Genomic DNA, 97,895 nt, shown 5'->3' with positions numbered 1-97,895 from the left:
TGGTGGAGTTCGCCGGCACGGGCAAGAACCCGGAGGCGTGGCAGAAGGACGACGACAAGGCCGACGTCGCCCGGATCCGGCAGTCGGGCGCGATCCCGCTGAAGCCGTCCGAGTACGCGCAGGTACAGGCGATGGCCCGGAAGCTGCGCGAGCATCCGATCGCCTCCGCGCTGCTCACCCCGGAGGGCGGCAAGCCGGAGCAGACGCTGATCTGGCAGGACCCGGAGACGGGGATCACGCTGCGGGCGCTCGTCGACTGGATGCCCAACCGGGTCGGCAACCGCCTGATCTTGGGTGATTACAAGACGGCCGTCACGGCGAACCCGGAGGACTTCCGCCGGGCCGCCTACACGTACGGCTACGCCATGCAGAACGCCTGGTACCTCGACGGCATCAAGGCGCTCGGCCTCGACGACGACCCCGACTTCGTGTTCGTCGTCCAGATGAAAACCCCGCCCTACCTCGTCTCGCTGATCCGCCTCGACGAGCAGGCCCTGCGGGTCGGCGCCGAACGCAACACCCGCGCCCGCAGGCTGTTCGCCCGCTGCCAGGAGTCCGGCTACTGGCCCGACTACACCGGCCTCGACATCACCGAGATCAGCCTCCCTGGCTACGCCGTCCACCAGCACGACAACGACTTCCACGAGGAGCCCACCGATGACTGATGTTGCTGTCCGCGACGACAACGCCCCCGCCCAGCAGCAGCCCGCCCAGCCCGTCTACCAGGCGTCGCCGCTGGTGCAGTGGGCGTACGAGGCAAAGCAGGCCCACCAAATCGCCCAGTCGCTGTCGACGACCTCATTCGTTCCGGCATCCCTGCGGGGTAAGCCGCAGGACATCACCGCGGCGATCCTCGCCGGGCAGGAACTCGGGTTGCAGCCGATGGCCACCCTGCGGTCCCTCGACGTCATCCAGGGCACCCCTGCGCTGCGGGCGCACGCCATGCGCGGTCTCGTCCAGGCGCAGGGTCACTCGATCCAGCTCGTCGACTCCACCGACAAATCGTGCACCATCCGCGGCCGGCGCAAAGGTGAGGACGAGTGGCAGGAGGTCACCTGGACGATCGAGCAGGCCCAACAACTCGGGCTGCTGTCGAAGGACCAGTGGAAAAAGCAGCCGAAGAACATGCTGATCGCCCGGTGCACGGGTGCGATCTGCCGGCTGATCGCCTCGGACGTGCTGTACGCGATGCCGTACGCGTCGGAGGAGCTGGGCGACGACGGCATGGACACGGCTCCGGTCCGGGCGATGGCCCGGGTGAACGCGTCCGAGGTGCTGGCGAATGCCGCCGCGGCGCGGGAACAGGCGAAGCCGATCAGTGGGCCGCCCGCCCAGCAGGCGCAGCAGGACGTGCCCGCCGAGCCGGAGCAGCATCCGGTAGCGGGTTGGGATGACGACAGCGCGTGGGATGACGTGGACGTCGTCCAGCCCGCTGGCGGTGCGCAGTGACGCAGCACCTGACCTGCGCTGATGGCATGACCATCACCGATACGCGCGGCAACAACCTGGTGTTCGAGCGGTGGGAGGACGGCAGGGTGTCGTCGTGGTCGTTGGACCGCCACGACCGGGAGACGTTCTCCATCTCCCTCGACGAAGACTCCCGGCGCCGGATCGCCGCGTTCCTGCTGGACGGCCTGTCGTGAGCGCCGAACCGTGGGCGGACGTCGAGTTCGAGTCGTGGACGCCGAACGATGCGGAGAAGGCGTTGCGCTGGGTGTTGCGGGCCATGCTCGCCGCCCAGCGCGGCCTCGCCGAGGCCCGGGATGCTGAGGTCGCGGCGAAGCACGTATACGAGTCGGCGAAACGGCGGGCGTTCTTCCACGACGACTGCCCGAAGCCGGCGCGTGGCGGGTTCACCGTCGCGGACCGGGATGCGTTCATCGAGCGTGAGACTGCCGAGCATCGCGAGACGTACGAGCTTGCGACCGCCGCGAAGGAGGCTGCGCAGGATCACTTGCGCACCTTGAACTCGCAGTCGGTGGTGCTCTCCGCGCTGGCAAAGAACGTGCAGCAGACGTACGCGGTGGTAGGTGCCCGATGAGCGCGAGCCCGAACGACCGCCTGTACGACGAGCTGCTGTCACCGGTCGCCGAGGACTACTTCGATGCCTGCCGGAAGCTGTCCGCCCTGCCGTCCACGGCGGACACCGCCTACCAGCGGGCGTGGCTGCGCGGCCGGCTCGTCACTCTCGCCGAGCACGGCAACCGGCTCGCCCGGGTCCTCGAAGTACCCGAGCCGTTGTGGGCCGGCATGCAGGACCTGGCCGGAATGAACCTCGACCGCTGACTCCTGTCCGGGGCGGTCACCGCGGCGGCCCGGACACCCCAGAACTGAACCCTCAACGTGAGGAGACCCCCATGACCGTCACCGTCTACCGCAAGAAGCCCGTCGAAGTCCGCACCGTCCAGTGGACCGGCGACAACGCCGACGAGCTCGTCCAGTTCACAGGCAACCGGTTCGGAGTTCTCGATCCGCAAGACCGGGCGGAATGCGCCGACCCCGAGGCGACCGCCCAGGTGCTCGACGTCCTGCACTCGACGTGGGTGCTCGTCTACATCGGCGATTCGATCGTCGAGGGCGTGCAGGGCGAGTTCTACCCGATCAGGGCGTCGGTCCTTGCCGACACGTACGAGCCGGTTCCTGCCGACGCGGCCAACGACCACTGACCTGATCCGTCCCGGGGTGCGCTCACAGAACGGCCCCGGGACACGAACCCTGCTCCCCCATTTGCCTGAGGAGGCGACATGACCGACCTGTACAGCCCCGAAGACGTTTGGCACGTCGACAGCGACGCCGCCACGATCCTCACCGAGACGCTGCTCGACGCCGACCGGCCCGCCTACGAGGGCGACGAGGACGAGCGGCGGGACGAGCAGTGACCGCCGTGTTGGAGGAAATGCGGCTGAGGTTCACCGCGCCGGCCGAGTGGCTGTCGGCGAACAAGCGGTACAAGCGACGGCCTGATGTCGCGATCCGGGCCTGGCGCCAGGCTGCGGCACTGCACGCCCGGGCCGCGCATCTACCGAGAGGCCTGAACCGGGTGTCGGTGTACGCGACCATCCACTTCACCGATGCCCGGCGGCGAGACGCCCACAACTACATGGCGGTCGTGAAGTGCTGCATCGACGGCCTGGTCGACTACGGGCTGATCCCGGATGACCGGCGTGAGCATCTGCTGTGGACGGCAATCACCGAGGGCGACAAGGTTCCGGCCGGGCCACTGAAGGTCGGCGGAGAGATCGAGCTGCGGATCGTGGTGGAACCGTGACCGCGAAGGTGATCCCGCTGTTCCGGGTGCCGCGCCCGGTGGGTGCGCAGCCGTGCGGGTCCGGCACCGTCCCCGGCGGCGTGTCAGCCCCGTGTGGGCGCCGCGACACCCGCCTGTACGCCGAGGGATGGCGCTGCCCCGGCCACGACCCGCAGACCGCCCACCTCCGCCTGCCCGCGCCAGCCCAGGGGGCGGCGTGAGCACTCACATCCTGCGCGTCGTCTGGCCCATCCACGACGACGCCATGTACGACGACGAGGCCATCGCCGACGCCTGGATCGACTGGCCCCACCACCCCGAGAAACAACAGGTCACCGTCGTCGACACACCCCGCATGCACGTGGTGCGCCTCGACCCGCGGCAGCAGGAGGCGTTCGGCGCCTCGAGGGCCGTCATGTGCGAGGCGCACGTCATCGAACGGACACCCATCCCCATCAAGAAGGAGGCCGCGTAATGGCCGGAGACACCGTCATCACCGTAGTAGGCAACCTCACCGACGATCCGACCTTGAAATTCACCGCGTCAGGTCAGGCGGTGGCGAACTTCCGGATCGCATCGACCCCGCGCACCCTCGACAAGCAGTCCGGGGAGTGGAAGGACGGCGACCCGCTGTTCCTGGCGTGCAACATCTGGCGCGACGCCGCTGAGCATGTCGCCGAGTCGCTGTCCCGCGGCTCCCGGGTGATCGTGCAGGGCCGGCTGCGTCAGCGGTCTTACGAGAAGGACGGCGAGAAGCGCACCGTTTATGAGTTGGAAGTGGACGAGATCGGCCCGTCGTTGCGGTACGCCACCGCCGCGGTGCAGAAGGCGCAGCGGTCCGGCGGCGGGGGCGGCGGTCGTCAGCAGTCGGGCGGCGGCGGTGCGGGTGGCGACTTCAACGACCCGTGGGCGTCGGGCCCGTCTGCTTCGGGCGGTGGCCGGGCCGGTGGTGGCAAGCCGTCGTTCGACGACGAACCGCCTTTCTGATCTTGATTCGGTGGCCGGGTGCTGCCGCAGCGCCGCGCCCGGCCACCTCTCCCTTCCTCTCCCCGGAGGTTCCTTTCATGTCTGCACCAAGCCTTTCCCGGCTCCCTGCCGCGCAGCAGCGTGTCCTCGACGCCATCCACGCCCACATGGCCGAGCATCGGATCCCGCCGACGGTCCGGGAGGTCGCCGCGGCGGTGGGCCGGTCCGCGTCGACCACAACCTGGAATCTGGATCAGCTCGTCGCGAAGGGGTATCTGCACCGTCAGCCCGGCGTGGCCCGCGGTCTGTTCCTCGCCGACCCGGTGGCGGCCCCGTGACCCGGCTGTCCCCGAACCAGGTGGAGGCGTGCCCGTCGGAGTCGCGGCGCCGCACGCATGCTGCGCACGGCCAGATCTGCGGGGTGTGCACGCCGGAGGAGATCCGCCGGGACCGGTGTCCGGGGTGCGGGTTCCGCGTCGAGGTGGTCGGGTTCGAAATCCAGCCGCACGGCCGCCGGAAAAACGGCTGGACGGTGCGGTGCGGCGGGTCCGGGCAGCGGCTGCGCAGGATGCCCGCGGTGGAGTTGCGGATCTGGGTTGGCCGGCGTGCGGTGGCCCGGCCGTGATCGAGGTGGAGTTCGGCTGGGCCCGGGATCATCAGGTGCAGAGGTGTGCGCGGCTGCCGGGCGCGGACCGGATGCTGTGCGGCAGGCGGGTCGGGTTTGTTCCGGCCGTGCCGATGGGCCGTCCGCCGGATGAGGTGCTGCACGGGCGGTGCCGGGAGCTGCTGGACGCGGGCACGGTCGAGTTGCCGCCGCGTCGCGGCCGGGGGTGTCCGGTGTGCGGTGAGCCGGTGCCGGTCGTGGACGGCAGGGTGAGCGCGCACGGTGGCTGTCCGGGAGTGAACATGCCGGTGGGCGGGCGGTGAGCCGCTACGCCTTGCCCGGAGTCTCGCCCAACGCTGCCTGCGCTCTCTCGAACCACTCGGGCGACACGAGTACGGCACGAGCGATGTTTCTTGATCCGTGCTTGATGACGGTGGGTTCGCCGCGCATGTAGGCGGCTTCGACCCTGTCGCTGAGCAGCTTCCTGAATTCGCCGATACCGAGCACCTTGGCCTCCATGGTCAAAGAGTACGAGGGTTGCAACTTGTACAAGTTGTAATGTACAACTTGTACAAGCGATCCGCATCTACGAAAGGACACATCCCAATGGCCGAAGCCACCATCCCGCCGTTCCCGACCTGCACGATCACCACGATTCAAGGCCCGGTCACCGTGCCCTGCGAACCGATCGGCGAGCACCTCGCCATCGCCCCCGCCTTCGGCATGACCGAAGACTTCCGCGCCTTCCTCAGCGGAAACTTCGTCATCACCCACCGGGCCACCGGCCTGCACGTCTCCGACGGTCCTGGTTGCATCGAGTGCTGCCGCTCGGCAGGTAAGGCGCTCCTCGCTACCGAGGTTGACTGGGCGTCCATCACGGCCGAGGGCTCGGCCGAGTTCTGGGGTTCCCTGACCGACGAGATTCGTCTGGCCGTCGCCGAGGCCCGCACCGTGAACTGGTCCTGCGACGCCGAGTACTGCAACCCGTGGCCGGAGGGCGTCACCGCTGAACGTGCTGAGTCCCGCTCGAACCATCTGAAGCGCCTCGTCGAGCAGAACGCGCGCATCGTGGCTGCCGAGGAGGCCGCCCGATGACTCTCGACCTCGTCGCCGTCCAAGCCCGGGCCGCTGAGGCGTACCGGTGGGCGGACTACCAGTCCCTGGCCGTCCCCGCCGCCGTCCGCGAGCACTTCAACAGCGACGCCCCCGCCCTGATCGCCGAGATCGAGCGCCTGCACGCGTGGGCCGGACGACTTGCGGACGGGCTCGCGGACCTTCAGGACGAGCGCGACCGCCTGCGCCGTGTCGAAACCGCGGTCCGGGCGATTGAGTCCGCCGACGACCCGCACGACGCCGACACCGCCCGCATCGAACTCCGCGCCGCCATGGAGGCCGCCCGATGACCCGCCTCGCCGGCCACGGCCTGCGCCACGAAGGCGCGGCCTTCTCCATGCCGAAGGTCCGGGCCCGTGACGCCGCCGGACCCGGCATGGCGCTGTGCGAGTGCGGCACCTACTCGCCGCTCATCAAAAACCGCGCCCAGCGCCAGCAGTGGCACAAGGACCACAAGGACGACATCCGCCGCGGCGGCAACGGCATCGTGTGGGAAGGCATGTGATGGCCCACCACTTCCGCACCTTGATCGCCGCCATCCGCATCGATGACGACTCCGACCTCCGCTACACCGCGCACGCGTTGACGGTTGCCCGGAAGGCGCTGACCGAGGCCGGGTTCGAGGTAGACGAGATGCGCAACGTGCACAACCAGACCGGTGAACTGCCGCCCCGCTCCGAGGAGATCCCGTGGTGACCACCAAGGACCTCGCCCCGTACCCCACCCGCGAAGAAGACGTGACCCGATGACCGCCGAGACGAACGCGGCCCTCGCCTACATCCGTGAGCGCTACAACGTGCCCGCCAGCCTCCACGGCCGCGTTCGATACACCGACCACGGGCACGCCCAGCACGGCACCATCATCGGCACCTCAAACGCCTACCTGGCAGTCCTGCCCGACAGCGCGCGGCGGGACGACTACGTCCTGATCTGGCCCACATCCGACGGACTCGAATACCTGCCCGGCAAGGCGGCGACCCGATGAGCGCCCCGATGTCGGAGTTCCCGCCCGGTCTCCTCGACTACTTCGCCGCCCGACAGCAACAACGCGACAAGCGGGCCGACACCGCGTGGCGCACCCTCACGAAGTTCGAGCGCCGGGTCACCCGCGAGGCCGCCGTCATGGGCTACGTCCTCGGCTACCGGGCCGGGCAGGCCGACGGCGTGATGGGCAAGGGCGGGCCGCTCGACAACGACGACCCGATCCCCGGCGACATCGACATCGTCCGACGGGTGATCCAGCACTGCGACTCCACCAGCGACCTCTACCCCTACCTGGGTGAGGCGTGTGAGGGCCGGCGCCGGCGCATCACTCGCAAGCGGATGTACCCCGGCGAAGCTTCCCCGACCAGCCAAGGAGGCTGACCCGTGCGTAATTCTGACCTTGCCGCCCGGCACGCCCGGCGGATCCTCAACCAGAACCCCCTCGACGTGCCCGAGTCGCAGTGCAGCCACCGGGACGACCCGGGGCACGACCACGAGCAGTGCCTGGAGACCATCGCGTCCATCCACGCGAGCGTGGCTACCCGTCCGAATTCGTCGGGCGGTGATCTGCCGTGATCGACATCCTCAACCGTGTTGCCGACATCGTCGAGCCCCACATCGGCAGCAACTTCAAACTCCGCCAGCGCGCCCTGGGCACCGCGGAGAACCTGGCGCATAGCAACCTGCTCGTCGGCCAGCAGAGCACCATCCAGCTGCCGTCGCAGGAGGCCGCCGCGAACCTGCTCCACTGCACGTTTAACTGGCCCGCGGCGGAACGCATCGCTGCGGAACTGCACGAGGCGGGCCTGCTGGCGACGGATTACGCGCCGTATTCCACGGAGGTGCCCAGTGCGTAGGCCCAACATCGCCGCGATCCGGCGCCGCCTCGAAGCGGCCACGCCGGGCACGTGGAAGACGGGCGACCGGTTCGGCAGCGGCTCGCTCGGATCGTCGATCGCGGTCATCTCCGGCAGTCTGCCGCCGCTCCAGCTCGACGAGCATCGCAACGGCCGGAACGACGCCGCGTTCATCGCACACGCCCACCAGGACGTGGCCGCGTTGCTCACCGCGCTGGACGAGGCGCACGGCCAGATCATCAGCCTGGTCGCTTGCGCCGAGCGGCTTTACCCCAGCGAGCGGCACACGGTGCTGCGGGCCGATGGGTGCGGCTGGTGCGGTGGAGACCATCTCGCTGAGCTGTCCGTGCTGGTTGCTGGTTCGAATCCGTCGGGTGGCGCCTCGTGAGTCAGCTGTGGTCGTGGGCGCTCACCGCAGTCGGCGTATTCGGCATCTGGCTCGCCGGCCGCCGCTCCCCATGGGGCTGGGCTGTTGGAATCGGCGCCCAAGCCCTGTGGCTGGCGTACGCGCTGGCCACCCGCCAGTGGGGGTTCCTGGTTTCGGTGGCCGCCTACACGTGGGTGTACACGCGCAACTTCCGGGCCTGGCGCACCCCGGCACCTGAACCCCGTCCCGCCGAATCCGCTCCCCAGGAGACTCCCGCATGACCGCACCCGCCACCGTCCCGGCCCCCACCGCGGGGGCCGGGCGCCCCGGGCACCTCACCCCACGCCAGCGGCAGATCCTCGCGTACGTCGCGTGCGGGCTCCCCGACACGCGTATCGGGGCCCGCATCGGCATCCAGGGGTCATCCGTCAAAACGTCCCTCCGGCGGGCCTACCGCACCCTCGGTGCCCGTAACCGCGCCCACGCCGTGATCATCGCCCTGCGCAGCAGGCAGATCACCCTCCACGACATCGACCAGGCGGCCCACCGGTGACCGACTTCTTCGCCCCCGGCCTACCTGCCGCTATCACTCTGTCAGACCGGCAGCAGCAGATCCTCGTGCTGATCGCGGACGGCCTGTCCAACCAGGCCATCGCCGGGCGGCTCCGCATCAGCGCCAACACCGTCGACCACCAGACGAAGCGCATCTACGACACGCTCGGCGCGTGCAACCGGGCCCACGCGGTAGCGGTCGGCATCCGCGCCGGGGTGATCCGGTGACCGGACGCTGGCCGGGTCCGGCTCGGGAGCCGCTGCCCGTTGGACTGATCACCGAGCAGGACATCGAAGACGCCCTGCGGCTCGCCGGCAGTCACATGACCGAGCCGGAGGACCCAGCGTTCAACGTGGTTGCCTTCGGTGCCCTCTGCGCGGCACGGGCTGCGCTGATCGAATGCGGCGAGGTACTCGAAAACCTACGGATCGATCGCGGCCTTCACGGACAGGATGACGACCGGCGGGAGTGGGAGCGTGTTGGCCGGGAGTACGTAGCCCAGAAGGTTGCCCGGAGGTCGATCAACGAACTGCGGAAGTGGCTGCCGTGATCGACTTCCCGTACGTGTGGACGTGGCGGTGGCGCACCTGGGAGTTCCCGGGCACGGGCGCGGTGAAGACGCCGTGGTTCGGCGACGGCATCGACCGGACGGGCCAGCGCTGCCAGGTGGTGGTGCGCGACCAGGGCGGCAAAGACCCGGACGGGAACAAGCGGATGTCCGGGTCCGCGGTGCTCGAGTTCGCCGACGGAACGCGGGTGGTGACCAGCCGGGGCGGGCTCAGGCGGGCGGATCCTGACGCGGCGGGCGCTCCGGGAGCTTCGCGCCGGGCTCGCGCAGATACCAGGCCACGAGCGCACGGATGACCTCGGAACGCCCTCGGTCGCCGACCAGACGGCCGAGGCGTTCCCAGAGCGCATCGGCGAGGGCTATCTGCCGGCGCACCGTCTTGCGGCGTTCGTTGGCGGTAGTCACTGGTCAAAGGTACGGCGTGTCCGTACACGAAAGAGATCGGCTTTCACTGGTGTGTACGTACACATCGCGATAGGCTTCACTGGTTGATGTACGTACACAGGATTGGACTTTCCGCAGTTCAGAAGGGAGCAACGCCATGCCCCACAAGACCCTCTACGTCCGCCCGAAAGACCAGACACTCTGGGAAGCCGCACAGCGTGTCTCCGACCAGACAGACATCAGCCTCAGCCGCATCGTCGGGGAAGCCCTCAGGCTCCACCTTCGCAGCGTTGCCGAGACCCTGGAACAGCAGCGACAGGAACAGGGCACCGACGAGTGGGTCACGTTCGCAGCGGATGCCGCATGAGCACTCACGCAACTCCCGATTCGCCCGCGTCCACCGGCGCGACCACCTGGGCCGAACTGTTCCCCAGCGGTCGGGACATCTTCTACGAGGGCGACCGGCCGGATGAGTTCGCCGCAGAGATCGCCGCCAAGCACGGTTTCGATCCACGGACGGACAAGCGCTGGTGGGAGGTGATCGACGGGGACGAGCCGTTCGTGACCTACCAGTTCCACTGCCCGCCGCACCTGCTGGATGCGATCTACGGCAACGACCAGTACCCGCTTGGGTCCTGACGCGCCGGCCACCACCCCTACCCCAACTGCCCGAGGAGGTTTCGTGCCCGATATCTGGACTCTTATGCGGGCGATCCGCAGGTCGGGCCTCCCCGCTCCAGAGCGGCACACCCTTCTGACCTTGGTGACGTTGGTGGAGCCGGAAACGGGACTCATTCCGGACCGTTTTCAACCCAGCCTGACCGAGCTGGCAAATTTCACGGGGCTGGGCCGTTCAACCGTTGTCCGCTCTCTCAATTCGGCCGAGAGTAATGGCTGGATAAAACGAACGGTGCCGACCAAGAAGGCGGCGCAAAAGAACAAGGAGAAGACCTGCTATCTGCTCACCATCCCCTCTTCGGTCGCCACAGAAGAGTCGCCCAGCGCCGCCGAGAACGAGCCTGAGGCTAGTGCCACAGCGGGACTAGTCCCGGAGCGGGACCAACTTGAGGACTGGTCCCAGAGCGGGACTAGTGCCACAGCGGGACTAGGGCTAGTGCCAGAGCGGGACCAGGCTAGTGCCACAGCGGGACACAAAGAACTGAACCATGTGTACCAACCTGAACCTTCTCCTCCTTCGGAGGAGAGCGCGCGCGATGGTGTCGACACCGGTGATGCGCTGTTTGTGGTACCGGAACAGCGGCAGCCTGACTCCGAAAACAAACCAGCGGGCGGAGCCACCAGGGGTCGGAAGCGCCTCAGTCGCATCATCACCAAAGAGAACCTGCCCCTCCCCGCCGGCTGGCAGGTATCCGAAGAAATGATGGCGTGGGCCAGAAAAGAAACCCCGAATGTCGGGCGCTTCGCCACGGACAAGTTCATCGAGTACTTCGCTGACGGCCAAAAAGGCAAGGAACTCAAGAAGGACTGGGACAAGGCGTGGCGCAACTGGATGCGCTCAGACCAGGAACGCTTCGAAGAGCGCACCGGGGTCCGCGGCTCCATGCCCATCAACGAGCCCGGCAACGCCCTAGCCCGAATCGACGACAACGGACGGCGCAACGAAGTCCGGTCCCCCGCTGACCAACGAGTCGCCGACAACCAATCCCTGTACGAGAAGTACCGACGCCTTGAGGAGGCACAACGTGGACAGAGCTGAGGTGGTGCTGCTGCTGACGCTGGCCGGCACCTTCGACTACCGCAAGGTCGGTGATGCCGACGTCGAGGCGTGGCATCTGGCCCTCGACGACATCCCGCTCGACGACGCGAAGGCCGCCGTGGTGCGGCACTACCGGGAATCCCGGGAACGGCTGATGCCCGCCGACGTCCGCCAGGGCGTGAAAGCGATCCGTGCCGAGCGCCGCCGTCTGGAGCCGTCGGACGCCCGGGCACTGCCGTCGAAGTTCGAGGACGACATGAACCGGCAGGTCCGCATGTCGGCCGGTGCCGCCACGGTCCGGGAGGTGCTGGCGGCGATCGGCGCGCACCTGGAATCGCAGTCCCCGCCGCCGGTGTCGGCGATGGACCAACTGCGGGCGATCACCGCAGGGCCCGACTGGGACGAGGAGGCCGGACGATGAGCGACCGGACGCCACCGCACGACATCGAGGCAGAGCAGGCCACCCTCGGCGGGATGCTCCTGTCCGCTGGGGTCATCGACGACGTGACGGAGATCGTCACCGCCGCCGACTTCTACCGGCCGGTCCACGCCACCCTGTTCGGGGCGATCGTCGCCCTGCACGGGCGCGGTGAGCCCGCAGACGCACGGACACTGGCGGGCGCCCTGTTCGATGCCGGAGAACTCGAACGGACCGGTGGGGTGCTGTACCTGAACACCCTGATCGAGCAGGTGCCCACGGCGGGAAACGCCGGCTGGTATGCGCGGATCGTGCAGCAGCGGGCCGTCTCGCGGCGCCTGGTCGAAGCCGGTGTCCGGATCGCGCAGCTCGGCTACGGGTCAGCGAACGCGGCCGGAGTCGAACTCGCCGACGTGGTGGACCTGGCGCAGCAGGCCGTCTACGACATCACCGTGGAACGCGGTGCCGGGGAGACTGTCCGGGCCGGTGAGGTGTTCACCCCCGTCATGGACGACATCGAGGCCGCGGGCTCGAAGGACAGTGCGCTGCTGGGGGTGCCGACCGGGTTCAAAGACCTGGACCGGCTCCTCAACGGGTTGCAGCCCGGGCAGCTCATCATCGTCGGCGCCCGCCCCGGGCTGGGGAAGTCGACGGCCGGCCTGGACATCGCCCGGCATGCGGCGATCCAGGCGGGGATGGCATCGGCGTTCTTCACGCTGGAGATGTCGAAGGTCGAGATGGTGACCCGGATGCTGTCGGCCGAAGCGCGGGTGCCGCTGCACGTGCTCCGGTCGGGGCAGTTGTCGGATGACGACTGGTCGCGGATGGCCCGCAGGATGGGTGAGATCTCCGAGGCACCGATCTTCGTGGACGACACCCCGAACATGGGATTGGCGCAGATCCGGTCGAAGGCCCGCAGCTTGAAGAAGAAGCACAATCTGCGGCTGCTGGTCGTCGACTACCTCCAGTTGATGTCATCGCCGAAACGCACCGAGTCCCGACAGCAGGAGGTTTCCGAGCTGTCCCGTGGCCTGAAGCTGCTGGCGAAGGAGATCGAGTGCCCGGTGATCGCGGTGAGTCAGCTGAGCCGCGGCCCTGAGCAGCGCCAGGACAAGCGCCCCCAGCTGTCGGACCTGCGTGAGTCCGGCTCGATCGAGCAGGACGCCGATGTGGTGATCCTGCTGCACCGTGACGACTACTACGACAAGGAGTCGCCGCGGGCGGGCGAGGCGGACTTCATCGTGGCCAAGCACCGGAACGGGGCGACGGACACCGTTACGGTGGCCGCGCAGTTGCACCTGTCCAGATTTGTGGACATGGCCATCTGACCTGCTCTGACGTTGGCGGGGAGCTGAACGCTGGTATCGCTCAGCTCCCCTGCCGCCCATCCTGCCCCACCCGAGACGAGGAGACCCGCATGACCTACCGGACCGGCGGCAACCAGGGCATCACGGTCGTCCGTGAGGGCGCCGGGCCCGCGGACGAGGATGGCCGGCGCCCGGATGACGAGTCTGTGGCGTTCGTCGTCAACGGCGACCGTGACCTGTTAGCCCGCCGGATCGCCGAACTCCTCACCGTCGTGGAACGGGTGTGCGACTGCGGGCATCCGGACCTGGAGTTGCGGGCGCACCTGCACCCGTGCCCGGTGGCGAGCCTGCGTGACGCCCACCGTGATCCTGCTCAGGAGCAGGGTCGTGAGCAGGACGAGGTGGTCATCGGCGGGTGGCTGCACGTCGAGAAGACCGGCCCCGCCCGGTGGACGCTGGATGTGGGCGGCGTGCGGATCTGGGTCGACGTCGACACGGAAGGGCGACCGGCCCTGGTGGATGTGCACGGGCCCGGCACCTGGGGTCCGCCGGTGGGCGGCTGCGAGTACGGGCTGGACTGGGACGAGCGGGTGTCGTCATGACCGACGCCGTGTTGGCGGGTACCGGGTCCCGCAGCTTGGTGATTGCGCCGAAGGAGACGCGGCTGCGCGTGCTGGACCTGGTCCTGGAGCGCATCGCCGCCCGGGTGCTGGAACACGGGTCCCGGCTGGTTGTCATGTCCGGCGGCGCCGAGGGGATGGACGAGTGCCTGGCCCGGGCGGCGATGCGCTTGCAGGTCCGCCTGTGGCTGGCCCTGCCGAACAAGGGCTACGCCCGGCATTACTGGGGCCGGGCGTCGCAGCTTGGCCGGGACCGGACGGCCGAGTTCGCTGTGATCGCCGACTACGCGGAGCGGACCACCTTCGTGATGGAGCAGGTCCACGGGACGTCCGCGCTCACGTTGGACGGGCTGCACGCCAACGTGTGGCGGAACCTGTTCATGGTCGACGGGTGCCGGTCGTTTCCGGGTGCGGACGACTTCGTGGTACTCGGCCCGGTCCGGCCGAAGTCCGGCACCGCCCACTGCGTGAAGGCGCTCCAGGCGGCAGGGAAGTGGCGCGACGACATGGTCCTCAACCCGGCCCCGGCGGATGCTCAACTGCCGTGGGCGGCGGCCGATCGTTGAGGCGGACGGAACCGCCGGCCGCCGGAAGCCATGGGTCCCTGATGGTCATCACCCACCCGGCGGCCGGATCCCGCTGGGTGCGGTGCGCGCGGTGTGGCAAGAAGACGCGGGCGGAACGGCTGGTGAAGGGGTTCGGCCGGGACTGTGCGACGTTCCTGGGTCTGATCGGGTCGGCGCCGGATACCGGGCAGGACGGGCCGGACCTGTTCGACGCTCTCGCGGAGCAACGCCAGGAGACCGGTTCAGCGGGCGCGTGAGGCAACGGGACTCCGCTTTGTATACCCGACTATGGGTAGCTCGTATCGATCAAGTCCTGCGCCCGCTCAGCCCTTGATTCACTCACAAGCTGCACGACCCGGCCGCAGACCGGCACGCGGTGGCAAGATTCCCGCGTGACCCGCACACCCACCTGTCGCCCCTGGCCTGGCCGAAAACGACCAGCCCCGCCACTCGACGACCCGTGGGCCGGCATCTGGAACTGAACCGCGAAACGGCGCCGGGGAGTCCAACCTCAACCCGGCGCCGCCATCACCAACCGCAGACCCCCAGCGTCCCCCGGTGGCCTCCCGGAACCGTAGCCGCTCCACGGCCAGGAGGCGATCACCCTGATGAGCGATTCGAGCCACGCCGACACCTGCACCCTCTGCCCCCTGACCCGCCCCGACCGCACCCCCCGCACACCCCACGACCCGCCCGTCTGCGACAGCGACCGGGCACTCCTCGGCCGGTGGCTCACCGAGATCGGCCACCTCTGGGCCGACCTCCTCAACGAGGAACCAGTCATCGTCGACCAGCGCACCTACCAGCGCAGCGGCGTCGAATACCTGAAGAACAACCAGCGGCGCACCGTCAGCCTCGGCACCGCATGGGCCGACCCCCTCGCCCCGCTCGGCGGCGTCGCACCCATCAACTCCCGCAGCCGCGCACCCCACGTCACCGGATCACGAGAACGACCGATCCCGATCAGCGCCGCCGCGTTCGACCTCAAACAGCCGGCACGCGTCCCCGGCCTCACCGACCAGGCCATCCCGGAAGACCAGAGCGGGCACCTGTCCGCACCCACCATCCTCGACGGCTGGGCCCGGCACATCCGCGACAACGTGTACGGCGCAGACCAGCTCCCCGCACCCACCGTCCCCGAACTCCTGACGTGGCTCCGCGCCCGCATCAACCGCATCTGCGACCACTACGAACAACTCGCCGACTTCGCCACCGCCGTCCGCAACCTCCGCGGCGCACTCCGCGCAGCCACCGGACAAACCGAACCCCGACCCGAACACTGTGCCGGCGTCGCCTGCAAACGCTGCGACCTCATCACCCTCTACCGGCAGCCCGGCGGCAACATCACCTGCGTCAACCCCGACTGCCAGGCCGTCCTCCACGACGACGAATACGGCGACTGGCTGAAAACCCTCGTCGCCGAACAGCGACACACCCGGGTTACGGACCTTGGCGAACCCGCCGCCACGCGCTAGATTGCGTACACCCCTAGGTGCATTGCATCCACACAGGGGCACACAGCTCCGACAACCCCACCAGGTTGCCGGAGCTTTTCGCATTTCCGGGGGGTGAACGTGACCCCCGACTTCGACGCCCTCATCGACCGCGACACCGCCGCCCACGCCGCACGCGTCTCCCCCAGCTCGATCACCTCCTGGGTGTCCCGCGGCTGGCGCGACCCCGACACCGGCGACCGGCACAAACTTGAACGCCGCGGCACCGACCCGTGGGGCCGGCACCTCTACAGGTACGGCGACGTCATGGCCGCCGAGCGCGCCACCCGGCGACGCGGACGAACGAGGGCCGCCGCGTGACCGACGACCCCGACGAGATCCCCTTCTCCCTCGCCTGGCTCGCCGAACACATCGGCCGCAACCCCGAGATCGCGATCTGTCCGCGAGGCCACCTCAAAGTCCGCGGCAACACCTGCTGGAAGCCCGTGAAATTCCGGGACCAAGCCCTGTACTGCCGCATCGCCGAACCACACTGACCCAGAACGGGGTGACATGCCGCCCCGCATCCCCGACGACGTACGCGCCGCGATCCTTGACGACATCCGTTCCGGGGTGCTCGGTAACCGAAAGATCGCCACGAAACACGGCGTCTCCTCCGGCACCGTCACCAACATCGCCCGCCAAGCCGGTGTGAGCGACGCATTTGAGCGGACACATACGAAAAAAGCTACTGAGGCGGCGGCGCTCGACAACAAGGCCCTGCGAGTGAAGACCGCGCGGCGGTTCCTCAATAAAGCCAACGAACTCCTCGATCAGATGGACCAACCGCACCTGGTATTCAACTTCGGCGGCAAGGACAACACCTACGAGGAACACCTTCTTCAACGCCCGCCCACTGGCGACCTGAAGAACCTACTCGTCTCCGCGGCCACCGCGATCGACAAGCACCTGGTGCTCGAGCGCCACGATGTCAGCGACCCCGCCACGGCTGGCTCTCTACTCAGCGCTCTCCTCGCCGGGCTCCAGGAGAAACACGGCACCGGTGACGCCTGAGGCCGCACTGTCGACCAAGCAAGCGATGTCGATCGCGCATGCAAACGCGCGCATCAACATCTGGACAGGTGCCGTGCGATCGGGCAAGACGATCGCATCGCTGCTGCGCTGGCTCATCTACGTGTCCAACGCGCCCCGAGGCGGACAGTTGATGGTCGGCGCCAAGACTCTCGACACTTGTGCCCGGAACGTGTTCGGCCCGCTCATGGATCCCGCCATCACCGGCGACTGGGCCAAGCGGATCCACTACACACGTGGTGCCCCCACCGCCAACATCCTCGGCCGCACCGTCGAAGTGATCACCGCGAATGACGCCCGTGCCGAAGAACGCCTCCGCGGCATGACCTGCGCCGGCGCATACATCGACGAAGCCACCCTCGTACCTGAGGCGTACTGGAACCAACTCCTTGCCCGCCTGTCGGTGCCCGGCGCGAAGCTGTTCGCCACCACCAACCCCGACAACCCCGCACACTGGCTTCGGAAGAAGTTCATGCTCCGCGTCGGGGAACTGGACCTACGCTGGTGGCAGTTCCAGCTCGAGGACAACGAATCGCTTGACCCGGCATACGTCGCGTCCTTAAAAAAGGAATACGTCGGGCTCTGGTACAAGCGGTTCATCGACGGGGCATGGGTGGTAGCCGAGGGCGCCGTCTACGACATGTGGGACCCGGAACGGCACGTCATCGACCTGATCCCGCCGATCTGGCGGTGGATCTGCACCTCGATCGACTACGGGACATCCAACCCATTTCACGGCCTACTGCTCGGCATCGACGCCTCGCAGACGGTGTACGTGGCGTCCGAGTGGCGCCACGCCGCCCGGGAGACCCGGCGGTCGATGACCGATGCCGAGTACTCCACGGCCTTACTGAACTGGCAACGCGGATACAAGCGCATCCCAGCGGATCTGCCCGGCGTAGTTCCTGAGTCGACGGTCGTAGACCCGTCAGCCGCGTCGTTCATTCAGCAGCTGTACCGCGACGGCGTCACGCCGACCCCCGCGGACAACGGTGTCGCCGACGGCATCCGGACGGTGGCCGGTCTTCTCGGCCACGACAAGCTGAAGGTGCACCGCTCCTGCAAGCACCTGATTGATGAGTTCCCCGGCTACTCGTGGGACGAGAAGAAGGCCCGGAAGGGCGAGGACGCCCCGATCAAGGTCGATGACCACGGGCTCGACGCGGTCCGCTACGGAGTGAAAACCACCGAGGGCACCTGGCGACGGCCGAACGGCATCCAGTACCCGCACCGCCCGGCCGTTGCGGGCGAGGTCGACCTGATGAGCGCAGCTATGTGACCGAGGCGGTGGCATCATGACCGCCCCCACAAAAGTGTCCGGCTATGTCGACCCGTACCGGCTCGGCAACGACACTTTCGCCGGCATCTACCTCGACGTCCTCGAACACGTGCCGGATCTGACGTTCCCCATGTCGATTCCGGTGTTCGCGAAGATGCGCCGCGACCCGAAACTCAGCTCGATCATCTCGGGTTGGGTGCTGAACCTGACCCGCGCCCAGTGGCAGCTCGACCCGGAAGGGTGCCGGCCTGCGGTCGTCAAACACGTGGCCGACGGCATGGGCCTGGCGATCAAGGGCAAGGACAAGCCTGGCGCGGCCCGGCTGCGCGGTGTGTCGTGGGGCGATCACCTACGTGCGGTGACCCGCATGGTGTCGTTCGGGTTCTCCGCGTTCGAGTTGGAAGCCGAGATCGTCGGCGGTAAGGCACGGCTGGCCGGATTGTGGGATCGCCCGCAGTGGACCATCAGCCACATCCACACCGACGGCAAGACCGGGCTACTGACCGGCGCCACCCAGGATCAGGCGTCGGACCTGAAGAATCCGCAGATGCGGGCGAAGAACCTGGTTTGGTACGCCCGCGACCGCGAAGGCTCGAACTGGGCGGGCACGTCCCTTCTGCGTCCCTCCTACGCCTCCTGGCTGATCAAGGAGGAGGTGCGGCGGGCCTACGCCGTCGCCAACGTCCGCTGGTCCGCCGGCGTACCCGTCCTCGAGCCGATCCCCGGCACGAACCCGACCCAAGCGCAGATGGCCGAAGCCGCCCAGGTGGCTCAGGCGGCCCGTGCCGGAATCTCCGCGGGTGCGGCGACCCCGCCCGGGTTCGTCATGAAGATCCTTGGGATCAGTGGCGGGCTACCGCAGTCGCAGGAGTTCCTGCGCTGGCTCGATCAGCAGTGTGCTGCGTCCGCGCTGATGAATGCGTTTGAACTCGGTGAAACCCCGAACGGGAGCCGCGCACTCGGCACCGCGTTTATGGACGCCCTGCACCTGGCCCTCGAGTCCGAGGCTGAGCTGATCGCGGACGTCGCCACTCGTCAGATTGCTGCCCGGATCGTTGACTGGAACTACGGCGAGGACGAGCCGGTCCCCCGCGTGGTCGTGTCCGGTGTCGGGTCCCGGCGTGAGGTGACCGCCGAGTCGCTGCAACTGCTCCTGTCGTCCGGCGCCATGTCCGCCGACCCCGGCCTCGAGGCGTGGGTACGCCGCGAATACCGGCTCCCCGAGCGGGAACAGCCGGCGCAGCCGGTCGTGGCCCCGGGCGTAGACCTGCCCACGCCGCAGACACCGGGCCAGACGCCGGGTGAGGTTCCGGACTTGAACGCTGTTCCGGTCCCTGCCACCGCGCCGGGCGTCCCTGATGAACCGGACGCCATCGACATCCCGCCCGACGTCGCCGCACGGCAGGCCGACCTGGACTGGGGCCTGTTCGGCGGGAAAACCGACGGCGGCCAGGAGCCCGCCGGCGAGCCCGTCACCGTCCAGGCGGCGAAGGCCGATACCGCGGCCGAGAACCTGCAACAGCAGTGGGAAGACGCCAAGGCCGGACTCCTCAAACGGTGGCCCGCCATCGCCGGGCCGATGGTCGACGAACTCACCGAACAAGCCCGTGACGCCGCCGAACACGGCGATGTGAGCCTGCTCGGCCAACTGGCCGTGTCGGCGGGGGTGATCGCCGCGCAGGCCACGGTCCTCGACACCGCGGGCAGCAAACTCGCCAGGACCGCCGCCGCCGACGTGGTCGCCGAGGCCGCCGGGCACGGCCTGAACCTGGACGGGAACGTCACCGCGGACACGGTCCGGGACACGGCAACCGCAGTCGCGCACATCATCGCCGCCGGGTATGCGTCCGGTGCCGGACGGGCCGCGCTGCAACTGGCCGGGAGCCCGCCGGGTGAGATCGCCGACGCGGTCGGTGAACACCTCAACGGGCTGTCGGCCACCGAGAAGGGCATGGTCGCCGACCATCTCGGTGCGCTGCTGTCGGCCGCCCAGCACGCCGGGCGCCTGTCAGTCCTTGAGCAGGCCCCGCAGGGCACCCGCTTCCAAGCGAACGAGATCAACGACCGCAGCAGGTGTGAGGCCTGCGCCGACGTGTCCGGCCGGGTGTACACCACCCTGCGGGCCGCGATCGGCGACTACCCGCACAACGGATTCCGGTCATGCGCTGGCCGCGGACGGTGCCGAGGGTTCATCGCCCCCATGTGGTGACAGGACGGGGTGGTGATCGTGGCCGTCAAGAAGTGGATCCCGTCGCTGCACCCGCGGGACAAGAACGGCCGGTTCACCCGGTCCCGGTCCGCGCCCGCCAGCCGGGCCGAGATCGGCCTGGCCGAACAGATCACCTCCGGGCTGCGGCCGAAGAAGGGCATCGTCGGGACCAAGGCACCCGCCTACCTCGAGCCGATCGCCCCCGCCGCCCACCGCCAGGCCGTCGCCTCGTATGTCGCGGGCGGGTACGTCGACACCCACAAGGCGCTGCGTGCGGGCAAAACCGGCGACCCGTCGGTCACGGCCATGGACGCCGCGATGGTGGATCTGCCCGACGACGTGATGCTGTCCCGGCGGGTGCCGGTCGCCGCGTTCGGTCCGGCCGGTCCGGACGGCCTGGTCGGCATGCGGGTTCGTGACGCCGCCTACGCGCCCACCTCCGTCGGTACGGTCCGCGCCACCAAAGGCGACGTGCGGATGCGTATTTCTGCCCCGGCCGGTACGCGCGCCGCGGTGAACCCGGAGACCGGCGAAGTGATCCTCGGCCGGGACTTGGACATGGTCGTCACCAAAGTCGAGGCGAACAGTGCGGGCGGCTACGACATGCACGTAGCCGTGCTGTCGAAGAAGGGCGCGGAGGCAGGCAAGGGCGACGAGAAGGCGCTGGACGGCCCGTCCGCTGACGCACCGGCCGAGCAGGCTCCGCCCACGGCGCGGCCTTCCGCGCCGGCGAAGACGGCTCCCCCGCCCGCGGAGAAGGCGCCCGCAGCGGACGACGCCAGTAGCGAGCAGCCGGAAGGCGCCGATCAGGTCCGTGCGGATCTGATGAAGAACCGGGTGCCCGAGTTGCAGGCCATGATGCGTGAGCGTGGGCTCAGGCCGGGCAGGCTGCGTAAGTCCCAGCTCGTGGATGCGCTGGTCGCCGACGAGATGGGTACCGAAGGCAACAACGACCGGGAAGCGGGCACCCCTCAGGCACCAGGCCTGGACCGCGGTGCGGATTCCCAGGGATCCGGCGCCGCCAAGGCCGACCCGGTGTCGAAGCCGTCCGGCGTCGCTGACGAGAACCGTAGGGACGTCTCTGTCCCTGGCCCGGCTGGTGGGGCCGAGCCCGCCACGCCCGCCGACCAGATCATGGACGCCATCCACGATGCCCTGACCGCCGACGGCCGCAAGCCCGGCGACCTGGTCCTGTTGGCGAAGGTCCGCGACCAGCTGCCCGGCATGTCCCGCGAAGACGCCGACGCCGAGCTGCGCCGCCTCGACCGGGCACGCCGGATCCGCCTCGAGCCGGACCCCGCCCGCGGCGAGTTGTCGCAGGCCGAACTCGACGCGGCGATCGTCATCGGCCCTGAGCCCAAGCACCTGATCTCCACCAACGAACCGGACCGGCGCGGCAACGGCGGGGACACCTCCGGTCCAGCGGCCGAACCAGCCGCTGAACCGGCCGCCGTGCAGAATAGCGAAAACCCGGAGAACCAGCTCCCCGCGGCGCCGCCCTCCTCCGCCCTCGCACCCGAGACCCCGACAACCGCAAACGTGCCCGACGCGCCGACGGCCCAGCCGGGTGGCCCGCTGCCGCGGGTCATGAGCACCCAGCCGCTGTCGGACAACAAATGGGGCGCCGACCCCGACAGCCCGGTCGCGTTCCACGCCGACGGCGAGATCGGCCAGGCCGTCGGCATGCTCGGCGCCGACCGGATGCTCGACGTCGACGGCCTCCCGCTGGCCGAACACCTTGGCCGGATGGCAACCGACACCGTCATGGGACGTCTGCCCGCCCAGGCCCAGCTCGACCAGCTCAAGATGCTCGCCGGCCGGCTGCCAGACGGGCCCGGTAAGCGGGCCGTGCAACTGGCGGTCATCGGTCTCGACGCGCCCGACGGCCCGGCACCGGAGGTCCCGGACTCGACCCCGGACGCCCTGCGCAAGCTGATGGACCAGCTGTGGGCGATCCCCCTGGTCCGCCGTGACGGCATGGAGACCGACGCCCTGTCGCAGGCTCTGGCCAAATGGGACAAGGGCGGGATGTCCGGCCGTCGTCTGGCCGATCAGGTCAGGCAGAAGGCCCACAACCGGCGGCACGAGTCCCGCGAAGGCAAACTGGAGATCGACACGGCGGTCGCCCGTGCGGTCGCGGACCTCGAGGCCCAGTACGCGGACCCGGACCGGCGCGACGACCTCAAACCGGACGTCATCCGCGACAAGCGCCAGCAGGGCCTGTCCGCCGGGGAGGGGGCCGCCCCGCAGACGGCGCCACAGACCCCGTCCGGGCCTGCGCCCAGCGAGACGACGGCGGGTACCGGTCTGCCCACCCCGGCGCAACCGGCCGTCCCGGCGCCGGCTTCCGCCGAGATCGACCGGGCCGCAGTCTCCGCAGCCATCCCGAAAGGCCCGCACCGGCCCGGCAACGATCTGACCGACACCCAGCGCGCAGGCCTCGAGGGCTACCAGGACTCCCGCAACGGCACCGACTTCAAACGGATCAACGGCGCGCTGCGGACCGGCGGCCCCGGCAACGCCCAGACCCAGAAGGCGATCGCCGGGATCGACGACGCGATGACCGGCTCGGAATTGAACGCTGACATCACCGTCCTGCGCGGGATCCGGCAGTCCCGGGCCATGTTCGGCGACCGCCTCGACGGCGACCTGACCGGCATGCGCTGGCGCGAGGACGGCTTCCTGTCGACGTCCACCGACACCGGCGCGATCGCCCCGTTCTCCCGCGGCGAAGACCCCGTCCAGATGCGGGTGGCCGTCCCTGCCGGCACCAAGGCGATCGACCTCTACGACCCACGTGATCCGTCCGAGGCCGAGATCCTCATCGACCGCGGCCACGAGATCGAGGTCGTAACCGACCGCGGTGTGGTCGACGGGATCCGCCAGATCGACGTCCGCGTGTTGCCGAAGGCCGGCGCTGGACAGCAGGCGGGCAAACAGGAAGCCGCGCCCGCCCCTGCCCGGGCTGGTGGAAACGGTACCGCGGTACCCGCCGGGCAGGAAACTCCCGCTGCCGGCCCAGCGCCGGGTGGCGTTGTGTCCGGTGGGATGACAGCCTCTGGTTGGGATGCCGCAGCGAAGAAGGCTGCACAAGGTCAGGGCGGCCTTGATTCTGTTCCCGTCAGGTTCGGGTCCGGGATCCCCATTTCTGTGCCTTCCGGCTGGTCGGAATCCCAGAGCGCTGTAATCGGGGATGCACTGGCCACATACCAGGGCGAGGCGTTCTCCGAGATCAACTCCTACCTGCGTGGTACCGCTGATGGCGGTCCTGAGATCACCGATGTGGTGAAGAAGATCGACGATGCGATGGCTGCCTCGCCGCTACCGAAAGACGTACTGGTCTACCGGACGATCAAAGACCCGGGGAAAATCTTCGGTGACGCCTGGGGGCCCGACGTCACCGGGATGGAGTGGGAGGATTCGGCTTTCGCCTCCACCACCGCCGACGTCCGAGTCGCCAGCCAGTTCGCCCAAGTCGCCCAGATGGAAGAACCCGACATGCCGCCGGTCATGATGAGGATCTTGCTGCCCAAGGGCTCTCCCGGCGTCCAGGTATCCCCGATGGGGCGTCCCGACGAGGTATGGCTTGATTTCCAGCACGAAGCCGAAATCCTGACCGCCCGCGGCCAGCGTCGTCGCGTGGTAGCCGACCGCGGAGTCGACGAAAACGGTATCCGGGTCCTAGACATCGAGGTGATCGCATGAAAGCGAAACCGGCTTCCCTTGCCCAGAGGTGGGCAACCGACGAGGTGCCGGCCACTGTCACCGCTGTTCCACCTGCCAGCTCACTCGTAGACCGGATGGACGGCGGCTACCAGCCGCCGGTCCTCGCCGAACCGGCGGCTGGCCCGGTCCCTGGCAGCACCGGCGGAGAGCAGAGATGAACCGGCAGCAGATGCTCGCCGCCGCAGCGGCCCCGGCCTCCGTGGACGATCTCCTCTCCGCCCAACTGCAAGACCTGATCGGGCAGTACCGTCCCGCATCCCCTACCCGCAAGAGCGTCACTACGGACCAGTAACACACCCGGCACCGCCGACCCCGAAAGGAGGCGGCAGTGCCCACCGGCCTTGCGCGCCGCACCGGCATCGAACTCATCCGCACCGGCACCTGGGGCGCTTCCACCGGCGCCTGGTCCCCCACCCCCGCCGACCTGGCCGCCGCCGTCGAAGCCCAACAATGCGCGGCCGTCCGCCGGCCGCGGCTCAAGCTGGGGCACACCGACGAGCGGTTCAACAACGGCGGCGACGGCGAACCCGCCCTGGGCTGGTTCGAAGACCTGCGGCTGTCCGACGACGGGCATGCCCTCATCGGCGACCAGGTGGCCCTGCCCTGGCTGTCGCAGGTGCAGGCCGCCGCCTACCCCGACCGCAGCATCGAGGGCGCCTACCGGTACCGGTGCGGGCTCGGCCACGAACACCCGTTCGCCCTGACTGCGGTCGCGTTGCTCGGTGTCACCCCGCCCGCCGTCGCCACCCTCAAATCCGTGCAGGACCTTCCCGGCCTGCTCGGTGTTGCCGCCACCGCCGGCACACCCGACTGCGGCGAGCGGGTGCACGCCGTCGTGTACGCCTCCGCGCCGACACCCTTACCGGCCGCCGAGCCGGACCCCAACACAACCCTGGAGGACAAGATGTCCCTGAGCGACGAGATGCGCTCGCGGCTCGGCCTCGACGCTGACGCCGACGAGACGGCCGCGCTCGCGGCGATCGACGCGCTGAAGGCCAAGGCCGACCAGCCTATTCCGGAACCCGCGCCGACACCGGAAATGGTCGCCGCGAGTGCCGCGGCCACCGAGAAGGCGGAGAAGGCCGAAGCGGAGAAGGACGAGCTCCGCAAGGAGGTGACCGTTCTCGCCTCTCAGGTCGAGACGATGTCCGCGCGGATCGCCGCGCAGGACGCCGACACCGCGAAGACCGTCAAAGCATCCGTTCTCGACACCGCGCAGCGTGAGGGCAAGTTCAAGCCACACGAGCGTGAGCAGTGGGAGACGGACTACGACGAGGCGCCGGGCGTCACCACCCGCACCCTCGGCCGGATCGCCGTCGGCTACGCCGTGCCGGTCATGGCGTCCGGTGTCACCGGCGCCCCCGAGCCGTCCGGCGCGGACACCGCGTTCGAAGCCGACTACGAGCGCGTGTTCGGCGCGCAGAAGGCCGGTGCCTGATGCCCGACTACGCCCCGCTGTACATGCCCGGTGACGTCATCACCGTCACCACCTCCGGCGCCGTCGTCGGCGGCAAGACGCTCATGGTGTCCGGTAACGGCACCGTCGCGACCGCCACCGCAGGGTCGAAGGTCATCGGAGTGGCGGGCTGCGACATCGCATCCGGCGCGGAAGGCCCGATGCACGGCCGCGGCCAGGTCCACATCACCACCGCCGCCGGTGCGATCACCGCCGGGGACAACGTGTACGCCGCCGCGTCCGGGAACGTCGCCTCGCTCGCTGCCGCGTCGGGTGCGACCGCCGGGGACATCAACAATGCCCGCGCGGCCCTCGGCGTCGCCCTCACCACTGCCGCGGACACGGCGCTGGTGACGTGGATGGAGTGCTGACCGCTCCAGCCCCACACAACTGAATAGCCCCTCGGACCAGACCTCACCCCGGCGCCCTGCGTGCGGGGCTTTTTCATGCCCAGACGCAGGGCGAAAGGCAGGACCCGATGCCGCTTCAGGCATATCCGCCCGCTCCGGCGAGCCTGTCCGGTGATCTCCTCACGATCAACCGGATGCTTGCCAGCCCGACGGCCATCTCGCGCCGTCTGCGGGAGCTGACCGACATCCAGTTCGTCGCGGACCAGCTACTGCTGGCCAAGTACCGGTCGAGCGGCGGCGCGGTCGCGTACGAGATCAACGACCAGCCCCTCTTCACCAACCGCAGCATCACCGCCGTCGCGCCCGGCAGTGAGTACCCGCGGGCCCTGCCGCTGTCCGGCACGGCCGCGCTGGCGCAGGTGAAGAAGTGGGGCCAGGCCACCGAACTCACCGACGAGCGCATCAAGCGGTCGGTGCCGATGGGCAGCGCGATCGACTGGGCGCTACGGATCGTCATCAACACCCTCATCCAGAAGATCGACCGGCTGACCATCGCCGCGATCGTGTCGGCGGTCAACGCCACCCCGATCACCGCGACCGCCGCCTGGTCGAACCTGGCCACCGCCACGATCCTGCGCGACATCGAGCTGACCAAGGCGGCGATCGACGGCCAGGAGATGGGCTACAAGGCCGACACGATCCTGATGACGAACACCAAGTACGCGTACATGGTGTCCGACGACAAGGTCGCCCAGCTCCGCAAGCGGGAGACGACCGACAACCCGATCTACGGCGGGACGATCGAGACGATCGCCGACCTGAAGGTCATCAAGACGCCGGTGGCGAACATGCCCGGCGGCACCGACAGTGTGTGGGTCCTCGACTCCCACGCCCTCGGCGGCCTCGCCGACGAAACGGACCTCGACCCCGGCTACGCGTCCGCGGAGAACGGCATCCAGGTCCAGACCGACCGGATCAAGAACCGGGACGCGTGGAACGTGTGGGCGCGCCGGCTCACCGTCCCGGTCGTCACCGACCCCCTCGCTGCCCGGCAGATCTCGGGCACCTGACATGACATATCAGGTGGTGGGCGAATGCGCCCACGTCGAAGTGCAGGAACTGGGCGGTACCCGGTCGATGCAGATGCTGTACAAGGGCGCGCCGGTCCCCGCGGGCGTGTCGGCGGACCGGCTGAAGCATCTGCTGGACAACGGGCTGATCGCCGAGATGGGCGCCACGCCGATCGCACCGAATGCCGCAGTACAGCAGGATCCGGCGCGAGGGCTCGACGCGGTGACCGTGGACGTGCTGCGCGGCGGCAAACCGGAGGAGCCCCGCACCGATCCGGCTCTCGGCGCCGCCGACCGCATCCGGGAGACGGTGACGGATCAGGGCGCGATCGACAAGGCCACCGAACCGTCGAAGGCCGATCAGGAACTCGCCGAGAAGCGGGCCGCGGCGCGGGCGAAGCTGCCCGACGGCGGTGCGGAGCCGGACGGGCGCGCCGGTCAGGCCGTGTGGGTGGAGTACCTGGTGGGCCGCGGCCAGGACTACGACGCGGTCAAGGACGCCGACAAGGCCGACCTGATCAAGCTGGCAAAGCAGCAGTCCTGATCTTCCTGCGGGGCCGGGCTTGGACGGGCCCGGCCCCGCAGGACCCAACTTCCACTGCGTGTTGACCGTCTGGGAGGGCGGCACCGATGGCCATCCGAATCTCCACCGCCGCCCGTAACGCCCTTGCCGGGGCGGTCCGTGACCTCGTTGACGGCGGTCCCGCCGCGGGCAGGCTGCGCATCTACACCGGTACTCAGCCTGCCGGGCCGGGAACTACCGCGTCGGGCACCCTGCTGGCCGAGATCACCCTCAACGATCCCAGCTTCGGGGCCGCCTCCGCCGGTGTGATCACCGCGGCGCAGTCACCGGCCCTGTCCGGCACCGGTGTCGCCGCGGGCACCGCCGGGTGGTGGCGGCTCGTCGACTCCACCGAAGCGGGCACGACCGGCCTGGGCATGGTCGACGGGTCGGTCACCGCCACCGGCGGCGGCGGCGATCTTCAGCTGAACACCACCACCATCTCGATCGGCCTGACCGTCGCGGTGACCTCGCTGACCCTGACGATGCCCGCAGCCTGACCGGCACGGGGTGAGGGGGTGCGCGGATGCCCGCCACCTCCACCCTCGTCGACGACTTCGACGACGGGACCCTGTCGTCGAAGTGGCCGAATTCGTACGGCGGCATCACCGAAAGCGGCGGCCGGGTCCAGATTCCGTGCGGTACCGGCTACGCCGCCCTCCAGTCCGGGTACGTCCACACCCTCGACAGCGTGTACCTCCAGGTGTGGGCGCCCGCGGCGAACGGCGCGACTGAGTGCTACGTCGATGTGCTGCTCTACTCGCCGGGTCAGCCCGGCGGCACCGACGTCAGCATCCACATCGACACGGTCACCGGCAATATCCAGGCCAAGAGCAGGTCGGGTTACTACGATCCGGCACCGTCAACGGTCGCGTACAGCGCGACCTCCCACCGGTGGGTGCGGATCCGGGTCTCCGGCGGCAACACCCTGTTCGAGACGAGCCCGGACGCGTCGGCGTGGACGACGCTGCGGACGCTCACCACCCCGGCGTGGCTGGCCGCCGCGGCAGACCTCAGTCTGAACGTCGAGGCGCACCGCGACAGCGGCACGGCGAACGTCGCCGAGGCCGACAACGTCAACACGGTGCCGAGTGCCACCGGTACCGCCGCGGTGTCACTGCCCGCCGTGACCGGTGCAGGGACCGGTTCGGCGCAGGCTTCCGGCACCGCAACCCCGGCGCTGCCCGCCCTGACCGCGGCCGGATCCGGAACGGCACGCAGCACGGGCACGGCCACCCCGGTCCTTCCCGCGGTCACCGGCGCGGCGGCCGGAACGGTGCGGAACTCCGGAACAGCCGGGCCCACCCTGCCGGCACTCACCGCGGCCGGGACCGGCACGAGCCGGGCCACGGGAACCTCGGCTGCCGCACTGCCCACACTCACCGGCACGGCCACCGGTGCCGGGCGGGCGTCAGCAACAGGCACCCCCGCCCTGCCCCCGCTGGCCGGCCAAGCAGCGGGCAACGTAACCGGAACACCAGTGGCGCCGACCGTCACCGGCACACCGCAGGCGTTCGCGTTCACGACCTCAGGCACTGTGGTCACGTACACGGGCGGCGGCACCACCGGCCCCGGCGTGCTGGATGTCCTGGCCATCAACTCCGACAACACCGTGAGCGTGCCCGGCTGGGACCTGGTCGTCTCGTCCGTCGGTTTCCAGGGCGCCTACCTGTACACCCGTGCTGGCGGCACCGGCACCGCCACCATCGACTTGGGTGGCGGGGTCGCCTCCAACACGTCCGCCTTGTGGGTGCGGGTGGCGAACACCGCAGGCCTGGACGTGAGCGTCGCCGAACAGGCCCCGTTCCTCGCCGCGAGCGCCAGCCCCGCCCCGTCCACCGGTGCGCTGGTCGACGGCAACGACCTGGTGATCGCGTTCGCCGCCGTCCACAACTTCACTACCGCCCCGGCCGCACCCGCCTGGTCGTCCGGGTACACCGGGCTGACATCCGGGTCGTCCGGCAGCGGCACGACCGGCGCGTACGGTGCCGTCGCCGCGAAAACCCCGGCCGGGCCTGCCGCTGAAACGCCGTCGGTGTCGTGGACCGGGCCCGCCTACGACCGGTATCTGCTCGCCGCTGCCTTCCGCGGCGCCGCCACCGGCGGTGGGGCATCAGGGCAGATCGGCGCGTCGCTGCCCGCCCTCACCGGGGCCGGGGCCGGATCCGCAAGCACGTCCGGCGCCGCTGCGGCACTACTCCCGGCCCTCGCCGCCTCCGGGGCGGGTTCTGCGCGGGCCGCCGGAACAGCTGCCCCGGCACTACCCGCCGTCCAAGCCGCCGCCTCAGGCACGGCCACCACCGCGGGCGTCGGCACGACCGTCCTGCCCACCGTCACAGGTTCCGCCGCCGGAACCGTCACCGTCGCCGCCATCCTGTCGGCGGGGCTACCGCAGCTCACCGCCACGATCGCCGCAGCACTCACCACACCCGGGCAGGCCGCCGCCGTCCTACCCGCGCTCGCCGGCGCCGCGACAGGATCCGCGACCGCTACCGGTGCCCTCGCCGCGAGCCTGCCCGCCCTGACCGGGTTCGGCAACGACACCCCGATCCTGCCCCGCCGCCCGGGCGCCTTCACTACCGGTGCCGTCCGGCCCACGTACACGACCGGCAGCAGCCGCGGCCTCGGAACGGGGGTGTGATGTCGGATCTTGGTGTCGGTGACGCCGACCAGCCGTGGATCGTCGTCGCCCCGGCCGCGATCGACACCGTGGTCACGCTGACCGCCGTGTTCCCCGGCGCCCCAGCCGTGCCGGTGCCGGTCGCCGCGGGCCCACTCGTGCAGGTTCCCGGCTCCAGCCCGGCCGAGTACACGCAGCGCTGGCAGGCCGTCGACCCGATCGTCTACCCGCTGCCCGGCCGGACCGTCCTGCACTGGCAGACCACCGGCACCGGTGAGGGCACCGAAGACGTCGAGGTGTGGGTCACCGCACCCCCGGCAGCGGGAGGCCCAACCTGGTCGCCAGGCCTGTCCCGGGTCGCCGCCTATGTGCCGCGGCTGACCGTCGACCAGACCACACCCGGCAGCGCGATCGAATTGGGCACGTTCGATCAACGCACCAACCCGACCGGCGACGTCGCCCAGCGCCACATCAACGATGCGGTCGCCGAAGTCCAAGCCCTCGCCGGAACGGTCCCCGACAGCCTGCACCCCCTCGCGTCGGCGATCGCCGCCCGCCGGGCCGCGGCGATGATCCTGCGCGCGTACGGCGACGACCGCACCGGTCAAGACAGCCTCGCCACCGCCGCCGCCCTCGAGGCGCGCGCGGACAAAGACCTCGACCGGCTCCAAGCCGCGATCCGTGACCTCGAGGACGGCGACGCCGACGGATCCTTCGAGGTTCTCCCGATTTATTCGTTCCCCGCCGCGGTGCCGTGGGGCGACCGCTACCTCTACTAACCCGAAGGAGAATCCGTGGCTGACTACGCCGCCGACGCCCCCAGCAGCGCGGGCGTCGCCATCGTCCAGCGCAACGGAACCGCGTCCGCCGACACGGTTCCTGCCGGATGCACCCTGCTGGTGTTCAACTCCGGCGCCGGAGTTCACAACGTGGACCTGGCGATCGGCTACCTCTTCGACGGCCTGCCGGTGGGCAGCGCGGCAACGCCAGGTAAGCGCCGCTATGCGATCGCGGCGAGCACATACCAGCTGGTGCGGGTGCCGGCTAACTACGGAGATGCCAACGGCAGGGTCGGTCTGACCATCGACGGAACCGCCACCGAGATCAAATACTGGGTGATTGGGGCCTGATCATGCGACCGAACGCCGAATACACCGCCGTCACCGCCATCCAGGGCCCGAACGGGGTCCGCGCCTACAACCCCGGCGACGACGTCACCGCCGACGCCGTGCAGAACCTCGGCCTCGTCGTAGGCCGCGAGGTCCTGCCCGCCAACGTCAACGTCATCCCCCGGCCAGCAGGTAACGCCCGCCGCCACGAGTGGGAGGCGTACTGGCTCGGTCAGGGCCTCGACCAGGCGGAGATCGACGACATGACCCGCGACCAGATGGCCGACCGCCAGCCGGTCTTCGACGTGGACCCGACCGTAGTCGAGGGTGTACAGGTCGTCGACGAGCCGCTGCCCGACGCGGTCGCCGAACAGGCAGCGGAGCAGGCCAACACGCCGGAGCCGCCGACCCAGGACGCGAAGAAGCCGGAATGGGTGAAGTACGCGATCGCCCGCGGCATGAATGAGCAGACTGCGAAGGACTCGACCGTCGCCCAGCTCCAGGACTTCGACTACGACAACCTCTGATGGCCCGCATCCGCTGGAACCGGCGCGAAGAGGACCGGCTGCTGCGGTCGGCGCGCGGCCCGGTCGGGGAGGACCTCGCGGCCCGGGCTGCCCGGGTCGAGGCCGAACAGGAACGCCTCGCACCGGTGTCGGCGGACGGCTCCCACGGCCGGGAGCCCGGGTACATGCGCGACAGCATCACCGTCCGAAACGGCCGTGACGCCGAAGGGATCTACGCCGACGTCGGGCCGACCGCGGAAACCCCCGATGGGCATCCCTACCCGGTGGACGTCGAGTTCGGTACGGCACCGCACGTCATCCGGCCGAAGGGCGACTACCCGCTGCGCGCCGCCGACGGGCGCGTCTTCGGCCGAGAAGTCCAGCACCCCGGCACCGAAGCTCAACCGTTCATCCGCCCCAGCATCGAGGCCGCCCGGGACAGGTAGGTGATCCCGTTGCCGGTGTTCGCCGACGCCGAACAAGTCGCCCGGGACTGGACGAACTCCCTCACCTCCACCCTCGTCGGGCCGGGCAACCCGCTCGCCAAAGGCGCGATTCGAGGACAGCTACGGGGCGACAACCAGCCGTGGGCGGAAATCCAGCTCGTCGGCGGCTCGGCCGCGTTGTCGGCGGAGAACCCCGACATGAGGGCACTGCTGTCGTGGCTCGTCTACGCCCGCACCCGTGAAGCCGCATCACTCGCCGCGACGGCGGTCGCCAACGAACTCGAAGCCCTCGACGGCCGGGCCGGCGCGGGGGCGGTGCTGGTGGCGGACAACGTGACGGCCCCGTTCTGGTCGCCGGACGGCCCGGTCCCCCGCTACGTGGTGTCAGCGGATCTGTTCCTGCGCGCGACCTGACCGCGCCCCTTTCTCGCACTTCTCCTCACCGCCTGGCGTGACGCCACGGCGGTCTTCGTCATGCCTCGCTTCAGGGCGCAGCGCCCCGGAAAGGATCTTCATGCCCAGTATGGTCGCGCCGAAGAACGCCCTGTCGTTCGGCGCCGGATGGCTGCTGTACGCCAACCTCGGCACCAGCCTCCCCTCGTACACGGTGGCCGGGTCGGTGTTCACCGACGCATGGCCGGTCGGCTGGAACCTCCTCGGCGTGACGAGGGAGGGCCACGACTTCTCCGTGGAACTCGACTCGGAGGAGGTGGAGGCCGCCGAATACCTGGAAGCCATCGCCAACGTCACCACCGGCCGCACGGTCGGCATGGAATTCGAGATGATGCAGATCCACGCCACGAACATGCGCAGGGTCTTCAACGGCGGCACCCTCACCACCTCCGGCTCGGGGGCGACACTGAGGACCACGTACAAACTGCCGGCACTCGGGCAGGAAATCCGCTGCATGATCGGCTGGGAGTCCAGCGACTCCACCGAGCGGATCGTCGCGCAGCAGGCCTTCCAGGTCGGTTCGATCTCCATCAGCCGCCGTAAGGGCGCCGACAATGCGGGCCTGCCCGTCAACTTCAAGTTCGAGCCGGACGCGAACGGTGACCCCTATCTGTACGACACCGCCGGGACGATCCGTGGCTGATGTCCTCGACGTCCACGAACTCCAGGCCCGCGCCGAAGGTATCGAACTCGTCGACGACCTGCGCATCGAGTTCATGGGTGAACACTTCAAACTCCGCGACAAGATCGGCAAGATGGCGTTGCTGCGGTTCGCGGCGATGGCCGACTCCGGCGAGGAAACCGGCGGCATGAAAACCCTGGCCGCCATGTACAAGCTCCTCAGGGCGTGCATCGTCGAGGAGGACTGGGAACGGTTCGGCGACCACGCCGACGAGACCGCCGCCGACGAGGACGACCTGCTGGCCGTGGTGGGGCAGGCCATCGAGTTGGTGACCGCCCGCCCTACCCGGCGGCCCGCCGTCTCCTCGGCTGGGCCGCCCGCAACATCGGCGAACTCGAAGGGGTCCTCGACCTTGCGTCTGGTGCAGGGGTACGGGGAGAGCCTGGAGACGGCGGAACAGATGCGGGCCCGCTTGACGGCCTGACACCGCGCCGGCTGTGCAACCTGGTCTACACCTACCTGAAGCGGCAGCTGCTGGACGCCCTCGTCATGGCGGACGGCAAGGACCGGGCCCGGATCATGCGGCAGTTCGACGACGACCTGTACGCGCCGTTGCACGCTGACCGGCTCGACGATGCGTTGACCCGCGAATTCTCCCGCACCCTTCCCTCCTGAGAGAGCCGTCGAGGGGGTGCCGTGGGTACCCCGCTCGCTACCGCCTTCGTGCGCATCCGGCCGGACACGTCGTCGTTCCGGCAGGACACCGAACGGGCTCTCGACGGGGACCTCGACAAGGCCGGCAAGACCGCAGGCCGGACTCTGGGCAAGTCCCTCGCCGAGTCTCTGACGAAGGTCATGGCCGCGTCCGGCGCCGACATCGGTAAGGCCGTCGCCGACGAGTTCGCGAAGGGCTTCACCGACCGGGCGCGTGAGAAGACGAAGGACGCGCCGGTCGGCCCGGACAAGACCCGCACCCGCAAGTCCGGTGAGGAGTCCGGCGGGTCGTTCGCCGACGGTTTCAAAAAGCAGCTGACGCAGGCCGCCAAGGCCCTGCCGCCGATCACCGTCGGGGTGGCGAAAGACAAGGCCGAGCAGCAGCTGCGGGACCTGTCCGCCCAGCTGGGGGCGCTCGCGTCGAAGACGATCGGCGTGGACCTGGACGCCGGGCGGGCGGTCGCCGAGGTCCGCTACCTGGAGCAGCAGTTGCAGGCTCTCGCGGCGCAGTCGCCGAGCGTGCAGGTCAAGGCCGATGTTGCCGCTGCGGTGGCGAAGCTGGCCGCCCTGACCGCTCAGGTCGACAAGCTCGACGGCAGGGACGTCGACGTCGATGTGGACGTCGACACCGGCCGGGCGCAGCAGGGCGTCACCTCCCTTGCGGGCACGGTCGCCGGGCTGCTCGGGCAGGCGTTCTCCGGCGTGTCCGGGATCGCCGGCACGTTCTTCTCGACATTGGGCCAGTCCGCGGTGCAGGCGGGCGGGCAGATCAGCACGGCGATGGTGGGGGCCGCGGCGTCGGGTGCCGCGCTGACCGCGGCGACGGGCGGCCTGAATCTGGCCATCGGCGCGGTTGTCACGGCGTTGCTGGCCGGTGCTGCGGCGACAGTCGGTTTGGGTGTGGCGTTTCTGGCGCTGGCCCCGGTGGTCGCCACGGTCGGCGGCCTGCTGGGTGCCGCGTCCGGGGCACTGTTCGGGCTGGCGGCTGGCGCGCTCACTCTCAAGCTGGGGTTGGGCGGGGTCGGCGGCGCTTTCTCGGCGATGGTCGCGGCGCAGGACGAGGCGGCGAAGTCGTCGGCGTCGTTCGCCGGCGCTCAGAACGCGGTCGCGAACGCCAGTGATCAGGTGAAGTCGGCGCTCGCGGCGCAGGCCAACACCCGCGCCACCCTGGCGGAGGCGTCCCGTCGTGCCGCGCAGCAGATCGCCGACGCCGAACGGGCGGTCGGTCAGGCCCGGCAAGAAGCTGCCCGCCAAGCCAAAGCCGCGCAGGAACAGATCGTCGCCGCCGGGCAACGGGTCCGTGACGCCCAGCTGGCGTTGACGGATGCCGAGCGGGCGGCGTTGCAGGTTCGCCGCGATCTGACCGAGGCGCAGGAGGACGCGCGACGTAACCTCGAAGACCTCGCCAGCGCGGTCAAAAACAACGGCTTGGACCAGCGGCAGGCCCAACTGGATGTGGCCGAGGCGCAGAAGGCCCTGAACAAGGTCCTCGCGGATCCGAAGGCCACCGCCGAGCAGAAGGCCCAAGCGCAACTCACCTACGAACGGCAGGTCGCCCAACTCAACGACCTCGCCGTCCGCGGCAAACGCCTCGCGGCGGAACAGCAGGACGCCGTCAAGAAGGGCGTCGAGGGGTCCGACGAGGTCACGCGGGCACGGGAACGCATCGCGCAGGCCGACAAGGGTGTGGCGGATGCCCGCCGCGGTGTGGCAGCCGCTGAGGCGGAGGTCCGTAAGGCGCAGCAGGCCGCGGAGGATGCCCGGGTCGCCGGGGCGCAGAAAGTCGAGGCGGCTGAGCGTGCGCTGGATGAGGCGCGCCGTTCGAGGCAGAACCAGCAGCGTCAGGGTGCCTACCAGCTGGCGCAGGCGTCGCAGGCGGTGACGGCGGCGCAGCGGGCACTGGGGCAGGCGTCCACTCAGGCCGGGCTCGCCGGCGGGTCCGCGCTGGAGAAACTCAACCAGCAGATGGCGGAGCTGAGCCCGAACGCCCGCGACCTGGTGAAGACTCTGTTCGGTTTGCGGGAGCCGTTCGGGGAGCTGCGCAAATTCGTGCAGGACCGGCTCCTCGATGGCGTGTCCGGGCAGGTGCAGAAGCTTGCGGACACGTGGATTCCGCACCTGAAGGAGTCGTTGGGTGGGCTCGCGGACCGGCTGAACATCATCGGCGACGGCCTATTCAAGAAGTTCGGCGAGGCCGGATTCATCAAGAACGTGAAGGGCGCAGTCGACGGGTTCGGCGAGATGATGTCCCGGATCGGTGCCGGGTTGCCGGGCCTGTTCGACGGGCTGGCCCGGCTGGGCGACAGCGCGAAGCCTGTCCTTCAGGTCATCGGCGATCTGATCGGCGGGATCTTCACCAAGTTCGGCGCGTGGATGAAGAGCGCGGACGAGTCCGGCAAGCTCGACTCGTTCATGGCCGGGGCCGCGAAGACGCTGGATCAGATCTTCCGGATCGGCGGGCTGGTCTTCCGCATCTTCGGCGAGATCATCGCGATCCTGTTCCCGCAGTCGAAGGAAGCCTCCGGGTCGTTCCTCGGCGGCGTCGAAGGCGTCCTCACCCGGGTTTTGGGTTGGCTGCGCGACCCCGAGAACCAGAACAAGATCCGCCTGTGGGTGGCGATGGCCAGCGAATTCATCGGCAAGCTGGTCAATGTGTGGCTGCCCGCCATGGGCAAACTGATCACCGACGCGGAGAAGTGGGTCACCCTCATCCAGGGCTGGATCCTCACCGCGATCAGCTGGGCGAAGAAAATCGGCGGGTTCTTCGACGCCGCGGGCAAGGCCATCACCGGCGCCTGGAACCAACTCGTCCAGCAGGTGTTCAACCCGCTGAAGACCTTCGTCACGGTAACCATCCCGAACGGCTTCCAGCAGCTCAAGGAGAAGGCGTCCGCGCGCTGGACGGAGATCCGTAACAGCCTGTCGTCGGCGTGGACGTCGATCAAAACGAATGTGTTCACGCCGATGCGCACGTTTGTGATGGAGACGATCCCAAACGCGTTCGCCACCGCGAAGACGAAGGTGACCACGGCATTCGGGGCGATCCGTACCGGCCTGGGTGACGTGTGGACGGCCATCAAGAACAACGTGTTCACCCCGATCCAGACATTCGTCACGAAGACAATCCCGAACGCTTTCACCACCGGCGTCGGGGCGATCAAAACGGCGTGGTCGAAGTTGACCGACGTGGCGAAAGAGCCAGTCCGTTTTGTGGTCAACACCGTGTTGAACGGCGGACTGATCGGCGGCTACAACAAGATCGCGAAGTTCTTCGGGGTCAAGGAAGCCGCCAAGATTTCCCTGCCAAAGGGCTTCGCGAAGGGCGGTGTTCTGCCCGGCTACACCCCGGGCCGTGACGTCCACCGGTTCTACTCGCCGACCGGCGGCACCCTCGACTTGTCCGGCGGCGAGCCGGTCATGCGGCCCGAGTTTGGGCGTGCGGTTGGCACCGACTGGGTCAACACGATGAATCAGGCCGCCCGTACTGGCGGCGTCCCTGCCGTACGCCGGGCCATGTCTGGCCAGTTCAAGTCGGGCGGCATCATCGGCAGCGGTGACGGCCTGGGGGACCTGTGGAAGAAGATCAGAGGCAAGGCATCGGACGTCCTCACGGGGGCGAAGGGTCTGCTGGCTGACCCCGCCGGCGGTATCAAAACCCTCGTCGGGAACCTCACCAACCTGGTGCCCGGCAAGGACTTGCCGTGGGGCAAACTCGTCACCGCCGTCCCGGGCAAGCTCCTGGACGCCGCGGTCGACAAGGTGACCGGATTCGTAGCCGCGCCGGGATCATCGGGCACGTCCGGCCCCGGTAACGGGTCGTCGCCGTTCGGCGGCAGCGCGGGAATGATGCGGGCCTTGCGCGCGCAGTTCCCCGGGCTGCGGCTGATCTCCGGGTTCCGGCCGGGCGCCCGCACCCTGTCCGGCAACCCGTCGTATCACGGCACAGACCGGGCCGTGGATGTGCCGCCGGACAAGAGCGTGGCGAAGTACATCTACGACCACTACCGCAACATCACCAAGGAGCTGATCACCCCGTATCAGCAGTACAACCTGCACAACGGCAGGAAGCACACCTACACCGGGGCAGTGTGGAACCAGCACAATTTTTCGGGCGGCAACGCCCACGACCACTGGGCGGCCCGCCTCGGCGCGATCCTGCCGAAATTCGGCAAGGGCCAGTCACAGTTCCCCGTCATGGACACCGGCGGCTGGCTGCAACCCGGCTGGTCCCCGCCCATCTACAACGGGACCGGCCGCAACGAAACCGTCACCCCGGCGCCGACGATGGAACAGGTCATCGACCGCCTCGAAAAGCTCATCTCCGCCATCGGAGACGTGGCGCCCGGCGTGGCGGCGGCAATGCTGTCGGGCACCCGCCGCACGGTCCAGTCGGCCCGGTCGACACCGGTGATGGCGCGGGGGTGATGCGGTGGCGTCCGTCGTGCTCAACGCTTTGTGGTTGAACCGGGTCGACACCGGAGAAGCCATCTCCGGCCCGTCGGCCCGGGACCGCACCACCGGCTACGGCATCGACGGTGAGGTCCGCACCTACGCGTCCGGGCGGCGGCGGGCCATCACCACCGTCGGCACCAAGGCGGAAGTGGCCCGCACGTTCGTCATGCTGACGGCGGCACAGGTAGACACGCTGAAATCGTGGCTCGGCGCCCACGTCCAACTCCGCGACCACCGCGGTAACAAGTGGTTTGGCGTGTTCTTCGACGTGACGGTAGGCGAGTACATGCCGGCCACCATGTACTCGGCGCAGGTCACCCTGCATGTGACGACCACCGTCGAAGGCGTCTGAACGGGGGTGATCCTGTGCAGCCGCCCACCGACGGCCCCCGCGCCGCTCTGGCCACCGCGCAGGTCAGGACGCTGCTCCAGGAGTCGGAGGCGCTCACCGTCTCCGGCGGCCTCGAAATCATCGACCTGGCCCTGAACGTGATCGAGGACATCTCCGACCACCTGGCCGGCGGCCAGGTCAGCCGCAACAGCTACGCCGACCTGCACGGCGCCGCCAGCCTGAAGGTGTCACGGGAGCTGGACTGGGGTGCCGGACTGGTCCGCCCCTACATCGTCCTAGCGGACGGGACGGTAACCGCCCGGTTCAACCTGGGCGTCTACCACACGTCGGTGCCCGCCTACTCCACGGCGGAAAGCCCACCCATGTTTGAAATCGAAGGCTACGACCTGCTGTTGCGGCTTCAACAGCCCGTCGGCGACACCTACGCGATCGCCGCAGGCGCCTCCTACCTCGAGGTCGTCGAGCAGATCCTCCTCGCGCACGGCTTAACCCAGTACATCATCGACCCGACCTCCGCCTCGACGGTCGCACCGACGTCGCGGGTGTGGGCGATGGAAGACACCGTCACCTGGCTGTCCATCGTCAACGACCTGCTCGCGTCCATCGGCTACGCCGGGATCTGGGCCGACTGGGACGGCCGGCTGCGCTGCCACCCGTATCAGCTGCCCGCCGAACGGGCCGCGGAGTGGACGTACACCGACGACCAGGCCACGACGATGCTGGGCGTGGACAGGCAGGTCGTCCACGACTACTTCGCCGCCCCCAACAAGTGGGTCGTGTACAGGTCGAACAACATCGACGCGGCGGCACCGGTCGACGGCGACGGCATGTGGACCTGGGTCAACCAGAGTGTGGGCGAAACGTCGGTGGACGCCCGCGGCGGCCTGGTCATCCCTAAGGTCGTCGGGGTCGACACCGCCGACCAAGCGTCCCTGATCGTGCAAGCCCAGCAGATCATCCAAGCGGACATGGACATCCCCACCGTCGTCACCGTCACCAGTGCCCCCAACCCGCTGCACTGGCACTACGACCGCATCTACGTGGCCACCGCCGACCTGCTCGCCGACGCGCAGGTCACTTCATGGACGTTGCCACTCCCCCCGGACGCGGGCGAGATGACGCAGGAATGGCGGGTCATCGCCCGGTAGAAGGGGGCTGCTGGTGGCGTATTCCGAAGACCTCATCACCATCGTCGATCAGCGCATCAGCCTCGCCGGCCAGACCACCCGGGCAACCGGCACCGTCGTGGACGTCGACACCAGCGGACCGGGCGCGACCGTGTTGTTCGATGGGGCCGCCACGGCAATGCCGGTGAAGATCCTCGGCAGCGTGTTCGCGCGGCAGGGCCACCGGGTCACGCTCGACAAATACGGCAAAGACTGGGTGGTCACCGGGGCGTTCGCCGGGCCCGGTTTCGGCGAGGCGTCCCGGGTTGTTGAGGGCCTCAGCGGGACGACCGCGGGCATGACGTCCGCAACGTTCGTGGATCTCACCGAGTTCGGGTCCTTCTCCTTCTCGAAAATGTACGACGGCACATATGTGCGCCTGTCGGCCACGTTCATGGCCATGAGTTCGGGCACGTTCACCCGCGCCGGGTGGGCGGTCCGGCTCACCCCGACAGCGGGCGGCGCCGGGTACACGCCGACGGACGTGCCGGTCGGGTTCATTTACTTCTCGCAGGCCAGCGTGTACGGGGCCGGTTCTGGGGCCCGACGGCTGATCAACGTCCCGGCGGGGACGTACACGGCGACACTGCGGTGGCGGCGCATCTCCGGCACCGGGTCGATCACCGCCGACCACAACGCCTGGTTCCAGGTGGAGATCGACGAGGGCGTGCGCGCCAACCAACCCGTCCTGTAGAAGGAGGCGCGCTGTGGCTGCTGTGGGCACGTCGACCGTCGCGGACTGTCTGGCCCCGCCCGGGGTGCCGACGATGACCCGCCGGTACGTCAACGCCACCACGGACCACTACTTCACGCTGGTCCGTACCGCGGCGACGGTCCTGACCGTCTACCGCAGCGTCGACAAGGGCGGCTCGTGGGCGTCGTACGCGTCGATCACGGTGACCGGGTTGCAGGAGTGGTCGTCGCCGATCTTCGAGACGGCCGGATATCTGCACCTCGCCTACCGGGTCGGCACGACCGGCGGCGGCGGGGTCGACACCCTCTGGTATCGGCGTTTGAATTTGTCCAACGCGTCCTGGTCGAGCCCGTTGCAGGTGTCCGGCAGCCCGGCGAACGGCGGCATTCCCGGCGCCCGATTCCAAGGCGTCGACCTCGCCGTCTACCGGCATCCCGACGGCGCGTACGCCATCATCGTCGGCGCCGCGTACACCGACACAACCGCGTCCACCCACGGCGTCTACCTACACGGCGTCAGCATCCGCAAGAACGCCGGGGAGATCTACCTCAACAACGGGCTGATCACCGGCACCCGCATGTGGACGTCCGCAGGCAACCCAGGCCGCAGCGGGATCTCCATCGAGGTCGAACACAACGGCGACGGCTACACCACCAGCACCCCCAACGTGTGGGTCACGTGGGGCCGCCCCGAAATCCGCATGGTCAAAGTCGCGTGGATGAGCGGCACCGCCGGCTGGCAAGGCCCGGCGAACCCGGTAGTCATCCGCTCCACCCTGCCGTCGTCGCAGGACTTCACGGCCGGGCGGTGGGACGGGCAGCAGTGGCTGATGGCGGTCCCCTCCCCCGACGACACCACTGTGGTGCGCGTGTACCAGCGCAACAAGGCCAACACGGTCACCACCACCTTCGATTCGCCGGTACATCCGACCGGCGTGATCCGTAACTGCGCGGTCACCTACGACCAGGCCACCAAAGACATCCGGATCTACGCGGTCGGCACCTCCACCGCCGTCCTCTACCAGGTCGACTACGTGCGGGCCACCGGCACGTGGGGATCCTGGTCGATCGCCGTCGCCACCGCGGTCACGTCCGCCACCGAATGGGGTGTGCGCAGAGGCGGCAATGGCGGAAACGCCCGCTTCGATCTGTTCACCGTGTCCGGCAGCTCAAGCCCGTACACGATCACCCACACGGCGCAAAGTAATGCGACCCCGCCGTCGATCGCCCAGTTCCAGACCGGCGGGCAGGCGTACACCAGCGGCGGCCCGGCCAACGTCAACGCAGCCCTGCCCCTGGTGTGGTCATTCGTTGATGCCGACCCTGGTCAGACGCAGGGCTCATACGCCCTGTCCCGGCAGATCGGCGCCGGCACCATCGCCTACTGGCGGGCCTCCGACAGCACCTGGCAGGCGTCCGAGGTGCAGAACGCGTCCGTCAACCCGAACGTCACCCTCGCCACCGCGTGGGGTTCCGGCTCGGACGCCAACCACACCTACCGGGTCAAAGTGTGGGACTCGGCGGGCACCGCGTCGGCCGGCTACTCCACCGCCCTGGTCCTCGTGCCGAGCGTGCAGGTCAACCCGACCATCACCTCCCCCGCCGCCGCGGCTGTCCTGACCGCGGACACCGTCACCGTGCAGTGGACGGTTGCCGAACAGACCGGGGTCCGGATCCGCCTGGCCACCAATCCGGGCGGCCTGGTCGTGTGGGACTCCGGGCCGATGATGGGCTTCGACGCCACCGAATACACGATCCCGTACCGGCTGGGCAACGTCACCGGCTGGACGGCCACCCTCAACACGTACAACCTGGAACAGCTGCCCAGCGCGGACACGACCAGGTCATTCACCGTCCAATACAACGCACCACCAGCGGTGATCTCCGCGTTCACACCGTCAACCGCCGCGGGCACCATCACCGTCACCTCGAGCTCGCTAGCCGCGGTGGGGGCACAAGCGGCGATCGTCACCCAGGACCTCTACCGGCGGCCGAAAACCACAGCGAATCTGCTCACCAACCCGGGCTTCGCTGGCAACGTGACCGGCTGGTTCGGCCAGGGCGGCACCTTGTCCTACTCCACCGCCCAGGCCCGTTCCGGCGCCGGATCCGCACGGCTCGTACCCACTGGCGCCGCGGCGGATTCGCAGGTCATCAACTCGGTGCAGCCGCTCATCACCGACACCATCGCCCGCGGACGCAGTATCACCGTGTCCGGGTGGATCCGCCCGGACACGTCCAACAAGGCGATCCGGGTGCAGGTCAACTGGCTCGACGCTGGCGGCACCTACCTCGCGCAGGAAGGCGCCACCGTCAGTAATGCCATCGCGGGCGCGTGGATGTACGTCGAATACACCGGCGACCCATCGTCTGTGGTCGGGGCGGCACGGGCCGCGGCGGTCATCGGCCTGACCGGCACACCCGCGGTGGGCGATGCGTTCTACGTCGACGACGTGGACCTCCGCGAAGCCAACACCGACCCGGGCGTGCGGATCCTGTCCGGCGCCCCACCCGCAGCCGTCCACGCCGACTGGGGGCCGGCGTCCGGCGTCGACTACGAGTATCGGTGGATCACCCTCGGCGGGAATGGCACCACCGGCATCGGCCCGTGGATGAGCTGAAAGGACCCCCGTCATGCCTGTGAATCTGGGCAATCCGACCTGGCTGACGATCGCCGTCGACGGAAACACCCCGTCCGGGCAGCAGCAGTACGCCGGGCGGATGATCGCCATTCCGGCTGGTACGCCGCTGCCCACGTCGATCGACTCGATCACCGTGTCGGGTGTGACCCTGTGGGGCTACGTGCGGCAGGGATCGTCCGGCCTGGAGTGGCTGGTCCAGCCGCAGGTGGATCCGAACGTTGCCGCGGTCAACGCTATCCCCGGCCCGGGCGGCTGGGTCAACCTCGACGCCCGGCAGGTGTTCTACGACCAGGGCCTGTACCTGCTGAAGCTGGGCGTGCCCGGGGCGGACCTGCGGACCGGGCTGAAGAAGTTCTACGACGCCAGCATCACCGAATACCAGGCCCGCACGCCCGGCCTGCTCGCGTTCCTCGCCAAACCGCTGTGACCCGCCTGCGCAGGTGCGCATGGTGCCCGCTCGCCATGTACGCCCGGCAGGCCCCGACGGGTTGGCTGCTGTTCTTCTGCCGGCACTGCGACCGGATCCCCGCCGGCCACCGGTGACCTGCCGGTGTCAGCGGCCCGGTCGTTTCCGGCGTTCGAAGCGCGGCCCCCACTGCTGAGGTGCCCGGCCGGGCCTGATGTCGTGTGGCCCCGGCAGGGGCCCTACCCACAGCGGCACAGTCGCGGCGGCTTTCGTGCACCAGATCGCGGAGACCGCGAACACCGCGGCCAGCACGAGGCAGGTGACCAGCAGGGCCGTCGGCATGTGCGGGTTCACGATCGGTGCGGCTACGGCCAGGACCGCGCATCCGGCAGCCGCGTATCCGAGCGTGCGGTACGCGTAGATGCGGGCGCGATGGTCGCGGCTGGACCGGATGACCGTCCGCACCGGGCCGCATTCCTGGCAGCGCAGGTCACCGGTGACCTGCTCACCGGGCTTCTGGGTGATCTTTTGCTGCGTGCGTTTGTCGGGTCCGGTGCCGGTGTGGTGGATGACGTCCACGGTGATCTGGTCGGTGTCGTCGGGCATCGCCGGTCCTCCCGGGGCGCGGGGGCACATCACCCAACGACGTTAGTCGATTCCGCAACGAGAGGAGCCGCGGTGCATCTCGACGCCGACGACCTGCTGAAGCAGATCCAGACGGACTACCCGATCGAATTTGAGATCGCGAGACTCAGGCTGCTGGTGGCCCGGCAGGAAGAAGAGATCCAGCGGCTGACCGCCCGCGCCGCACCACTCCCACAGCAGGCGCCGTACCGTGCGTTCGGGAATCCGGAGGAGACACGTGTCGACCTCTCCATCCCCTGACCGCCGCTGCGTGGGCGGCCCACTCGGCGGCGAGCTCGTGACGGTGGACCACCCGGACGGGTTCCTCGCCGTCGACAAGCTGAACGGCCTGGCCTGGCGTTATCTGCCCGGCCCCGATAGAACGTGGCTGCTCGACACGTCCCACGACAACAGCCTGATCTACCCGCACGGGCCGACCACGGGCGAACGGCGCATCGACTGGGACCGGCTGCCCCTCGACGCGGATCCGATGCCGGTCGTGTCGTTGGGCGACTCCCCTGAGGCGCATGCCGGCGACCCGTGCGACGGCTTCGAGGACGCGGAGGAGGCGCCGTGAGTCTGATTTGTATCGGGCCGATCCCGCTGCCCGCCGGAACACTGCTCTACCCGTGCATGGTGTGCGGTGTGGCGGTCCCGGAGAAAGGCCGTGTCTTCCACGACGACTGGCATCACAGTGTCGCCGAAGAGTCGATCGAGACGGCGCGGCGGGTGCGGCAGATCGAGGCGAACAGGGCTGTGGGCTGATGGCGGGCTGGGTGCTCGTGCCGTGCCTGGTGTGCCTGCGCGCTGAGATCGACCGCCTGGCGCCGGGCCGGGACAAACGGTCAGACGGGGCAATCGGCGACCTGGCACACCAGGCGGCGGGCACCTCCGATCATCTGCCGGACGAGTCGTCGCCGAAGCTGCGCGGCAAGGATGCGGACTCGGTGGACGAGGTCCATGCGATCGACGTCGACTCCAGCGGGCCGTGGCCTGCCGGCTGGTCGATGGGCCGGATCGTGCAGACCATCGCCGACCGGCATCGCGCCGGGGCCGACGACCGGTTGCAGAACATCATCTACGACCGGCGGATCGCCTCCCGGTCGTGGGGCTGGACGTGGCGCGCGTACAGCGGCGCGTCCCCGCACACCGAACACGCGCACTTCTCCGCCCGCTACACCACCGCCCAAGAAAACGACGTCAGGCCGTGGGGCCTCGCCGAGGAGGACACCATGACCAAAGCCGAATTCCTGGCGCTGCTGAAGGACCAGGATGTGCGGGCCGCCCTCGCCACCGCGGTCCTCGGCACCGACGGTGTGGTGCCCGCACCGGCCGGGTCGAAGAACGCGGACGGCACCCCCAACACGCACTGGACGGTCAACTCGTTCCTGCTGAACATCCTCAACGCGGCGGTCGCCGGCCGCGACAGCGCCGGACAGGCCAAAACCGGGGTGGCGGCACTCGCCGCGAAAGACCTGATCGACGAGACCGCACTGGCCCGGGCGCTCACTCCGCTGCTGCCCGGCATCAACGTCACCCCCGCCCAGCTTCAGGCTGCGTTCGTCGGGGCGCTGCGTGAACTTGCGGCCCCGTCCCGGTGAGCGGCCTGTCCGAACGGATCGGCCGGCGCGGCGCAGCCCTGATCTTCTTCTTCGTCCTCGACGCCGTCTACTGCTACGGGCTCCTCACCGCCACCCGGCCCATGGTCGCGTTCTACGAGTACATGGGTTCCGTCCTGCCCCTGGTGGCGTGGGCCGCCGTGTGGGGTGCGGTCGGGACGGTGTGCCTGATCTACGCGTTCCGCACCTACGACACGGTTGCGTTCATGGCCGCCGTCGCCTTGAAAGTCGCCTGGGGCCTGCTGGCCCTGTTCGGGTGGATCGCCGGGCAGGTTGACCGCGGCTACGTGTCGGCGGTGATCTGGCTGGCGTTCGCCGCGTTCGTCTACCTGGTGGCGGGAGGGATCCCACCGGCGGCCCGCCGCCCCATTCCGGGAGGATGGAAGCCGTCGTGGACCCGCTCCTGAGCCTCCTCGGCCCTGCGCTGACGCTGCTGGGTGTGGTCGCCGCCGCCTACTTCACCTATCGCGGGTCGAACCGGAAGCTGCGGTCGGACGCCGGGCAGCAGATGATCGACCAGCATCAAGAAGAGATCGCCGCCCTGCGGGGCGAGGTCGCCGACCTGCGGCGAACCCAGCGCATCCAGGGCGACTACATCGGTGCGCTGCGCCGGCACATCGCCGACGGGCAGCCACCGCCTCCCCCGGCATGGCCGGAGGGGCTGATTACCTGACGGGCGAGCTTCGCACCCGACATCGCACGGGCTTCGCAGACTGCGCACCGCCCGCCGGGAGGTAGACGGGCAGCCGAGCCGGACGCTGACCTTCCGTCGGTGCGTGGTTGAAGGTCAAAGGCGCACCGGGAGCAAGCAGTCGACGGGCCGGTCGGATCGCTCACTCCCGGTGCGGGTTTGGGTTGGATGCCTCACCTGTCCTGAGTCTGTCCGGGACTGTCCCGGACAGTTCCCCCATCGCTCCTTCGGTCGTGCGCGCCCGCGTCGAAGCGAAGCGCAGCGCGGGACACGGTTTGATGATTTGGTCTTATGAGTTGGTCTATGAGTAGGTGGTCGGCAACGGTTACCACCGGGTGCGGTAACCGTTGCCAGGGGGTCCGGTAACCGTTACCACCCTCTACCGGTAACCGTTACCACCATCCGGTAACCGTTACCGCCCTACCAGGGATCACCTTGCGCCTCCCAGAACACTGCCCACTTCCCCGAGGCGTCGGTCTGATCCCAGACCTTTTCGCCCTTCTCTCGGCGCTTCACATCCCACGCGTCAGTGCAGGCCCGGCTTCCCTTGCGGCCGGTGCTGCTCGGCCACGAGCAGAACGCCAATCGCCCAATGATCCACGCGACGCCGTCGCCCGCCTTCGCGCGCGGCCTGCCGTCCGGCTTGGCGCTGCCCTTGAGCCTGTCCGCGAGGATGCTGTGGGCGTCCGGGTTGAACAGGTTCCCGCAGCCGGGGCACGTGAACTTGCGGCGGTGAGGTCCGAGCAGGGGCAATGTTCGCCAGTTGTCGGGAATCTGCAACTGGTACTCGTCGGCATGTCCGCGATACGAGCCGCCCCGGGACACCCGGACGGCCATGCCGAGTCCCCGAAGAACGGCCCAGCCATTCCGGACAGTTCGGTCACTGAGCCCGGATTCGCGGGTCATCATCTCGATGCTGGGGAAGCACGACGCGCCGTCGTCGAAGTCGGCGAAGTCCATGGCGAGGCGGGCGACGAGCTTGACGGAAGGCTCGACCAGCAGAACCGCGGTGAGCGCGTTCCAGCGCCGAATGAACGGGATCTCTTCGTTGTCGAGGTCGAACAGCCGCTTCACGCCGCTGCCCCCGTAGGCACGCGGACAGAGTGCGGGCATGACAAAATAACCATCGGAAGCCTCCTCGTAAGGCGTCCAGCCCCGGTGCGCTTGGTGTTCCACCACCTTGCGGTTGGTTCCCTCGCGGGAACTCACCGGGGATCTCTATTTATGACCTCCTGATTCTCCCACGCCCTATGTGGATCTTTGTGGGCGCACCCCGCCGCCAACACCCGGGCTGAGCTGCGGCAATCCCCACCGAACCCGCACATGGAAACGGCCCCCAAGCGGGGGCCGCGCAATCCACGAACCGTTTACCCGTTGAACCTCAGATACGCGGAAAACGCGTTCGTCTCCGCATACCAGATGCCCTCATCGTTGACGCTCTCCGTACCGCCGAAATCGATCAGCGAATAGCCCGCCTTCTGCACCAGCTGCTCCGCCTCGTAGATCGCGCGGGTCACCGGCTCCTCACCCGTCTCCTCGTCGGGTTCGTTGCCGACGGCCACGGGCAGTTCGGTGTTCAGCACGACGTCCGCGCCGGGCTCGTACTGGATGATGTCGTTGTTGTCGTCGTCGACACCGACGACCACCGGGGTGACCGGGTGGATGGTGAGGTCGTAGCAGTTGCCGGACAGGACTTCCGGCGCGGTGCCGATGTAGACGATGTGCGTGATCATTTGAGAGCCCTTCCGGAAAGATGAGGATTGGGGCCTGCGGTCCAGGAACTCACCGGCGGCCGTCGCGGATCTGGTAGAGACGGGCTTCCCTCAGCCCGGCCGCGTTCGCGATCCTGGCGCGCGGAACGCCGGTGTCCATCAGCTGCTGGATGAGGTTGTCACGCTGGTCGGTCAATTCGGCAATCCGAAGCCGGGCCATCCGGAGTTCGGCGATCAGGTCATCTTCGCCGGCCACGTATTCGGCGTTCGGGGTGGTGTGGATGTCGGCGTCGGCTCCGTTCCAGACGCGGACGCGCCAGTTGTTGCCTTCGGCGATGTTCTGGTTGCTGGCGGTCCACTGGGCGATGTCTTCGGCGGTGGCGTCGTCTTCGACGGTTTCGCTGGGTGCGAGCGCTTGCCAGATGGTGCCGTCGTTGTTGCTGGCTTCGATCACGACGGTGTAGGTGGGCATCGTGTCCTCCGTGGTCGGCGGGAACCTGATGCACCAAATCTATAGCGAGCTAGAGATTATGTCTATAGCTGACTAGAGACACCTCCGAGAGGGTGACATGGGGCGCAGAAGCCTGGGGCTCAACGCTTCCGCCTCTCCTCCCAGTCCTCCGCGAACTGTTTCCGCAAAGACACACCCGCCCGTTTCCGGGCGCGCATCTTCGCCCGCTGCTGCGCCAGCTCGATCCCCCGGCATACGGACGCCGCGATCAGCCAGTAGAACAGCAGCGCCCCGAGGATCGTGAACACGCCGCACAGCAGCAGCCCCGCCACGCCCGGCCCTTTCGCGGCGGCTTCCGCAACCGGCAGCACCGGTCAACCCTGATGCTGAGGCAGCCACGCCTGACCGGGCGCCCCAGGTACGGTCGGAGCCGTCTTCGGCGGTACCGGGCGTCGCTGCGCCTCCCGATCCAGGACCTTCTGAGCGGTCAGAATCCCCCGGCGTACCGCTGCGGCGATGAACAGGTACTGCGCCCACAGCGCGAGAGCGCCGAGCGTCCCGTACACGAACAGGCCCGCCAGCAGTTCTTTCGGCATGACAACTCCCGCACTCGAACCGACCGGTCCTCCACCTGATCGGTGCCGGGCGGGTGCGGATTGAGTGCCGGCCGGGTGTAACCGGAACGGGAGGCGGGATGCGGCTGCGCCTGTTCCTCGCCATCGACCTGGACGAACTGTGACGGGTGCTGGCACTGTCCGGCCGCCACGATCAGTAGGGCTCACCCTCGACCGGGTCAGCACCGGCCGGTGAGAATCGGGCCGAGCCGGGCCGCCCGCGCTGCCGGGCTTCGAGGTACGCCCACGGGTCCCCGGGCCGCCGTTCGGACTCGTACGCGGCGGTCAGGATCGCCCGGACCGCGGCTTTCCGGTCCCCGCCGTGATGGGCGTCGGCTTCGGCTTTGACCCATTCCCACACCGGGTCCACGTCTTGATCTTCCGCCACATGCGGACCCTACTCGCCCTGTGCCGGACCCGCCTGCCACACAGCCACCCACACAGACCCCTTGGAGATCGCATGCGCCGTGAACCCACCCTGATCCTCGGCGTGCTCAGCGCCGCCCTCGGCCTCATCGTCACGTTTGGTTTCGATTGGCTGAGCGCCGAGCAGGCCGCGCTGATCGTCGCCGCGTTCAACGCCGGGCTCGGCGTCATCAACGCCATCCACGTCCGGCCGATCGCGCCCGCCGCATTCACGTACGCGGTCACCGCGGCGGCGGCGCTGTTCGCCGGCTACGGCCTGCACGTCTCGCAGGAAACCGTCGGCGCGGTCAACGGACTCGTGCTGGCGGTGCTGATGCTCCTCACCCGCGCCCAGGTCACCCCGGCCGGACCAACCGGCCCCACGCCGGATCCGTACGAGTAACGGCCGTCCCCCTGATCGCGCCGGGCGGGTCCGCGGTTTCTGCGAGTCACACCCCGCCCGGCACCGTGTGTCCCCGCTCGCGTCTGCGCTCCCCCGCCAGGGAGCCAGGTGCGGGCGGGGGCGTTTCGCTGTGCCACGAGGCAGGCAACGTGAGCGCCCGGACCAGCACCATGACCGCCACCGCAACCGGATACTCAAGCTCGGGCACCGCAGGCCACCAGTGGGTGTGCACGATCCACACGAGCACCACCAGGCCGACCGCTTTGAGCGCGGCCACGAACAGCATCTCGGCCACGGTTGCGGCCAGGATCTGCGCCCAGCCGATGTCGTCCGGGTGCCGGCCACGGGCGAACGCCGGGATCCGGCGAAGCACGTTCTCCTTGACGGTGGTGCGCATGCCGCCTCCCCTGATCAGGTTGATCGGCGATCATAGTTGCCCGGCTACGACTCCGGTGCCCCGTGAACAGCAGAAAGCCCCGCCCCTGCCTGAGATTCGCTCTCGGGCCGGGGCGGGGCCATCTCTGCGTCTCGGACTACCGGCCGCGGGCCTGCCGCGCCCACACGTACAGTTGATCACCGAGCGCTTCAGCCTGGTCGGGGGCGAGCCGCGCCGTCAGGCCAGTGGCCCGCTGCACGTTGACCCACACGTATCCGTCAGGCGACGACCCTCCAGTGACCGCACCGCCTCTTTCCGGGTCGCCCCAAGCGTGGCCTGCGTTCGGGCTCCTACGAGGCTGACCTGGGGCGGGACGGTGATCGTTCATCTCCTGACGATAGGCCGGGGTGCATGTGTACCCCGGCCTACGCCACGACGCCCGGACCAGCACCATCCGCACACCCGACAGGTACGGGCAAAGCGGCTACGACGGGCCCGCCGCGTGCAACAAGAAGGTCAGCCCGTCCCGCAGCACCGCCGCGTCCTCGAGGCCGAGTTCAGCGGTCGCCACGATCCGGTGCGCCACCCGCACCTCCAGCCATGTCGGGCCATGCCCCGTCGACGACAACCGGACAGACACCACACCGCGGTCAGACAACTGCGTGCGGGCACCCACCCGGACCAGACGCGACCGGTGCCGCAACATGCCCGGCCCGGACTCGCACTGCTCACACCAGCCCGGGTGGGTCACCGCCGGGCCCGCAACCGGCGCCGGATCCGCGACTTCGCCTTCCGCCGGCCCTTCCGGCTGACCGGCACGCCCGCCCACAGCCACACCGTCATTACCAGCGCCACGACCGTGACCACCCCGAACGTCTCCAGGTTGAGCAGCCCCTGCGTCGCCAGGACGATCCACGACGCGGCCGACAACACCGCCCAGCCCGCGCCGAGCCCCGTCAGGTGCTTGCGCCGCGACGACCACGGCTTGACTACCGGAGGCTGCGCCGCGCGCGGCCGGGCCGGTGCCCGGGTCGCACCACCACGGTCGTCCGGATGCACCCACCGCGGCCGGGCCTGGTCGGTGGCGTCCCGCTGCCGCCGCTGCCGGATCGCCAGCGGCGGCGGAATCCGGTACGGGTTACCCCGGTTGTGCTCAACGTTGTAGAGCGGCTGCTCCGTCTCGATCGCCACTCGCTCAGCCGCCAGCACCGCGTCCTTGCCGGCGAAGACCCGCGGGTCGACATCCCAGCCCACGATCGTGTCCGCCCACGGCTGGTCATACAGGTGCTCGATCAGCCTCGCGATGGGCATGCGCACGGTCTCGCCGATGTAGCCCAGCACGATCCGCCGCTGCCCGGCGGGCAGGCCCATGTCGTCGGGGTGGTAGACGCGGAACCGGTACAGGCGGCAGTCCCGCACATCCGCATGCGGCGGGATCGTGGCAGTCATCGGACACCCCACCCGAAGAAGGCAGCCAGTAGCGTCGATCCGTGACCGACTTTGAACCCATCACCGGCCTGCCCTGCGACCCTACCCACCCATTCCCGGCACCCACCGGCGCCGACTGGGCCGACTCCATGGAATACGGAGACGACCGGCGGCTGCCCGGTAACGGCATGTGGGACCGCGACACCACCCCGATCTGGCGCGCCGTGGCCGCGAACCTGTGGAATCAGGACTGCTACGGCCAGCACCTCGCCGAGGTCGCCGCCGATCCGATCCTCACCGCGCACACCATTGCGGTCGCCGCGGTCGCCCACAGTCCGAACAGCCGGGACGTCATCACCCAGCTGGCGTTCGCCCATTCCGGCGCCGGGACAGTGTTCGCCGCGCTGAACGACGGCGGGCAGGAACATGCCCGGCGGGTTGTGGACGGGCTGACCGAACCGGTACGGGTGGAGGCGCTCGCCGAAGTCGTGGCGCACATCAACCGCGGGTTCACGGCGCTGCGCCTCGACGTTGGGGCCCGGTTCTCCCGCTGATTCTCCGGTAGCGGCCAGATCGTCATACAGCGATCCGGCCGCTACCCTCAGCTCATGCAGGTATTCCTCATCGACAACGCCGACGGCAAACCGGTCGGTGGCAAGTACACCCTCGACACGACCTTCGGCGTGCCGGCCACCGGCGATGAGATCTTCTTGAGGTCGCACGACCATCACGACCTCAAGAAGGCCTACCTTGCGGGCACTGTCCGCAAGCGGCGCTGGGTCTACAGCGACTTCCAGCCCGAAAGCGCCTACCTCGAAATCTGGGTACAGCGCCACGGTTCCTGAAACGGTCACTGCCCCGGTCCTGTCAGCCCGGCAGCTTCCCGCACCAGTTCCTGAATCAGGGCTGCCTGTTCGGCCTCGAGCATCGCCTGCCGTTCCAGGCCTGCGATGTCCATCCCAGACGCCCGCGTCTGGGATTGGGCCTGCTTGCCGAGTACGCCGGCTGACCGCAGCAGCGTCAACGCCTGCTCCCCGCGTGCCGACCCTGCGGGCAGCAGCGACCAGCGGGCGGGGGTCCCCTCGTCGGAGCCGATCAGCGGGGATTCCAGCCCGGACAGGTTCTTGCAGGCCCGGCCGATCGTGGTGTGTGAGGGGATGCCGGCGTTCTTCGTCCACTCCCCCTCGATCTGCGCCCACCACGGCGACGCGAGCATCTGCTGCTGGGTGAGTCCGCCGCGCCCGTTGTCGTCCTCGTTCTTCAGCAGGCCCAAGACGACCTCATCGGCGCGCAGCCGCGGCTTCGGGGTGGGCTGCCCGCCGAGGATCGCCTCGAGCATGTCGGGCATGACCGTCGACTCGACCGGGTCGGCTTCGGACTGAAGCTGCTCTCGACCAGACTTGGTCTTGCCTTTCTCCCACAGGTCCATCAGTCCATGCTCCTTGAACACGGCGATGGTCTCCGGCGGCAGCTGCGGGGCGAACACGATCTGTTCGCCTTCGGGGGTGCCGTTGGGCCGCTTCAGCCGGTAGATCAGCGACTCGGGGTTACTCGGGTCGCGGGGCATGAACGCCGACCGGTAGGCGACCGGATCTCCCTTCAGTACCTGGCTGACCATCATGCCGGGCAGCGACGGCAGCGTGGACGGCATCAGCCCGCCCTGGTAGCCGGCGAGCCTCGCGGTGTGGTCGGAGACCCGCATCATCTCCAGCGAGATTTCGGTCATCTGCTCTTTCATCTGCTGGTCACCCCAGTCCGCCAGGCCCGACCCCTGGGAGGCGCCTTCGGCCATGATGGCGGTGGCCCGCTGAAGGCGGACCTGCGCACCGAGGTACTGAATGAACTTCGGGTCGGACATGTGCATGTGGAACTCCTCCCACGTGCACCGGATCGGCGGGCCGCCACGGACCGGATCCCAGGTGGGGTCGGCGGTGACTTCCATGCCACCCAGACCGACGGCGGTCTGCGTGTTGATCCACGCCTGGCGTCGTTTCATCTCGTGCCACAACGACTCCCGGATGATCTCCCGGTGTTCGATGGTGTGACCCACCGGGATGATGCCGTAGAAGTCCACGAAGTCCATGGCGTTCTTACCCGCATCGTGGATGATCGGCAGGATGCCGAGGAGCAGATCGTTGTAGGCGCCGACCTGCGTCACCACCGACTTGCCCATGCCGGTCACACCCACCCGCACACCACCACCGGCCTGCCCGGGCGTCCACCGGCTCCGGTAGACCGGGTTGCCGCGCAGGTCCCGGCCGGCGAACCCCCACCGGGCGCCCTTCGCGTCGGTGTACACGCCCGACGGGCCGGGGTGTTTGACGGCCTCACCGAGCGGGTGGGTGTCGAACAGGGTCACCAGCCCGTGGTTGATCAGCACTTCGGTGTCGGTCTTGCCGTCGTCGAGGCGCTTCGGCTGGTAGGCAAGGTCAAGCATGCCGTCGTCGAGTTCGAGCATCGACGACAGCCACGTCTTCATCTGCAAGAACGGCGACACGTTCATCCCGTTTCGCGGGGCCAGCACGCCGGGTTCGGCACGGATCAGGAACTCGTGGCCGATCACCACGGTCTCGCCGCCGACAACGGCGGTGAGCTTGCGGGTCTGCTCCGGCACCACGGCGGTGCGCCAGATCTCGAAGCCGGGGCCCATGTTGCGGGCCTTCGCGTCGGCGGCGACCTTCTCCCAGCGTTCGGCGAACTTACGGCCCGCGGTGACCGTGTCGTCGGTGACGGTCACAATCTTGCGGGCCTCCGTCTGGGCGGCTTCCTCCGCAACACGGGCGGCTTCTTCGGCGGCCATGCGGCGCCGGTCTCGTTCGGCAGCCTCGGCCGTGAGGCGTTCCTCCTCCGCCCGGGCCGCTTCCTCCGCGGCCTCCACCCGGGCACGGGCTTCGGCCTTGCGGCGTTCGACCATCGCCTGCCACGGGTTGTAGTTGACGACGCCGATCATCACGGCGGCCATCATGTTCGCCACCACACCCCACGCGTTGCCCAGGTCGGCGCCGATCGTCTCCGCGATCAGCAGCCACACCCCCGTCGACAGAACCCCCGCGGCGATCCACCGCGCCCGGGAACGCGCGCGGGACCGCACCGACGCCGGCAACTCCCGGATCGTGTAGCCCATCCGGCGGGCCCACACCAGCTCACCGACGTACACCGCCCAGTAGGCGAGCAGCGTCCCGCCGACTGCCAGGCCCGCACCGGTGGCGTAGGTGGGCAGCGCGTCGAGTTCGTACAGCAGCGCCCAGTCGGCAACCAGCGCGCCGAACGACACCGCGGCGGACGGAACGTGTTCGCGCAGGTCCCGGCGCAGCCGGTCCGCTTCGTCTCGTCCGGCCGCCCGGAGCGCGCCGATGCGCTGCTGGGCGGCGTCACGGGTGGCCTGCTTCGCGGCGGTGGCCTTCTCGGTCAGGCGCTGCTGTAGCCAGTTCCGGGCGGCCTGCTTCGGGTTGTCGTCGTCCGGTTCGGCGCGGCCCGGCATCAGTTCCGTGCCGTGTTCGGCGCAGAACTTCTTCTTCGGCCGGCCCGGCTTGTCTTCGGCGGTGCGGAACACCCACTCGCCGGTCTTGCAGGTGGCGGCGGCGGGGCACATCCACCACAGTCCGACCGGCTCGTCGGTGTCCTCGTCGACCGGCCGGTCGTGGTCGTGTTTGGTCAACGGCCCGCCGGGTGATTCCCTCCAGTAGCGGGACAGCACGATACCGGCGGGCAGGGCACCCTTCGGGGCGGGCGGTCGGGTCGGGGCTACAGGCATGGTCATGGCGGTCGTCTCCAAAGATCAGGCGGTAGGGTGTCCCGTGTAATCCGGCACCGCCCAGACCGTGAGGGTCGTGGGCGGCACCGCAGTGCGCGGGGCGGGTTTATCCGGCGCGGCGCTGCGAGTCGACGTAGCCGCCGTCCGCGCCGAGAGCGTGCAGCTGCTCCTGGACAACGAGGACCTGGAAGTTCGCGGCCAGCGCCGCCCGGACCGAGTCGTGGCCCTGCGCGACCACGTTCAGGCTGGCGTCGGCGATCTGCCCGAGCATCGTTGCGATCGTGACGATCTCCTCGAGGGAGATGCGTTCGCCGAACGAGGCGGTCAGGTAGTCGGCGGTGTCCTTGGTGGCGGCGGACTCGCGGAGCAGGTCGACGCCGACGTCCTGAAGGATCAGCAGGGCCTTGCGTGCCTGCTCGAGTAGGGCGGTCATGCGGACCATGGACATGGTGGCGGCGCCGGCTGCTCCGGTGCCGCCGGGGGCGGCCAGGGCGGTTCCGGGTCCGGCGGTGTTGGGGGTGATGCTGCCGCCAGTTGTGGGGCTGACTGCTGTGCTCATGGTGTTCTCCCGGGGGTCAGCGGATGACGGTCAGTGGCGGTGACGGGTCGGCGGGGCCAGTGGGGCGGCTGCCGTTGACCTCGGCGGCCAGGTTGTCGAGGGCCTGGTTGCGGGCGGCGTCGCCGGAATGGGCCTGCGGGTCGGTGTCGGCGCCGACTACCACCACGTCGCGGGGGCCGGGCTGTGGCACGTCGGGCACGATCTCGGCGTCGATGACGGCGCTCGGATCGGGTGCCGGTGTGGGGGTGGGCTGCGGTTCGGGGTCGTCGGGCATCGAGCCGGTGGGGTACGGGTCGTTCGGGATGCGGTGCGGGTTGAGGTTGGGTTTCCACCAGTTCGGGTCGCCGTCCGCGCGCCGCAGTTCGGCGGACTCCCGGCCGTGCGCCCAGCCCTTCCGGAACCGGTTCGCGCCGACGACCGACCGGTGCCACAGCCGGGCCATGACGTGCCCGAACGTTTCGCTGCTGGTGGGGCTGTTGCCGCGGGTTTCCGGGTCGGCGTTGAACCAGTCCCGGCGGGCCCGCCGGTAGGCGGCCTGTTCGGCGCGGTCGTTTTCCAGCCAGGCGAACGAGTCGTTGTAGCGGTCGCGGGCGTCGGCGCGGCGGCGGGAGGCGAGGTGTTCCCGGTCGGCGGGTTCGCCGCGCAGCATCCAGTCGAAGCCGAGGACGAGCCCGGCGACGAGCAGGCCTGCGCCGCCGGCGGCGAGGGTGAGGGCGCCGGTAAAGAACGCGGCGGCTTTGGTGTCGTCGGTGGTTCGCCCAGTGTTGCCGGGCGGGGTGGGGGTCATTGGTCCTCCTCGGAACGGGAAAAGCTCATGACGACCGGGCGGTCGGTGTTGCCGTGGTTGAACTGGCCGTCTCCGGTGATCGACAGCCACGAGATCATGTAGGTGTGCATCAGAACGCCGCGAAGATCGTGGTCAGGCCGGTTTCGGCGCTGGCCGTGGCCATGGCCACGGCGACACTGAGGACCGAGAAGATCGGGGTGCTGTACATGGCCGCCCACTGCGACCACTTCTCCGGGGTCCAGTCACGGAGCACGTCACCGAGGCCGACCATCGCGAACAGCACCCCGGACGCGACGACGACGATCCGCAACAGCCAGGCGACGCCTTCGGGCAGGTGCGCGCCGGCGAAGTCGTTGAGGTAGATGAGGGCGGGGATGTGGGCGAACCCGACGAACCAGCAGATGATCGTGGAGAACCACATCCACAGCTTGTAGTGGCCCTGCGCGGCGTGGGTCTTCTTCAGGATCTTGTGGGCGTAGAGGGCGGTCACCACCGATACGGCCAGCACTGCCACGCCGGTTGCGGCACCCCGCGGGTTGGTGAACAGGCCGACTAGGGCGGCCCAGCCGAGCGGGATGGTCGTCGGGACGAGGAACGCGGCTTTGAACGCTTCGTCGTCGGGGGTGCCGTCGGTCATGTCGTGGACGAGGCCGACGAGTCCGTGCAGGGAGTGCCAGCCCGCCGCGAGGGTGAGAACACCGAAGATGACGGACACCCAGGAGCCGAGCCCGCCACCCCAGGACACGACCCACTGTGCGGCCGGGTAGGCGCCGAACGCGAACAGGCAGCCCGACGCGAAGTAGAAGGCGAGGGCAACGAACTTGGTGATGCGGGTCTTGTCCCAGCGGGACTTCTTTCCGCCGCCGTCCTGGCCGTTGCGAGGGGCCCCGCCTTTGCCGGTCTTGGTGGCGTTGGCGAGGAACTGCCCTGCTCCCCAGCGGAGCAGGAACCCGACGGCAATGGCGGCGAGTTGCAGGTAGTGGGCGTTGAGCCACTCGGTCATGGGGCTCCCCTTCCTGGGGTTAGAGGTGGTCGAGCGCGGTGCAGGTGGTCAGGGACAGCAGCATCAGCAGGCCGAAGATCGCAGCCCGGGTTTTGGTGCCGAAGAAGACGTGGGCGGTGGCCCACGTCGCGGCGAGGCCGATCAGCTGGACGAGCCCGGCGGCGGCGCTGGCGAGTTGGCCGGCGATCCCGTGGCGGGTGTGGTCGCGGTCGGGCCACCAGGTGGCTGCGGCTTCGGCGATGGTGGGCGGGTGTTCGGCGGCGGCGCGGTGGGATCGGATGGACGTACGCAGCTCGGAGAAGGCCGTAGGGTCCTGATCCGTTTCCGGGGTCTCCGCGATGTGCGTGGGAGCCGGTACGACCCTCAGAGAGGGCCTGCCAGGCGCGTTTTCCCTGGTGGGACGCCCGGCAGGAGGCGTGTTGTCTTTGTGCGTGCATGCACGCACATCGGGCATGGGGTGGGGGCTGGTCATGGCCTGAGGTCCTTTCTGTGCGTGCTCGGCACGGCTTTTCGAGGGGTGGTCAGAGGTAGCCGAGGCTCGCGGCAAAACCGCCGGCGAACAGCAGGGCGAGGATCAGCAGGGCCAGGAACTTGGTCGCCTCGGCGGCGACTTTGCGGGTGGGCCGCGCCTGCCCGTCGATCACGTTCAGGCTCGTGTTTCGCCTGGTCACAACGGTTGCAGGCACCTTACGGACTACCTCACGGGACACGGTGGTCATCGCAGGTTCTCCGCGAGTTCCTGCCGGACGGCATCCGCAAGCTCGTACCGCAGCTCCTTGTACGTCCACTGGGTGGCGTCGTTGTCGACGGCTTCGAGGGCGGACCGGGCGGCGGTGGCGGGGTCTCCGTTGGTGGCGACGGTGGCGGTGAACGTCTTGGTGAGGCCGTTGACGGTGAGGGTCACCTCGGCGGTGGCGGTGGTGTCGATCGGTTCGGTCATGTCAGTTCTCCTTGGGGGTCTGGTGGTGGGTGTTGCGGTAAGCAGTCCGGCGCATCGCGCGGGCGGTAAGCCCCACGCCGACGGTCGACACCGCCCAGATCAAGACGGCGGCCGGGTGGGCGGTGAGGTCACCGGTGAACCCATCGCGCAAGACGACGAGCCCCGCACCGATAGCCCCCACCGCAAGCAACCGGTGAGCGGCCCGGAGACGGGTCACTGGTTCACCGCCACAACCCCACCGGACGGCTTACCGGAGGCGTTCTCACGGGCGGCGGTAAGCCACATCGGGATGAGCTTCTCGGCCCTACCGAACCCCACACCGAGAAGCTCCCGGACGGCGTTCTTCGACCACTCGAAACTCGGGTCGGACTGCTCGGTAAGCATCTTCTGAACAGCGTCTTCATCGGTCAGTGAGGCCCTACCGGTGGAGGCCGGCGAGGTCACCGGGGACGCCTTACCGCGACGGTCGTCGAGGCGCGGCACCCGAGCCTCGGCGCGGGCGATCGCCAGCTTCGAGGTGTACTCCGCCTGCGCCTTACGGAGAGCGTCAGCGTTCTCACCGGTAAGCCTGTCGACGGTGTCGGTAAGGGTCTTCTCCAACTCCCGGATCCGGTCGTCGCGGGCCTCAACGGTGAGGGCCATTTCGTGGCGCGCGGACTGGATGTCGGAGGTCGCCTGGGTCAACTGGTCGGTGAGGTCTTCGATGTCGGCGCGGGCCGTCTCAAGCTCACCGGTGAGGGTGTCCCGTTCCTCGGTGAGGGCGGTAACCCGGGCGGTCTGCGCGGCGGCGTTTCGTTCGGCGGCACCGACCGCGGCGCGGGTGGAGGTGAGTTCACCGGTGAGGGTTTCGGCGTGCAGGGCGATCGCCCACGACAGCTGCTTCTGCCCGGTGAGGGTTTCGGCGAGCTGCTTGACCCTGGCGGCCGGGTTGATGCGCAGCCACCAGCCGGGCTGGTCGACGTCGGCGGCCCACCGCATCCGCAGTTCGTGGTTGTAGCCGCGCCACGCCTGCCGCGGGTCGGTGATGTACCGGTCGATGGACCAGCGCCGGGCGAGGTAGGAGCGCAGCGGGAAGGAGCGAACGCGTTCGCCGGAGAACACGGCGCCGGTGGCGTCGATGACGCCTTCCTTGGCGAGTTGCAGGTTCTTGAGCCGACGGGAGTGCAGTCCCCACAGCCAGGGGCTGATCAGGGAGAGCAGGCCGAACGCGACGGATGCGGCGTTGAGGCCGAGGCGGTTACCGGTGCGGTCGGAGAAGTCGGCGAAGTGGGCGTAGTTGATGGCGGCGACGAGTCCGGCGATGCCGTAGGAGGCGCGGCGCAGGCGGGCGGCGGTGTGGCCGAGTTTGTTGATGAGCGCGTCGTGGGCGTGCCAGCCGACGTAGATCGAGATGGATTCGATGGCGAGGGCGATGACGACGGCGAGGAGGATTTTGCCGGGGACGGCCCAGGCGGTGGGGGCGACGGTCTCGTAGAAGAAGGCGACCTGTCCGTAGACGGCGGCGCCGTTGACGAGGAGCAGCGGGATGTACATGAGCTGCTTGCTGAAGTCGTTTTTGCCGGGGCGGCGGGTGAAGAAGTAGACGCCGAGTCCGGCGATGAGTGCGGAGAGCAGGGCGGCGGTGAGGGTGGTTGCGGGGCCGTCGGTGAACGCGTTCAGGGCGCGCTCGAACCAGCTGGTCTCCACGGTGGCCGGCACGGGCTGTGTGGTGGGGCCGGTGTCGGGTGCCTGGTAGGCGGTCACTGTCAGGGGCATGGGAATGAAGCTAGCACGACTCTTTGTCAATCGCTAGGCGATTGACGCCGCGTCTTATACGATCGGCCCTATGACCGACACCATCACTCCGCCCATCAGGGCGCTCACCCTCGCCGAGGAAGTCACCCTCACCCGGCTCCCCGCACCCCATATCCGCCGCGCAATCAGGGACGCCGCGAACGTCAGCCTTCGCCGCCTTGCCCGCGAGATTCGGGTCAGCCACGGATCAATCGCCTACTACGAACGTGGCGGGCAGCCCGGTACAGAGATCGCCATTCGCTACCGCGAGCAGCTCGAGCGGCTCGCTTCGGCCGTCGGGTTCAACATCCCCGTCGACACCCAGACATGACAACGGCCGAGGTGTTCGAGCACCCCGGCCGATTCGTCACGCCCACGTACGCGACTACGCAGGAGACTCCCTTGACGGTAACCGACACAGACCCACCTGGGGACACCCCCGCAGCAAAAGCTGAACGGGTTGCCGCCGCACTCCTCACCCAGGAGACCTTCAACCGCGACCAGGTCGCTTGGCTCACCCGCATCTTCATGGGCTGGGGCTACGACCTGGGCTACGAGGACGGCCAGCGTGACGAACACGCGCTGGCGAACATCGCCGCCATGTACACCTACACCGGGTCGTTCAGCGCCGAAGCAACCATGCGCGGGGTCAAAAAGCTCAACCGCCGGCAAGCCGCAGACGCCGCCTCACGCATCCCACGGATCGGCGCGTACACCGGCGGCCCGGTGCCCTGGGATGAGGATCCGCAAGATGACCTGTGGTGGGCGGCGTGATCCCGTACGGCGCCGACTACACCTGCAAACATGGTGAACCGCTCGGCGCCGAAGGTAAGGGTGCCGGCTGCGAATCGTGCACCCGCCCGGTGGAGACGTTCGGTGCGGTCAAGCTCGCCGAGTTACTGATCCCCCGCTTGCAGGGCCGTTTCCGGTGGTGCAGGGAGTTGGGATGGCTGCACCACAACGGCGCGAAGTGGGTGCCGGATGCGGAACCGGCGGTGCTGGCCGAGTTGGTGGCCACGATCAAGGACTACACGCGGGCATTGCTCGACGACAGCGCCAAGGGCCTCAGCCGTGAGCAGTGCGTCGAACTCACCGGTTTCTCCGGTGGCAGCCAACAGAACCAGGCGATGAAGATCGCCCGGGGTTCTCCGGGCGTCGCCACGCCAGTGTCTGCGTTCGACGCTCCGCCGCTCGACGGGGCGCCGTGGCTGTTGCCGACCGCCAACGGCTGGATGATCGAGCTGCATCCTGACGGTGCGACGTCGATCCGAGCCACCCGGCCAACGGACATGAACACCAAGACCGCTTGCGCGTACGACCCGGATGAGGAAGCCCCGAAGGTCGCCAAGGCGTTCAAGGACTACCAGCCGGACGAGGACGTACGCCGGTTCCAGCTTCAAATGTGGGCGCGCGGCTTGTCCGGCATGGGCATGGAGAAGTTCGTGGTGAACCGGGGCGCGGCGGGCGGGAACGGCAAGAGCACGATGGCGGGCCTGTTGACGGCGGTGGCCGGTGACTATGCGACGGAGCTGCCGGTGGAGGTGATTCTGAAGGGTACGAAGAACGCCCGGGAGGTGTACCGGTCGGAGCTGGCGGCGATGCGGGGTGCCCGGCTGGTGTTCTGTGACGAGCCGGAGGAGGGCGCGGCCTACAACCTGGGCATGCTCAAGAAGATCACCGGTGGTGGGCAGTTGCAGGGTCGGGCGATGGGCAAGGAAGCGGTGACGTTCTCCCCGAAGATCCTGTTCCAGATGGACACGAACAACCGGCCGTCATGGTCGGCGGACGGCGGTATGGAACGTCGGTATGTGGAGATCTCCTGGGATTACGAGATCGACCGTACCCAGCTGCGGGAGTCGTTCAAGGACGAGCTGAAGGCGGAGACGTCCGGGTTCCTGAACGCGATCATTCAGCACTGGACAGGCAAGGGCCCGTTGGAGGCGCCGGAGGCCATCCGGCGGCAGACGGCGGCGGGCATGTCCGAGGCATCTCCGGCGGCTCAGTTTGCTGGGGACGCGCTGGAGCGGGTCGACGGGGAGACTGTGTCGGCGGCTCTGATGTTCGAGTCGTACACGAAGTGGTGGGACGTGACCCGGCAGCGGGGTCGGCCGGTGACGCAGACGAAGTTGGGTTCTGAGCTGCAACGTCTCGGGTTTTTGAAGGAGAAGAGCGGGACGGTCCGGTACACGGATGTGTGCGTGAAGACCCGGTTCCTGCCGCTCTCGCCGTGATCTTGCCCTGGACAGTTGGACAGTTGAAAGCGTTTTTGACCCTAGCTTCTTACCTGTGCGATAGACCGACCTCCAAAACGCACTTCAACTGTCCAACTGTCCAGGGAGATCCACTGATCAAAAAATCCGCAAAGGTACCAAACGACGGCAGGAGTCCTCATGAACTACACGGTCATCTTCGATGAACTGCTCAACGATCCGCGTCTCGCCGCCTTCGCCGCCGAGGCCCGCAACGCCCTGCCGACCTGGTTCACCGACCAGCAGCAGGCCGCCGGCGACGAAATTCGCCGACTCGGCGAAGCCGCCTCAACCCTGCAAGGCGCACCGCTCACCCCACTGGCTCCCCAGGATCTCCCCGATTGGATCCGCCTCTCCCTGATCGACGCCCTGGTCTGGTGGCTCCTCGATACCGCCACCACCTGCCGCCACAGCCCCTCGCCGTACAGCCCGAAACCAGTGTTTGCGGTCGCCTGGAAACCGGGCCTGATCGTTTGCGCCGCCTGCACTGGGCTTCTGTACCCGCCGCGCAACTCCATCGCGAGCGCAACCTGCGACGGCTGCGGCCACGTCTGCGCCGGTCCGGCAACAGACGATGGGATCTACACCGCCTCGGTGATCCTCGGCCTACTGTGGTTCGACGTCGGACTCTGCACCGACTGCCGCCAGACATACCCGGGACACGGCCCCAGATGACAGCCGTCGAAGAACCCACCCTGTTCGACGTCCCCTACCCCCGGCTCGACCACCGCACCCTCAACACCCGCGGCGCCGTCACCCTGCCGCCCGGTGTGGTCGCCCTCGACATCGAGACCGCCAGCGAAGACCAGATGTGGCACCGGCAGCCCGGGTTCATCCGGCTCTGCGGCTACCAGACCGGCGACCGGATCACCATCACCGACGACCCGGCCCAACTTGCCGATGCCATCGGTCGGGCACGGCTGGTCATCGGCCACAACGTCCTCGCCTTCGACCTGGTCGCCATGGCCCTGCACCACAGCATCGACCTGCTCGGCATGGCCGCCGCAGGCCGAGTGTTCGACACCAAGTTGGCGGGGATCCTCAACGACCCGCCGGCGCCGGGCATGAAGCAGGCGCAGATCCTGCGCGAGTACAGCCTGGACAGCATGGGCGACCGCCTGCTCGGCGCCACCAAGACCGGCGACCTGAAGGCCCTCGCCCGCCAGCACGGCGGCTTCGACCGGATCCCCCTGGACGACGAACGGTACGTGCGCTACCTGGCCGGTGACGTCGACCTGACCGCACGGCTCGGACGACAACTGCGGACCGGGCCGTACCTTCGCCGGGAGCATCATGTTGCCGCGGTGGCCGCCCGGATCCGCATGAACGGGTTCCGGGTCGATGTGCCCGAACTCGAGCGGCGGGTGGCGGCGAACCGTGCCGTCCGCGCCGGGCATCTCGCGGACCTGTCCGCCCGGTACGGGCTTCCCGCAGCGCGCAAGGGCGGCGGGGTGTCGAAGTCACCGCACGCCACCGCGGAAGGCAAGGCGGCGATCGTGCGCGCCTTCGCCGATCTGGGGGTGCGGCTGCCGGTCACGGAGAACGGGCAGCCGTCGTTCGGTAAGGACGCTCTCGCCGAGGTGGCCGCCGTGTTCACGGGCCGTCCGGACGTGATGGCCCTGGTGGACCTGGTCGGGTCGCTGAACGGGGTCCGGACCGTTTACGAGACGGTGCAGCAGTATCTCGTCGGTGACCGGGTGCATCCGGAGATCGGCATGTTCCAGGCGTCGGGGCGCTGGTCGACGACGAAACCCGGGCTGACGGTGATGGGTAAACGCGGCGGGAAGTACGCCGAGCGGGAGGTGTTCCTGTCGGAGCCCGGCCATGTACTGATCTCCGCGGACCTGTCGCAGGTCGACGCCCGGGCGTTGGCGGCCCTGTCGCAGGACCCGGCGTATCTGGCGATGTTCGCGCCCGGCCTGGACCTGCACCGGGAGGTGGCCACCCGGGTCTGGGGTGACCCGGGCCGCCGTGATGAGGCGAAGGCTTTGGGGCACGGCTGGAACTACGGCATGTCGATCAACGGTTTGGTGCGTAACGCCGGGGTGTCGGAGCAGGTGGCCCGCAAGTTCGACGCGGGGATGCGTGCCCAGTTCCCCGGGCTGGTGGCGTGGCGGGACCGGGTCCGCGCGGACGGCAAGGCGGGGCGGGTGCTGGACAACGGGTTCGGCCGGCCGCTGCGGGTGGACCCGGACCGGGCGTGGACGCAGGCTCCGGCGCTGATGGGTCAGGGCTGCGCGCGGGACATCATGATGGAGGGCTTGCTGCGGCTGCCTGTTGAGGTGGTGCCGATGTTGCGGGCTGTCGTGCATGACGAGGTGATCCTGAGCGTTCCTGCTGGTATCGCGGGTGATGTGGAGCAGACCGTGTTGGCGGCGCTGAGTTTCCCGTGGGCGCCCGCAGGCGGTTCGTTGCCGGTGCAGATCGAGGCGGGCCTGGGTGAGCGGCGTGGCGTCAACTGGGGTCACGTGTATGCGAAGTGACCGGGTTTACGGCGGTTTCTCTGGTGGAGGTATTCCGACCGAGTTTGCAGAAGGAGTGATGATGGTCTTTCGTGATGCGTCCGTGATCCGACACACATTGAGTAGCGGCATCGATACGTTTCGTGACGTGGCGAGTTCAGCGGCGACCCCGGCAACGGCAACCACCCTGCCCGCCGCAGACTTACCGGGCGTGCCAGATCCATCACCGGAACCGGGTCTTCAACTGATCTCCCGGCCGTCCTACGTTGCGCCGATGACTACGAGCGTCAACTCCGTCATCACCGCCATAGAGCAACGCCGCCCCGACCAGACCGGCACCCGCCTGCGCCTGCTGCTGTTCTTCGCCCAAGGCCACTACCTGGCCGGCACCGGAAGCCCCCTGTTCGCCGAACCGATGTACGCCACCCCCGACGGCGTCCACGTCGACGACAGCCCGGACGAGACCCCCGAAGATCTCGACAACCGGCAACTCGGCTACATCGGCTACGCCCTGAGCCGTTACGCGGACCTGCGTGACGCCGACCTGCTGTCCCTCGTGCAGATCTCCACCGCCTGGCAGTTAGCCCGCAATGCCGCCGACGATTCCCGCATCGAATGGTCATGGCTCAACGACTGGTTCCGCCGGCCCGTCGAACGCCAGGCGAAACCGACCGAGGCTGAGGCGGCCGACTTCGCTGCACGGCGTAAGGCGCGCACGGGGGGCTAGCCCTATCCCCGAAGGAGCACCATGTCCGACTGGCCCGGCAAGTGGAAGCTGGAGAACTTCGAGGAGGCGCTGGGCGAATGGGCAGGCGGCCCGGTGCCTTCTCCGGAGGTTCTCGCCGAGGTCGAACAGTGGCACTACAGCCTTCAGGACAATCCCCGTGGCAGCGACTGTGAGCCGTTCGAGAACCAGGAAGGCATGTTCAGCGATCACTTCCCGATGCGGTGCAGGGTGTTCACGCTTCGACGCCACCCGCTGCTGGTCGAGGGCCGCCCGGTGGTCTGTTACTACGAGATCCAGGAGAATGAACACCGGATCGTGTTCTCGCACTTCGGCCTGCTGTGACACCCGCGGCTGATACCGCCCGCCGGGCGCTCGGGTCTACCCTCGAGCCATGGAACAGGACACCGGCACGCCGAAACTTAGCCTGGATGAGGTTCATGCCCGGATGGGGCTGATCGTCACCGAGGAAGGCAAGGCCCGTGCCCGTCAGCGCAGGCTCGCTGCCCGGGAACGTCACGATCCTGCGGCCCGGGCGGCGTTCCTCGAGCAGTTGCGGGCCCGCCCGGCGTGACCGGCGCCCGGACAGTCCAGCTGGTATTCGACTCGAGCGCGATCACGTCGTGGCTTCGCGGCTCGCTGGCGGTCGGCGAGACTCTCGCTGAGATCGACGACGAGCACGGGGCGGTCCTGATCCCGCTGTGGTGCCTGGTCGAGGCCGGGCACGCCACGGGCATGCTGGACCGGGACCGCCTGGACCTGCTGTTGGCGCACCCGGCGACCGCTTTGATCGTCGATGACGGCGGCGACTGGGATGCGCTGGTGGCGTTGCAGCAGTTGACGGGCCGCCCGGACTGCGCGTCGGCGGCGATGATGGCGATTCACATGGATGTGGACGTGATGACCTGCCACCCGGACCGGTACGCGGACGTCGACGGCGGCCGGCGCACTCTGGAAGTCATCGACGAATAGCCGATCGACGGCGCCAGTTGGACGAACGTCCCACGCCTCGATGTGTCGCTACCTGGTTGGGCCCGGTGCGGCCGGGCGTCTTGGATTTCAAGAATCACCTACTGGTGCGCAATGATGGATTCGTGCCTCAAGGACACAAAAAGCATCGCCTCTCCAATGTTGATCCAGAACTGCTTTTGGCGGATTGCGCAGAATGCGGACCTGGCACGAAGATTCGTCGACGCCCTGCATCAGATAGGGGCGGATGGCGCTGCCAGCCTGGGTCTGCTGAGCGGCGACCGCGGGTACGCAAGAGAGACAGAACTCTGGATCGGCTGAAGAAGTATGACCTTACTGTCGAACAGTTAAGAGCCCTGGTGGAGGCCCAAGGGAATCGTTGCGCAATTTGCCTACGCCCTCCCGTCGGGGAGAACCTCGATATTGATCATTGCCACAAGACCGGCAAGGTCCGCGCTTTATTGTGTCGTCACTGCAATACGGCCCTAGGATTGTTCGCAGAGAATCACGAACGACTCTTGAAGGCTGCCGAGTACCTGCGCAATCATGCCCCCTAGGAGACACTCTGCCCACTGCCGACCTTCGGATGGGTACCAGGGTGCGGGTAGCGGGCGCGGACACCGTCGGATCCTGGTCGACGAAGTAGCCACGACGCAAAAAGGCCCGCACCCCATCGCAGGGTGCGGGCCGTCTCGTGTTCAGCTGTCGAGATGTCCGCCAGCAGCCTCAGCCGCCTGCGGATCCGTTTTCACCGGTTCCCCCGACACGACAGCGTCCCGGACGGTACGGATGGCGTAGGTGACCAGTGAGGGCGCTTCCCGCTGCAATTGGTGGCCGCTGTTGTCGGCGATGATGAGCGGGCAGTTCCAGTCGCGGGCGAGCAGGCGTTGGCTGGTGAGCCACACGTCCTCGACGGCGGGGTGCGGCGGCTGGACGAGCCCGTCCCAGCGCCCGTGGGTGCGGACGACGACTGCCGCGGGCACGGTGGGGGTGGGCGCGGCGAGGATTTCGGCCTGCCCGGCGACCACATCGATCTCGGTGCCGCCGTCGATCTTCTTCTCGGCGCTGGGCATCAGGTGGAACTGCGGGATGGCCCCGTCGACGATGACCAGGCCGGCGACCCGGTCCGGCCAGGTGGCAGCGTAGGCGCGGGCGATGAGCGCGCCGAACGAATGCCCGACAAGGATCGCCGGTTCGCGGACGTCGTGCCAGCGCAGCAACCCGGCGAGCTCCCGGGCGAAGCCGCTGTGCGGGATCGGCGGGTTGGGTGCGGGCCGTGGCGGCGCACTGCCGGTGCCGGGCCGGTCGTAGGTGACCGTGCGCAAGCCGTCGAGGTGCGGGAGCAGCGGCGCCCAGATGTCGGCGCTGGAATCGAGCTGGGAGATGAGGACGATGGGCGGTCCGGATCCGTCGGTGATGTAGGCCGTCACCCGTTCGACACTAAGGTCGAGACCATGGGATCCGACAGCACCGACATCATCCAGGTCAGCACCGCCACCGGCACCGAACAGGGAGCGCTCGAGCTGGCCCGGCTGGCGGTGAAGTCACGCCTGGCTGCGGGCGCCCAGGTGGTAGGGCCGGTGAAGTCGGTGTTCTGGCATGCCGGCGAGTCCGGCGAAGGTGTGGAGTGGCAGCTAATCCTGCGGACCACCGCCGACCGGTACGACGAACTCGAGAAGCTACTGATCGAACATCACCCGTGGACCAACCCGGAGGTGCTGGGCCTGCGAGTGGCAGCCGGGTCAGGCGGCTACCTGGACTGGGTACGGCGCACAGTCCAGGACAGCGAGCATGAGGATTAGCCTCGGGCCTTCTCCAGTACCGCGGCGACCTCCGGCAGGTCCTTGTGGTCCTGCAACTTCATCAGCACGGGGGCGAGTTGCTGTCGTGGGCGCACCGACGCCACTCCTGCCGTCAGATCCAGGATCCGGTCCGCGGTTGCCGCACATTCCTCGATCTCGCCGGCGTCGAAGTATGAGGCGGCCAGCCACGTCGAGTAGAGGGCCTTGTCCCGGGCGTAGGTGTCATCGAACCCGGCGAGGACCGTTTTGAGGACTGGTACCGCGCGCAGGGGCCGTTTCAGTTCGGTCCAGCAACGCCCGGTCATGATCTGAAGTTCGGTGTCGTCGACCCACGCCGACCAGTCCGGGTTCGGCCGGTCGTTGCCCTGGGTGATGACCTCCCGCGCCCGGTCGAGGGCCGCGGCGGTCTCCTTGGCGTTCCCGGCAAGGGCGTGCGCCCACGCCCGGCGCTCGTTGAGCAGAGCCCCGGCCGACCCGACCGCAGTGTCCCCGGCCGCCTCACACGACGCGTCGGCGTTCTTCACCGCGGTCGGCAGGTCGGTGCCGAGCTGCTGGTAGGCGAGGAACGCGTATGCGTTGCCTTCGAGGAGTTTGTCACCGGCTTGGCGGGCGGCGTCCTGGCTCTCCTCATACAGCCGGCGGGCGACGTCCTGGTCCCCGGCGTCGAATGCCGCCCATCCTGCCTGCTGGGCTTGTTCGGCGAGCAGGGAGACGAGGTCGGTGCCGATGCTGTCGGTGTAGATGGCGTCGCGAATGATGCGCCGGGTTGCCTGGTATTCCCGTAGGTAGATGGGGAAGGTGTCGCCGCCGCCGAGGATGTTGTCGAGTTGCCGCAGGGTGGCGGTGCGCTGCCGAAGCAGGCCTAGCCGGGTGGTGTCGACCTTGCGGATGCTGCCGCCGAGGGGCAGGCCGATGGCCAGTCCGGCGCTGATCGCCGCCGTTTTGAAGATGTCTCGTCGCAGCATGGTTCCGTCTCCGTCCCTGGGGTTGTCCGGCGTTCCGCCTGCGGTTCTGGTTTCCCAGAGCCGCGGGGTCAGGCCCAGCATGTGCCCGGGGATGGCGAGGCCGTCAGCGATCGCGGCGATCTTCTCGTAGGAGGCGATCGTCCCGATGCCGCGGGCAAGGCTGCCGACCCGTTCGGGTTTGATCTGGCATGCGGCGGCGATCCGGGAGTAGCTGATGCCGCCCCACTGCCGGGCCAGGGCGAAGACCTGGCCGAAGTCGTGGCGGGCCAGAGCGTCACGCATGTCGCCACGTTTGAGGACGTGGCCGGGTATCGCGGCGCTGCTGTTCGTGCTGTTCACTGGCGATCCTCCGATCGCGGAGCACTCTGAAACGGTAGGACGGAAGCTGCGGCCCCTGTATCCCCACGATGGGTATAGCCATGCGCGGGAAGAACCGGTGGTGCCTGTCGGTGCATTGTGACTTCATCGGCGCAGTCTCCGCTTACCGATGCGCTGCCAACCTCACGGGAAGGTTCCACCGTGACAACTGCGGCTCTAGCGATGATGACAGATCCGGGCGCATCTGTGGCGGCACGTATTGCCCCCGGGCCAGCCTGGTGCAGCAGCCACTACGAGCCTGGCCCGGGCGAGGCTTTCCACCAGCACACCATCGGCCGTTCGTGGGGTGCCGGTGATGAGCGGCTGCGCCTGGGGCTGACCCGGTTCGATCATTCCGGGCGGCCTGGGCAGACACGCGTGGACGTGCAGATTGTTGATGCCGGTGACGACATCACTGCGGCCGTGGCGCTCGGGTCGCAGCAGGCTGAAGGTTTCGCCGGGGCGCTGGTGTACGTACTGGCCACACAGGAAAGGGCCAGCCGTAGCAGGCTGGCCCTTTTCGTGTGGTGTGCCTACGCCGCGTTCAGCGCGTTTCTGGCCGCCAGCAGGATCGTGTGGACGTCTTCGCCGCGAACCGTGTCGACGAGCAGCGAGTCCATCAGCTCGGTGTAGTGCGGCGCCATCTTCGGGGTGAGCGCGAGCTCTCCGGTGGTGGCGTCGACCATGACGGTCTCGTCGTAGACGGTGAACGCGTTCTTCGGCAGGGCGCCGAGTTTGACGCCGAAGGGCAGGACCGCGAACTCGACGCCGGGTAGGCCGACGAGTCCTTGCAGCCGGCTCAGTTGGGCCCGCATGGCGTTCGGGTCGCAGGGCAGGAACCGTAGCGCCGATTCGGCGATGACGATCTCGAAGTATTTGCCTGGCGCGCCGACGGTCAGCCCGTCGGCCTGCCGCATTTCGATGACGGCGTCGGTGTCCGGGTCGCCTGCCAGGCCCTGGCGAGCGTAGTCGGCGGTTTGCAGGAAGTACGGGAGTTCGGCGATGGCAAACGCGCGGATGCGGGTGGCTGCCCGGAACAGTCGGCTGCGGTCGGTCTGGGTGCCTTTCGGCCCGTACTGGGCGCCGGAACGGAGCCGTTTGTCTTCGGTGCGCGTGTCGGCGAGTTCCTGCAACAGCTCGTCAGTCTCGGCCTCGGTGAGGCCCGTCGCGGCGGCCCAGGCGCGGGCGTGTTCGGGTTGCATCCAGCGCTGGCCGAGTTCGTACCGGCTGGCGAGCCCGGGGTCGATGCCGGTGATTTCGGCGAGTTGTTTGGACTGGGTGATGCCGGCGGCTTCGCGGATCTGCCGGAGGTGCCGGCCGAATTGCTGTCGTGGGGTGAGGTTCATCGGCGGGTTCCTCGCGCTGCGGGGACTGCCAGGTCTCGCCACAGGCGCGGTTGAAGCACTGAGTCCTCCTTCGGGATTTCTAGGGATCGTTCGCGATGATCCCACCTTCGGACCGGTTTTGCGTAGTCACATGCCAGTGGATTGTCAACGTTGTACGCAAGGCAGCCCCGGCCGACTGATCGGTCCGGGGCTGTGGTGTGGCGAAACCTGGCACTCTTGAATCTACATTATTTGTCAATCGCTTGACGATTGACATACAGGAGTGCAGGGTGGGGGTAGGCATTCAGCCGCCGTCTCCCGGCCGGGGTCGGCGTGACAGAGACTCCCCTGCCCCGGCCGGAACGACCTCCCGGAGGTTCATCCGTGACCACCAACTGCCCGATCTTCTACTGCCGCCGCGCCCACAACGAGGCCCCCGGCGAGGCCGTCATCCACGAGTCCGAGCAGGTCGAGATCCCCCGCCTCCCCGGCGCCGCCCGGCCCACCGTCGGCGTGCAGATCAGCCAGGCCGACGACGACATGGCCCCGCGCCTGAACGTCGGTGACTACGACTTCGACACCACCAACGCGGCCCGGCTCCTGGAGGAGCTGACTGTCCTCGTCGCCCAGATGCGCGCGGCGCAGGCCGACTACGACCGCGGGCTGGTGACCGCATGACCGTCGCCCTGGCACCGGCCCCGCTCGCCGGGATCCTGTACGTGATGCGGCGTAACCACCCGCACGCCTTCTACCGCCGTCCCGGGCGCCCCGAGGTCCGCCTCTGCGCGGTGTTGTTCTTCGCGCAGGGCCACCACCTGGCCCGGTGCGGTCAGCCCCTGTTCGCCGAGGCGATCGTGCGCACGGCCGGCGGGGTGCACGTCGACCTGCCTGGTACGGACGAGTACGACACCGCCCTGCTGACGGAGGGGCACGCCGGGTCGGCTGGTGACGCCGCCGAACGGTACGGGCGGATGACCGTCACCGACCTGCGCACTGTTCTTCAGTCGTCCGCTCCGTGGCAGCGCACCGCAGTCGGTGACCCGATCGACTTGGACGTGCTGCGGGACTGGTTCCGGCGGGCGGCGGAGACCGACGACCCGGACGACGACCGGCCGAACAGTGCGGAGTGCGCTGCGGCGGACGCGCACTGGGCGGCCCGTCAGGCGGCCCGGCAGGCGCAGTCGTGACGCGCACGCTGGCCGAGCTGAACACGCTGGTCGCCGAGTACGCGGCCGTCGCCTACCCGAACTCCTCGGACATCGACCACATGTCCGAGGACGAGATCCGGCGGAACACCGCAACCATGCACGCATCAGCGACACGGATCGCCGACCTGGTCATCGAGGCCGGGGTGCACCGCGGCGTGGTGCTGCGGTGACCGCCCCCGCCCTGGCTTCGGCGGCGGTGACCGCCGACGATCGGGTCCTGCTGGCCACGTTCGGCCCGGTCTCCCCGGCGTTCCGCTGGGATGCGGTCGAGCGTGCGTTCGTGGCAGCCCGTACCGCCGCCGACGTGGACCCAGACCTGGATGCCCAGCTGCGGCGGCTGCGTGACGCCGGCCTGATCGGCGAGGTGCCGCACCCGGCTTTGACGATCTGGAAGCTGCGGATCACCGACTCCGGCTACGCCGCCCTCTGATCTTTCCTCTCCCCCGCAGGGCCGGGCGGTTCTTTGCCCCCCTTGGGCCGCCCGGCCCGCCCCCTCTCAGTTCGAGGAGAACTCTGATGTCCATCGCTGTTCTGACCCCCACCGACTCCGGCGACGACTTCGACCGCTGGGAGCACGAGCCGCCCGTTGAGCCGACACACCGCAACCGGCCGTCGCGTCGCGTCGTGAAGGACGAGGCGATCCGGCTGTCACTGGACCTGCCCCGGCACCGCACCCACGAGCGGAGGGACTGACCATGGCCGCGTTCACCTACAGCTACGAGGTGGTTTCCCGCGGGCAGGACACGGTCCGCGACACCACCTACGACGCCCCGCAGTCGACGCCGCGAGAGTTCGCGAAGGCGTACGGCGCCAGGCTCGACGTGACCCGGCCGCCGATGCCGCACCCGGTGACCGTCAGGGTGTGGGCGGGCGCGGACATCGACCGGGACCCGGATTACGTGCTCGAGCACACGCTGCGCCGGAACCGGGGCCGCGCGCTGTCGGCGGTGGCGTCGTGACGGCGACCGCAGCCCGTGAGCGTCGTGCGGCCCGCCGGCGCCGGGACCCGTTCGAGGCCGGGCGTATCGACACCGGCCGTGAGGTGTGGCAGGGCGACATCCCGGCCGGTGTGGTCGGCTACCGGCTCGGCACGCGCTGGCAGGTGCAGTGATGGACGCCGTTCCCGAGCTGACGTTCCGGTCCGGGTGGCCGGACGACGAGCATGCGTTCTGTCCGTGCGGCTCCCCCGTGCCGATGTCGTTCAACGCGGCCACCGGGCGCCTGGAATGCGACGACTGCCTGACCGCGGCCGTCGACGCTGCGGCGATCGTGGCGGAGGTGGCGTCGTGACACGGCCTAACGATCCGATGATGCGCGCCCGCTACCGGGAGATGACCGACCCGCATGACGGCAACGAGGGCTCTGGCCAGCCGTCGATCCGGGTCATCTCGTACCTGGGTGACTACGACGACTATTTCGACATCCGCCTGCTTGGTCCGTTCGAGACGGTTGTTGGCCGGGATGCGGAGATCGCCCGCCTGGCTGGTCTGTTTGGCATGCACGGGCGCCTCGAGTTCGTGGCGTGTTCCCTGTCGCTGGCCGAGGCCGGGCTGTCCCGCTATCACGCGGAGCCGTCCGACGTGGCCGGGGCTACGCATTTCGGGGAGTTCATGGCCGGGTTCGGCCATGACGACGAATGGTTGGACGACGAGGACGACGAGGATCCGCCTACCGGTGTGTCGGTGCCGTATGACGGTGGCCCGCAGGCCGAGCTGGAGGATTTCGGCGGCCTGGCGAAGCTGCTGGAGGGGCTGTCGTGACGGGCCTGGCCGAGAACGAGGCGTGCCCGTCGTGCGGCGACCGTGAGGTGACGGTCCGGGACGGCCGGATGGTGTGCCGCAGCTGCGGCTACCCGCCTCCGCCTCAGTCGTCGGTGGTGGCCCGGTGACCGCGGCCGAGCAGCTCGAGCAGCTGCGCATCGCGTACCGGACGGTCCGTGCCGCCTCCGATGGGGGGTCGCCGATCGAGGCGATGCGCCTGGACGGCCAGCGTCAGCGGATCGCCCTGGAGTTGGCGGACCTTGTCGCCGCCGACGACTTCGCCCTTTTTGAGCTTGCCAGTGTGTGACCGCCCGTTCTGGGTCTCAGCGCTACTCCCCTGCCGCTGAGGCCCGTGACGGCCGGTCAGACCGTCTGACCGCCGACGAAGGAGAATAGTGAACGTCAAGGACGATCAGCGTGTGCACCCGGTCGGCGACGGCTACCGGGTGGAACGCGACGACGACACCACCCTGATGGTGATGCCCACCGGTGACGGCTGGGCCGCCTACTTCGGGCACGCCACCATCGAGGACCCGCGGCCCGTGTCGGGCCTGGCGGGAAGCTTCTCCAGCACGCCCGAGGGTGCGCTGGAGTGGGCGCTGCGGACGGAGCACGGGTCGTGACCGACCACACGATCACGCTACCCAGGGATCACTACGAGCGGCTGCTCGCCGGCCAGCACACGTGGTGGGACGACGACACGAGCCGGGAGTGGCTGCTGCTGCCCGACGGCGCCGACCCGGGTGAGGTGTACGACGGCGCCCAGACGGTGACGCTGGCCCCGGAGCATGTCAAGGAGATCGCCGAGCCCGGCGGGATGCTGGCATTCAACTTCCCGGCGCGGGGCAACGTGCTGATCCGGTTGGAGGGCGACCGATGACGGGCACCCGCAGCTACACGGTGACCGTGTATGAGAACGGCGTGGCGCAGGGCCAGGGCGAACCGATCATCGCGGTCGATGACGTTGACGCCGAACGCCAGGCCGCGCAACTCGCCGTGTACGCCTCCCCGAGGCAGTCATTCGCCGTGCATACCGCCACCGGGACACTGCTGGGCACGTTCCGTAAGGGCCACTGGAGGGGACTGTGAGCAAGCGAACCCTGACTTTGACCGTCGAGCAGTTCCGTCAGGTCGCCGCCGACAACGCGGTCGTAGTGGCGGATTCCGACGGCCGGACAGTGGCGGTGTTCCGCATCTTCACGACCCTGCTCGTGATGCCGCAGACAGACCGCCGTCTGGCCCTGTCGGATCGGGAGATCGAGGAGATTGGCCGTGGCGAGTCGTGGATCGTCGAGGACCGCCAGGACCGCGCGTACGGCTGGACTGTGAGCGTGGCGGCGTGACGACTCTGTTCGAGTTTGCCCCGGATGACGGCCCGGTTCAGACGATCGAGACGTGGGATCCGGTTGCTGATGTGCAGGCCCGTGCCGAGCAGCGTGCCCCGGTTGATGGGGTGCTGGTGTTGATGTCCCGGGTTCATGGCAGCACGAAAACGCCCACAAACGGTGTGTTCCGTGCACGCCGAATCTCGAACGTGCGGGAGGCGTCGTGAGCGTCGACTACACGGGCGGCGTTGTGGGCCGTGATCCGGTCGCGCAGACGGTCGTGCAGGCGATGGCTGCCCGTTACCCGTCCTCGACGGACCAGGAGATCGCGGACCGGATCAACCGGCAGTACGAGGAGCCGGTCATCGACGCCGCTGAGGTGGCGCACTGGCGGCAGGAGGTGCCGGAGTGAGCGCGTACAACCGTGATCTACGGGTGGAGAAGATCAACCAGAGCTTTCTCGTCGGCCGGAAGTGGTGGGTCACCGAGACGGGCCAGCAGTGGGATGCGTGGCCGTGGCCTGCGTGTGACAACGCGTCTTTCGATGACCAGTCGTACATGGTCGAGCACCTGAGGGGTCGGGGCACGTTCACCGCCGACGAGAAGATCCGCGAGCTGATCGGAGAGCCGCAGTGAGCGCCTACGCAAACGATCCGCGGGTGGCTGTCGTCGGTGACCAGTGGGAGATCGACGGCGCCGACAGCAATAGCGGTAGCCCGGTGAGCGGGGCGGTCATCCCGTCCGGCACCGGGTTCAAGGCTTGGTTCGACGGTGCGGCCGGTTCACCGCAGATGGTGTGGCCGACCGCCGATGCTGCGATTCGGTCGATGATCGGGGACCCGCAATGATGCGGGCCGCGGACCAGTTGACCGCCGAGCAGCGGCGCGTGTACGACGAGGCGATCGCCCGGTTCGGCCGGGACGGCACGCCTGCCTCGGACACGATCCTCACGGCGGGGCTTTCGCCGGCCGGCCAGGCGGCGGTTGCGGATGCGATCACCCCCGGCATGGGGCGGGAGTATCTGCCGTGATCGTCCGGGATTTGATTGCCGAGGTGCGCCGCCATTTCGCGACGACCAGCGATGTGTGGCAGGCCGCCGAGCGGTGGGGCGAGTTGCAGGACGCCTACTACGACCTGCCGTGCCACTCCCCGGAGCGGCGCCGTGTTGGCGAGCAGATCGCCGCGTGCGTGGACGACATCGCGTACGGCATCGAATCGTCCCGGCTGGCCGCGACGGTCGGGTTCATTGGCGACCCGGCCGGGTTGCGTCGCGACTGTTCGGGCTGGCGTAACGGCGACGACATGTCCGGCGAGGAGCCGTGCGAGCACGAGGAGGCACCACTATGACGGCCGCCGGCATGGCAATGTGCGGCAACCCGGGCTGCCCGGAGGTGGCGACGGCGGACGCCGAATACCGGGTCGGGGCAGGCGGGGTCCTGTCGCGGCTGGCGTGTGATCACCGGGAGTGTGTGCGCTGGGCGATGGCCGAGCTGCGCGCTGATTTCCCGGCCAGCCGGATCACCCGCGTGGACCTGCATGAGGGCGTGGACCCGTACGCGGACAGTCCACGGAGTTACTGACAGACAAAGCCGGGCGGGCTCGTGGCCGTAGGAAGCCGAGCCCGCCCGTGTCGCAATCCGATGCTTTCCGAGAAAGGAGAACGACATGGACGAGGGTAACCACCGCGCGCTCGACCTGGGGCAGGTGCGGGACAACGCGATACGCGAATCGTGGCCGCTCGACGACCCGCGAGCCAACTATCCGCTGGCCGAGAACCGTCGGGGCGCGCAGGAGCAGGGCCGGAGGGACGCCGATGAGCGCGGGTGACCGGTACGGCCGTCAGCCGGCACAGCGCCTGGACCCGGCGGCCCGGTCGGTGTGGGCGCAGTTGCTCGCGGCGTCGCGGGTGCAGCGCGACAGGCGGTCCCGCTGATGGCTCACCTGTACGCGGATGTGCTGTTGGTGGTACACCACGACGACACGCGGACCGCGTACGAGCAGGTGTCGTACTGCCCGTGGCGCGGCGGGGTGACCGTCTACCAGGACGGTGAGGAGATCATCCACGATGATGTGCTGGACGTGCGGGTCATCAACATGGCCGCCGTCTGATGCAGACCTTCAGGGCGTCTCGCCGGTTTCCGCCGGCGGGGCGCCCTTCTTCTTGCCGCCGGTCACGCCTTTGGCGATCTGTTGGGCGCGGTTGCGGTGCTGCCCGATGGCTTGGCCGACTTCTTCCCAGCTCATGCCGTCTTCGTCGTGCATGGACTTCACGACGCCTTGGCGAAGGGTCTTTAGGTGGGCGACGAACCCGGGCATTGCGTTGAGCAGCTCGCCGAGGGCTATGGCCTGTTCGGCTTTGGTGGGTTTGGCAAGTGCTGCGTCTCGTTCGGCTGCCGGGTTGTCCACGATCTCACTGTAGTGGGCGGGGTTTCTTGCGTCGCTCGCTCGGTGTATTGAGCCTGTAGTGCCCGGCCACTACACTCAGGGCATGCCCCGAGATCTCGAACCGCTGGACGTTGTCGACGGCGACCTGATCGACGAATACGGGCCCTGCGAATCGGCCGGCTACCCCCACTGCCCGGGCGGCCCCGCACCACTGGTTCCCGACCCGTACGACGGGGACGTGAACAACACCCACCGCCTGACTTACCTGCACGACGAGTGCGCGCACGAACGCGCCATGGACATCTGAGGAGTCCTGATGACCGCCACCCTGACCGCCCGCGACATCCTGCTCGACGTCCACGACGCCGCCCTCCTCGGCAAGGCCAGCGGCCTGGCTGTCGCCTCGATCGCGGCCATGACCGGCCTCCCGGACGACGTGGTCGAGCAGGTCCTGGACGACGCCAACCGGCTCGGCATGGTCTACCTGAACCGTGCTACCGGCCGGTGGGTCGCCTACGACGTGTGCCTCACGTGCGGCGACGACCGTAACGCCCACCCGGACACCGGGCTGTGCACCGTTCCGGCCGGGGCCCGACTGCCCGGGTTCCCGCTGTGAGCCTCAGCCGCCCGGCACCGGGTGCTGAGGTTCGTCACGCGGCGGCCCGGGTGATCGCCCCGATCGTAGGCGGCCTGGCGCGCTGCACACCCGCGGAACGGGCGGCGGACATCGCCGAGTCGCTGTTCTGGTCGGGGTTCCTGCGTGGCGGCCGTGACCTGCCGGACGTCGAGCAGCGGGTCGTGGACGACCTGTCTTGCCGCATGAGCCTTACGACGGCCGAGGTGACAGCTGCCGCCCTGTCTCGCGCCGGACTGTTGACCGATTCTTCCGAGGAGAACTGACATGACTGATCTTTCCGCTGATCTGCACATCGCCCTGGCCGCCTACATGGCCCACCTGCACGCCGACGCCGACGTTGGTGAGCAGCGGGAGATGAAGCGGCTCGGCCTGACACCGGGTGAGCGTGAGCAGCAACTGTGGGTGCGGGTTGCTGAGGCCCGCAACGCCCGCCTGGAGGAGACCCGATGACCGAACACATTCACACCACGGCCCCCGCCGACAACGGCACCTACCACTACTGGGAGGTCCGCGACGAGACCGGCGGGGCGTCGGTGTCGCTGCTGCATTCCCGCAGTGAGGGGTTCTTCTCCCTCGCCGCTGACAACGGGCGCCTCGCCCAGTGGCTCAGCACGACCGAGTCCGGGCACTGGGTGTTCAACGTGGTGGGCATTCACCGCCAGGGCAGCGGCTGGGGTTGTTCGGTCCACGGTGACAGCTGCGATGAGGACGCCCTCGGTGACACGTTGGCTCTCCCGTTGTGGGCGCGGCTGCGTGAGGCGGGCGTGACCGACGCGGGTGTGTTCGCCGAGTTGGAGCAGCTGCATCAGCTGGTGTTCGGCGAGGTGGCGGCGTGACCGTGGATGCGGGCGTGTGGGCGGGTTTCGACCCGCGGCAGCATGCCTGCGACATCCTCGCCGTCCTCGACCCGCAGTGGCGGGCGTCGGCGGTGTTCGACGAGCGCGGGCTGATCGTGGTGCGGGCCCGTGTTGGCAGGGGTCGTGTCGACCTGGTGTTGCCCCGCCCTGAGGACGGCGAGCCGGGTTATGAGGTGCTGCGGGACGGCTGGTGGCTGTGTTCCTGGGAGTGCCCGGTTCCGCTGCGTGCTGCGGCGGTGGCCGCGATGTTCACCGACAAGTTGGAGGAGATCCGATGAGCAGTGTGATCAATGATGTGGCCGGGCTGATCCGTGAGGTCGACGGCGCCAACCGGATGACGGCAACTGGTCTCGGTGCGGTGCTGGCGGAGCGGCTGGTCGTGTTCTACGGCGCCGCCGAGCTGAACGTTTCGGACGTGGTCGAGTTCGTGGTGCGTACGAACCCGGACAAGCAGCTGGGTGCCGGCGTGCTGGCGGAGCTGATCGTCGCCGAGTTCGGCCTGGACGCGGAGGTCGTCCGGTGAGCGACCTCCATATCCCTGAGTACAGCCCGCACCGGTGCACGCCCACTGCCGACGCCTACGCCGCGGCAGTGCGGGCGTTGGAGAAGCACCGCAGCCGGAGCAGCCGGGCCGGTGACGTGCTCAATGCGTGGCAGACCTGGCGTGAGCAGCAGGACGACGGCGATCCCGGTGCCGCCTTCTACGACGAAATCCTGACCGCCCTGACCGAGGAGAACTGACCATGAACCTTCGTCCCCCGACCGACGGCCGCTGGGCCATGCCGCCCCGCCCCTTCTCCGTCGGTGACACCACCCCGCTCGATACCGACTCGAACCCGTGGACGGTCAAGGCGGTCACCCCGAACTTCGCCGCCCTCACCCGCCCGGTCACCGGCGCCGACCGTCAGGCCCACCTCGATGAGCAGTGGGAGGACGAGCACCCGGACGAGCTGGAAGGTGACGTCTTCTACACGGTCCTCGACTGGCGTAACGGGCTGCGCGGCCCGTGCAACCTGATCGGCTGGGGGTACGGCGACGGCACCTACTCGGAGGCCGACTGCGCATCCATGCTGGCCGACTTCGAGGCCGGGGACCTGGAGATCTCGTATCGGAACTGGCAGCGGATCCGGTTCGCCGACGAGGCGGCTACCCGATGAAGCCGTTCCGCATTTCCACCATCAGCCTCGACGACGACCACGAGGTCAGCGGTATCACCGCAGTGCTCGACGCCCCGTTCCTGCCCGCGCTGAATCGGGCCGTGGGTGTCGACGAGACCAGCCGCGTCTTGGTGGTCCGGTCGGATCGTGGCGACACCGAACTGCACGTCGGCCTGGACGTCGTCCAGCTGATGGCGCTGTTCCGTACGGCGGGCGGCTGGACGGGGCAGACCTGTGAGATTCCCGGCGCCTATGACGCCCTGGCCCTGGTCGTTTACGGCCTGATGGAGGACTGACCGATGACTGTCACCGACCTGCCCGCCACCACGGCCGGCGAGGCCACCCCGGAGTCGGAGCGTCTGGCCCGGGTCGTCGCCGACTTGGCTGCCGTGGAGGAGCGCATGGCGGACCCGCAAGGCTGGGGGCAGCTCCTTGAGGATGAGCGGTCGCGGCTGATGTCGCAGCGGGCCGAACTGCTGCGGGCAGGCGCCCGGCTCACGGCAACCGTGCTGGAGGCGTGATGGGCTACTTCTTGGTGTCGTACACAGTCATCGACAGCCGTGACGGTTCTGCTATGGGCGCCGGCGCCATTGATTGGACCATGAGCCCGCCTACCTCAATAAACGACGTTTCTCAGCTGTCGGACCAGATCACCGAATCGCAGCAGCAGCGGAACCGTCTGCCGCGGAATCAGTGGGTGTCGGTGACCGGCTGGTCGGAGATGAGGTTGTGACCGTGTCGTCTTCCCCGTGGTCCGTGTTCGTGGCGGCAGCGGTCGAGCACACGGAGCTGCTGTTGGCCGAGGCGCCGCGTGACCTCGAGGCCGAGGACCAGCTGTGGGTGGCGATGGTCTGTGCCCGCAACGACGCGCTCGCCCAGCTTGAGAAGGAGAACGCATCATGAGCGACAACCTCCGACGAGAAGAACAGCTCATCGAGCAGCTCGCGATCGCGGACATGTTCAAGCCGGTCCGTTGCACCTGCGGCGGGATTTACGACCTCGGCACGGTAGAAGTGACCGGCCGGTACACGGATTGTTCGGTGTGGCGTGCCCCGTGCTGCGGGCGGACCGCCGACGATCGTGGTGAGACGGGTTGGAAGTCGACCCAGGACTACACGGTGCTCGGCAAGGCAAATCCGGGCGGCTTCCGCACGGATGGCGAACGGTGGTGGCCGTGACCGGCCTGAATCTGTACACGGTCTGGAACGCCTCCCTGCCCGCCCCGATCGCTTTGCCGTCCCCGCAGACCCGCCTGTGGGTTGTCGCGGCGAGCAAGGGCGATGCGGGGCGGGCGATGAAGGAGCTTGGCATCTGGTTCGACCCGCGGACGTTCGGCGGCCCGGTGCCGGGCGGCCCGGTCATGGCGGAGATGCGTGTGGCCCGCATGATGGGCGCGCCGGCCGTGTACGCGTACCCGATGCCGTGGCGTGACGGGGACCGGCCGGTGCGGGTGGTGTCGTCCTCGAGGACGGTGCCGGTGGATGTGGAGATGGGTGTGCTGCTGGCCCACTACGGCGGGTCGCCGTGGTGAGGGTGTGGCGGTTGTTGGGCCGGGCTTTGGTGCCTGCGCTGACCTTGTCTGGCCTGGTTGCGGTGATGGTTGTCGTGGCCGTCGGTTTGCTCGTTGCGTGTGGGGTGGCCGAGGTCCGGGTGGGTGTGCGATGACCCGCTCGTGGCGCATGTTCGCCGGCCGCAACCGCATGGAGAGCCGCCCGTTCCACCGGTTCGGCGACGAACGCACGGTCCGGTTCTGCGGCATAGAACCGGTGGCCGTGGAGCTGGTCGAGGATGCGGACGGCGTTTACTACGGCTGGCTCCGGACGGACGGCACGGCCCCGGTGATGGTGCAGGGCACTCGGGGCATGTTCGAGATGCAGTCGCCGGACGGGTTCGCCGGTGACATCGAGGCGGGTCGTGGCGAGATCGTGCGCCTGTCGTGCCGGGCCGTCGAGGCGGAGTCATGACCGTCCCGCAGCCGTCGTTTTTCGTCGACTATCCGTGCGACCGGCATTGTCAGGTTGAGGTGGATGTGGCTGACGCCCACCTGCGGTACACGCTGGGTCAGATGCTGCGGGCCGCGGAGGTGCAGCACCGGAAGTTGCATGAGCCGTCTGCGGAGCCGACACCGGTGCATGATCGGGTGCGGGCCGAGTTCCGGGCCGGGTTCTAATGGTTCCCCACCCCGTCCATGATCGTTCCGGTAGGGTGCAGGCCGTGAACCTCACCGATGCCCTCGACCTCCTCGAACGGCTGCTCAACGCCGCCGGGCACCCCGACATCGCATCGGTGAAGCGGTACGGCCAGGGCACCGAGCAGTCCCCCGCGGGCATCGACCTGGCCGACCAGCGTGGCGCCCACATGTACCTGTTCGGTGAGCAGCGCAAAGGCGAGATCCCGATCGACGTGCCCACCGTCCTACCGACGCCGAAGTACGGGTCGCAGCGGGTCGCGGTCCTCGCCGCGCAGCTGCTGGACGCGGCACGGCCGGACGCCCTGCGAGAATGGCGGCTGGTCGCGTTCGGTGACCTCGGCCCGACCGACGCCCGCGGTGTCGCACCGGCCGGCATATCGATGCTCGCCGCGGACGGCTCCCGGATTCTGCTGCGGTCGGCGATGGGCGCGTCGAAGGACACCACCGCCCCAGACAGCGAGCCGTCGCCGGGTTGGACGCCACCGGCCGACCTCGCCTGATCTGCAGAGCCCCGCTTGCCTTCCACGGCGGGCGGGGCTTCCTGCTGTTCCGGCTCAGTCGCCTCCGCAGCCTTCTCCGTCCCCGTCGCGGTCCAGGTGACGCGCGTATCCCGGATCGCCGCGGCGGATTGGAGCGGCGCCCGCAGCCCGGACTGCGGCACAGTTCTCGTAGTAGACGCTGTCGGGTTCGTCGTCGTCCGGCTCGTCGTCGGTGTTGCGGGTCTTCTTTGGCTTGCTGGTGGTTTCTTCCGGTTCGGGTTCCGGGCTGTCCTCAAGGTTGGCGGCGGCTTCTGCGGCGGCCGAGGCCGACGCTTCGGCCCGCTGCTGCTCGGCATCCCACGCAGTCTGGGTGCGGGTAGTCGCCGGGGCGGGCGTCTTGTCGTCGTCGCCGAAGACCGTGTTGGTGATGCCGCCGCAGCACAACACAAGGACAGCGATGGCGATCCAGGCTGGTGGGCTCTTTTGTTTGCTGGCCATCGAGCCACTCTGGACATAGCCGTAACGTGCGTCGATCCCCCGGCCGGATGGCTACTCCCCCGGATCGGGCCGTCGTTGCTGGCCGGTCAGCTCGCGAAGCGGCCTTCTTATGTCGCGACCCAGCTGACAGTGACGGCCCTGGCAAGGGCGCGCTGAGTCTCGGTACCGGTGGCGATCGTTTCTGGACATGAAGCCCGCTCGCGGTGACATGATGTTGCCGTGGCAACCGATTGGTGGATCCCTGTCCTTTCTGGCGGCATCGGTGTAGCCGGCGGCCTCGCAGGCGGCTGGATGACGCACCTGTTCACCTCCCGGCGTGACCGGGAACAGTGGGAACGGCAGAAAGAACGACAGAATGCCGAGTGGGCGCGTCAGCGTCAGGACAAACTGGCTGACGTTCGCGCTCAGGTCTATTTGGACCTGATGGAATTCTCCCAAAACCTCACTCTCATTCTTGACATCGACCTCGATAGTGAAGAACGGGATGCCCTCCCTGATCAGATGTCGGACCTGCTGCACCCGGCGAGACTCTCGGCGCGGATCAGGCTCTACCTCGATGAGGATGTTCTGGCTGCCTGGTGGCGAGTCGCAAACTCCTATGCCTCGGTCCGTGAGGCAGCGAAGGATATTGACTCGCTCGAGGCGATGCCACGCGACGTGATAAAGCGTGCGAGTGAGGCTGTTGAGGTACTCCAGAGTCTTCTTCGGTCTCGGGTTCACGAGCCGAGTTAGCCCACAGGATGAAGCCGCCGCGAGCGTGTGCTCTGCGGCGGCTTTCGCAAGCTTGAAAGTCTTTTGCAACAGTCTGTTGCAGCTGTGTCAGCGCTGGGTGTAGTTGCCTTCCGAGTCGCGTTCGGGGTCAACGGTGATGACGTGCTTGACTGCGGGCGCCGGGCCGGTTTCGCAGTTGACGGGGTCGTGGTTGCCGATGCCGTACTGGTCGCAGCAGCGGTCCGGGTTGTCGTCCTGGTCGTTGCGGTCGGCGCCGATGTAGGTGTAGGTCATGGTGTCTCCTCGGGTTGGGCCGGGCAGCCACGCCACCCGGCCAGGACGGTCAGCGGTGCACGGCGGGGAAGTTGGCCCCGAACCAGATGGCCAGTTCGTCCCAGATGATCTGGTCGTTGTGTCCGGAGTTTTCCCACAGTTCGCGCAGCTTGTTGCCGGCGCTGAAGGACCCGTCGCAGTAGGCGTCGCCGTCGACGTACTCGCAGTTGTGCGGGTGTGGGGGCAGGTTTCCGTGCGGGGAGGCGGAGTGGATGCCGATGCTGCGGTTGGCGGGGACGAACGTGACGACCTGTCCGGGCTGGACGAGGAGGAACGTGCCGGTGGCCTGGTCGTGAACTTGGGTGGGCATCGTGGTCTCCTAGCGGCGGTTGTCGCGGATTTGGTAGATGCGTGACCGGTTGCGGCCGATGTCTTGGGCGATGTCTTCGGCGGCCACGTTTTGGCTGAGTGCTTCACGGATGAGCTGGTCGCGGCGGGCGACGGCTTGGTCGTGGAGGTCGGCGTGGTGGTTGGCTTCGAGTTCGGCGGCTTTGATGGCGGCGCGGATCTCGTCGTTCGTCATGGCTAAGTGTGTAGCGCGCTACACGCCACGTCTAGCGCGCTACACAACTTTCACTCCATGGTGCACAACACCAAGTCAGCGTGTCCGCGCATAGTCAGGTGTGCAGCCCGGCTCATCCGCCCGATGCCACACCCCCGGCTCACCCTGCGCATCACGCAGGGCCGCATCCGCAACGGCTTCGGCATAGGTGAGGTGCTCGGCGACCACGTCCATGTCGGCTGGGCCGACACGCACCACCGGATACTTGTACCGGTTCACGGCTCGATCCCGATCTCGATCGCCCGGGCCGCCGCCACCGCGTAGGTAACGGCGTCGGTGTCGAATCCGTGCACGGTGCGCAGGATGTGCGCGGTGGCGACCCGGCTGCCCGTATCGAGGTGGACCAGCATGGCGGTGGCCAGGCGGTTCCGGTCGTAGACCTTCCACTGTCCGCCGGCGTCGAGCTGGATCTTCCCGGTCACGCCGCCACCTCCTTCAGCTTGTCACGGGTGGCCTGGTTCGGGTCGGCTGCGTGCGGGGTTCCGCCGGGTCGGCCGATGTGCCGCCAGGACACACCGCCGAGGTATTCGATCCGTCCGGGGCAGCGTGCGCAGCGCCCTTCGAGACGTACGGCCGGGGCGGTCACGGCGCATCCTCCGGCCGGCTGCCGCAGGCGACGATCGCGGCGGCGACGGTGAGGGTTCCGGAGATGGCGCAGGCGACCGCGGTCAGTTCGGAGCCGAAGATGACGCCCAGGCCGAACGCGCAGGCGAGGATGCCGAGGAGGTAGGCGGCCATCAGTAGCCGTCCTCGCAGAGGAACACGACGGTGATCAGGGCCTCGGCGGTGTCGAACGGGCCCTCAACCTTCTTGCCGATCTCGGTGTACCACTTTGCCGGGTCGGTGCCGGGGTCGGTCGGGTTGCCGCGGAACACGTCGTACCGTTCGCCGTCAACGGTGACCCGGTATTCGCCGGAGGTGCGGATCCGGTCGACGACGACGGTGGCGCCGCCTACCTGGTGGGTGCCGAGGATGCTGGTGGAGGTCACGGCAGAACCTCCACCAGCACCGGGCGGACGAAGACCCCTCCACGCGGGTCGTGGCCGTGGGCGCGGTGACTGCGGCGTGTGGCGTCGGCTACTTCGGTGTCGGTCATGGACTCGTTCCACACGTACACCCAGCCGAGCGGGTGCTCGGCGGCGGGTGTGGTGACCCGGTACCGGGTGGTGCTGTCGAAACCGAGGAACCGGGCGTCCTTCGGCAGGCTGGTGATGGGCTGTTTCATGGTGCTCCGATCGGGTGTTGGGGTGGGCGGGCCGCGCGTCGGGGGGATGCGCCGGCCCGCCCGGAGGAAAGTCAGTGGCTGGTGACGTCCACGTAGAACGGCTCGCCCCGCCACGACAGGCGGGCACCGGCGGTCACACCGGGGGTGCACGGGCAGGCCTGGCATCCGGCGTTCCGGTCGAACACGGCGCCCTCAACGGCGGCATCCACGTCCCCGGTGACGTCCGAGGCGAGGAACACGAGGGTCTCCTGCGCGATGGCGGTCTTCACGCGTCCGATTGCCGCGTTGTACTGGTCGTACAGGTCGTCGATGGCGGGCAGGAGGCCGCGTCGCAAGTTCCGGTTGTTGCCGAGTGCCCGTTCGCGGGCGCCGAGGTCGGCGAGTTCGGGGTCGCGGCCCTCGGCGACGTCCTGGTCGACGAAGACGCGCGGCGCCGGGCCGGGCATTGCTCCGCGGGAGGGGTGGATGGTGATGCGGTAGTGGGGGGTGGTGACGGTCAGGGTGTTGGTCATCGGGGCTCCCGGATGTGGATGCGGTCGTGGGGTGCGGTCAGGTCGAGCCAGGCGTGGCCGCCGCCGGCCAGGCCGATGCAGATGCCGCCGCGCTCGGCAGTCATCGCGGGCCACAGGGGCCGGGCGGGCAGCCAGGCGAGTGTTCGCCAGTCGGTGAGGTCGCGGTCGGCGAACGAGGCGGGCTCGGTGATGTGCAATTCGGCGCCGACCACGAGCCGGTCGAGGACGGTCACAGCAGGTCCCCTCCGTCAAGCCACGCCACGTCGTCCAGGTCGTCGGCGGCGAGCGCCCCGAAAACCTGCGACCCGGGAACGTCCTGCTTGAGCGGGGCCTCCTGGACCACGTAGACGGGCCCGTGGGGTTTCTGCGCCCAGCCCTCGGTGACGTGCCGGCCGAGGCTGTCGACGCCGGTGAACCGGATGACGGGTGCGGTCCAGCCCTGCGATGAGGTGAAGGTTCCCCAGCTCGGGTAGTCGACGGTGAGGGTGAGCTTGGTGCCCCAGGGGACGGTGATGGTGTCGCCGGTGCGGACCTGGTCGGCAGTGGTCTTGCGGGTGGTCATGCCGCCACCGCCGTACTGTGGCCGATCGCGTTCCAGCCGCGCCCGTTGAGCTGGACGGAGGCGATGATGCGGGTGCCGGGCCGGTAGACGATGGAGTTGCGGTCGGCGCAGCCGCGCTGCACGATCCCGTCGAGGAGCAGCCACGACTGGCCGTCGCCGCAGGTGACGACCCCGCCGCGGTGCTGGCGCATCCGGTCGAGCATCGCCGGAGTGGGCGGCTTGCGGTGCACGTTGGTGCGGGTGGGCCGGGCCGGTCGCAACGATTGCCGGTACGAGTTCCACGTCTCGGTGGGCCGGTCGGCGGCAATCGCGGCCTGCTCGGCGGCGGTCTGCGCGGCCCACTCGGCGGGGATCGTGTCCATGGTGGCGTTGATGTCGGCGGCCAACTGCTTCTCCGCCTGGTCGACGATCGCGGCTGCGGAGGTGAACGCGCCAGCCCGCTGCTCGATCAGCCACAACCGTGCCCCACCCTCGACCTGCTCGGTGAGGAACGCGAGGTAGGCGTCGGCCTCGGCGCGGGTGGGGAAGTCCCGGTCCAGGGTGGTGTCCCACGGGACGACGGCCAGGACGGTGATGCCGTCGTGGTGGGTGTCGATGCGCAGGTGCAGGACCCGGCGTCCGTCGGGGGCGTGCACGTCCCGGTATTCGGGCTGCACGGGCACGGCGGCCGGAGCGGGCGGGGCGATGAGGTTGGCGCGGCCGACGGCGGTCAGCCCGTGGTCGGTGATGACGCCCAGGTCAGACACCCAGCCCGCGACGGTCATGCGGCGGAGCACGTCGGCGCGGGCGGTGACGGTTCCGCCGTTCCGTCCGAACGTGGCGACCAGGTCCGCGGCGGCGGTGAGTGCGCGGTGCTGGGCGGGGGTGGGCGTGCTCGTGGTGCTGTTCAAGTCGGGGTACCTCCCGATCGGGGTCCGTGCGGTGCGCCAACACCGTTCGGACCGGCTTGCTATGCCAATGACATTAGGCCCACTTGACTTGCCTGTCAAGCGTCATTGGCCTAGCATTCTTGGCATCAGCCCAATAGCATGGGCCAAGACCACTAGCCGATGATGTGGAGGTGACCAACTTGCATGACGTGATCGACGCCTGGACCGCCCGCACCGCCGCCGAACAGGCGTTCAACGAAGCCAAAGAGCGCTACCGCGAAACCGTCCGGGCCGCACTGTCCGACGGCGTCGCCCAGACCGCCATCGCCGACGCACTCTCCCGCACCCGCGAATCCATCCGACAGGACGCGATGACCGACGAGGAGCTAGCGGCATTCAAGGCCGCCCAGGCAGAGCGCCGACGCGCGAAACGAAAGTCCGCAGGCTGAGCCGACCGGCCAGCCACATAGAGCGGGCCCGGCAGGAATTGGCGTTCCTGTGCCCCGGGCCCTTGACGGAGAGGTACCTCCGCCCGTGCAACACGGTAATGCAGTGCTGTCCTCAATCAGGTGCGCAGCCGGAAAGATCACTTCTGGCGGCTGCCCATGACCCTGGAACTGGTGCCCGCTGGGGACTCGAAGGTCAGCACCGAACGGATCGAGCAGGTCGTCATCGGCGCGCTCATGGTCAGCCCGGACGCCGTGGCCGAAGTACTGCCGATCCTCCAGGCATCCGACTTCTACAAGGTCGCACACGGGGTCATCTACTCCACGATCGCCGCGAACGCCGCGATCAACGAACCCACCGATCCCCTCGCCGTCGCCATCACCCTCGACAAGATCGGCGACTTGCAGCGCGTCGGCGGCGTGCCCTACCTCCACACCTGCCAAGCGGCGGTACCGACCGTAGCCAGCGCAACGTGGTACGCCCGGCAGGTCAAGGAACGCGCGTTCGCCCGCCGCACCGAACAGAGCGCCGCCCTGGTCGCCGAAGCCGCCCGCACCGGAGACCGGGCCGTGATCGCCCGCGCCTACGACCAGATGCAACAGCAACTCGCCGCGAGCCCCGACGAAGGCGGCGCAGGCTGGAAATCCCAGCTCAGCAACGGCGCGTCGTTCATCTTCGACATGCCCGACAAGGTCCCGGTGATCTGGGGCTCCGGCGACGACGTGCTGTGGGTGTCCGGCGAAGCCCTCATGATCTGCGGGCCGCAGGGCGTCGGCAAAACGACCATCGGTGGGCAGCTCGTGATGGCCCGGCTCGGTCTCATCCCCGAAGTGCTGGGCTGGCCGGTCACCCCCGGCGAGGGCCGGGTGCTGTACCTGGCGATGGACCGGCCACAGCAGGCCGCCCGGTCGCTGGCCCGGATCGTCCGGCCGGAGTGGCGGCAGGTACTCGAAGAGCGCCTCATCGTCTGGCAGGGTCCGCCGCCGGCCGACTTCGCCGCGAACCCGTCGCTGATGGTGGAGATGTGCCGGGCTGCCGGGGCGGACACCATCATGGTCGACTCAATTAAGGATGCCGCTGTTGGTCTCTCCAAGGACGAGGTCGGCGCGGGCTACAACCGGGCACGACAGCTTGCGATCCGCTCCGGTGTGCAGGTGCTGGAACTGCATCACCAGCGCAAGTCCGGCGGCGAGCAGGGCAAGAAACCGAATTCCCTGTCAGACGTGTACGGCTCCACCTGGATTCCGTCCGGCGCCGGATCGGTCATCGTTCTGTGGGGCGAGGCCGGTGACCCGGTCGTGGACCTCCTCCACGTCAAGCAGGCCCGTAACGATGTCGGTCCGCTCGCCATCATCCACGACCACCTGGCCGGACGATCGGAAGTCGACCGGGGTGACGCGTCCACCGACGTGGTCCTCATGGCGTCGCGTTGCCCGAACGGCCTGAGCCCGCATCAGGCCGCGAAGCAGCTGTACGGCCGGACCGAACGCAACGACATCGAACGGGCGCGCCGGAAGCTGGAGAACCATGTCCGGACCGGCGAGCTGGTGAGCGTCGACGGGGAGCCGAACGTCAACGGTGGGCGCCCGCAGAAGCTGTACTTCGTGGTACGTCGGTCGATCTCCGGGGCTGCGTGATTGGGCGTGGGGAGCAATCACGCACCAATCACGCGATCTTGCGTTTCCGCAGGTCAGGCAATCACGGCCTGGTTTACACGGGCGAGCAATCACGGACCACTCACGGCAATCACGCTGACAGGTGTTTGTGCAGGTCAGGCAATCACGGCAGCAATCACGGCAATCACGCGGTAGGCAATCACGCTCCCCTCCTCCTCTTTAGAGGAGGGGGCGTATGCCTTGATTCGCCACGCCCGCCGTTATGAACTTCAATATTTGGACCCCCTTGGAGCAGTCATGCCACTTCCTGACGATCTCAACGCTGCACGACTGCGCCTGGCGCCCTTTCGCGAGCCGGACCCTTCCATCACTCCTACTTCCAGGGAGGGCAAGGGTCGAACCCTGGAGCGCCTTAAGGAGGCGCAGATCCACGCCGAGTGGCGAATGCTGGCCACCTTCGCCTGGGACGTCTCCGAATTTAAGGCCGTCTTCGCCGAGATGCCCGATATGACTATCCCGGTCCACATGTCCGGGCCCACACGTCACCTGTTCAACGCCGTTGCCGAATGCATCGATATGCAGAGGATCACCGCGTTGACTCCGAATGCCATTATCAACGCCTTCGAAGTCTACGGCGAACGCGAGCTAGCCAGCTCTGGTCTCGCCGAGAAGCTCTGGAAGATTGACCCCGCCCCCTACGGCTCCACCCAGTGGGCCGCCCTGGCCAATGACTTTGCGAAGTCTCGCCGCCGGCTGGGTCAGGAGGTTTGGCCGGAAGCGCTTTACCGCTGGTACGACCTTGATAACCGCCTGCTCTACATCGGTATCACCAATGACGTTGCATCCAGGCAGTACTCCCACGCCAAAAAGTCCTCGTGGTCGGCGTTCGCTGCACGTTGTTCCGTTGAGAGGTTCCCTGATCGACAGAGTGTCGAGACCATGGAACGTAACTTCATCCTGCAGGAGAGGCCTTTGTTCAATCACCGGCACAACGACACTCCCGAAGCCCGCGAACGCCTCGTTGCCTACTTGGTCGCAAAGGAACGTCTGGATCTCTTGGCTCCAGCAATCAGCCGTGGGTGACCAACGCCGCCCACGGATGTTAAGCCAGTCTCATGATCACGGCGCACGGGAACCTCACACCAAAGGAGCACCATGACGGTCATCCCGCAGACCTACCCGCTGTTCGTCGTCTATCTGGGCGCGAACGGGAACGACTGCCGCGTGTTTCCCAGCGTCTTCGCCGTCGTTGCTTGGCACCACTACCACGAGGGCGGCGTCGGGGAGCCGGTCACCATTGGTCTTGCCGGAGCTGAGAACCCGGGGGAGGCAGCGTTCACGCGCCGGTTCTTCCACTCGCACGAGGCTGCTGCCGCGTACATCGCCCAGGAGCAGGCCACGCCGCCTCACGCAGCTGGTCACTGACCCCGAGGTCTGGCGTTGTTAGGTGGTCGGCCCTTCGTCTTGGCGGGGGGCCGGAACCGTTCGAGTTCGGCCAGCCTGCGCGGGTCGTCGAGGAGCCACAGCAGGGCGGCGTGCAGGGCGTCGCCGATCGTCCAGCCCCACTCCCCTAGCGCCTCCGCGGCGGCCTGTTTGTCGTCGGCGGTGGGCCGGACGCTGACGGTGGGGTCGCGGTGGCGGTCTGGCACCTGGCCAGCATGGCATGTGGACTCCATTTATCCCCCTTGTGAGCAGGCATGACCTTGGCCTCAACCGATAGAATAAGTGGACTCCACTTTTTGGCCGAGCAGCCCGCCTGCGGGGCTCAGTGACTGACCAGCCATCCGAAGGAGAACCGCCATGGTTCACGACGACGACGAACGCCACAGCCCTCTACGACTGGTGAGGGTCGACGATCCGCCCCTCACCGTCGTACCCGTCGGCGCCGACAAGGCCACCGCCATCCGCGCCTTCAACACCTCCTACCCGAACCTCGACTGGGTCGCCACCCTGGCCGAACTGCGCCGCGACTTCCCGGGCCTGACGACCGACGAGGTCCGCACCGTCATGGCCGGACACAGCTGATGGGTGAGTACATCACCGAGGACCAGTTCCTCAACCTGCTCGTCGAACGGCTCCACGGCACGCCCGGCATCGAGCTGGACGCCCAAACCGACCACGTCGCCGGGAACCTCGCCGACATCGCCGTCCTCATCCTGGCCGTCCACTCCGAACACGGGCCCGTCCTGTTCGGCGACTGACCCACCGCAAGCTGACCCGCCCGACCGCGAAAGGAACCGCCATGACCGACAAGCCGCTGATGTGGATCGCCTACGACCTGACCATCTCCGACAACCAGAAGAACCGGGAGCAGTTCAACGGCGACGCACCCGCCTGGGGCGAATCCCTGGATGACCACCTCGCCAAACAGGGCATTCCGGTACCGGAGGTGGGCGACCGCCTGAACCTGCGAATGGGTGTCCGAACCGTCGAGTCGCGACGTCTGGAGCAGCCGGAACGCGACGACAACGGCGACCGGGTGACCGGCTGGTACTGGACCATCTTCGTTCACTGACCTGAAAGGACCCGCCGTGACCCTGTTCTCCGCCGCCTACTACGCCGAGCTGGCGCGCACCATGAACTGCCCCCGCTGCGACCGTCCTGCTGGCAGGGACGAGGTGGACAACGGTGTCGGCATCCTGGTCGGCCCGTACGGCTGCCCGTGCGGCTGGTCCGAGAATCCCGACTACGACACGTCCGGCGGTCCGCGGCATGACGACGCCGGCTACCGGCTGGACCAGTGGGGCGGGGCGACACCGCCGCAGACCATCGAAAGTGAGATCCGATGAACGACCAGCCGATCAGCGGCCACCTGCAAACCGACCTGGGTGTCTACCCGGACGAGCGCTGCGAATCCACCGCGATCATCGAAATGCCGCACGGCACCGACTTCTACGAGACCCAATGCGCCCTGCACCACGAACACGACCCGCACCAAGAGCAGCACACCGACGGGACGGGCGCGTTCTGGGGCGACGATGGAGAGGTCGAATTCCGGTGACCAACACCCTCACCGCCGACCAGGCCAACGCCATTTACGACATCCTCACCCAGCATGCCGGCGCCCACGAAGACGGCCGCAGCAACTTCGTCACCGCCCAGACCGGCAACGGCCCGGCCGAGTACCGCTTCCAGGGTTCGCTCGGGTTCGGCGGCAAGTTCTGGCGCACCACCGGCATGCGCCGTACCGACCGTAACCTGAGCTGGCGGGTGACCTGCTACGAGGAGGACCGGACACCGGACCGGGACGTGGCGGTGGAGGCGACGAACCGGGCACTCGCCGGGCTCCTTGCACGGCAGGAGACGGCGGCGTGAGCGCCCTGACCCGCTGTACCGGCTGCGACGACCACGAGCCCGGCTTCAGCATCGTCGGCCCGGCCGGAACCCTCCACTGCGACCCCGACACGTGGCACCTGTCCGCCGACGGTGACCTGCCGCCCGGGGCGGTCGCATCCGGGTACGCCGACGAGGCCCACGCCGCGCACAACATCAGCCCGGACCGGCTGTGGACGTGGCTCGAAGACCACTACCGGAACATGCTCGCCCTGACCGGAGGAACCCGATGACCAGCATCCGCCGTGCCGATCGCAAGCTGCGCCGCTGGGAACGCTACCTGCGCCGCTACCGCACCGTCTTCGCCGACATGACCATCCGCTCACAGCCAGGCCACCAGCGAGCCTGGGAGGCCCTGTCCGCTGCGCGGTCCGCAAAGGCGGCACGATGACCGACACCGACCAGTACGCCGAACTCGAAGCCGCCCTCGCCCCGCTGCGGGCCGCCCAGCCGGGCATCAGCAACCAGGAAGCCGCAGCTCTCCTCCCGCCGCATCTGGAGAAGCAGCTGTGGGAACGGGCCGTCGACCGCTACCTGAACGAAGCCCTCGCCGGGCTGGACGCCGAGGAGGCCCCGTGAGCACCGGAATGCCCGCCGGGATCTGGCTGACCAAGTTCGGCACCATCATCACCGACTACTTCGGCCACATCCCCTACCAGGTCGGCTCGTCCCTCGACCGCAAGGATTGGCGCGACGTCGACGTCCGGCTGATCCTGCCCGACAACGAGTACGCGGTCCAGTTCGGTGACATCCACCGCAGCAGCGAAACCGACCCAAAACTCGCCGCCATCACCCTTGCGTTCGCTGCCCTCGGCAAGCAGATGACCGGCCTGCCCATCGACTTTCAGATCCAGTCAGAGTCGCACGCAAACAAGCTCTACCCGGACAAGCGGAGCGCGCTTATCGAGATCCGGAACATCGACTGATGTCCTCCCTGGCCTACAGGCTGGACAAGCAGTTCGTCTACCAGCGCACCATCCATGCCACCTCCGGTGATCCGCAAGACCTAGCCGTCACCGTCGACCACCTCACCGACCTGATCGCCGCACAAACCCGGCAGGACCCGGACCGGGTGCGCCGACACGTGAAGGTCGAGTTGGAGCGGCGGGCCGACACGGGCGAGCTACTGCGCTGGGCCGACGTGTTCGGAGCCTCGCTCCGGGCCGACCGCGCCGACCACTACTTCCTGCCCCAAAAGGACACGGCATGACCCACGCCAGCATCCGCGAGATCAGCCGGCACCTTGGCCTGGCCCGCATCCCCTACGACCGCTACAGCGGCAGCAACGAAAGCGACGAAGCGATCACCTTTCGGGTCGAGGACAGCGACGCCAGCTACACCCTCGTCTGGTCCGAACGCGACCGGTGCTGGGTGCTGAACTCCGCACTCGAACTGAGCGAGAACATCCTCGGGCCGACCTCCACGGTGAAGCTGCCCGTCGCCGACCCGGGCAGCGCTCTTCTGGTCGCGGCAGCGGTGGAGGGCGTCCACCGGGGCCTGGTCGACGAATTCGAATCCGTCCGATGAACGTCACCCGCCTCGCCGGCCACACCCTCCCGAACGAGGGCCGGATCACCGTCAACGGCTACCGCACCAACCAAGGGCCCGCCGTCTGCTCGTGCGGCTGGACGTCCGCCGACCTGTTCTCCGACACGTCCCGACGGGACGCGCACCGCCAGCACAAGCAGGACGTCGCCACCGCAGGACGGCAGCCGTGACCAACACCCCGATTCCCGGCCTCTACCTGGTCCTCGCCGACTACGGCCACGGCCCCGGCGGTGATCACGACGAGGCGTACAGCGACCCGGCGTTCGCGTGGAAGATGGCCGGCGAGTTGCAGGAAGCTGCGGACGACAGCGACGACGCCGTGGTCTACGGCGTGTACACGCTGGCCGCCGTTGAGAGGCCGGGCCGGTCGTGACCGGCGCCCAGTTGCTCGCCCGGGCCGCCGACAAACTCGACGCCCTCCTTGCCGACGCGACCGACGGCCCGTGGTGGTCCGACGAATCCGACCAGTACTGGCAACTCCATGGCGTCCACGGCTACCTCCCCGGCCCGCTACCGGGCATGCCCGACCAGATCGTCAACACGCAGATCCTCAAAGCCCCGAAGACCGGTGACCGGTTCGAGCCGTACTGGCCGGGCCACGCGGACGGGCAGCTCATCACCGCCATGGCGAACCCGCTCGTCGGCCGGGCACTCGCGACCGCGTTCCGGGCGCACACCGACAACCCGCCTGCCGATCTGGTCGACGTGGCCCGCGCAATCCTGGGAGACGAATCATGACCGGCAACAACGAGCACACCGGGCACGACGCGAAAGCGCCGTACGACTCCCGCCCCGACACCCTGCTCCACTCCCGGCGCGTCGGTGCCCTGATGGTCGACATGCTCCAGGAAGGGATGCGCCGCGCCGTCGAACACGACCTGTCCAAGACGGCCCCGCCCGAAGTCGACCTGTTCGACCGGATGACCCCGCGGCTGAAAGAAGCCCCGTACGGCAGCCCCGCCTACACCGAAGCCCTCACCGACCTGAAACCCGCCCTCGACCACCACTACGCCGTCTCCCGCCACCACCCCCAGCACTTCCCCGACGGCGTCAACGGCATGACCCTCGTCGACCTTCTCGAACTCGTCGCCGACTGGAAAGCGTCCGGCGAACGGCCCGGCGGCACCGGCAGCCTCGAACGCAGCGTCCGCCTCAACCAGCAGCGGTTCGACATCACCGACCAGCTCGCCCAAATCCTCATCAACACCGGCCGGCACTTCGGCTGGACCGACACCAAGGAGACCAACGATGAGAGCCGCTGATCTGCCGGTCGGCAGCGTCGTAGCAGGCAAACGACGGGCCTGGGTCAAGGTCGACGTCGAGCCGTCCGGCACCTGGCACGGGTCCGGCAGCAACGAGTTCGAGTACGACGACTGGGTTCAGGAGTACCTCGACAAGGGTGCCCAGGTGCTCCGGGTCGGAGACGGAGGCCAGCCGTGACCACTGAAATTGTGAAGGGCCGCTGGTATCCGATCACGGCGCCTGCCCTTGACGGCGAGGACGACGACGCCTACACGAACCGGCTCACCGGCGCCGACCAGACCAGCCGCCGACCCTACGACCACGGCCGGAACCGGCAGTGTTCGATCAACTGGCACGAGGAATGCTCCGACCGAGGACATGAGGGTCAGTGCGGGTGCCCGTGCCACGTCGAGCGCCGGGACGCCGAACGCCTGGTCGCCGAGTGGAACGCGGCGGTGCCGACCGGCACGGTCGTGTCGTTCGTCGAGGGCGCCACCGAGCCGCCTGTCGCCACGCTGTCCGAGGCGTACGTCGAGACGGAAGGCCGCTTCGTGGGATGGCCGGTCGTCGACCTGGACACCTTCCCGCACCCGGTGTGGCTGTCGTGGCTGGTCAAGCCGTGAGGGAGTCCTCCGAAGAGGTGATCCAGCGGATCGTCCGGCAGAACCTGCTCCGCCGTGCCCTCGACCCCGGCGGCATCGACCAGTGGGCGCGCGTCGACCGGAGGATCCCCGGCGACCCGGCCGGATGGGTGATCGTCCCCAACCCTTACGACGGAGCCACCCAGAGCCCGGAAGCCGTCAACGGAGACACGGTC

At 68.5% G+C, this 97,895-nt stretch carries 189 protein-coding genes (2 of these 189 only partly in view); 149 read left to right on the top strand and 40 right to left on the bottom strand.

The window, feature by feature from the left end:
- The 14 genes from WH85_RS07290 to WH85_RS07240 all read left to right on the top strand — a co-directional run.
- Positions 1–665, top strand: the 3' portion of a protein-coding gene (locus WH85_RS07290) for a PD-(D/E)XK nuclease-like domain-containing protein (RefSeq protein ID WP_045740993.1). 241 nt of this gene lie to the left of the window's left edge; only the last 665 of its 906 coding nucleotides appear in the window; its start codon lies off the left edge, out of view; it ends in the stop codon at positions 663–665.
- Complete coding sequence (locus WH85_RS07285; protein WP_045740910.1) at positions 658–1,449, top strand: hypothetical protein; 792 nt, start codon at positions 658–660, stop codon at positions 1,447–1,449. The genes WH85_RS07290 and WH85_RS07285 overlap by 8 nt, the downstream gene beginning before the upstream one ends.
- Positions 1,450–1,475: 26 nt before the next feature.
- Complete coding sequence (locus tag WH85_RS50160; protein WP_157410859.1) at positions 1,476–1,643, top strand: hypothetical protein; 168 nt, start codon at positions 1,476–1,478, stop codon at positions 1,641–1,643.
- Positions 1,640–2,041 (top strand): hypothetical protein, encoded by a 402-nt coding sequence (locus WH85_RS07280; protein WP_045740909.1) that lies wholly within the window; start codon positions 1,640–1,642, stop codon positions 2,039–2,041. The genes WH85_RS50160 and WH85_RS07280 overlap by 4 nt, the downstream gene beginning before the upstream one ends.
- Positions 2,038–2,286, top strand: a complete 249-nt coding sequence (locus WH85_RS07275; protein WP_045740908.1) for a hypothetical protein — start codon at positions 2,038–2,040, stop codon at positions 2,284–2,286. Before WH85_RS07280 ends, WH85_RS07275 begins: the two co-directional genes overlap by 4 nt.
- Before the next feature lie 71 nt (positions 2,287–2,357).
- Positions 2,358–2,666 carry a hypothetical protein gene (locus WH85_RS07270; protein WP_045740907.1) on the top strand — a complete coding sequence of 103 codons (309 nt, stop codon included), beginning with the start codon at positions 2,358–2,360 and terminating at the stop codon, positions 2,664–2,666.
- Between the two features lie 78 nt (positions 2,667–2,744).
- On the top strand, positions 2,745–2,879 hold the full coding sequence (locus WH85_RS53675) for a hypothetical protein (RefSeq protein WP_281179044.1): 135 nt from the start codon (positions 2,745–2,747) through the stop codon (positions 2,877–2,879).
- Positions 2,876–3,268 carry a RusA family crossover junction endodeoxyribonuclease gene (locus WH85_RS07265; protein WP_157410858.1) on the top strand — a complete coding sequence of 131 codons (393 nt, stop codon included), beginning with the start codon at positions 2,876–2,878 and terminating at the stop codon, positions 3,266–3,268. Before WH85_RS53675 ends, WH85_RS07265 begins: the two co-directional genes overlap by 4 nt.
- Entirely contained in the window at positions 3,265–3,468 is a 204-nt protein-coding gene (locus WH85_RS07260) for a hypothetical protein (RefSeq protein ID WP_045740906.1), read from the top strand. Before WH85_RS07265 ends, WH85_RS07260 begins: the two co-directional genes overlap by 4 nt.
- Positions 3,465–3,722 (top strand): hypothetical protein, encoded by a 258-nt coding sequence (locus tag WH85_RS07255; RefSeq protein ID WP_045740905.1) that lies wholly within the window; start codon positions 3,465–3,467, stop codon positions 3,720–3,722. The genes WH85_RS07260 and WH85_RS07255 overlap by 4 nt, the downstream gene beginning before the upstream one ends.
- Entirely contained in the window at positions 3,722–4,234 is a 513-nt protein-coding gene (locus WH85_RS07250; protein WP_045740904.1) for a single-stranded DNA-binding protein, read from the top strand. Before WH85_RS07255 ends, WH85_RS07250 begins: the two co-directional genes overlap by 1 nt.
- A gap of 77 nt (positions 4,235–4,311) precedes the next feature.
- Entirely contained in the window at positions 4,312–4,551 is a 240-nt protein-coding gene (locus tag WH85_RS48510) for a LexA family protein (protein WP_083448834.1), read from the top strand.
- Positions 4,548–4,838 (top strand): hypothetical protein, encoded by a 291-nt coding sequence (locus tag WH85_RS07245; RefSeq protein ID WP_045740903.1) that lies wholly within the window; start codon positions 4,548–4,550, stop codon positions 4,836–4,838. Before WH85_RS48510 ends, WH85_RS07245 begins: the two co-directional genes overlap by 4 nt.
- Positions 4,835–5,140 carry a hypothetical protein gene (locus WH85_RS07240; RefSeq protein ID WP_045740902.1) on the top strand — a complete coding sequence of 102 codons (306 nt, stop codon included), beginning with the start codon at positions 4,835–4,837 and terminating at the stop codon, positions 5,138–5,140. The genes WH85_RS07245 and WH85_RS07240 overlap by 4 nt, the downstream gene beginning before the upstream one ends.
- A gap of 4 nt (positions 5,141–5,144) precedes the next feature.
- Here WH85_RS07240 and WH85_RS07235 read toward each other — a convergent pair whose 3' ends face one another.
- Positions 5,145–5,336, bottom strand: a complete 192-nt coding sequence (locus WH85_RS07235; RefSeq protein ID WP_157410857.1) for a hypothetical protein — start codon at positions 5,334–5,336, stop codon at positions 5,145–5,147.
- Positions 5,337–5,423: 87 nt separating this feature from the next.
- Here WH85_RS07235 and WH85_RS07230 point away from each other — a divergent pair, with 87 nt between their 5' ends.
- From WH85_RS07230 to WH85_RS07170, 13 genes are read left to right on the top strand one after another with little or no spacing between them, the layout of a single operon-like run.
- Positions 5,424–5,912 carry a hypothetical protein gene (locus WH85_RS07230; RefSeq protein ID WP_045740900.1) on the top strand — a complete coding sequence of 163 codons (489 nt, stop codon included), beginning with the start codon at positions 5,424–5,426 and terminating at the stop codon, positions 5,910–5,912.
- On the top strand, positions 5,909–6,220 hold the full coding sequence (locus WH85_RS07225) for a hypothetical protein (RefSeq protein ID WP_045740899.1): 312 nt from the start codon (positions 5,909–5,911) through the stop codon (positions 6,218–6,220). The genes WH85_RS07230 and WH85_RS07225 overlap by 4 nt, the downstream gene beginning before the upstream one ends.
- Positions 6,217–6,435 (top strand): hypothetical protein, encoded by a 219-nt coding sequence (locus WH85_RS07220; RefSeq protein ID WP_045740898.1) that lies wholly within the window; start codon positions 6,217–6,219, stop codon positions 6,433–6,435. The genes WH85_RS07225 and WH85_RS07220 overlap by 4 nt, the downstream gene beginning before the upstream one ends.
- A complete protein-coding gene (locus WH85_RS07215) occupies positions 6,435–6,626 on the top strand; it encodes a hypothetical protein (protein ID WP_045740897.1) in 192 nt (63 codons plus the stop codon). Before WH85_RS07220 ends, WH85_RS07215 begins: the two co-directional genes overlap by 1 nt.
- A 49-nt stretch (positions 6,627–6,675) precedes the next feature.
- The gene (locus WH85_RS07210) at positions 6,676–6,915 is read left to right on the top strand and encodes a hypothetical protein (protein ID WP_045740896.1); all 240 of its coding nucleotides are present in this window, start codon (positions 6,676–6,678) and stop codon (positions 6,913–6,915) included.
- Positions 6,912–7,295: a hypothetical protein gene (locus tag WH85_RS07205; protein WP_045740895.1), complete on the top strand. Its 384-nt coding sequence runs from the start codon at positions 6,912–6,914 to the stop codon at positions 7,293–7,295. Before WH85_RS07210 ends, WH85_RS07205 begins: the two co-directional genes overlap by 4 nt.
- 3 nt (positions 7,296–7,298) lie before the next feature.
- Positions 7,299–7,490 carry a hypothetical protein gene (locus tag WH85_RS07200; RefSeq protein WP_045740894.1) on the top strand — a complete coding sequence of 64 codons (192 nt, stop codon included), beginning with the start codon at positions 7,299–7,301 and terminating at the stop codon, positions 7,488–7,490.
- Complete coding sequence (locus WH85_RS07195; protein ID WP_045740893.1) at positions 7,487–7,771, top strand: hypothetical protein; 285 nt, start codon at positions 7,487–7,489, stop codon at positions 7,769–7,771. The genes WH85_RS07200 and WH85_RS07195 overlap by 4 nt, the downstream gene beginning before the upstream one ends.
- On the top strand, positions 7,764–8,159 hold the full coding sequence (locus WH85_RS46760; RefSeq protein ID WP_052720215.1) for a hypothetical protein: 396 nt from the start codon (positions 7,764–7,766) through the stop codon (positions 8,157–8,159). Before WH85_RS07195 ends, WH85_RS46760 begins: the two co-directional genes overlap by 8 nt.
- Complete coding sequence (locus WH85_RS48505) at positions 8,156–8,419, top strand: hypothetical protein (RefSeq protein WP_045740892.1); 264 nt, start codon at positions 8,156–8,158, stop codon at positions 8,417–8,419. The genes WH85_RS46760 and WH85_RS48505 overlap by 4 nt, the downstream gene beginning before the upstream one ends.
- The gene (locus WH85_RS07180; RefSeq protein WP_052720214.1) at positions 8,416–8,691 is read left to right on the top strand and encodes a helix-turn-helix domain-containing protein; all 276 of its coding nucleotides are present in this window, start codon (positions 8,416–8,418) and stop codon (positions 8,689–8,691) included. Before WH85_RS48505 ends, WH85_RS07180 begins: the two co-directional genes overlap by 4 nt.
- Complete coding sequence (locus WH85_RS07175; RefSeq protein ID WP_052720213.1) at positions 8,688–8,918, top strand: helix-turn-helix domain-containing protein; 231 nt, start codon at positions 8,688–8,690, stop codon at positions 8,916–8,918. The genes WH85_RS07180 and WH85_RS07175 overlap by 4 nt, the downstream gene beginning before the upstream one ends.
- Entirely contained in the window at positions 8,915–9,241 is a 327-nt protein-coding gene (locus WH85_RS07170; RefSeq protein ID WP_045740891.1) for a hypothetical protein, read from the top strand. Before WH85_RS07175 ends, WH85_RS07170 begins: the two co-directional genes overlap by 4 nt.
- A 228-nt stretch (positions 9,242–9,469) precedes the next feature.
- On the opposite strand, the gene WH85_RS50155 is transcribed toward WH85_RS07170, so the two are convergent.
- Entirely contained in the window at positions 9,470–9,664 is a 195-nt protein-coding gene (locus WH85_RS50155) for a hypothetical protein (RefSeq protein WP_157410856.1), read from the bottom strand.
- A gap of 136 nt (positions 9,665–9,800) precedes the next feature.
- Here WH85_RS50155 and WH85_RS07160 point away from each other — a divergent pair, with 136 nt between their 5' ends.
- The 36 genes from WH85_RS07160 to WH85_RS06995 all read left to right on the top strand — a co-directional run bounded on the left by WH85_RS07160 (position 9,801) and on the right by WH85_RS06995 (position 43,650).
- On the top strand, positions 9,801–10,010 hold the full coding sequence (locus WH85_RS07160) for a hypothetical protein (RefSeq protein ID WP_045740889.1): 210 nt from the start codon (positions 9,801–9,803) through the stop codon (positions 10,008–10,010).
- The gene (locus WH85_RS07155) at positions 10,007–10,282 is read left to right on the top strand and encodes a hypothetical protein (protein ID WP_045740888.1); all 276 of its coding nucleotides are present in this window, start codon (positions 10,007–10,009) and stop codon (positions 10,280–10,282) included. The genes WH85_RS07160 and WH85_RS07155 overlap by 4 nt, the downstream gene beginning before the upstream one ends.
- 43 nt (positions 10,283–10,325) lie before the next feature.
- Positions 10,326–11,360, top strand: a complete 1,035-nt coding sequence (locus WH85_RS50150) for a helix-turn-helix domain-containing protein (protein ID WP_157410855.1) — start codon at positions 10,326–10,328, stop codon at positions 11,358–11,360.
- A complete protein-coding gene (locus WH85_RS48105; protein ID WP_045740886.1) occupies positions 11,347–11,781 on the top strand; it encodes a hypothetical protein in 435 nt (144 codons plus the stop codon). Before WH85_RS50150 ends, WH85_RS48105 begins: the two co-directional genes overlap by 14 nt.
- Positions 11,694–13,106, top strand: a complete 1,413-nt coding sequence (gene dnaB, locus WH85_RS07140) for a replicative DNA helicase (protein ID WP_425394619.1) — start codon at positions 11,694–11,696, stop codon at positions 13,104–13,106. The genes WH85_RS48105 and dnaB overlap by 88 nt, the downstream gene beginning before the upstream one ends.
- 89 nt (positions 13,107–13,195) lie before the next feature.
- Positions 13,196–13,687 (top strand): hypothetical protein, encoded by a 492-nt coding sequence (locus WH85_RS07135; RefSeq protein ID WP_045740885.1) that lies wholly within the window; start codon positions 13,196–13,198, stop codon positions 13,685–13,687.
- Complete coding sequence (locus tag WH85_RS50145; RefSeq protein WP_045740884.1) at positions 13,684–14,271, top strand: hypothetical protein; 588 nt, start codon at positions 13,684–13,686, stop codon at positions 14,269–14,271. The genes WH85_RS07135 and WH85_RS50145 overlap by 4 nt, the downstream gene beginning before the upstream one ends.
- A 41-nt stretch (positions 14,272–14,312) precedes the next feature.
- Complete coding sequence (locus WH85_RS50140; RefSeq protein ID WP_045740883.1) at positions 14,313–14,528, top strand: hypothetical protein; 216 nt, start codon at positions 14,313–14,315, stop codon at positions 14,526–14,528.
- A gap of 351 nt (positions 14,529–14,879) precedes the next feature.
- The gene (locus WH85_RS46755; protein ID WP_052720212.1) at positions 14,880–15,746 is read left to right on the top strand and encodes a hypothetical protein; all 867 of its coding nucleotides are present in this window, start codon (positions 14,880–14,882) and stop codon (positions 15,744–15,746) included.
- A gap of 99 nt (positions 15,747–15,845) precedes the next feature.
- Positions 15,846–16,085: a hypothetical protein gene (locus tag WH85_RS07115; RefSeq protein WP_045740882.1), complete on the top strand. Its 240-nt coding sequence runs from the start codon at positions 15,846–15,848 to the stop codon at positions 16,083–16,085.
- Complete coding sequence (locus tag WH85_RS07110; RefSeq protein WP_045740881.1) at positions 16,082–16,261, top strand: hypothetical protein; 180 nt, start codon at positions 16,082–16,084, stop codon at positions 16,259–16,261. The genes WH85_RS07115 and WH85_RS07110 overlap by 4 nt, the downstream gene beginning before the upstream one ends.
- 16 nt (positions 16,262–16,277) lie before the next feature.
- Positions 16,278–16,778 carry a hypothetical protein gene (locus tag WH85_RS07105; protein WP_052720211.1) on the top strand — a complete coding sequence of 167 codons (501 nt, stop codon included), beginning with the start codon at positions 16,278–16,280 and terminating at the stop codon, positions 16,776–16,778.
- Positions 16,768–18,075, top strand: a complete 1,308-nt coding sequence (locus tag WH85_RS07100) for a PBSX family phage terminase large subunit (RefSeq protein ID WP_342669774.1) — start codon at positions 16,768–16,770, stop codon at positions 18,073–18,075. Before WH85_RS07105 ends, WH85_RS07100 begins: the two co-directional genes overlap by 11 nt.
- 16 nt (positions 18,076–18,091) lie before the next feature.
- The gene (locus WH85_RS07095; RefSeq protein WP_157410854.1) at positions 18,092–20,284 is read left to right on the top strand and encodes a phage portal protein family protein; all 2,193 of its coding nucleotides are present in this window, start codon (positions 18,092–18,094) and stop codon (positions 20,282–20,284) included.
- Positions 20,285–20,302: 18 nt separating this feature from the next.
- Positions 20,303–23,989, top strand: a complete 3,687-nt coding sequence (locus tag WH85_RS07090) for an ADP-ribosyltransferase (RefSeq protein WP_157410853.1) — start codon at positions 20,303–20,305, stop codon at positions 23,987–23,989.
- 175 nt (positions 23,990–24,164) lie between these two features.
- Positions 24,165–24,302 carry a hypothetical protein gene (locus WH85_RS50135; RefSeq protein ID WP_157410852.1) on the top strand — a complete coding sequence of 46 codons (138 nt, stop codon included), beginning with the start codon at positions 24,165–24,167 and terminating at the stop codon, positions 24,300–24,302.
- 36 nt (positions 24,303–24,338) lie between these two features.
- Positions 24,339–25,448, top strand: a complete 1,110-nt coding sequence (locus tag WH85_RS46750; protein WP_052720210.1) for a phage protease — start codon at positions 24,339–24,341, stop codon at positions 25,446–25,448.
- A complete protein-coding gene (locus tag WH85_RS07080; RefSeq protein ID WP_045740877.1) occupies positions 25,448–25,837 on the top strand; it encodes a capsid cement protein in 390 nt (129 codons plus the stop codon). Before WH85_RS46750 ends, WH85_RS07080 begins: the two co-directional genes overlap by 1 nt.
- Before the next feature lie 107 nt (positions 25,838–25,944).
- Positions 25,945–26,886, top strand: a complete 942-nt coding sequence (locus tag WH85_RS07075; RefSeq protein WP_045740876.1) for a phage major capsid protein — start codon at positions 25,945–25,947, stop codon at positions 26,884–26,886.
- Position 26,887: 1 nt separating this feature from the next.
- Complete coding sequence (locus WH85_RS07070) at positions 26,888–27,430, top strand: hypothetical protein (protein WP_045740875.1); 543 nt, start codon at positions 26,888–26,890, stop codon at positions 27,428–27,430.
- A gap of 86 nt (positions 27,431–27,516) precedes the next feature.
- Positions 27,517–27,948 carry a hypothetical protein gene (locus WH85_RS07065; protein ID WP_045740874.1) on the top strand — a complete coding sequence of 144 codons (432 nt, stop codon included), beginning with the start codon at positions 27,517–27,519 and terminating at the stop codon, positions 27,946–27,948.
- A gap of 26 nt (positions 27,949–27,974) precedes the next feature.
- On the top strand, positions 27,975–30,089 hold the full coding sequence (locus tag WH85_RS46745; protein WP_052720209.1) for a hypothetical protein: 2,115 nt from the start codon (positions 27,975–27,977) through the stop codon (positions 30,087–30,089).
- On the top strand, positions 30,089–30,847 hold the full coding sequence (locus WH85_RS07055; RefSeq protein WP_045740873.1) for a hypothetical protein: 759 nt from the start codon (positions 30,089–30,091) through the stop codon (positions 30,845–30,847). Before WH85_RS46745 ends, WH85_RS07055 begins: the two co-directional genes overlap by 1 nt.
- Before the next feature lie 15 nt (positions 30,848–30,862).
- Positions 30,863–31,198, top strand: a complete 336-nt coding sequence (locus tag WH85_RS07050; RefSeq protein ID WP_045740872.1) for a hypothetical protein — start codon at positions 30,863–30,865, stop codon at positions 31,196–31,198.
- A 2-nt stretch (positions 31,199–31,200) separates the two neighbouring features.
- Positions 31,201–31,704 carry a hypothetical protein gene (locus WH85_RS07045; RefSeq protein ID WP_045740871.1) on the top strand — a complete coding sequence of 168 codons (504 nt, stop codon included), beginning with the start codon at positions 31,201–31,203 and terminating at the stop codon, positions 31,702–31,704.
- The gene (locus WH85_RS07040; protein ID WP_045740870.1) at positions 31,704–32,129 is read left to right on the top strand and encodes an HK97 gp10 family phage protein; all 426 of its coding nucleotides are present in this window, start codon (positions 31,704–31,706) and stop codon (positions 32,127–32,129) included. Before WH85_RS07045 ends, WH85_RS07040 begins: the two co-directional genes overlap by 1 nt.
- On the top strand, positions 32,130–32,543 hold the full coding sequence (locus WH85_RS07035) for a hypothetical protein (RefSeq protein ID WP_045740869.1): 414 nt from the start codon (positions 32,130–32,132) through the stop codon (positions 32,541–32,543).
- 100 nt (positions 32,544–32,643) lie between these two features.
- Positions 32,644–33,225 (top strand): phage tail tube protein, encoded by a 582-nt coding sequence (locus WH85_RS07030; protein ID WP_157410851.1) that lies wholly within the window; start codon positions 32,644–32,646, stop codon positions 33,223–33,225.
- On the top strand, positions 33,218–33,688 hold the full coding sequence (locus WH85_RS07025; RefSeq protein ID WP_045740867.1) for a hypothetical protein: 471 nt from the start codon (positions 33,218–33,220) through the stop codon (positions 33,686–33,688). The genes WH85_RS07030 and WH85_RS07025 overlap by 8 nt, the downstream gene beginning before the upstream one ends.
- Positions 33,689–33,753: 65 nt before the next feature.
- A complete protein-coding gene (locus tag WH85_RS53670) occupies positions 33,754–33,879 on the top strand; it encodes a hypothetical protein (RefSeq protein WP_281179043.1) in 126 nt (41 codons plus the stop codon).
- Positions 33,880–34,353: 474 nt separating this feature from the next.
- Positions 34,354–38,343, top strand: a complete 3,990-nt coding sequence (locus WH85_RS07020; RefSeq protein ID WP_157410850.1) for a coiled-coil domain-containing protein — start codon at positions 34,354–34,356, stop codon at positions 38,341–38,343.
- A gap of 4 nt (positions 38,344–38,347) precedes the next feature.
- The gene (locus tag WH85_RS07015) at positions 38,348–38,722 is read left to right on the top strand and encodes a hypothetical protein (protein ID WP_045740865.1); all 375 of its coding nucleotides are present in this window, start codon (positions 38,348–38,350) and stop codon (positions 38,720–38,722) included.
- 14 nt (positions 38,723–38,736) lie between these two features.
- Positions 38,737–39,870: a hypothetical protein gene (locus WH85_RS07010; RefSeq protein ID WP_045740864.1), complete on the top strand. Its 1,134-nt coding sequence runs from the start codon at positions 38,737–38,739 to the stop codon at positions 39,868–39,870.
- Positions 39,871–39,883: 13 nt separating this feature from the next.
- Positions 39,884–40,582, top strand: coding sequence for a hypothetical protein (locus tag WH85_RS07005; protein WP_045740863.1), 699 nt, complete (start codon positions 39,884–39,886; stop codon positions 40,580–40,582).
- Positions 40,583–40,595: 13 nt separating this feature from the next.
- Positions 40,596–43,202: a carbohydrate binding domain-containing protein gene (locus WH85_RS07000; protein WP_157410849.1), complete on the top strand. Its 2,607-nt coding sequence runs from the start codon at positions 40,596–40,598 to the stop codon at positions 43,200–43,202.
- A 13-nt stretch (positions 43,203–43,215) separates the two neighbouring features.
- Positions 43,216–43,650 (top strand): hypothetical protein, encoded by a 435-nt coding sequence (locus WH85_RS06995; RefSeq protein ID WP_157410848.1) that lies wholly within the window; start codon positions 43,216–43,218, stop codon positions 43,648–43,650.
- A 126-nt stretch (positions 43,651–43,776) separates the two neighbouring features.
- Here the strand turns inward: WH85_RS06995 and WH85_RS06990 are convergent, their stop codons facing one another.
- Entirely contained in the window at positions 43,777–44,235 is a 459-nt protein-coding gene (locus WH85_RS06990; RefSeq protein WP_045740860.1) for a hypothetical protein, read from the bottom strand.
- Positions 44,236–44,307: 72 nt separating this feature from the next.
- Between WH85_RS06990 and WH85_RS06985 the strand changes: the two genes are divergently transcribed.
- Genes WH85_RS06985 through WH85_RS06965 form a run of 6 tightly spaced genes read left to right on the top strand, consistent with a single transcriptional unit; the run spans position 44,308 to position 46,545 of the window.
- Complete coding sequence (locus WH85_RS06985; RefSeq protein WP_045740859.1) at positions 44,308–44,514, top strand: hypothetical protein; 207 nt, start codon at positions 44,308–44,310, stop codon at positions 44,512–44,514.
- A gap of 10 nt (positions 44,515–44,524) precedes the next feature.
- Positions 44,525–44,830: a hypothetical protein gene (locus WH85_RS06980; protein ID WP_045740858.1), complete on the top strand. Its 306-nt coding sequence runs from the start codon at positions 44,525–44,527 to the stop codon at positions 44,828–44,830.
- Complete coding sequence (locus WH85_RS50130; protein ID WP_157410847.1) at positions 44,827–45,018, top strand: hypothetical protein; 192 nt, start codon at positions 44,827–44,829, stop codon at positions 45,016–45,018. Before WH85_RS06980 ends, WH85_RS50130 begins: the two co-directional genes overlap by 4 nt.
- Positions 45,018–45,854, top strand: coding sequence for a hypothetical protein (locus WH85_RS46740; RefSeq protein WP_052720208.1), 837 nt, complete (start codon positions 45,018–45,020; stop codon positions 45,852–45,854). The genes WH85_RS50130 and WH85_RS46740 overlap by 1 nt, the downstream gene beginning before the upstream one ends.
- On the top strand, positions 45,851–46,279 hold the full coding sequence (locus WH85_RS06970; protein WP_045740857.1) for a hypothetical protein: 429 nt from the start codon (positions 45,851–45,853) through the stop codon (positions 46,277–46,279). Before WH85_RS46740 ends, WH85_RS06970 begins: the two co-directional genes overlap by 4 nt.
- Entirely contained in the window at positions 46,264–46,545 is a 282-nt protein-coding gene (locus WH85_RS06965; protein WP_157410846.1) for a hypothetical protein, read from the top strand. Before WH85_RS06970 ends, WH85_RS06965 begins: the two co-directional genes overlap by 16 nt.
- A 438-nt stretch (positions 46,546–46,983) precedes the next feature.
- On the opposite strand, the gene WH85_RS06960 is transcribed toward WH85_RS06965, so the two are convergent.
- The 6 genes from WH85_RS06960 to WH85_RS06935 all read right to left on the bottom strand — a co-directional run bounded on the left by WH85_RS06960 (position 46,984) and on the right by WH85_RS06935 (position 49,728).
- Complete coding sequence (locus WH85_RS06960) at positions 46,984–47,772, bottom strand: helix-turn-helix domain-containing protein (protein ID WP_157410845.1); 789 nt, start codon at positions 47,770–47,772, stop codon at positions 46,984–46,986.
- 158 nt (positions 47,773–47,930) lie between these two features.
- A complete protein-coding gene (locus WH85_RS06955; RefSeq protein WP_045740854.1) occupies positions 47,931–48,296 on the bottom strand; it encodes a hypothetical protein in 366 nt (121 codons plus the stop codon).
- Between the two features lie 49 nt (positions 48,297–48,345).
- Complete coding sequence (locus WH85_RS06950; RefSeq protein WP_045740853.1) at positions 48,346–48,747, bottom strand: hypothetical protein; 402 nt, start codon at positions 48,745–48,747, stop codon at positions 48,346–48,348.
- A 119-nt stretch (positions 48,748–48,866) separates the two neighbouring features.
- Positions 48,867–49,097, bottom strand: a complete 231-nt coding sequence (locus WH85_RS06945) for a hypothetical protein (protein ID WP_045740852.1) — start codon at positions 49,095–49,097, stop codon at positions 48,867–48,869.
- 3 nt (positions 49,098–49,100) lie between these two features.
- Entirely contained in the window at positions 49,101–49,322 is a 222-nt protein-coding gene (locus WH85_RS06940; protein ID WP_045740851.1) for a hypothetical protein, read from the bottom strand.
- 172 nt (positions 49,323–49,494) lie between these two features.
- Positions 49,495–49,728, bottom strand: coding sequence for a hypothetical protein (locus WH85_RS06935; protein WP_157410844.1), 234 nt, complete (start codon positions 49,726–49,728; stop codon positions 49,495–49,497).
- Positions 49,729–49,800: 72 nt separating this feature from the next.
- Here WH85_RS06935 and WH85_RS06930 point away from each other — a divergent pair, with 72 nt between their 5' ends.
- Positions 49,801–50,148: a hypothetical protein gene (locus tag WH85_RS06930; RefSeq protein ID WP_045740849.1), complete on the top strand. Its 348-nt coding sequence runs from the start codon at positions 49,801–49,803 to the stop codon at positions 50,146–50,148.
- Between the two features lie 46 nt (positions 50,149–50,194).
- On the opposite strand, the gene WH85_RS06925 is transcribed toward WH85_RS06930, so the two are convergent.
- From WH85_RS06925 to WH85_RS46735, 3 genes are all read right to left on the bottom strand, one after another.
- On the bottom strand, positions 50,195–50,545 hold the full coding sequence (locus tag WH85_RS06925) for a hypothetical protein (protein WP_045740848.1): 351 nt from the start codon (positions 50,543–50,545) through the stop codon (positions 50,195–50,197).
- A gap of 463 nt (positions 50,546–51,008) precedes the next feature.
- The gene (locus tag WH85_RS50125) at positions 51,009–51,164 is read right to left on the bottom strand and encodes a hypothetical protein (protein WP_157410843.1); all 156 of its coding nucleotides are present in this window, start codon (positions 51,162–51,164) and stop codon (positions 51,009–51,011) included.
- Between the two features lie 107 nt (positions 51,165–51,271).
- On the bottom strand, positions 51,272–51,973 hold the full coding sequence (locus tag WH85_RS46735) for a hypothetical protein (protein WP_157410842.1): 702 nt from the start codon (positions 51,971–51,973) through the stop codon (positions 51,272–51,274).
- Between the two features lie 41 nt (positions 51,974–52,014).
- Here WH85_RS46735 and WH85_RS06910 point away from each other — a divergent pair, with 41 nt between their 5' ends.
- Together WH85_RS06910 and WH85_RS06905 are read left to right on the top strand one after the other, a co-directional pair.
- Positions 52,015–52,506 carry a hypothetical protein gene (locus WH85_RS06910; protein WP_045740846.1) on the top strand — a complete coding sequence of 164 codons (492 nt, stop codon included), beginning with the start codon at positions 52,015–52,017 and terminating at the stop codon, positions 52,504–52,506.
- Positions 52,507–52,560: 54 nt separating this feature from the next.
- Positions 52,561–52,797 carry a hypothetical protein gene (locus tag WH85_RS06905; RefSeq protein WP_045740845.1) on the top strand — a complete coding sequence of 79 codons (237 nt, stop codon included), beginning with the start codon at positions 52,561–52,563 and terminating at the stop codon, positions 52,795–52,797.
- A gap of 5 nt (positions 52,798–52,802) precedes the next feature.
- Here WH85_RS06905 and WH85_RS06900 read toward each other — a convergent pair whose 3' ends face one another.
- The 9 genes from WH85_RS06900 to WH85_RS46730 form a co-directional block, all read right to left on the bottom strand.
- Positions 52,803–55,712 (bottom strand): hypothetical protein, encoded by a 2,910-nt coding sequence (locus tag WH85_RS06900; protein ID WP_157410841.1) that lies wholly within the window; start codon positions 55,710–55,712, stop codon positions 52,803–52,805.
- Positions 55,713–55,812: 100 nt separating this feature from the next.
- Entirely contained in the window at positions 55,813–56,265 is a 453-nt protein-coding gene (locus WH85_RS06895) for a hypothetical protein (protein WP_045740843.1), read from the bottom strand.
- A 16-nt stretch (positions 56,266–56,281) separates the two neighbouring features.
- Positions 56,282–57,052 carry a hypothetical protein gene (locus WH85_RS06890; RefSeq protein ID WP_045740842.1) on the bottom strand — a complete coding sequence of 257 codons (771 nt, stop codon included), beginning with the start codon at positions 57,050–57,052 and terminating at the stop codon, positions 56,282–56,284.
- Positions 57,053–57,161: 109 nt separating this feature from the next.
- Positions 57,162–58,055: a hypothetical protein gene (locus WH85_RS06885; protein WP_045740841.1), complete on the bottom strand. Its 894-nt coding sequence runs from the start codon at positions 58,053–58,055 to the stop codon at positions 57,162–57,164.
- Between the two features lie 19 nt (positions 58,056–58,074).
- Positions 58,075–58,527: a hypothetical protein gene (locus WH85_RS06880; protein WP_157410840.1), complete on the bottom strand. Its 453-nt coding sequence runs from the start codon at positions 58,525–58,527 to the stop codon at positions 58,075–58,077.
- A 49-nt stretch (positions 58,528–58,576) separates the two neighbouring features.
- Positions 58,577–58,726: a hypothetical protein gene (locus WH85_RS50120; RefSeq protein ID WP_157410839.1), complete on the bottom strand. Its 150-nt coding sequence runs from the start codon at positions 58,724–58,726 to the stop codon at positions 58,577–58,579.
- A 44-nt stretch (positions 58,727–58,770) separates the two neighbouring features.
- Positions 58,771–58,995: a hypothetical protein gene (locus WH85_RS06875; protein WP_045740839.1), complete on the bottom strand. Its 225-nt coding sequence runs from the start codon at positions 58,993–58,995 to the stop codon at positions 58,771–58,773.
- A 1-nt stretch (position 58,996) separates the two neighbouring features.
- Positions 58,997–59,146 carry a hypothetical protein gene (locus WH85_RS06870; RefSeq protein WP_157410838.1) on the bottom strand — a complete coding sequence of 50 codons (150 nt, stop codon included), beginning with the start codon at positions 59,144–59,146 and terminating at the stop codon, positions 58,997–58,999.
- A 62-nt stretch (positions 59,147–59,208) separates the two neighbouring features.
- On the bottom strand, positions 59,209–60,750 hold the full coding sequence (locus WH85_RS46730) for a coiled-coil domain-containing protein (protein WP_052720206.1): 1,542 nt from the start codon (positions 60,748–60,750) through the stop codon (positions 59,209–59,211).
- A 70-nt stretch (positions 60,751–60,820) separates the two neighbouring features.
- On the opposite strand from WH85_RS46730, the gene WH85_RS06860 reads away from it, so the two are divergent.
- The 10 genes from WH85_RS06860 (at position 60,821) to WH85_RS54085 (ending at position 67,729) form a co-directional block, all read left to right on the top strand.
- Positions 60,821–61,099, top strand: a complete 279-nt coding sequence (locus WH85_RS06860) for a helix-turn-helix domain-containing protein (RefSeq protein WP_045740837.1) — start codon at positions 60,821–60,823, stop codon at positions 61,097–61,099.
- Positions 61,100–61,170: 71 nt separating this feature from the next.
- Positions 61,171–61,542, top strand: coding sequence for a hypothetical protein (locus WH85_RS06855; RefSeq protein WP_157410837.1), 372 nt, complete (start codon positions 61,171–61,173; stop codon positions 61,540–61,542).
- Positions 61,539–62,999 carry a DNA primase family protein gene (locus WH85_RS06850; protein ID WP_157410836.1) on the top strand — a complete coding sequence of 487 codons (1,461 nt, stop codon included), beginning with the start codon at positions 61,539–61,541 and terminating at the stop codon, positions 62,997–62,999. Before WH85_RS06855 ends, WH85_RS06850 begins: the two co-directional genes overlap by 4 nt.
- Before the next feature lie 159 nt (positions 63,000–63,158).
- Positions 63,159–63,692, top strand: coding sequence for a hypothetical protein (locus WH85_RS06845; protein WP_045740834.1), 534 nt, complete (start codon positions 63,159–63,161; stop codon positions 63,690–63,692).
- Positions 63,689–65,500 (top strand): DNA polymerase, encoded by a 1,812-nt coding sequence (locus tag WH85_RS06840; protein ID WP_052720205.1) that lies wholly within the window; start codon positions 63,689–63,691, stop codon positions 65,498–65,500. The genes WH85_RS06845 and WH85_RS06840 overlap by 4 nt, the downstream gene beginning before the upstream one ends.
- Positions 65,501–65,753: 253 nt before the next feature.
- Positions 65,754–66,206, top strand: a complete 453-nt coding sequence (locus WH85_RS06835; RefSeq protein WP_052720204.1) for a Panacea domain-containing protein — start codon at positions 65,754–65,756, stop codon at positions 66,204–66,206.
- 21 nt (positions 66,207–66,227) lie between these two features.
- Positions 66,228–66,548 carry a hypothetical protein gene (locus WH85_RS06830; RefSeq protein ID WP_045740832.1) on the top strand — a complete coding sequence of 107 codons (321 nt, stop codon included), beginning with the start codon at positions 66,228–66,230 and terminating at the stop codon, positions 66,546–66,548.
- Between the two features lie 49 nt (positions 66,549–66,597).
- Positions 66,598–66,777, top strand: a complete 180-nt coding sequence (locus WH85_RS06825) for a hypothetical protein (RefSeq protein WP_045740831.1) — start codon at positions 66,598–66,600, stop codon at positions 66,775–66,777.
- A complete protein-coding gene (locus tag WH85_RS06820; RefSeq protein ID WP_045740830.1) occupies positions 66,774–67,175 on the top strand; it encodes a hypothetical protein in 402 nt (133 codons plus the stop codon). Before WH85_RS06825 ends, WH85_RS06820 begins: the two co-directional genes overlap by 4 nt.
- 65 nt (positions 67,176–67,240) lie before the next feature.
- Positions 67,241–67,729 carry an endonuclease VII domain-containing protein gene (locus WH85_RS54085; protein WP_425394616.1) on the top strand — a complete coding sequence of 163 codons (489 nt, stop codon included), beginning with the start codon at positions 67,241–67,243 and terminating at the stop codon, positions 67,727–67,729.
- Between the two features lie 141 nt (positions 67,730–67,870).
- Here WH85_RS54085 and WH85_RS06810 read toward each other — a convergent pair whose 3' ends face one another.
- Positions 67,871–68,602 (bottom strand): alpha/beta fold hydrolase, encoded by a 732-nt coding sequence (locus WH85_RS06810; protein ID WP_045740829.1) that lies wholly within the window; start codon positions 68,600–68,602, stop codon positions 67,871–67,873.
- Between the two features lie 24 nt (positions 68,603–68,626).
- Here WH85_RS06810 and cutA point away from each other — a divergent pair, with 24 nt between their 5' ends.
- Positions 68,627–68,974 (top strand): divalent-cation tolerance protein CutA, encoded by a 348-nt coding sequence (gene cutA, locus WH85_RS06805; RefSeq protein ID WP_045740828.1) that lies wholly within the window; start codon positions 68,627–68,629, stop codon positions 68,972–68,974.
- On the opposite strand, the gene WH85_RS06800 is transcribed toward cutA, so the two are convergent.
- Entirely contained in the window at positions 68,971–70,278 is a 1,308-nt protein-coding gene (locus WH85_RS06800; RefSeq protein ID WP_211275299.1) for an NsdA family TPR-like regulatory protein, read from the bottom strand. The two genes, cutA and WH85_RS06800, sit on opposite strands and share 4 nt — an antisense overlap.
- Before the next feature lie 551 nt (positions 70,279–70,829).
- The gene (locus WH85_RS06795; protein ID WP_045740827.1) at positions 70,830–71,642 is read right to left on the bottom strand and encodes a Scr1 family TA system antitoxin-like transcriptional regulator; all 813 of its coding nucleotides are present in this window, start codon (positions 71,640–71,642) and stop codon (positions 70,830–70,832) included.
- Between the two features lie 363 nt (positions 71,643–72,005).
- Between WH85_RS06795 and WH85_RS06790 the strand changes: the two genes are divergently transcribed.
- From WH85_RS06790 to WH85_RS51525, 24 genes are all read left to right on the top strand, one after another.
- Complete coding sequence (locus WH85_RS06790) at positions 72,006–72,299, top strand: hypothetical protein (RefSeq protein ID WP_045740826.1); 294 nt, start codon at positions 72,006–72,008, stop codon at positions 72,297–72,299.
- The gene (locus tag WH85_RS06785) at positions 72,296–72,808 is read left to right on the top strand and encodes a Panacea domain-containing protein (protein ID WP_052720203.1); all 513 of its coding nucleotides are present in this window, start codon (positions 72,296–72,298) and stop codon (positions 72,806–72,808) included. Before WH85_RS06790 ends, WH85_RS06785 begins: the two co-directional genes overlap by 4 nt.
- Positions 72,805–72,999: a hypothetical protein gene (locus WH85_RS06780; protein ID WP_045740825.1), complete on the top strand. Its 195-nt coding sequence runs from the start codon at positions 72,805–72,807 to the stop codon at positions 72,997–72,999. Before WH85_RS06785 ends, WH85_RS06780 begins: the two co-directional genes overlap by 4 nt.
- A complete protein-coding gene (locus WH85_RS06775; protein ID WP_045740824.1) occupies positions 72,996–73,259 on the top strand; it encodes a hypothetical protein in 264 nt (87 codons plus the stop codon). Before WH85_RS06780 ends, WH85_RS06775 begins: the two co-directional genes overlap by 4 nt.
- An 86-nt stretch (positions 73,260–73,345) precedes the next feature.
- The gene (locus tag WH85_RS50115) at positions 73,346–73,522 is read left to right on the top strand and encodes a hypothetical protein (RefSeq protein ID WP_157410835.1); all 177 of its coding nucleotides are present in this window, start codon (positions 73,346–73,348) and stop codon (positions 73,520–73,522) included.
- A 2-nt stretch (positions 73,523–73,524) separates the two neighbouring features.
- Positions 73,525–73,788: a hypothetical protein gene (locus WH85_RS06770; protein WP_045740823.1), complete on the top strand. Its 264-nt coding sequence runs from the start codon at positions 73,525–73,527 to the stop codon at positions 73,786–73,788.
- Entirely contained in the window at positions 73,785–73,940 is a 156-nt protein-coding gene (locus WH85_RS50110) for a hypothetical protein (RefSeq protein WP_157410834.1), read from the top strand. The genes WH85_RS06770 and WH85_RS50110 overlap by 4 nt, the downstream gene beginning before the upstream one ends.
- On the top strand, positions 73,940–74,119 hold the full coding sequence (locus WH85_RS06765) for a hypothetical protein (RefSeq protein ID WP_045740977.1): 180 nt from the start codon (positions 73,940–73,942) through the stop codon (positions 74,117–74,119). Before WH85_RS50110 ends, WH85_RS06765 begins: the two co-directional genes overlap by 1 nt.
- Before the next feature lie 20 nt (positions 74,120–74,139).
- A complete protein-coding gene (locus WH85_RS06760; RefSeq protein WP_157410833.1) occupies positions 74,140–74,589 on the top strand; it encodes a hypothetical protein in 450 nt (149 codons plus the stop codon).
- A complete protein-coding gene (locus tag WH85_RS54365) occupies positions 74,586–74,717 on the top strand; it encodes a TFIIB-type zinc finger domain-containing protein (RefSeq protein WP_483757004.1) in 132 nt (43 codons plus the stop codon). Before WH85_RS06760 ends, WH85_RS54365 begins: the two co-directional genes overlap by 4 nt.
- Positions 74,714–74,896 carry a hypothetical protein gene (locus WH85_RS06755; protein WP_045740821.1) on the top strand — a complete coding sequence of 61 codons (183 nt, stop codon included), beginning with the start codon at positions 74,714–74,716 and terminating at the stop codon, positions 74,894–74,896. The genes WH85_RS54365 and WH85_RS06755 overlap by 4 nt, the downstream gene beginning before the upstream one ends.
- Before the next feature lie 88 nt (positions 74,897–74,984).
- A complete protein-coding gene (locus WH85_RS06750; RefSeq protein WP_045740820.1) occupies positions 74,985–75,212 on the top strand; it encodes a hypothetical protein in 228 nt (75 codons plus the stop codon).
- A complete protein-coding gene (locus WH85_RS06745; RefSeq protein WP_045740819.1) occupies positions 75,209–75,469 on the top strand; it encodes a hypothetical protein in 261 nt (86 codons plus the stop codon). The genes WH85_RS06750 and WH85_RS06745 overlap by 4 nt, the downstream gene beginning before the upstream one ends.
- Positions 75,466–75,678 (top strand): hypothetical protein, encoded by a 213-nt coding sequence (locus WH85_RS06740; protein ID WP_045740818.1) that lies wholly within the window; start codon positions 75,466–75,468, stop codon positions 75,676–75,678. The genes WH85_RS06745 and WH85_RS06740 overlap by 4 nt, the downstream gene beginning before the upstream one ends.
- Before the next feature lie 17 nt (positions 75,679–75,695).
- Positions 75,696–75,932 carry a hypothetical protein gene (locus WH85_RS06735; RefSeq protein WP_157410832.1) on the top strand — a complete coding sequence of 79 codons (237 nt, stop codon included), beginning with the start codon at positions 75,696–75,698 and terminating at the stop codon, positions 75,930–75,932.
- A complete protein-coding gene (locus tag WH85_RS06730) occupies positions 75,929–76,141 on the top strand; it encodes a hypothetical protein (protein WP_045740816.1) in 213 nt (70 codons plus the stop codon). The genes WH85_RS06735 and WH85_RS06730 overlap by 4 nt, the downstream gene beginning before the upstream one ends.
- On the top strand, positions 76,138–76,326 hold the full coding sequence (locus WH85_RS06725) for a hypothetical protein (protein ID WP_045740815.1): 189 nt from the start codon (positions 76,138–76,140) through the stop codon (positions 76,324–76,326). Before WH85_RS06730 ends, WH85_RS06725 begins: the two co-directional genes overlap by 4 nt.
- Entirely contained in the window at positions 76,323–76,550 is a 228-nt protein-coding gene (locus WH85_RS06720) for a hypothetical protein (protein WP_157410831.1), read from the top strand. Before WH85_RS06725 ends, WH85_RS06720 begins: the two co-directional genes overlap by 4 nt.
- Positions 76,547–76,762 (top strand): hypothetical protein, encoded by a 216-nt coding sequence (locus WH85_RS06715; RefSeq protein ID WP_045740813.1) that lies wholly within the window; start codon positions 76,547–76,549, stop codon positions 76,760–76,762. Before WH85_RS06720 ends, WH85_RS06715 begins: the two co-directional genes overlap by 4 nt.
- Positions 76,759–76,944, top strand: coding sequence for a hypothetical protein (locus WH85_RS06710; protein WP_045740812.1), 186 nt, complete (start codon positions 76,759–76,761; stop codon positions 76,942–76,944). The genes WH85_RS06715 and WH85_RS06710 overlap by 4 nt, the downstream gene beginning before the upstream one ends.
- Positions 76,941–77,261 carry a hypothetical protein gene (locus WH85_RS06705; protein WP_045740811.1) on the top strand — a complete coding sequence of 107 codons (321 nt, stop codon included), beginning with the start codon at positions 76,941–76,943 and terminating at the stop codon, positions 77,259–77,261. Before WH85_RS06710 ends, WH85_RS06705 begins: the two co-directional genes overlap by 4 nt.
- Complete coding sequence (locus WH85_RS06700) at positions 77,258–77,494, top strand: hypothetical protein (protein ID WP_157410830.1); 237 nt, start codon at positions 77,258–77,260, stop codon at positions 77,492–77,494. Before WH85_RS06705 ends, WH85_RS06700 begins: the two co-directional genes overlap by 4 nt.
- Positions 77,495–77,579: 85 nt before the next feature.
- Positions 77,580–77,741: a hypothetical protein gene (locus tag WH85_RS50105; RefSeq protein ID WP_157410829.1), complete on the top strand. Its 162-nt coding sequence runs from the start codon at positions 77,580–77,582 to the stop codon at positions 77,739–77,741.
- Between the two features lie 105 nt (positions 77,742–77,846).
- Positions 77,847–78,023 (top strand): hypothetical protein, encoded by a 177-nt coding sequence (locus WH85_RS51525; RefSeq protein WP_169792418.1) that lies wholly within the window; start codon positions 77,847–77,849, stop codon positions 78,021–78,023.
- A 9-nt stretch (positions 78,024–78,032) separates the two neighbouring features.
- Here WH85_RS51525 and WH85_RS06695 read toward each other — a convergent pair whose 3' ends face one another.
- Entirely contained in the window at positions 78,033–78,320 is a 288-nt protein-coding gene (locus WH85_RS06695) for a hypothetical protein (RefSeq protein WP_157410828.1), read from the bottom strand.
- A gap of 82 nt (positions 78,321–78,402) precedes the next feature.
- Between WH85_RS06695 and WH85_RS06690 the strand changes: the two genes are divergently transcribed.
- The 18 genes from WH85_RS06690 (at position 78,403) to WH85_RS06615 (ending at position 83,641) form a co-directional block, all read left to right on the top strand.
- A complete protein-coding gene (locus tag WH85_RS06690) occupies positions 78,403–78,606 on the top strand; it encodes a hypothetical protein (protein ID WP_045740808.1) in 204 nt (67 codons plus the stop codon).
- 9 nt (positions 78,607–78,615) lie between these two features.
- A complete protein-coding gene (locus WH85_RS06685; RefSeq protein WP_045740807.1) occupies positions 78,616–78,915 on the top strand; it encodes a hypothetical protein in 300 nt (99 codons plus the stop codon).
- Positions 78,912–79,199 (top strand): hypothetical protein, encoded by a 288-nt coding sequence (locus WH85_RS06680; RefSeq protein WP_157410827.1) that lies wholly within the window; start codon positions 78,912–78,914, stop codon positions 79,197–79,199. The genes WH85_RS06685 and WH85_RS06680 overlap by 4 nt, the downstream gene beginning before the upstream one ends.
- 1 nt (position 79,200) lies before the next feature.
- Entirely contained in the window at positions 79,201–79,386 is a 186-nt protein-coding gene (locus WH85_RS06675) for a hypothetical protein (RefSeq protein ID WP_045740805.1), read from the top strand.
- On the top strand, positions 79,383–79,772 hold the full coding sequence (locus tag WH85_RS06670) for a hypothetical protein (RefSeq protein ID WP_045740804.1): 390 nt from the start codon (positions 79,383–79,385) through the stop codon (positions 79,770–79,772). Before WH85_RS06675 ends, WH85_RS06670 begins: the two co-directional genes overlap by 4 nt.
- Positions 79,769–80,071: a hypothetical protein gene (locus WH85_RS06665; RefSeq protein WP_045740803.1), complete on the top strand. Its 303-nt coding sequence runs from the start codon at positions 79,769–79,771 to the stop codon at positions 80,069–80,071. Before WH85_RS06670 ends, WH85_RS06665 begins: the two co-directional genes overlap by 4 nt.
- On the top strand, positions 80,068–80,316 hold the full coding sequence (locus WH85_RS06660) for a hypothetical protein (RefSeq protein WP_045740802.1): 249 nt from the start codon (positions 80,068–80,070) through the stop codon (positions 80,314–80,316). Before WH85_RS06665 ends, WH85_RS06660 begins: the two co-directional genes overlap by 4 nt.
- Positions 80,313–80,534: a hypothetical protein gene (locus WH85_RS50100; RefSeq protein WP_157410826.1), complete on the top strand. Its 222-nt coding sequence runs from the start codon at positions 80,313–80,315 to the stop codon at positions 80,532–80,534. The genes WH85_RS06660 and WH85_RS50100 overlap by 4 nt, the downstream gene beginning before the upstream one ends.
- Before the next feature lie 2 nt (positions 80,535–80,536).
- Positions 80,537–80,950 (top strand): hypothetical protein, encoded by a 414-nt coding sequence (locus WH85_RS46725; protein ID WP_052720202.1) that lies wholly within the window; start codon positions 80,537–80,539, stop codon positions 80,948–80,950.
- Entirely contained in the window at positions 80,947–81,246 is a 300-nt protein-coding gene (locus tag WH85_RS06650) for a hypothetical protein (RefSeq protein ID WP_045740801.1), read from the top strand. The genes WH85_RS46725 and WH85_RS06650 overlap by 4 nt, the downstream gene beginning before the upstream one ends.
- 3 nt (positions 81,247–81,249) lie before the next feature.
- Positions 81,250–81,471, top strand: a complete 222-nt coding sequence (locus WH85_RS06645) for a hypothetical protein (RefSeq protein ID WP_045740800.1) — start codon at positions 81,250–81,252, stop codon at positions 81,469–81,471.
- Positions 81,471–81,683, top strand: a complete 213-nt coding sequence (locus tag WH85_RS06640) for a hypothetical protein (protein WP_157410825.1) — start codon at positions 81,471–81,473, stop codon at positions 81,681–81,683. Before WH85_RS06645 ends, WH85_RS06640 begins: the two co-directional genes overlap by 1 nt.
- A gap of 2 nt (positions 81,684–81,685) precedes the next feature.
- Positions 81,686–81,853, top strand: coding sequence for a hypothetical protein (locus tag WH85_RS50095; RefSeq protein WP_157410824.1), 168 nt, complete (start codon positions 81,686–81,688; stop codon positions 81,851–81,853).
- Positions 81,850–82,128, top strand: coding sequence for a hypothetical protein (locus WH85_RS06635; RefSeq protein ID WP_045740798.1), 279 nt, complete (start codon positions 81,850–81,852; stop codon positions 82,126–82,128). Before WH85_RS50095 ends, WH85_RS06635 begins: the two co-directional genes overlap by 4 nt.
- Positions 82,125–82,481 carry a hypothetical protein gene (locus WH85_RS06630; protein ID WP_157410823.1) on the top strand — a complete coding sequence of 119 codons (357 nt, stop codon included), beginning with the start codon at positions 82,125–82,127 and terminating at the stop codon, positions 82,479–82,481. Before WH85_RS06635 ends, WH85_RS06630 begins: the two co-directional genes overlap by 4 nt.
- A 130-nt stretch (positions 82,482–82,611) precedes the next feature.
- Positions 82,612–82,914: a hypothetical protein gene (locus WH85_RS06625; protein WP_157410822.1), complete on the top strand. Its 303-nt coding sequence runs from the start codon at positions 82,612–82,614 to the stop codon at positions 82,912–82,914.
- Positions 82,911–83,120, top strand: a complete 210-nt coding sequence (locus WH85_RS06620) for a hypothetical protein (protein WP_045740795.1) — start codon at positions 82,911–82,913, stop codon at positions 83,118–83,120. The genes WH85_RS06625 and WH85_RS06620 overlap by 4 nt, the downstream gene beginning before the upstream one ends.
- 44 nt (positions 83,121–83,164) lie before the next feature.
- Positions 83,165–83,641: a hypothetical protein gene (locus WH85_RS06615; protein ID WP_045740975.1), complete on the top strand. Its 477-nt coding sequence runs from the start codon at positions 83,165–83,167 to the stop codon at positions 83,639–83,641.
- A gap of 54 nt (positions 83,642–83,695) precedes the next feature.
- Here WH85_RS06615 and WH85_RS52175 read toward each other — a convergent pair whose 3' ends face one another.
- On the bottom strand, positions 83,696–84,118 hold the full coding sequence (locus WH85_RS52175; protein WP_211275298.1) for an excalibur calcium-binding domain-containing protein: 423 nt from the start codon (positions 84,116–84,118) through the stop codon (positions 83,696–83,698).
- Positions 84,119–84,337: 219 nt separating this feature from the next.
- On the opposite strand from WH85_RS52175, the gene WH85_RS06605 reads away from it, so the two are divergent.
- Positions 84,338–84,850, top strand: coding sequence for a hypothetical protein (locus WH85_RS06605; RefSeq protein ID WP_045740794.1), 513 nt, complete (start codon positions 84,338–84,340; stop codon positions 84,848–84,850).
- Positions 84,851–84,937: 87 nt separating this feature from the next.
- On the opposite strand, the gene WH85_RS06600 is transcribed toward WH85_RS06605, so the two are convergent.
- The 13 genes from WH85_RS06600 to WH85_RS06555 all read right to left on the bottom strand — a co-directional run bounded on the left by WH85_RS06600 (position 84,938) and on the right by WH85_RS06555 (position 88,913).
- Positions 84,938–85,123 carry a hypothetical protein gene (locus WH85_RS06600; protein WP_045740793.1) on the bottom strand — a complete coding sequence of 62 codons (186 nt, stop codon included), beginning with the start codon at positions 85,121–85,123 and terminating at the stop codon, positions 84,938–84,940.
- Positions 85,124–85,172: 49 nt separating this feature from the next.
- Positions 85,173–85,472, bottom strand: coding sequence for a hypothetical protein (locus WH85_RS06595; protein WP_045740792.1), 300 nt, complete (start codon positions 85,470–85,472; stop codon positions 85,173–85,175).
- Positions 85,473–85,481: 9 nt separating this feature from the next.
- Positions 85,482–85,685, bottom strand: a complete 204-nt coding sequence (locus WH85_RS06590) for a hypothetical protein (protein WP_045740791.1) — start codon at positions 85,683–85,685, stop codon at positions 85,482–85,484.
- 75 nt (positions 85,686–85,760) lie between these two features.
- Positions 85,761–85,943, bottom strand: coding sequence for a hypothetical protein (locus WH85_RS50085; protein WP_157410821.1), 183 nt, complete (start codon positions 85,941–85,943; stop codon positions 85,761–85,763).
- Positions 85,940–86,146, bottom strand: coding sequence for a hypothetical protein (locus tag WH85_RS06585; RefSeq protein WP_045740790.1), 207 nt, complete (start codon positions 86,144–86,146; stop codon positions 85,940–85,942). The genes WH85_RS50085 and WH85_RS06585 overlap by 4 nt, the downstream gene beginning before the upstream one ends.
- Positions 86,143–86,310, bottom strand: coding sequence for a hypothetical protein (locus WH85_RS50080; protein ID WP_157410820.1), 168 nt, complete (start codon positions 86,308–86,310; stop codon positions 86,143–86,145). The genes WH85_RS06585 and WH85_RS50080 overlap by 4 nt, the downstream gene beginning before the upstream one ends.
- Entirely contained in the window at positions 86,307–86,462 is a 156-nt protein-coding gene (locus WH85_RS50075) for a hypothetical protein (RefSeq protein ID WP_157410819.1), read from the bottom strand. Before WH85_RS50075 ends, WH85_RS50080 begins: the two co-directional genes overlap by 4 nt.
- Positions 86,462–86,713 (bottom strand): hypothetical protein, encoded by a 252-nt coding sequence (locus tag WH85_RS06580; RefSeq protein ID WP_045740789.1) that lies wholly within the window; start codon positions 86,711–86,713, stop codon positions 86,462–86,464. The genes WH85_RS50075 and WH85_RS06580 overlap by 1 nt, the downstream gene beginning before the upstream one ends.
- Complete coding sequence (locus WH85_RS06575; RefSeq protein WP_045740788.1) at positions 86,710–86,949, bottom strand: hypothetical protein; 240 nt, start codon at positions 86,947–86,949, stop codon at positions 86,710–86,712. The genes WH85_RS06580 and WH85_RS06575 overlap by 4 nt, the downstream gene beginning before the upstream one ends.
- Positions 86,950–87,020: 71 nt before the next feature.
- The gene (locus tag WH85_RS06570) at positions 87,021–87,461 is read right to left on the bottom strand and encodes a hypothetical protein (RefSeq protein ID WP_045740787.1); all 441 of its coding nucleotides are present in this window, start codon (positions 87,459–87,461) and stop codon (positions 87,021–87,023) included.
- A complete protein-coding gene (locus WH85_RS06565) occupies positions 87,458–87,694 on the bottom strand; it encodes a hypothetical protein (RefSeq protein ID WP_045740786.1) in 237 nt (78 codons plus the stop codon). Before WH85_RS06565 ends, WH85_RS06570 begins: the two co-directional genes overlap by 4 nt.
- Complete coding sequence (locus tag WH85_RS06560) at positions 87,691–88,023, bottom strand: hypothetical protein (RefSeq protein WP_045740785.1); 333 nt, start codon at positions 88,021–88,023, stop codon at positions 87,691–87,693. Before WH85_RS06560 ends, WH85_RS06565 begins: the two co-directional genes overlap by 4 nt.
- Positions 88,020–88,913, bottom strand: a complete 894-nt coding sequence (locus WH85_RS06555) for a hypothetical protein (RefSeq protein WP_045740784.1) — start codon at positions 88,911–88,913, stop codon at positions 88,020–88,022. The genes WH85_RS06560 and WH85_RS06555 overlap by 4 nt, the downstream gene beginning before the upstream one ends.
- A gap of 170 nt (positions 88,914–89,083) precedes the next feature.
- Between WH85_RS06555 and WH85_RS06550 the strand changes: the two genes are divergently transcribed.
- From WH85_RS06550 to WH85_RS06535, 4 genes are all read left to right on the top strand, one after another.
- The gene (locus WH85_RS06550; protein WP_045740973.1) at positions 89,084–89,341 is read left to right on the top strand and encodes a hypothetical protein; all 258 of its coding nucleotides are present in this window, start codon (positions 89,084–89,086) and stop codon (positions 89,339–89,341) included.
- Positions 89,342–89,461: 120 nt separating this feature from the next.
- Positions 89,462–90,976: a DnaB-like helicase N-terminal domain-containing protein gene (locus WH85_RS06545; RefSeq protein ID WP_157410818.1), complete on the top strand. Its 1,515-nt coding sequence runs from the start codon at positions 89,462–89,464 to the stop codon at positions 90,974–90,976.
- Positions 90,977–91,252: 276 nt separating this feature from the next.
- Positions 91,253–92,038, top strand: a complete 786-nt coding sequence (locus tag WH85_RS06540; protein ID WP_157410817.1) for a GIY-YIG nuclease family protein — start codon at positions 91,253–91,255, stop codon at positions 92,036–92,038.
- Between the two features lie 72 nt (positions 92,039–92,110).
- Positions 92,111–92,380 carry a hypothetical protein gene (locus WH85_RS06535; RefSeq protein ID WP_045740782.1) on the top strand — a complete coding sequence of 90 codons (270 nt, stop codon included), beginning with the start codon at positions 92,111–92,113 and terminating at the stop codon, positions 92,378–92,380.
- On the opposite strand, the gene WH85_RS06530 is transcribed toward WH85_RS06535, so the two are convergent.
- The gene (locus WH85_RS06530; protein WP_045740781.1) at positions 92,374–92,604 is read right to left on the bottom strand and encodes a hypothetical protein; all 231 of its coding nucleotides are present in this window, start codon (positions 92,602–92,604) and stop codon (positions 92,374–92,376) included. The two genes, WH85_RS06535 and WH85_RS06530, sit on opposite strands and share 7 nt — an antisense overlap.
- A gap of 151 nt (positions 92,605–92,755) precedes the next feature.
- On the opposite strand from WH85_RS06530, the gene WH85_RS06525 reads away from it, so the two are divergent.
- The 19 genes in view from WH85_RS06525 to WH85_RS06445 are tightly spaced (at most 41 nt apart) and all read left to right on the top strand, a layout consistent with a single transcriptional unit that may run on beyond the window.
- Positions 92,756–92,980, top strand: coding sequence for a hypothetical protein (locus WH85_RS06525; protein WP_045740780.1), 225 nt, complete (start codon positions 92,756–92,758; stop codon positions 92,978–92,980).
- On the top strand, positions 92,980–93,156 hold the full coding sequence (locus WH85_RS50070; RefSeq protein WP_157410816.1) for a hypothetical protein: 177 nt from the start codon (positions 92,980–92,982) through the stop codon (positions 93,154–93,156). The genes WH85_RS06525 and WH85_RS50070 overlap by 1 nt, the downstream gene beginning before the upstream one ends.
- Positions 93,157–93,197: 41 nt before the next feature.
- Positions 93,198–93,470 carry a hypothetical protein gene (locus tag WH85_RS06520; protein ID WP_045740779.1) on the top strand — a complete coding sequence of 91 codons (273 nt, stop codon included), beginning with the start codon at positions 93,198–93,200 and terminating at the stop codon, positions 93,468–93,470.
- Positions 93,471–93,486: 16 nt separating this feature from the next.
- Positions 93,487–93,744, top strand: a complete 258-nt coding sequence (locus WH85_RS06515) for a hypothetical protein (protein ID WP_045740778.1) — start codon at positions 93,487–93,489, stop codon at positions 93,742–93,744.
- Positions 93,741–93,956, top strand: coding sequence for a hypothetical protein (locus tag WH85_RS06510; protein ID WP_045740777.1), 216 nt, complete (start codon positions 93,741–93,743; stop codon positions 93,954–93,956). The genes WH85_RS06515 and WH85_RS06510 overlap by 4 nt, the downstream gene beginning before the upstream one ends.
- Entirely contained in the window at positions 93,953–94,270 is a 318-nt protein-coding gene (locus WH85_RS06505) for a hypothetical protein (RefSeq protein WP_045740776.1), read from the top strand. Before WH85_RS06510 ends, WH85_RS06505 begins: the two co-directional genes overlap by 4 nt.
- The gene (locus WH85_RS06500; protein ID WP_045740775.1) at positions 94,267–94,521 is read left to right on the top strand and encodes a hypothetical protein; all 255 of its coding nucleotides are present in this window, start codon (positions 94,267–94,269) and stop codon (positions 94,519–94,521) included. Before WH85_RS06505 ends, WH85_RS06500 begins: the two co-directional genes overlap by 4 nt.
- Positions 94,518–94,679, top strand: coding sequence for a hypothetical protein (locus tag WH85_RS50065; RefSeq protein ID WP_157410815.1), 162 nt, complete (start codon positions 94,518–94,520; stop codon positions 94,677–94,679). Before WH85_RS06500 ends, WH85_RS50065 begins: the two co-directional genes overlap by 4 nt.
- Complete coding sequence (locus WH85_RS06495) at positions 94,676–94,867, top strand: hypothetical protein (protein ID WP_045740774.1); 192 nt, start codon at positions 94,676–94,678, stop codon at positions 94,865–94,867. The genes WH85_RS50065 and WH85_RS06495 overlap by 4 nt, the downstream gene beginning before the upstream one ends.
- Positions 94,864–95,214, top strand: a complete 351-nt coding sequence (locus WH85_RS06490) for a hypothetical protein (RefSeq protein ID WP_045740773.1) — start codon at positions 94,864–94,866, stop codon at positions 95,212–95,214. Before WH85_RS06495 ends, WH85_RS06490 begins: the two co-directional genes overlap by 4 nt.
- On the top strand, positions 95,214–95,498 hold the full coding sequence (locus tag WH85_RS06485) for a hypothetical protein (RefSeq protein WP_045740772.1): 285 nt from the start codon (positions 95,214–95,216) through the stop codon (positions 95,496–95,498). Before WH85_RS06490 ends, WH85_RS06485 begins: the two co-directional genes overlap by 1 nt.
- Complete coding sequence (locus tag WH85_RS06480) at positions 95,495–95,815, top strand: hypothetical protein (RefSeq protein ID WP_045740771.1); 321 nt, start codon at positions 95,495–95,497, stop codon at positions 95,813–95,815. Before WH85_RS06485 ends, WH85_RS06480 begins: the two co-directional genes overlap by 4 nt.
- The gene (locus WH85_RS06475) at positions 95,812–96,006 is read left to right on the top strand and encodes a hypothetical protein (RefSeq protein ID WP_045740770.1); all 195 of its coding nucleotides are present in this window, start codon (positions 95,812–95,814) and stop codon (positions 96,004–96,006) included. Before WH85_RS06480 ends, WH85_RS06475 begins: the two co-directional genes overlap by 4 nt.
- Positions 96,003–96,209 carry a hypothetical protein gene (locus WH85_RS06470; protein WP_045740769.1) on the top strand — a complete coding sequence of 69 codons (207 nt, stop codon included), beginning with the start codon at positions 96,003–96,005 and terminating at the stop codon, positions 96,207–96,209. Before WH85_RS06475 ends, WH85_RS06470 begins: the two co-directional genes overlap by 4 nt.
- Positions 96,206–96,574, top strand: a complete 369-nt coding sequence (locus tag WH85_RS06465; protein WP_045740768.1) for a hypothetical protein — start codon at positions 96,206–96,208, stop codon at positions 96,572–96,574. Before WH85_RS06470 ends, WH85_RS06465 begins: the two co-directional genes overlap by 4 nt.
- Entirely contained in the window at positions 96,571–97,098 is a 528-nt protein-coding gene (locus WH85_RS06460; protein ID WP_211275297.1) for a DUF5662 family protein, read from the top strand. Before WH85_RS06465 ends, WH85_RS06460 begins: the two co-directional genes overlap by 4 nt.
- Positions 97,085–97,276: a hypothetical protein gene (locus WH85_RS06455; RefSeq protein WP_045740767.1), complete on the top strand. Its 192-nt coding sequence runs from the start codon at positions 97,085–97,087 to the stop codon at positions 97,274–97,276. The genes WH85_RS06460 and WH85_RS06455 overlap by 14 nt, the downstream gene beginning before the upstream one ends.
- On the top strand, positions 97,273–97,701 hold the full coding sequence (locus WH85_RS06450) for a hypothetical protein (protein WP_157410814.1): 429 nt from the start codon (positions 97,273–97,275) through the stop codon (positions 97,699–97,701). The genes WH85_RS06455 and WH85_RS06450 overlap by 4 nt, the downstream gene beginning before the upstream one ends.
- On the top strand, positions 97,698–97,895 hold the 5' portion of the coding sequence (locus WH85_RS06445) for a hypothetical protein (protein ID WP_157410813.1). It continues 177 nt past the right edge of the window; the window shows 198 of its 375 coding nt (coding positions 1–198); it begins with the start codon at positions 97,698–97,700; its stop codon lies off the right edge, out of view. The genes WH85_RS06450 and WH85_RS06445 overlap by 4 nt, the downstream gene beginning before the upstream one ends.

Source organism: Actinoplanes rectilineatus (assembly GCF_000962825.1).
Lineage (GTDB): Bacteria > Actinomycetota > Actinomycetes > Mycobacteriales > Micromonosporaceae > Actinoplanes > Actinoplanes rectilineatus.
This window is presented reverse-complemented; position numbering and strand designations above follow the sequence as displayed.

Bases quoted from the DNA above. Each gene is read 5' to 3' on its own strand.
- WH85_RS07285 (WP_045740910.1), top strand. From the start codon at position 658: ATGACTGATGTTGCTGTCCGCGACGACAACGCCCCCGCCCAGCAGCAG.
- WH85_RS50160 (WP_157410859.1), top strand. From the start codon at position 1,476: ATGACCATCACCGATACGCGCGGCAACAACCTGGTGTTCGAGCGGTGG.
- WH85_RS07275 (WP_045740908.1), top strand. From the start codon at position 2,038: ATGAGCGCGAGCCCGAACGACCGCCTGTACGACGAGCTGCTGTCACCG.
- WH85_RS07270 (WP_045740907.1), top strand. From the start codon at position 2,358: ATGACCGTCACCGTCTACCGCAAGAAGCCCGTCGAAGTCCGCACCGTC.
- WH85_RS53675 (WP_281179044.1), top strand. From the start codon at position 2,745: ATGACCGACCTGTACAGCCCCGAAGACGTTTGGCACGTCGACAGCGAC.
- WH85_RS07250 (WP_045740904.1), top strand. From the start codon at position 3,722: ATGGCCGGAGACACCGTCATCACCGTAGTAGGCAACCTCACCGACGAT.
- WH85_RS48510 (WP_083448834.1), top strand. From the start codon at position 4,312: ATGTCTGCACCAAGCCTTTCCCGGCTCCCTGCCGCGCAGCAGCGTGTC.
- WH85_RS07235 (WP_157410857.1), bottom strand. From the start codon at position 5,336: ATGGAGGCCAAGGTGCTCGGTATCGGCGAATTCAGGAAGCTGCTCAGC.
- WH85_RS07230 (WP_045740900.1), top strand. From the start codon at position 5,424: ATGGCCGAAGCCACCATCCCGCCGTTCCCGACCTGCACGATCACCACG.
- WH85_RS07225 (WP_045740899.1), top strand. From the start codon at position 5,909: ATGACTCTCGACCTCGTCGCCGTCCAAGCCCGGGCCGCTGAGGCGTAC.
- WH85_RS07220 (WP_045740898.1), top strand. From the start codon at position 6,217: ATGACCCGCCTCGCCGGCCACGGCCTGCGCCACGAAGGCGCGGCCTTC.
- WH85_RS07215 (WP_045740897.1), top strand. From the start codon at position 6,435: ATGGCCCACCACTTCCGCACCTTGATCGCCGCCATCCGCATCGATGAC.
- WH85_RS07210 (WP_045740896.1), top strand. From the start codon at position 6,676: ATGACCGCCGAGACGAACGCGGCCCTCGCCTACATCCGTGAGCGCTAC.
- WH85_RS07205 (WP_045740895.1), top strand. From the start codon at position 6,912: ATGAGCGCCCCGATGTCGGAGTTCCCGCCCGGTCTCCTCGACTACTTC.
- WH85_RS07180 (WP_052720214.1), top strand. From the start codon at position 8,416: ATGACCGCACCCGCCACCGTCCCGGCCCCCACCGCGGGGGCCGGGCGC.
- WH85_RS07160 (WP_045740889.1), top strand. From the start codon at position 9,801: ATGCCCCACAAGACCCTCTACGTCCGCCCGAAAGACCAGACACTCTGG.
- WH85_RS07155 (WP_045740888.1), top strand. From the start codon at position 10,007: ATGAGCACTCACGCAACTCCCGATTCGCCCGCGTCCACCGGCGCGACC.
- WH85_RS07135 (WP_045740885.1), top strand. From the start codon at position 13,196: ATGACCTACCGGACCGGCGGCAACCAGGGCATCACGGTCGTCCGTGAG.
- WH85_RS50145 (WP_045740884.1), top strand. From the start codon at position 13,684: ATGACCGACGCCGTGTTGGCGGGTACCGGGTCCCGCAGCTTGGTGATT.
- WH85_RS50140 (WP_045740883.1), top strand. From the start codon at position 14,313: ATGGTCATCACCCACCCGGCGGCCGGATCCCGCTGGGTGCGGTGCGCG.
- WH85_RS46755 (WP_052720212.1), top strand. From the start codon at position 14,880: ATGAGCGATTCGAGCCACGCCGACACCTGCACCCTCTGCCCCCTGACC.
- WH85_RS07105 (WP_052720211.1), top strand. From the start codon at position 16,278: ATGCCGCCCCGCATCCCCGACGACGTACGCGCCGCGATCCTTGACGAC.
- WH85_RS07095 (WP_157410854.1), top strand. From the start codon at position 18,092: ATGACCGCCCCCACAAAAGTGTCCGGCTATGTCGACCCGTACCGGCTC.
- WH85_RS50135 (WP_157410852.1), top strand. From the start codon at position 24,165: ATGAACCGGCAGCAGATGCTCGCCGCCGCAGCGGCCCCGGCCTCCGTG.
- WH85_RS07080 (WP_045740877.1), top strand. From the start codon at position 25,448: ATGCCCGACTACGCCCCGCTGTACATGCCCGGTGACGTCATCACCGTC.
- WH85_RS07075 (WP_045740876.1), top strand. From the start codon at position 25,945: ATGCCGCTTCAGGCATATCCGCCCGCTCCGGCGAGCCTGTCCGGTGAT.
- WH85_RS07070 (WP_045740875.1), top strand. From the start codon at position 26,888: ATGACATATCAGGTGGTGGGCGAATGCGCCCACGTCGAAGTGCAGGAA.
- WH85_RS07065 (WP_045740874.1), top strand. From the start codon at position 27,517: ATGGCCATCCGAATCTCCACCGCCGCCCGTAACGCCCTTGCCGGGGCG.
- WH85_RS46745 (WP_052720209.1), top strand. From the start codon at position 27,975: ATGCCCGCCACCTCCACCCTCGTCGACGACTTCGACGACGGGACCCTG.
- WH85_RS07055 (WP_045740873.1), top strand. From the start codon at position 30,089: ATGTCGGATCTTGGTGTCGGTGACGCCGACCAGCCGTGGATCGTCGTC.
- WH85_RS07045 (WP_045740871.1), top strand. From the start codon at position 31,201: ATGCGACCGAACGCCGAATACACCGCCGTCACCGCCATCCAGGGCCCG.
- WH85_RS07040 (WP_045740870.1), top strand. From the start codon at position 31,704: ATGGCCCGCATCCGCTGGAACCGGCGCGAAGAGGACCGGCTGCTGCGG.
- WH85_RS07030 (WP_157410851.1), top strand. From the start codon at position 32,644: ATGCCCAGTATGGTCGCGCCGAAGAACGCCCTGTCGTTCGGCGCCGGA.
- WH85_RS53670 (WP_281179043.1), top strand. From the start codon at position 33,754: ATGGCGGACGGCAAGGACCGGGCCCGGATCATGCGGCAGTTCGACGAC.
- WH85_RS06995 (WP_157410848.1), top strand. From the start codon at position 43,216: ATGCCTGTGAATCTGGGCAATCCGACCTGGCTGACGATCGCCGTCGAC.
- WH85_RS06990 (WP_045740860.1), bottom strand. From the start codon at position 44,235: ATGCCCGACGACACCGACCAGATCACCGTGGACGTCATCCACCACACC.
- WH85_RS46740 (WP_052720208.1), top strand. From the start codon at position 45,018: ATGGCGGGCTGGGTGCTCGTGCCGTGCCTGGTGTGCCTGCGCGCTGAG.
- WH85_RS06955 (WP_045740854.1), bottom strand. From the start codon at position 48,296: ATGATCACGCACATCGTCTACATCGGCACCGCGCCGGAAGTCCTGTCC.
- WH85_RS06950 (WP_045740853.1), bottom strand. From the start codon at position 48,747: ATGCCCACCTACACCGTCGTGATCGAAGCCAGCAACAACGACGGCACC.
- WH85_RS06940 (WP_045740851.1), bottom strand. From the start codon at position 49,322: ATGCCGAAAGAACTGCTGGCGGGCCTGTTCGTGTACGGGACGCTCGGC.
- WH85_RS06930 (WP_045740849.1), top strand. From the start codon at position 49,801: ATGCGCCGTGAACCCACCCTGATCCTCGGCGTGCTCAGCGCCGCCCTC.
- WH85_RS06925 (WP_045740848.1), bottom strand. From the start codon at position 50,545: ATGCGCACCACCGTCAAGGAGAACGTGCTTCGCCGGATCCCGGCGTTC.
- WH85_RS46735 (WP_157410842.1), bottom strand. From the start codon at position 51,973: ATGACTGCCACGATCCCGCCGCATGCGGATGTGCGGGACTGCCGCCTG.
- WH85_RS06905 (WP_045740845.1), top strand. From the start codon at position 52,561: ATGCAGGTATTCCTCATCGACAACGCCGACGGCAAACCGGTCGGTGGC.
- WH85_RS06900 (WP_157410841.1), bottom strand. From the start codon at position 55,712: ATGACCATGCCTGTAGCCCCGACCCGACCGCCCGCCCCGAAGGGTGCC.
- WH85_RS06895 (WP_045740843.1), bottom strand. From the start codon at position 56,265: ATGAGCACAGCAGTCAGCCCCACAACTGGCGGCAGCATCACCCCCAAC.
- WH85_RS06890 (WP_045740842.1), bottom strand. From the start codon at position 57,052: ATGACCCCCACCCCGCCCGGCAACACTGGGCGAACCACCGACGACACC.
- WH85_RS06885 (WP_045740841.1), bottom strand. From the start codon at position 58,055: ATGACCGAGTGGCTCAACGCCCACTACCTGCAACTCGCCGCCATTGCC.
- WH85_RS06880 (WP_157410840.1), bottom strand. From the start codon at position 58,527: ATGACCAGCCCCCACCCCATGCCCGATGTGCGTGCATGCACGCACAAA.
- WH85_RS06875 (WP_045740839.1), bottom strand. From the start codon at position 58,995: ATGACCGAACCGATCGACACCACCGCCACCGCCGAGGTGACCCTCACC.
- WH85_RS46730 (WP_052720206.1), bottom strand. From the start codon at position 60,750: ATGCCCCTGACAGTGACCGCCTACCAGGCACCCGACACCGGCCCCACC.
- WH85_RS06860 (WP_045740837.1), top strand. From the start codon at position 60,821: ATGACCGACACCATCACTCCGCCCATCAGGGCGCTCACCCTCGCCGAG.
- WH85_RS06845 (WP_045740834.1), top strand. From the start codon at position 63,159: ATGAACTACACGGTCATCTTCGATGAACTGCTCAACGATCCGCGTCTC.
- WH85_RS06840 (WP_052720205.1), top strand. From the start codon at position 63,689: ATGACAGCCGTCGAAGAACCCACCCTGTTCGACGTCCCCTACCCCCGG.
- WH85_RS06835 (WP_052720204.1), top strand. From the start codon at position 65,754: ATGACTACGAGCGTCAACTCCGTCATCACCGCCATAGAGCAACGCCGC.
- WH85_RS06830 (WP_045740832.1), top strand. From the start codon at position 66,228: ATGTCCGACTGGCCCGGCAAGTGGAAGCTGGAGAACTTCGAGGAGGCG.
- WH85_RS06825 (WP_045740831.1), top strand. From the start codon at position 66,598: ATGGAACAGGACACCGGCACGCCGAAACTTAGCCTGGATGAGGTTCAT.
- cutA (WP_045740828.1), top strand. From the start codon at position 68,627: ATGGGATCCGACAGCACCGACATCATCCAGGTCAGCACCGCCACCGGC.
- WH85_RS06795 (WP_045740827.1), bottom strand. From the start codon at position 71,642: ATGAACCTCACCCCACGACAGCAATTCGGCCGGCACCTCCGGCAGATC.
- WH85_RS06785 (WP_052720203.1), top strand. From the start codon at position 72,296: ATGACCGTCGCCCTGGCACCGGCCCCGCTCGCCGGGATCCTGTACGTG.
- WH85_RS50115 (WP_157410835.1), top strand. From the start codon at position 73,346: ATGTCCATCGCTGTTCTGACCCCCACCGACTCCGGCGACGACTTCGAC.
- WH85_RS06770 (WP_045740823.1), top strand. From the start codon at position 73,525: ATGGCCGCGTTCACCTACAGCTACGAGGTGGTTTCCCGCGGGCAGGAC.
- WH85_RS06765 (WP_045740977.1), top strand. From the start codon at position 73,940: ATGGACGCCGTTCCCGAGCTGACGTTCCGGTCCGGGTGGCCGGACGAC.
- WH85_RS06760 (WP_157410833.1), top strand. From the start codon at position 74,140: ATGCGCGCCCGCTACCGGGAGATGACCGACCCGCATGACGGCAACGAG.
- WH85_RS06740 (WP_045740818.1), top strand. From the start codon at position 75,466: ATGACGGGCACCCGCAGCTACACGGTGACCGTGTATGAGAACGGCGTG.
- WH85_RS06710 (WP_045740812.1), top strand. From the start codon at position 76,759: ATGATGCGGGCCGCGGACCAGTTGACCGCCGAGCAGCGGCGCGTGTAC.
- WH85_RS06700 (WP_157410830.1), top strand. From the start codon at position 77,258: ATGACGGCCGCCGGCATGGCAATGTGCGGCAACCCGGGCTGCCCGGAG.
- WH85_RS50105 (WP_157410829.1), top strand. From the start codon at position 77,580: ATGGACGAGGGTAACCACCGCGCGCTCGACCTGGGGCAGGTGCGGGAC.
- WH85_RS51525 (WP_169792418.1), top strand. From the start codon at position 77,847: ATGGCTCACCTGTACGCGGATGTGCTGTTGGTGGTACACCACGACGAC.
- WH85_RS06690 (WP_045740808.1), top strand. From the start codon at position 78,403: ATGCCCCGAGATCTCGAACCGCTGGACGTTGTCGACGGCGACCTGATC.
- WH85_RS06685 (WP_045740807.1), top strand. From the start codon at position 78,616: ATGACCGCCACCCTGACCGCCCGCGACATCCTGCTCGACGTCCACGAC.
- WH85_RS06675 (WP_045740805.1), top strand. From the start codon at position 79,201: ATGACTGATCTTTCCGCTGATCTGCACATCGCCCTGGCCGCCTACATG.
- WH85_RS06670 (WP_045740804.1), top strand. From the start codon at position 79,383: ATGACCGAACACATTCACACCACGGCCCCCGCCGACAACGGCACCTAC.
- WH85_RS06660 (WP_045740802.1), top strand. From the start codon at position 80,068: ATGAGCAGTGTGATCAATGATGTGGCCGGGCTGATCCGTGAGGTCGAC.
- WH85_RS46725 (WP_052720202.1), top strand. From the start codon at position 80,537: ATGAACCTTCGTCCCCCGACCGACGGCCGCTGGGCCATGCCGCCCCGC.
- WH85_RS06650 (WP_045740801.1), top strand. From the start codon at position 80,947: ATGAAGCCGTTCCGCATTTCCACCATCAGCCTCGACGACGACCACGAG.
- WH85_RS06645 (WP_045740800.1), top strand. From the start codon at position 81,250: ATGACTGTCACCGACCTGCCCGCCACCACGGCCGGCGAGGCCACCCCG.
- WH85_RS06640 (WP_157410825.1), top strand. From the start codon at position 81,471: ATGGGCTACTTCTTGGTGTCGTACACAGTCATCGACAGCCGTGACGGT.
- WH85_RS06635 (WP_045740798.1), top strand. From the start codon at position 81,850: ATGAGCGACAACCTCCGACGAGAAGAACAGCTCATCGAGCAGCTCGCG.
- WH85_RS06625 (WP_157410822.1), top strand. From the start codon at position 82,612: ATGACCCGCTCGTGGCGCATGTTCGCCGGCCGCAACCGCATGGAGAGC.
- WH85_RS06620 (WP_045740795.1), top strand. From the start codon at position 82,911: ATGACCGTCCCGCAGCCGTCGTTTTTCGTCGACTATCCGTGCGACCGG.
- WH85_RS52175 (WP_211275298.1), bottom strand. From the start codon at position 84,118: ATGGCCAGCAAACAAAAGAGCCCACCAGCCTGGATCGCCATCGCTGTC.
- WH85_RS06600 (WP_045740793.1), bottom strand. From the start codon at position 85,123: ATGACCTACACCTACATCGGCGCCGACCGCAACGACCAGGACGACAAC.
- WH85_RS06595 (WP_045740792.1), bottom strand. From the start codon at position 85,472: ATGCCCACCCAAGTTCACGACCAGGCCACCGGCACGTTCCTCCTCGTC.
- WH85_RS06590 (WP_045740791.1), bottom strand. From the start codon at position 85,685: ATGACGAACGACGAGATCCGCGCCGCCATCAAAGCCGCCGAACTCGAA.
- WH85_RS50075 (WP_157410819.1), bottom strand. From the start codon at position 86,462: ATGGCCGCCTACCTCCTCGGCATCCTCGCCTGCGCGTTCGGCCTGGGC.
- WH85_RS06575 (WP_045740788.1), bottom strand. From the start codon at position 86,949: ATGAAACAGCCCATCACCAGCCTGCCGAAGGACGCCCGGTTCCTCGGT.
- WH85_RS06570 (WP_045740787.1), bottom strand. From the start codon at position 87,461: ATGACCAACACCCTGACCGTCACCACCCCCCACTACCGCATCACCATC.
- WH85_RS06560 (WP_045740785.1), bottom strand. From the start codon at position 88,023: ATGACCACCCGCAAGACCACTGCCGACCAGGTCCGCACCGGCGACACC.
- WH85_RS06540 (WP_157410817.1), top strand. From the start codon at position 91,253: ATGCCACTTCCTGACGATCTCAACGCTGCACGACTGCGCCTGGCGCCC.
- WH85_RS06535 (WP_045740782.1), top strand. From the start codon at position 92,111: ATGACGGTCATCCCGCAGACCTACCCGCTGTTCGTCGTCTATCTGGGC.
- WH85_RS06525 (WP_045740780.1), top strand. From the start codon at position 92,756: ATGGTTCACGACGACGACGAACGCCACAGCCCTCTACGACTGGTGAGG.
- WH85_RS50070 (WP_157410816.1), top strand. From the start codon at position 92,980: ATGGGTGAGTACATCACCGAGGACCAGTTCCTCAACCTGCTCGTCGAA.
- WH85_RS06520 (WP_045740779.1), top strand. From the start codon at position 93,198: ATGACCGACAAGCCGCTGATGTGGATCGCCTACGACCTGACCATCTCC.
- WH85_RS06510 (WP_045740777.1), top strand. From the start codon at position 93,741: ATGAACGACCAGCCGATCAGCGGCCACCTGCAAACCGACCTGGGTGTC.
- WH85_RS50065 (WP_157410815.1), top strand. From the start codon at position 94,518: ATGACCAGCATCCGCCGTGCCGATCGCAAGCTGCGCCGCTGGGAACGC.
- WH85_RS06495 (WP_045740774.1), top strand. From the start codon at position 94,676: ATGACCGACACCGACCAGTACGCCGAACTCGAAGCCGCCCTCGCCCCG.
- WH85_RS06485 (WP_045740772.1), top strand. From the start codon at position 95,214: ATGTCCTCCCTGGCCTACAGGCTGGACAAGCAGTTCGTCTACCAGCGC.
- WH85_RS06480 (WP_045740771.1), top strand. From the start codon at position 95,495: ATGACCCACGCCAGCATCCGCGAGATCAGCCGGCACCTTGGCCTGGCC.
- WH85_RS06475 (WP_045740770.1), top strand. From the start codon at position 95,812: ATGAACGTCACCCGCCTCGCCGGCCACACCCTCCCGAACGAGGGCCGG.
- WH85_RS06460 (WP_211275297.1), top strand. From the start codon at position 96,571: ATGACCGGCAACAACGAGCACACCGGGCACGACGCGAAAGCGCCGTAC.
- WH85_RS06455 (WP_045740767.1), top strand. From the start codon at position 97,085: ATGAGAGCCGCTGATCTGCCGGTCGGCAGCGTCGTAGCAGGCAAACGA.